This is a genomic window from Streptomyces sp. NBC_00353 (assembly GCF_036108815.1).
Classification (GTDB): domain Bacteria; phylum Actinomycetota; class Actinomycetes; order Streptomycetales; family Streptomycetaceae; genus Streptomyces.
Window position 1 is genome coordinate 5,953,617 of the sequence record NZ_CP107985.1, and the last position, 113,762, is coordinate 6,067,378.

A 113,762-nucleotide genomic window follows, 5' to 3' on the forward strand; every position below is an offset into this window, starting at 1 on the left:
TTCACCCACCGTCATCTCCAGCTGTTCCTGGACGGCCTCGAGGCTCCGGCCCGGTCCGAACTGCCCGGTACGGCGGCAACCTTGGAGGATCTGCGGCGCCGGCCATGAGGCCCGCGCCGGGCTGCTGAAGCAGACGCTGTCCGGCTGCGTGTCCGACGCGCCCTCACCACCCCCACCTCACGACCGACCTCACTCCCACTTCTGCCGGCTCTCTCCCTTCGCACATTTCACCCTCACCGTTCACAGGCCGGGACGTTCTGCGTTCACGGTCACGGTTCACGACCCTTCGCGTCCACGCGCGTCCTTAGGTGGCTACTTCCATGTCAAAAACTGCTGATCCACGACTCCCTGACCCCAGCCGCTGGAAAGCGCTGGCCTTCATCGCGCTCGCGCAGCTGATGGTCGTGCTCGATGCCACGATCGTGAATATCGCGCTGCCGCACGCACAGACGGCCCTGGGCATCACCGATGCCAACAAGCAGTGGGTCATCACGGCCTACGCCCTCGCCTTCGGCGGACTGCTGCTCTTCGGCGGCCGGATCGCCGACCTGTGGGGCCGTAAGCGCACCTTCGTCGTCGGTCTGATCGGCTTCGCGCTGGCCTCCGCACTCGGTGGCGCGGCGCAGAACCAGGGCATGCTGTTCGGCTCACGCGCGCTCCAGGGTGTCTTCGGTGCCCTGCTCGCTCCGGCCGCGCTCTCGCTGCTCGCCGTGATGTTCACCGATGCCAAGGAGCGCGCCAAGGCGTTCGGTATCTACGGTGCGATCGCCGGTGGCGGTGGCGCCGTCGGCCTGATCCTCGGCGGCTTCCTCACCCAGACGCTGAACTGGCGCTGGACGTTCTTCGTCAACATCCCGTTCGCCATCGTCGCGGCCGCGGGTGCGTACTTCGTGATCCGCGAGCCGGTCGGCAGCCGTAACCGCTCGTCGCTCGACATCCCGGGCGTGGTGCTCTCCGCGCTGGGTCTGGTCTCGCTGGTGTACGGATTCACCCGTGCCGAGTCCAGCGGCTGGTCGGACCCGCTGACCATCGGCATGTTCGTCGCGTCCGGTGTGCTGCTCATGTCGTTCGTCCTGACCGAGGCCAGGGTCAAGTCGCCGCTGCTGCCGCTGCGCGTGGTGATGGACCGCAACCGTGGCGGTGTCTACCTCTCGCTGGGGCTGGCCATCATCGCGATGTTCGGGCTGTTCCTCTTCCTGACGTACTACCTGCAGGTCGTGAAGGGGTACTCGCCGATCAAGACGGGGTTCGCCTTCCTCCCGATGATCGCGGGCATGATCACCGGTTCGACGCAGATCGGCGCCCGGCTGATGACGCGGGTCGCGGCCCGCAAGCTGATGGGTCCGGGCTTCCTGACCGCCGCCGTCGGCATGCTGCTGCTGACGCAGCTGGAGATCGGTTCCTCCTACCCGGCGCTCATCCTGCCGGCGCAGCTCCTGCTGGGTCTGGGCATGGGTACGGCGTTCATGCCGGCCATGTCGCTGGCCACGCACGGGGTCGAGCCGCGGGACTCGGGCGTGGCGTCCGCGATGGTCAACACCTCGCAGCAGGTGGGCGGCGCGATCGGTACGGCGCTGCTGAACACGATCGCCGCCTCGGCCGCCACGGCGTACGCCACCTCGCACGCCGCTCTGGCCGCGACGGACCCGAAGCTGCTGAAGCTCCAGGCGATGGTGCACGGCTTCACGGGGGCCATCTGGTGGGCGGTCGGCATCCTGGTGGTGGCGTCCGCGATCGCGGTGACGTTCATCAACGCCGGACGTCCTTCGGCGACTGCGGTGAACTCGGGCTCCGGCTCGGGGGATGCCGACGGGGTCGAGGACGAGTTCAAGGTCCCGGTCGTCGCGCACTGACGAGGGACGCGCGGCGTGGAGTCACATGAAGTGACGTGAACATGGGTCTGCCCCGGTTCCGCTCGGCGGAGCCGGGGCAGACCCGCGTCGGTACGCGGTGCGTCGGCAGGACTTGCCTAGCGCAGCCAGGGCAGGTCCGCGTCCGTGCCGTCCGGCTCCAGTCCGGTGGCGATTATCTGCATGATCTCGCCGAACGAGCGCACCTGCTCGGGGGTGAGCCGGTCGAACATCGCCTGGCGTACGGCACGGACATGACCCGGCGCGGACCGGCGGAGCATCTCGTAACCCTCGTCGGTGAGGACCGCGTTCTGCCCGCGCTTGTCGGACGGACAGTCCTCCCGTCGCACCCAGCCGTTGCGTTCCAGCCGGGCGACGGCGTGCGAGAGACGGGAGCGGGTGATCTTGACGTCCTTGGCCAGCTGGGTCATCCGCATCTGACGCCGGGGCGCCTGGGCGAGCTGGACGAGCAGTCCGTAGTAGATGTGCGGCATGCCGGCGTCGCGCTGCAGCTGGCGGTCGAGATGGTCCTCCAGGAGCGTGGTGGCCTGGAGGTACGAGCGCCAGATGCTCTGCTCCTCGTCGGAGAGCCAGCGGGTCTCGCCGGTGGGTGCCGTGGTCATGTGCTCCACTCTACGACCTTTTCTTGAAAGTTGAACTAGATAGAGCTAAGGTCTCCGTAGCTGGGAACTTGAAGCTTCAAGAAAGTGCTTCGGAGCATCGGAACTTCGAGGGTCCCGTAGAAGATTTATCTTCAGTAGCAGTGGATGGGGAGTGTCATGACTGTCACCGCGGAGCGGATGCCCGCCCTCTATCTTTCCCACGGTGCGCCGCCGCTGGCCGACGACCCGGTCTGGCCCGGCCAGCTGGCCGCATGGTCCGCCGACCTGCCCCGTCCCACCGCGATTCTCATGGTCTCCGCCCACTGGGAGGAGGCCCCGCTCGCCCTGGGCGCGACCGAGACCGTCCCGCTCGTCTACGACTTCTGGGGCTTCCCCCAGCACTACTACCAGGTGCAGTACGCGGCCCCGGGCGCCCCGCAGCTGGCGGAGAACGTACGCAAGCTGCTGCGCGGCGCCGGCACACCGGTCCAGGACATCCCGGACCGCGGGCTCGACCACGGGGCGTACGTCCCGCTGGTGGAGATGTTCCCGGGCGCCGACATCCCCGTACTCCAGATCTCCATGCCGACGCTGGATCCGCAGAAGCTGATGGACATCGGACGCAAGCTCGCGCCGCTGCGCGACGAGGGCGTACTGATCGTCGGCAGCGGCTTCTTCACCCACAACCTCGCCGCACTGCGGCACGCGGGCGGCGGCAACCCCGGCTGGTCGGTGGAGTTCGACGACTGGGGACACCGGGCGCTGCAGGCGCAGGACATCGACGCGCTGCTCGACTTCGAGCACAAGTCCCCGGCCGGCCGGCTGGCCCATCCGCGCACCGAGCACTTCGCGCCGCTCTTCGTGACGCTGGGCGCCTCGGAGGGCGAGCTCGACCAGGGGCGCAGCGTCATCGACGGGTTCTGGATGGGGCTCGCGAAGCGGTCGGTGCAGTTCGGCTGAGTGGTCAGAGGGCCGGCGGGTTCAGTTCGATCGAGCGGAGCGCGGCGGCCAGGGCGGGCGTGTCGCCGACGTCCAGTGCGGTGTCGGTGAACTTGATCGTGTGGTCGTCGCCGTGCGCCGCCGCCCGCGCGAAGATCTCGTCCGCGGAGGACGCCGACGGCGGTGCGGTGTACGGGGCGGGGTCGGCCGGGCTGTACGCGGCGGTGACCGCGGCGCTCGCGGCCCAGGCGGCGGCCAGGCTCCGGTGCCACAGGTCACGGGGGAGAGCGGGCAGCGTACGCAGCACGGCGTTGGGTGCGGTCGCGGCGTGCACCAGCATGATCGGTTCACCATGGCCGTGGGTGGTGTAGCGGTGCGTCGCGGCCCTGACCAGCTCCGCCAGCCGGGTGCGCGCCACGTCCGGGTCGTCCGCGAACTGCTGCGGCCACAGCGGGAACGCGGTGAGCTGTGCCAGCCGGTCGCGGATGCCGCCGCTCGGGTCGGCCACCGGCGGTACGGCGTCCAGCGCGGCCGCGGCACTCGGTGCGGGCACGAGCGAGGCAGGTGGGTTCAGCGCGGGCAGTGGCTGGTGGCGGGCGGCCCAGTAGCCGAGGCCGTGCGCGAGCTCGGTGATCCGGGGCGCGTTCGCTTCACCGCCGAGCAGGGTGCGTACGGCGTGGCCGACCCTGATCACGGGGTGGGTGGCGCCTGCGGCGATGCCCGGCAGCAGCCGCGGCCACCACTCGGTGAGGACGTCCTGCCAGGGGCGCCCGGCCGTCTCCTGCTCGAAGTACATCGTCCAGTCGGCGATCCTGCGCGGGTCGCCCAGGGCCTCGTGCCAGTTCTCCGCGGTGACCCGGGCCGCGGGGGCCGGCATGTCCTCCAGCTTGTGGCTGTAGTGGTCGAGCCAGCGGTGGACGGTCGGTGCCTGGCCGTGCCGTACGAGCGCCTCGACGGCCATCGGGCCGTGGTTGCTCAGCCAGCCGTTCCGCTCGGGACCCGCGCTGTGGAGCCGCTCCAGCGCCTCGTCGAGCGTGCCGGTGGGGTCGACCGGTGCCGTGCCCGGTGTGCCTATGAGGTCTGTCCTGCCTGTCGTGTCGGTCATGCCGGAACACGCTAGGCGCGGGGCCCGCCGCCCGTAACGGGCTGCGGACCTATGCTGCAGCCCCCGGGTCCTAGGTCTCCTGGCCCAGGGGCTTCTCGTACCAGGCCACGTCCCAGTACCTGCCGAACTTCCGGCCCACCTCGGCGTACGTACCGACATGGCGGAAGCCGAAACGTTCGTGCAGCCGGACCGAGGCGTCGTTGGGCAGGGCGATGCCCGCGTACGCGCGATGCAGATCCTCGTCCGCGAGGGCCTCGAAGAGCGACTCGTACAGGAGCGTGCCGATGCCCTGGCCGGCGGCCTGTGGCGTGCAGTACACGCTCACCTCCACCGACGTGGTGTACGCCGCTTTGGGGCGGAACGCGCTGCTGGTCGCGTAGCCCAGGACCGATGAAGGGCCGACAATGCGGACATCCCGAGCAACCAGAAGACGGTGCGGGCCGTCTTCAGGGTGAGAGAGCAGCCACGGCATCCGCTGTTCGGGTGTGAAGGGGACGGTGTCGAACGTGAGCGCAGTCTCACGGACGTAGTGGTTGTAGATGTCGGTGAGGGCTGCCACATCGTTCGCGACGCCCGGCCTGACCTGCACCTCTGTGCGGAGTTCCGGCATTTCCGGCATGAAGGCTCCCCTCTCGGCGCGACAGGGTACTGCATGATCGCGAAAATGAATGCGAGGCGTGGGAATTCTGTCCGGATTCCAGTCGTTGTTTCCAACGGATGCAGGGCACCCGAGAGGGTGTCGCGACCTACTTAGCAAGGGAGCACGCATGGCAACCCGTGCCGTCGCCCGTCGTTCGTCCACCAGTGGTGGGAGCAGCCGGGCAAGCAGTGTTCGCGCCGTGGGCGGGGAAATCGCCGATCGCGACCTGGTCGGCATGTACCTGGACGAGATCGCGCGTACACCGCTGCTCGACGCCGCGAAGGAGGTCGAGCTGTCGCAAGCCGTCGAGGCGGGCGTATTCGCCCGGCAGGTCCTCGACGGCGTGGTGGAGAGCGAAGCCGGTGGAGCGACGCGTGAGGAGCTGGAGGCGCTGGTCGCCGAGGGCGAGCGCGCCAAGGACATATTCATCCGTTCCAACCTTCGACTCGTGGTTGCTGTCGCCCGCCGATATCCGCGGGCCGGGCTGCCCCTGCTCGACCTGATCCAGGAGGGGAACGCGGGCCTGGTGCGCGCGGTCGAGAAGTTCGACTACGCCAAGGGCTTCAAGTTCTCCACCTATGCGACGTGGTGGATCCGTCAGGCCATCACCCGCTCCATAGCCGACCAGTCCCGTACGATCCGGCTCCCCGTCCACCTGGTGGAGGAGCTCGGCCGGATCCGCCGTGTCCAGCGCGAGTTCAACCGTGAGCACGGGCGCGAGCCCGAGCACGCGGAGATAGCCGCCGAGCTGGACTCCACGGCCACGCGCGTCGGCGACGTGCTGGACTGGGCCCGTGACCCGGTCAGCCTCAACATGTCCGTGGACGACGAGGGCGAGACCCAGTTCGGCGATCTGCTGGAGGACACCTCCGCGGTGTCGCCCGAGCAGTCCGTGATGACGCTGCTGCGCAGCGAGGAGCTGGAGGAGCTGATCGGCAAGCTCGACAACCGCACCGCGTCGATCATCCGTATGCGGTACGGCATCGAGGACGGCCGTGAGCGGACTCTCACCGAGGTCGGCAAGCAGCACGGTCTGACGCGCGAGCGGATCCGGCAGATCGAGAAGCACGCACTGCTCGAACTGAAGCGAATGGCCCACGACACGGGTTTTGACGCTGCGGCGTGAGCCCGAGTCCAGTAGCCTCCGATATGAGCCGCTTCGTGCGGACCCCATGAGCTGAGTCCCGGCGCCCACCCCCCCTGGCGCCGGGGCTCATTTCTTTGCCGTCACGGTGAGGAGAGTGCTGCCGCACGCGTCAGCCGGGCGCCCAGATCGCTCAGGAACTCCACCAGCTGCGCTGGCTGGTGTGCGGTGAACTCGCAGTCGACCAGTGCCAGTCGGAGTGCCACCCACTCCAGCGAGTCCGCCATGACCGCACGGAGCCGGCAGCTGTACTCGCCGGTCGGCTCCAGCGGACCGAACGCCGGGGGCAGCCGCGCGGACACGAATTCCGCCGGGGCCGCGAAGCTCACCTCGACCGCAAGCTCCGGCTGCCGGCGCCGGATGGAGTCGGTGAGGAAGGCCGCGGCGTCCCCCGTGGGCAGCTCGCGCGGTGTGAAGCGGGCTCCTGTGGCGAACGGCTCGCTCACCCGGTCGACGCGGAACGTACGCCATGCCTCGCGCCCCAGGTCGTACGCGACGAGATACCACCGCCACCCGGTGCTCACCAGCCGGTAGGGCTCCGCCTCCCGTCTGGTCTCGGCGCCGTCCCCCGCCCGGTACGCGAACCGCAGCCGCTCCCGGCCGGTGACCGCCGACGCCATCACCGTCAGTGTGTGCGGATCGATGGTCGAACCGTCACCGCGGGTCAGCGGCATGGTGGCGTTCTGCAGGGTCGACACCCGGTGCCGCAGCCGGGACGGCAGCACCTGCTCCAGCTTGGCCAGGGCTCGTACGGATGCCTCGTCGACCCCCTCGATGGCATGCCCCGCCCCTGCCCGCAGTCCCACCGCGATCGCCACCGCCTCCTCGTCGTCCAGGAGCAGCGGCGGCATGGCAGCGCCCGCGACCAGCCGGTAGCCGCCGACCGAGCCTCGCGACGCCTCGACCGGGTAGCCGAGGTCGCGGAGCCGGTCGATGTCGCGGCGGATGGTGCGCGGGCTGACGTCGAGCCGCTCGGCGAGCTCGCTGCCCGGCCACTCGCGCGGCGTCTGGAGGAGCGACAGCAGATTCAGCAGTCGTGCCGGGGTATCGGTCATGGATCCAGAGTGCCGGTCCATTGGGTCATGACCTGACCTAATGGACGTTTAACTTCTTCATATGACTTCTTCCGCATCGCTGCCGTCCACGGCGGCCGATCCCACGGTGTCCTCGGACCCGTCGGACCGGCGCCGGTGGTTCGCGCTCGCCATCGTGATGACCGCGGCCTTCATGGACCTGGTCGACGTCACGATCGTCAACATCGCCATACCGAGCATCAAGCGCGACACAGGTGCCTCGTTCAGCTCGATCCAGTGGATCACCGCCGGATACGCCCTGGCCTTCGCGGCCGGTCTGATCACGGGCGGCCGGCTCGGCGACATCTACGGCCGCAAGCGGCTCTTCCTCATCGGCATCGGCGGCTTCACGCTGGCCTCCGCGCTCTGCGGCTTCGCCGCGAACCCGGAGATGCTGGTCGCCTCCCGCATCCTGCAGGGCGGCACCGCCGCGCTGATGGTCCCGCAGGTGCTGTCGATCGTGCACGCCACGTTCCCGGCGCACGAGCGCGGCAAGGTCTTCGGCCTCTTCGGTGCGATCGTCGGCCTCGGCGCGGTCTCGGGACCGCTGCTGGGCGCGCTGCTCACCGAGTGGAACATCGCCGGCCTGGAGTGGCGGCCGATCTTCCTGATCAACCTGCCGGTCGGCATCGCGGGACTGCTCCTGGGCCGGAAGTTCATCACGGAGTCCAAGGCCCCGAAGGCGCTCCGCCTCGACCTGGTCGGTGTCGCGCTGGTGACGCTGGGACTGCTGATGCTGCTCTACCCGCTGACCCGCGGGCGCGAGCTGGGCTGGCCGCTGTGGGGGTACATGTCGATGATCGGCAGTGTCCTGGTGTTCGCGGCCCTGGTGCTGTTCGAGCGGGCGAAGGCGCGCAAGGACGGTTCGCCGCTCGTCGAGCTCTCGCTGTTCCGGGTCAAGAGCTTCGCGGCGGGCATCGCCGTCCAGCTGACCTTCGGGATCGGCCTCGGCATCTTCTTCCTGGTCTGGACGCTGTACATGCAGATGGGACTCGGCTGGAGCGAGCTGCGGGCGGGCACGACCGGTATCCCGTTCTCGATCGCCGTCTCCTTCGCGGCCGGGATCTCCGTGCAGAAGCTGGTACCGCGGTTCGGCCGCAAGGTCCTGCAGGCGGGCGCGCTGCTGATGGTCGCCGGACTGCTGCTCTACATCTGGGAGTCCGACCGGTACGGCATGGGCATCGCCCCCTGGCAGATGGCTCTGCCGCTGGTCGTCATGGGGCTCGGTATGGGGCTGATCGTGGCCCCGCTGACGGACGCGGTGCTGTCCGAGGTGCCGAAGGAGCACTCCGGGTCGGCGTCCGGGCTGATCAACACCGTGCAGCAGATGGGCAACGCACTGGGGCTCGGACTCGTCTCGGTCGTCTTCTTCGGGTCGATCAGCGACCGGCTGGCGCCGCAGGCGATGGGCCCGGCGTTCGTCGAGGCGTTCCAGCACTCGCTGTGGTGGGTGGCCGGAGTGCTCGCGCTGATCTTCCTGGTGATGTTCGCGCTGCCGGCGCGACCGCGGCAGCAGGTGGAGGGCGGCGAGGACGAGGTCGTCCAGGACGCCGATGCCACGCCGGGCGAGGTGGCCAAGGAGGCCGCACTGACGCGCTGAGTGCGTCTGTCGGCCGGCCGCGTGCTCGGCTGCCTGCTCGGTGCCCGCACCTCTCGGGGGGGTGCGGGCACCCTTGCGTGAGGCGCGGGCCCCTTGTGCGTGCTTTGGCGGGTGAGCGCCGTCGCCCGTCAGCAGATGTGCGTGCGGTTCTCCATCGCCTCGCGCGCCGCCTGCTCGTTCCCGTACACCTCGCACATGTGGCGGCCGTCCGGAGTCGCCGTGTGCTCGACCTCCCACAGGCTCGTCTCGCTGCCGTCGAGAAGCAGGAAGGCGTGCTCGTACAGGGTGAAACCGGCATCCCGCCCGTCGACCCGGCACTGCCGGCCGAAGATCTGGGTGATGTGGTGGGCGAAGGCGGCCCGCAGCAGACGCGCGGTCTCCTCGCCCGGCACGTCGCCGTTCTCCGCGCGGCGCAGCACGCGGCGGGCGTGGTCCGCGGAGTTGTCCGGCGCGTACATCCGGGGCAGCGGCGCCGGCGGCGCGGCCATCAGGACCGTGTGAATCTCCAGGTCCGCCTGCGGGGCGTCGTCGCCGAACGCCGGCATGTCGGAGAAGCTGCCGGCCAGCCGCGCGGCGGCCACATGGGCGTCGGCCTCGTCGTCGTACAGCTCGTGGTGCTGGGGGCCGGGCCGCGTCCGCGACCGGGCGCCCGTCGTGTCCTTGGCGCCCCCGTGGACCAGCTCCCACAGGGTCAGGGCCGAGCCGTCGGCCAGCAGATAGGTATGCCGGTAGGTCTCGCGGTGCAGTACGGAACTGTGATGCGAGGAGTGCAGGGAGCTGCTGTGTGCCAGCGCCGTGCCGAGTCTCTCGACCGTGCAGTCGGGCAGGTCGAAAGAGTTGAGTGCGCGTCGCAGGAGTCGCTCGAGGTGCTGCTCGGTTGTCTCGTACGGATCGCTCAAGGTGCTGTCTCCAGGCCGTCGCCGCGTGTTACCCGATGCGTGCTTAACGTAGTCCCTGGGTCTGACATCGAGACCGGGGTTCCGGAAAACGTACGGCACACGCGGATAGTTCCTGGCGTTTCGTCCGAACTTCCTTGCGCGGATGGCGAGTCGGCGGTCAGCCGGTGCCGTAGAGATCACTGTACGAGGGGTACGCGCCCGCGCCGGGGCGGCGGGATTCGACGCCCTCGGCCGCCCGTACAGCCTTCACGACGGCACGCGTCAGCACGTCCGCGCCCGCCGTCAGGAGTTCGTTCAGCGCGATCGGGTCGGCCGGGGGCAGGGGCCGCTCACCGGTGGCGAGCGCGAAGACCGTGTCCCCGTCGTTCAGCAGGTGTGCGGGACGCACGGCGCGCGCCAGTCCGTCGTGCGCCGTGCCCGCGAGCTTCTGCGCCTGCGCCCGGGTGAGATCCGCGTCCGTGGCGACGACGGCGAGCGTGGTGTTGAGCGGGGGGCGGGCTTCGGCGTCCCGCGCTTCGGCCAGCCGGCGCCCGGCGGTCCTGTGGACCTCCGCCGGGGGGTACACGGGCGGTTCGGCGGCTCCGTACTCCCCGTAGAGCACCCCGGTCACCGGATCGACCACCGCACCTGCCGCGTTCACCACGACCAGCACGCCGACCGTGATCCCCGACGGCAGTCGCACGCTCGCCGTGCCCACACCGCCCTTGAGCCGGCCGGCGACCGCTCCCGTGCCGGCGCCGACCCCGCCCTCCGCGACCGGGGCACCCGACTCCGTGCCGGCCGCGGCCTCCACCGCGGCGCGGCCGGTCGAGGCGTCCGGGCGGGCCCGCCAGTCGCCGCCCCGCCCCAGGTCGAAGATGCACGCGGCCGGGACCACCGGCACCACCTGCGACGGATCGGGACCGACCCGCACGCCCCGCCCCTGCTCCTCCAGCCAGGCCATCACGCCGGACGCCGCGTCCAGTCCGTACGCGCTGCCGCCCGTCAGGACGACGGCGTCGATGCGCTGCACCAGGTTGCGGGGGTCGAGAGCGTCCGTCTCCCGGGTGCCCGGGCCGCCGCCCCGTACGTCGACGGCGGCGACGGCGCCGCCCTCGGGGGCGAGGACGACGGTGGTGCCGCTCAGCGCGCCGTCGCCGGACACCCGCGCATGACCGACCCGCAGCCCGGCGACATCCGTCAGCGCGTCCCTCCCGCCCGCGGGGAGGCCGGTCGGCGGCTGCGCGCCCTGTGCCCGGCCCTGCCCGGTGTGCTGTCCGGCCATCGTGTGCTCCTCACGCGTGGGTCGGCGGGACGGTGGTGGAAGTTGGCCCGCCCGGTGCCGGGCGCCGCGACAGCGCCACGCCGGCCGTCACGGTCGCGGCCGCCACCAGACCGGCCGCCAAGACCGCATACGTCCCGGCGAACGTACAGGCCAGGATCGCCACCGTGGCCAGGGGGAGGGGCAGTTGCTCCGCGAGGTCGCGCTTGAAGTGGCGGGCGTGCAGCAGCCACACCGTCAGCAGAAAGACTGCCGCGGGGACGGTCACGGCGGCCGAGGCGGCCGCCGTCGACACATGGGCCTTTCCGGTGGCCTCCTCCACCGCGACCTCGATGCCCGAGCCGATCGCGGCAGCGGAACCGAAGATCGCGTAGTGGCCGTATCCCCAGATGAACGACTGCCTGCTGCCACGGAGATAGTGGTGGATCGGCACGGCGAAGTAGATCCACCAGGCGGCGAAGACGATCAGCAGTCCGCCCGCGGCGACCGGCAGCAGTTCGCCGAGCGCGTCGTGGTTGTCGACCGACTCCTGGACGGCGACCGTTGCCGCGGCGATCGTCTCGCCGAGCACGATGATGGTGAACAGTCCGTACCGTTCGCCGATGTGATGCGGATGCCAGCTCGTCCCGCGCTCGCGCTCGGCGACGGCCGGAACCGACAGCTCGCACAGGGCGAGCACCACGTAGACCGCGGTACGGGCGCCGTTCATGTCGGCGGGCACGAACAGCATGCCGATCCAGCCCAGTTGGCACAGGACGATCCCGATGGCGTACCGGTGGGCGACCCTGCGTTCCGCGCCCTCGGAACAGTGGGCCACCCGCAGCCACTGGCTGGTGAGCGCGAGCCGCATCACCACATAGCCGATGACGCCGAGCGTCCAGTCCCCGTCGTCGAAGGCGCGCGGCACCCCGGCGGCGAAGATGAGCACACCGGTGATCTGGACGAACGTGACCAGGCGGTACAGCGTGTCGTCGGTGTCGTACGCGGAGGCGAACCAGGAGAAGTTCACCCAGGCCCACCAGATGCCGAAGAACACGGCCAGATAGCCGGCGATCCCGGTGCCGGGATGTCCCTCGGCGACGGCGTGCACGAGACGGCCGCCCGCCTGGGCGACGGCAACGACGAAGCACAGGTCGAAGAAGAGTTCCAGCGGGGTCGAGGTGCGGTGCTTCTCGGTGCGGCTGCGGGCGGTCATCCGGGACATGGGGCCCAGCACAGCAGACCACTCCGGTGGCGGGTGGCGGGACGCGCAGATCGTACGGGGAAAGCGTCCCGGGTCAAGTCCTGCGCAGCGGAGAGTCGCGCGACCGGCCTTCGTGCCGCTGGGTGACGCGCTCACTCAGCCGGACGTCAAATCAGGACCAACCGTCCCATCCAGTCCTACGGTGGGCCGGTGACCGAGCCCCCAGAAGCCGCAGACGAAGGCGCAACCGCAGCCGCCACCGCGCCGAACCCGGCCGTGGACACGCCCGCACCGCCCGCTCCCGGCAGCGCCCGCACCTCGGTCCTCCGGTCCGTCACCTCCCGCGCGACCGCGGTCGGCGTCATCGTCTCCGTCCTGCTGATCCTCGCAATCGTGTTCGGCAGCCGGCTTCTGGAGAACTTCGACTCCGCCCTCCTCCCGTACGCGGTCGCCACGGTCTTCCTCGCCTTCGGTGTCGCCTACCGCTACACGGTCTGGGTCTCCGCGCCCGGGGCCCGGCGCCTGTTCAAGCAGGGCTGGCGGAGCTTCTTCTCCATGGCCAACTTCCGCAAGGGCCCTACCGCCCTGCCGAGGATGACCGCCACCTATCTGGGCTTCCAGAAGTTCCTCGGCGCCCGCTCGCACGCCCGTTGGGCCGCCCACCAGCTGATCTTCTGGGGCTGCATCCTCGCCTCCCTGATCACGTTCCCGCTGACCTGGGGCTGGTTCACCTTCACCTCCGGCACCGGCTCGGGCCCCGGCTACGAGATGCGCATCTGGGGCTTCAAGATCATCGGCTTCGACTCGCTGAACTTCCTCGGCTGGCTGATGTTCCACGGCCTGGACATCGCCGCCGTGCTCGTCATCCCCGGTGCCTCCTACTTCCTCTGGCGCCGTATGAAGGACCGCGGCGCCATCACCGGCCAGCGCTTCGGCTACGACCTCGTGCCGCTGATCGCCCTGATCGTCATCTCCGTGACCGGTCTGCTGCTCACCTTCTCGTCGATCTTCCTGCACGGCGGCGGATACGAATTCCTGGGGATCCTCCACATGGTGTCGGTGGTCTTCACCCTCATCTACATCCCGTTCGGGAAGTTCTTCCACATCGTCCAGCGCCCGGCCGCGGTCGGTATGCAGCTGTTCAAGTACACCGGCCGGCAGGACCAGGAGATCTTCAGCTGCCGTCGCTGCGAGGAACCCATCGACACCGGGCCGTACGTCGAGAACCTCCGCGGCACCATGCGCGATCTCAGCCTCGACTTCGACGAGTGGGCCGAATACTGCCCGCGCTGCAAAAGGGTGCTGCGCGGCAGCGCCTATCTCTCCCATGTGAAGAAGGGCTTCAAGTGACCGCCGACCCCCGTCCGGTCGTCCCGCTCGACCCCTCTCTCGCACCGCCGGGCACCCGGGCCTTCCGGGACGCCGGCGGCATCCCGGCCGACCGGTGGCGCGCCGACCAGGACGGCGAGACGCTCGTCCCCACCCACTGCTGCTTCTGCGGCGTCCAGTGCGGGATGTATCTGCGCGTCGACCGCGGCGGCAAGGTCTTCGGCGTCGAACCCCGCAACCACGACATCAACCGGATGCGGCTCTGCCCCAAGGGCATCAATGCGTATCAGCAGGTCAACCACCCCGACCGGCTCACCGCCCCGCTGATGCGCCGCTCCCGCGACGAGGTGTTCCGCGAGGTCTCCTGGGACGAGGCGCTCGACTTCACGGTCTCCGAGATCAAACGCATCCAGCAGGCCCACGGCAACGACGCCTTCGGACTCCTCGGCGGTGCCAGCCTGTTCTCCGAGAAGACGTATCTCGTCGGCAAATTCGCCCGGGTGGCCCTCAAGTCCCGGCATGTCGACTACAACGGCCGGCTCTGCATGGTCAGTGCCGCGGGTGCCAACAAGCTCGCCTTCGGCATCGACCGGGCGGGCAACCCCTTCTCCGACTGCCTGCTCACCGACTGCCTGCTGATCGCGGGCTCCAACGTCGGCGAATGCTTCCCCGTGATGACCCAGTACGTGTGGGGAGCGCGGGACCGAGGTGCCAGCCTGATCGTCGTCGACCCGCGCGAGACCGCGATCGCCCGCACCGCCGACATCCATGTCGCCCTCAAGCCGGGCACCGACTCGGCCTTCTTCACCTCCGTCCTGAACGTGGTCGTCGAGGAGGGCCTCACCGACGAGGCGTACCTCGCCGCCCACGCCACCGGCTGGGAAGAGGTCAGGGCCAAGGCCGCCGAATATCCACCGTCCCGCGCCGCCGAGATCTGCGGCGTCCCCGCCGAACAGATCGTCCAGGTCGCGCGCACCTTCGCCCGCGCCCCCAAGGCCATGGCCTGGCACGCCCGCGGTATCGAACACCACTCGCAGGGCGTCGAGAACTGCCTCGCCGTGATCAACCTCTGCGCTGCCACCGGCCACATCGGCAAGCCCGGTGCCGGCTACGGCACCATCACCGGTCAGGGCAACGGGCAGGGCGGCCGCGAGCACGGCCAGAAGGCCGACCTCCTCCCCGGCGGCCGCTCGATCATGAACGAGGAGCACCGCCGGCAGATCTGCGAGATCTGGGGCATCGAGGAGTCCGAACTGCCGCCCGCCGGTACCTCGATGATGGAAATGGTCTGGCAGATGCAGCGCCGCGAGATCCGCGGCCTGATCGGCATCTGCAACAACCCCTTCGTCTCCCTGCCCAATTACCGGGTGGTCAAGGAGGGGTACGACGCCACCGAATTCCATGCCCAATTCGACTTCTTCCTTTCCGAGACCGCTGCCAACGCACATGTCGTCCTTCCCGTCACCACCTGGGCCGAGGACGAAGGGGTGATGGCCAACGCCGAGGCCCGCGTGGTCAAGCACAACAAGGCCCAGGACGCACCCCCCGGGGTACGGACCGACACCTGGGTGATGTGTGAACTCGCCCGGCGGCTCGGCGCGGGCGACAAATTCGCGTTCGCCGACTCACGCGCGGTCTTCGACGAGCTGCGGATCGCCTCCGCCGGAACCGTCAACGACTACTACGGCATCACCTACGAACGGCTGGAGGAGACCGGCGGCATCGCCTGGCCCTGCCCCTCCACCGATCACCCAGGCACCCCCCGGCTCTTCGAGGACGGCAGGACCTACCACCCCGACGGCAAGATCCATCTGCAGGTCGTCGAGTGGCACCCGCCGATGGACCCGTACGACGACGAGCACCCCATGTCGCTCACCACCGGCCGCACCGTCGCCCACTTCCTCTCCGGCAACCAGACCCGTCGGCTGGGCGCCCTCGTCGAACAGACCCCGCGCCCCTGGGCCGAGGTCCACCCCTCCCACGGCTTCCGCAACGGCGAACCGGTCCGCGTCATCACCCGGCGCGGCAGCGAGGTCTTTCCCGCCCTCGTCACCGAGGCGATCCGCCCCGACACCGTCTTCATCCCGTACCACTGGCCGGTCCCCACCGCCGCCAACGCCCTCACCATCGACGCCCTCGACCCCCGCTCCAAGATCCCCGAGTACAAGGTGTGCGCCTGCCGCATCGAGCACGCCGAAAAGATCGACGAGGTCCCCGCACCTCCCGTCGCACCCGGCCAGGTCGCCTACCCGGAGGCCCAGGTCTCCCGTACCGACCCGTTGCCGCCCACCGCCCCGCAGGGCCGTGGTACCTCGGAGAGGAGCTGAGGCCCGCATGATGGGCAGAACGATCTTCATCGACCCGGGGCGCTGCATCGGCTGCCAGGCCTGTGTCTCCGCCTGCCGGGAATGCGACTCGCACCGCGGCAAGTCGATGATCCACCTCGATTACACCGACGAGGGTCACTCCGTCGCCTCCCTCCCCACGGTCTGTATGCACTGCGAGGACCCGGTCGCCCCGTGCGCCGAGGTCTGCCCCGCCGACGCGATCCTGGTCACCGCCGACGGTGTGGTGCAGCAGGCCGACACCACCCGCTGCATCGGCTGCGCCAACTGCGTCAACGCCTGCCCCTTCGGCGTCCCGAAGATCGACCTCCAGGCGAAGCTGCAGATGAAGTGCAACCTCTGCTACGACCGCACCGCCTACGGCCTCGCCCCCATGTGCGCCACCGTCTGCCCGACCGGGGCGCTGTTCTACGGAACGGCCGAGGAGCTCCAGGCAGAGCGGCCCGGCGTCCAGATCGCCGACACCTTCACCTTCGGCGAGACCGAGGTCCGCACCGGTGTGGCCATGGTCGTCCCCGCCGACAAGGTCCGGTGGCCGGTGCCCGGCGGTCTTCCCGTCGTCGAGATCAACGGGAAGGACGTCCGCCGATGAGCGTCACCGAGCAGCCGCCGACCGGGGACCGGAGCCCCCGCGGAGACGCGCGCAAGGCCCTGCACGACCGGATCGCCGCCGACTCCCTCACCACCCGGCGTGACTACCTCCGGATCGTCGCCACCGTCTCCGGCGGACTCGCCGTCGGCGGCCTCGGCGTGGCCGGCGGCATGCTCCCGCGCCACGGGGACACCGATGACGCCAAGGCACCCGAACCGAGGAAGATCACCGCTCAGCTCCTGCCCGGCGAGTCCATCGCCTTCAGCTACCCCGAGGAGGATGACAAGGCGGTCGCCGTCCGGATGGACGACGGTACCCTCGTCGGCTACTCGGCGATCTGCACCCATCTCGCCTGCGCGGTGCTCTGGCGCAAGGACCGCGGTCCGGAAGGGGAGCTCTACTGTCCCTGTCACGAGGGCATCTTCGATGTGCGCACCGGAGAAGTCACCGCCGGACCGCCGCCCCGCCCCCTGCCCAAGGTGGCACTCACCGAGCAGGCCGACGGCAGCGTCTGGGCCATCGGCACCACCCGTTCCGGCGAGAGCATCGAGCACGGTGTGTGCCGCCAGATCAGCGAGGAACGGCCGGACCTCGCCTCGCGGATCGGCTGCCCCTCGGTCCGGGACGGAGGTGCGGAGGCACCTCCGGCGCATGCTCCCGGCGCGAAGGCTCCCCGCACCGCGGCAACCGAAACCGAGACCCCCGGCAGGCGGACATGACCGACGCCCGGCAGCCCGCCGACCCGCAGCGCCCGGCCTATCCCGAGTACCACCCGGGCAGCGCCCGGCCGGAGCTGAACCGACCCGTCCGCGAGCGCTATCCGCAGATCCGCTCCACCAGTGGCTACGGCGACCCCCGGGTCCGCCGCACCGGTCCGGGCCCGGGAGCGGGCACCGACCAGGAACCCGAGCGCTCCTCGAAACTGACGGCGCGGCTGACCCTCGCCATGACCGTCGTCATCGGCCAGCTCTGGGGACTGACCGTCGTCGTCGACGAATGGATGGAGGGCAACACCGGAACGGCCTGGTGGGGTGCGGGCTTCCTCTGTCTGTCGTTCCTCGTGGTCCTGGGGCTCTGGATGCTCGACCCGAAGGATCGCTGACCGTCGCCGTACCCTGGTGGTATGAGCACCGCCCCCACCCCCGGACCGCGCGATTCGAAACCGACGCAGCCGACAACCCCGACACAGCCGGAGCAGAGGAAGCCCAAGCCGGCTCTGATCTTCGACGATCCGCTGGACCAGCAGTCCGCGGACGATACGGACCGAGCGTGGGGCGAGCGGGCTCCGGCCGGCGGCAGCGCCGCCGACCTCGCGCGCTTCCTCGACGAGAAGCCACCCCACCACGTCTGAGTTACTCGTCGTGGCCGCGGCCCGGTTCCTGGCCGCGGCCCTCGCCCGCCGGACCGCTGCGCTGCGAGACGAGAACGTCGCGGATCTCCTTCAGCACCTCCAGCTCGCTCACCTCCAGCGTCTCCTGCACGCCGTCCTTGGCAGCCTGCATCGCCGCTCGCCTGGCCAGGTACTTGGCCATCGGCAGCACCATCAGGAAGTAGACGACGGCTGCCGTGATCACGAAGCTGAGCGTGGCGCTGAGCACCGAGCCCCACAGGATCCGGATGCCCTCGGTCGCCTCGCCCGTCTTCGGGTCCGTGACACAGGGGCCCTTGAGGCAGGAGCTGTAGCTCTCCAGATCCTTGGTGCCGAACGCACCGACGAGCGGATTGATGACGCCCTTGACGAACGCGTTCACGATGTTGGTGAACGCGGCGCCGATGACGACCGCGATCGCCAGGTCGATCACATTGCCGCGCAACAGGAAGACCTTGAAGCCTTCCAACAGACCGACCTTCTTCTTCACGCCCACGAGTGAGTCTTTCTCCGCATGCGCCGTAGGGGGAACGAACTGTTCCGCAACCTACGGCAGCACGAGGCAAATCCATCCAATCCACGCCTTCCGGCCGGTGACTTGACGGCTCATCAGTGCGAATGGGCCGGTGTGCCCGGTTCAGCACAGTGTCACCGCCAGCCGGGCCGAGATCCCTGCGCCGGCCAGTGCCGTCGCCGTGCTCCGGGGCACGGACAGCACGATCAGCGCGCCACCCTCCGCGGGGTCTTCGGCAGCACCATCGGGCGCCGTCCGCGGCACCGCCGCCACCCTGGCCCCCTTCGCCACCACCCTGGCATCTGCCCCGGAGCCCTCGCCCGCGATCACATCGACGCGGTCTCCCGGGCGTAACAGCCGTACCGTCGCCGCATCCGCAATCCGGACCGGCGCGGACACCAGCTGAACCGGTCGCCGCTCCCCCTCCGGCGCCGAGGTTCCCGCGCGCTCCGCCGCCCCGCCGCCACCGTCACCACCGGTCAGTCCTGTCGCGGCCAGCGCCGCAGCCGTCAGCGCCAGTCCGGCCGCCATGGCGCGGCGCTGTCGCCACACCGCCCGCCGTAACCGACGCCCACCACCCCCGCGCACCCGCAGCGGCGCGAACGCGGGCACCCCGCAGGGCGGCGGCGCCGACACCGGCGGACCGGGGGCCGTCGGACGCACATCGGACGAGGACGTGGTCGGAGAAACGGGCGGGAACATGGCCGACACCACCTGCCGTGGGGAGTGAGGAGCGCGAAGTCCGGCGTTCGGGACGAGCACCGACGCCCCTCACGATCCACCGTCCGCGAGATTCCCGCCGAGCCCTGTGGACAGCGCACACACTGTGGACAAGTCGGTCACCCACCCGCGCCCCACCCGTCTCGCAGAGCCAAGATCGGAGCCAGGACCGAGCCGCGGCCGCACCCCCTACGGCAGCTCGATCCCCGTCTCGATCCCGTCCAGCGCACGCGCACAGGAACAGCTGCGCTCCCCTTCCGCAGGCAGCGCCGTCACCGCGTCGAACAACACCGCCCGCAGCCGGTCCACATTGGCCGCGAACACCTTCAGCACGTCCTCGTGGGAGACGCCCTCGCCCGCCTCGGCGCCCGCGTCCAGGTCCGTCACCAGCGTCATCGTCGTGTAGCAGAGCCCCAGTTCACGGGCGAGCACGGCCTCCGGATGCCCGGTCATGCCGACCACCGACCAGCCCATCGCCGCATGCCAGCGCGATTCGGCCCGGGTCGAGAAGCGCGGCCCCTCGACGACCACCAGCGTCCCGCCGTCCACCGGCTCCCAGCCCTTGGCGCGGGCCGAGGCCAGTGCGACCTTGCGCCCCTCGGGGCAGTACGGGTCGGCGAAGCCCAGGTGCACCACGTTCGACGCCACGCCGTCCGCACGGGTCTCCCCGTCGTAATACGTCTGCGTGCGGGCCTTGGTGCGGTCCACCATCTGGTCCGGTACGAGCAGCGTCCCCGGTCCGTACTCCGGACGCAGCCCGCCGACCGCACACGGGCCGAGCACCTGACGTACGCCCACGGACCGCAGCGCCCACAGGTTGGCGCGGTAGTTGATGCGGTGCGGCGGCACATGGTGGCCGCGTCCGTGGCGAGGGAGGAAGGCGACCCGGCGTCCGCCGATCTCACCGAGGAAGACGGAATCGCTCGGCTGTCCGTACGGGGTGTCCACGCGAACCTCGGTGACGTCCTCCAGGAAGGAGTACAAGCCCGAGCCGCCGATGACACCGATCTCTGCGTTCACCATGCGATCACACTAGCGGGGCTGTAAATGCCGAGGGCCCCGCCGATCGGATCGGCGGGGCCCTCGGGTGAAGTGTGAAGCTGCGTACCTCGGCTCAGGCGGCCGACGTACCGCTCGACGACGACGCGGAGGACGACGACGAGGAAGAGGAAGCAGCGGCGGACGAGGACGCGGACGACTTCGAGTCCGACCCCGTCGAGGAAGTCGACGAAGCGGAACCGGTTGCCTTCGCGGGCGACGACGCCGGCGCGCTGCTCGACGAGGAGCCGCGGCTGTCGTTCCGGTAGAAACCGGAACCCTTGAAGACAATGCCGACCGCCGAGAACACCTTCTTCAGGCGTCCCTCGCAGTTCGGGCACACGGTCAGAGCGTCATCGGTGAACTTCTGCACCGCCTCGAGGCCCTCGCCACATTCGGTGCACTGGTACTGATAGGTCGGCACTTGCTCCTCCTGGCACTCTGACTCTGTGAGTGCTAACGACGCTCCATACTGACGTATTCCGCTGGATCAGTCCACCGTGACCGGCTCTCGGTGACCGACACCACGTGCCACGGTCCGTCCCGGAGCCCTCGGTGTCAGCCGCGAACGCAGCGTCACCAGGGTCACGAGCGCCAGCACGGTCCCCACCAGCGGCACCACGAAGCCGGTGCTCGCCCCGTGGGCGTCCGCCAGCCGTCCGGCGACCGTCACCGCCGCGGCCTGGCCGAGCGCGACCGCGCCCGTCAGCCAGGTGAACGCCTCGGTCCTGGCGGACGCCGGAACCAGCGCCTCGACGAGCGTGTATCCGCTGATCAGCGCGGGTGCGATGGAGAGTCCGACGAGCAGCCCGAGCCCGGCCAGCAGCGGCACGGAGTGCACGGCCCACAGCCCGGACGCGGTCAGGGTCAGCGCCGCGTACCCGGCGATCAGCCTGCGCCGCGGCCCGCTCTTCCAGGCGACGGCACCGCAGGCGATCCCGGCCAGCATGTTGCCGGCCGCGAAGATCCCGTAGAGCAGGCCGTTCGCACCGGGCCGGCCGATCTCCTCGGCGAACGCGGTCAGCGAGACCTGCATGCCGCCGAAGACGGCGCCGATCCCGAGGAACGCCACCGCGAGCACGCGTACGCCCGGTACGGACAGGGCGGAGGTGTGCCGTTCGGAGGCGCCGGAGGTGGTGGAGCGGACCGCGGGCTGGGTATGGCGCTGCGCCGCGAAGAGCAGGCCGCCCATCAGCGTCAGTGCGGCCTCCGCGATCAGTCCGGCCGCCGGATGCACCCCGGTGCACAGGGCGGTGGCGAGGACGGGTCCGATGACGAAGGTGAACTCGTCGGTCACCGACTCGAAGGCGGCGGCGGTCGCCATCAGGGGCGAGGCCTTCCGGCCGGGTGCCGCGCCCAGCAGGGCCGCCCAGCGGGCCCGCACCATCGGGCCGATCTGCGGGACGGAGGCACCCGTCGGCACTGCGGCCAGGAACAGCAGCCAGAGCGGTGCGTCCGCCAGTGCGAGTGCCGTCAGCGCCGATACGGACGCCGCATGCACGAGGACTCCCGGCAGCAGTACGGCGCGCTGGCCGATGCGGTCGGCCAGCTTGCCGCTCTGCGGGGCGAACAGCGCCATGGAGACACCGGTGACAGCGGCGACGGCGCCCGCGCTGCCGTACGAGCCGGTGGTGTGCTGCACCAGCAGGACGATGCCGATGGTCAGCATCGCGAAGGGCTGCCGTGCGGCGAAGCCCGGAAGGAGGAAGGTCCACGCACCGGGGATGCGCAGAAGTTGCCCGTAACCGGGGCGGTCGGAGACCGTGGACGCCACGGTCCATGCCTTTCTGCCGCCTGGTAGCCATGCTTCCGTCGCCGGTCCGCACCTGTGGGTGCCGGCCTGGGACGGAAGCTGCCGAGAGCTGTCCTCTTCGCGCGGAACTGCGGTAGATGCCGGGCGCTCGCAGCAGAGGCGGAGGACGCCACGACCGCCATACGGTCGCGCCAGCTCTGCGTCAGGCAGAGTTGGTCGATCCGGTGTTGACCGGATCTATCGATCTTTGTCGATCACGTTTCCTTCATGCTACAGGGCAGGATCCGGTGCATGCCTGCGATTGCGGGCAATCACACCTTTGTAGCCTCGGATCAGTGGTGCGTCCTGGTCCTGCCGGTTCCACCGGTGTCGCCGTCGGTCCCCAGCCACCCGGCCAGCTTGCCGCCCTCGCCGACCGCCCGCAGTCGGGCCTCGGCCGTGTCGCGCACCGGATCGGTCGCGACGACCAGCAGTTCGTCGCCCCGCCGCAGCATGGTCGACGGTCCGGGCACGAAGCTCTTCCCCTCCCGTACGACGAGGGTGACGGCTGCTCCGGCGGGCAGCCGCAGTTCGGCGATCTCCACGCCGTGCATCTTCGACTTCCCGGGGATCGCCACCGACAGCAGATGCCCGCGCAGCCGCTCCAGCGGCGCCGACTCGATGCCCAGGTCGGTGGCCTCGGAGGGGTCCTCGGCGATCTTCAGGGCCTTGGCCAGCCAGGGCAGGGTCGGCCCCTGAATCAGCGTGTAGACGACAACGAGTACGAAGACGATGTTGAAGACATGGGTGGAGCCCTCGATCCCGTGCACCATGGGAATGGTCGCCAGGATGATGGGGACGGCGCCACGCAGCCCCGCCCATGACATGAAGGCCTTCTCGCGCCACGGCATCCGGAACGGGATCAGGGAGATGAAGACCTCCATGGGGCGCGCCACCACGGTCAGTACCAGACCCACGATGATCGCGGGCCAGAAGTCGTCGAGCAGGTCGTGCGGGGTGACCAGTAGCCCGAGCAGGACGAACATGCCGATCTGGGCCAGCCAGCCGAGCCCGTCGGCGAAGCCGCGGGTGGCGGGCCAGTGCGGCAGCTTGGCGTTGCCGAGGAGCATCGCGGCCAGATAGACGGCGAGGAAGCCACTGCCGTGGACCAGGGCGCCGGCCGCGTACGCGGACACGGCGATCGCCATCACCGCGATCGGGTAGAGACCGGACGCGGGCAGTGCCACATGACGCAGTCCGAACGAGCCGAGCCAGCCGACGGCGATGCCGACGGCCGCGCCGATCACCAGTTCCAGGGCGATCTCGCCGACCAGCAGGTACCAGCTGTCCACCGGCCCCTTGGTCGAGAAGGCCACCACGAGGATCACCACGGGGGCGTCGTTGAATCCGGACTCGGCCTCCAGCACCCCGGTGATCCGGGCCGGCAGCGGCACCTTGCGCAGCACGGAGAAGACCGCGGCGGCGTCCGTCGACGAGACGACCGCGCCGATGATCAGCGACTGCCGCCAGTCCAGGCCGACCAGATAGTGCGCTCCGGCCGCGGTGACGCTCACGCTCACCGCGACGCCGACGACCGACAGCGTCGCGGCGGCGGGCAGTGCCGGTTTGATCTCTTTCCACTTCGTGCCGAGGCCGCCCTCGGCCAGGATCACGACAAGGGCGGCGTAGCCGAACACCTGGGTCAGTTCGGCGTTGTCGAACTTGATGTGGAGGATCCCGTCCTGCCCGATGGCGATCCCGATGCCGAGATACAGGAGCAGGCTGGGGAGCCCGCTGCGGGACGAGATGCGCACCGCCGCGACGGCGACGAGCAGGACGAGCGAGCAGACGAGCAGGAGTTCGTTGAGCGCGTGGACAGTCAGTGGCCGTTCCTTCCCTGCGTACGCCTGCCGAGTGACTCTCCGGCGGCCGGTACTTCATTACCTTACCTAATCTTTAACGCTTTCTTGACGCGTTCGAGTGCTCGTGCGATCGACTCTCGATTCGATGGATCCCGATACCGCGTCGGAGCCGCCTCGGTGCTGCGCCTATGGTTGCTCCTGCACTCCCAGGACCACCCTGCCCCTCGAAGGACAGCGATGCCCGCCAACACAACCGCCTCTTCCGGCTCTTCCGGTTCTGCCGGTGCGAAGACCGGCAAGAAGAAGGGGCGACGCGCCCGCCTGATCGTGATCGTCCTGGTGCTGGCGCTTGTCGCGGGTATCGGTTACGGCGCGTACTGGTCCGTAGCGACCGTGCGTGCCTCGTACCCGCAGACGAACGGGTCGGTCAAGATCGACGGTCTCTCCGCCAACGTCGACGTCAAGCGCGACAGCTATGGAATCCCGCAGGTCTACGCGGACTCCGACACCGACCTGTTCCGCGCCCAGGGCTTCGTACAGGCTCAGGACCGCTTCTGGGAGATGGACGTCCGCCGTCATATGACGGCCGGCCGGCTCTCCGAGATGTTCGGCTCGGGGCAGGTCGACACGGACGCCTTCCTGCGGACGCTGGGCTGGCGCAAGATCGCGCAGGAGGAGTACGACACCGTCCTGTCCGCGGACACCAAGAAGAACCTCCAGGCGTACGCGGACGGGGTGAACGCCTACCTCAAGGGGCGCGACGGCAAGGACATCTCCGTCGAGTACGCCGCGCTCGGCCTCACCAACGACTACCGGCCGACCAAGTGGACCCCGGTCGACTCGGTCGCCTGGCTGAAGGCGATGGCCTGGGACCTGCGCGGCAACATGCAGGACGAGATCGACCGCTCGCTGATGACCAGCAGGCTCAGCAAGGAACAGATCGAGGACCTGTACCCCGCGTACCCGTACGACAAGCACCGGCCGATTGTCGACCAGGGTGCGATCTCATCGGTCACCGGCGCGTTCGACCCGGCCGCGACGTCGTCCACCGGCGTCGGCGCGAACACCGTGCAGGGCGCCACCGAAGGCCTGAACACGCAGCTCTCCTCGCTCTCCGACACCCTCGACGAGATCCCCGCGCTGCTCGGCCCGAACGGCAACGGCATCGGATCCAACTCCTGGGTCGTCTCCGGCAAGTACACGACCACCGGCAAGCCGCTGCTCGCCAACGACCCGCACCTCGCGCCGCAGCTGCCGTCGCTCTGGTACCAGATGGGGCTGCACTGCCGGCAGCTCTCGGCGACCTGCCGGTACGACACCGCCGGGTACACCTTCTCCGGCATGCCTGGCGTGATAATCGGTCACAACCAGGACATCGCCTGGGGCTTCACCAACCTCGGCGCGGACGTCACCGACCTCTTCCTGGAGAAGGTCTCCGGCGAGGGCTACCAGTACGACGGCAAGGTGAAGCCCTTCGTCACCCGCAAGGAGACCATCAAGGTCGCGGGCGGCGAGAGCCGGCACATCACCGTGCGCGAGACGAACAACGGTCCGCTGGTCTCCGACCGCAGTGGCGAGCTGGAGAAGGTCGGCGAGAAGGCCCCCGTCACCAACGCCGCGCCGGACCGCGGCGACGGTTACGCCGTCGCCCTGAAGTGGACCGCGCTGGAACCGGGTCACTCCATGGACGCCGTCTTCGAGCTCAACCGCGCCAAGGACTTCAAGACCTTCCGGGCCGCCGCCGAGCACTTCGAGGTCCCCTCGCAGAACCTCATCTACGCCGACACCAAGGGCAACATCGGCTACCAGGCCCCGGGGAAGATCCCGGTCCGCAAGGCGGGCAACGGCACGATGCCGAGCCCCGGCTGGGCGTCGTCGTACGGCTGGAAGAAGGACCCGATCCCGTTCGATGAGCTGCCGTACGAGTACAACCCGAAGCGCGGCTACATCGTCACCGCCAACCAGGCGGTCATCGACGAGAAGAAGTACCCCCACCTGCTCACCAAGGACTGGGGCTACGGCACCCGCAGCCAGCGGATCAACGACCTCATCGAGTCGAAGATCAAGGGCGGCGGGAAGATCTCGACCGACGACATGCAGAAGATGCAGATGGACAACACCAGCGAGATCGCCGCGCTGCTGGTGCCCGAGCTGATGAAGATCAACGTCTCCGACAAGAGCGTCCGTGAGGCACAGAAGCTCCTGGAGGGCTGGGACTACACCCAGGAGCCCGACTCGGCGGCCGCCGCCTACTTCAACGCGGTCTGGCGCAACATCCTCAGGCTGACCTTCGGCGACAAGCTGCCCAAGGAGCTGCGCGTCAAGGGCGAGTGCCTCACCGTCCTCCCGGCCGACAGCACGGGTCCGGTCGACGAGCAGGACAAGCCGGTACGCGAATGCGGCCAGCGCGACACGGACACGGCGCAGCCGGACGGCGGCGACCGCTGGTACCAGGTGGTCGCCAACCTCATGGACGACGAGAACAACGACTGGTGGCAGTCGCCGAAGAACCGCAAGGACAAGGCGACCGAGACCCGTGACGAGCTCTTCGGCCGCGCCATGAAGGACGCCCGCTGGGAGCTGACCGCCAAGCTCGGCAAGGACATCTCCACCTGGAGCTGGGGCCGGCTGCACCAGCTGACCCTGAAGAACCAGACCCTCGGTACCGAAGGCCCCGATGTGCTCCAGCGGGCCCTCAACCGCGGCCCGTGGAACCTCGGCGGCGGCGAGGCCGCGGTCAACGCCTCCGGCTGGAACGCGGCGGGCGGCTACGAGGTCATCTGGGTCCCGTCCATGCGGATGATCGTCAACGTGGGGGACTGGGACAAGTCCCGCTGGATCAACCTCACCGGCGCCTCCGGGCACGCGTTCAGCGCGCACTACACCGATCAGACCGACAAGTGGGTCAACGGCGACCTGCTCGACTGGTCCTTCGGGACGAATGCGGTGGCGAAGGCGACGAAGGACACGTTGACGCTCAAGCCGTCCTGACGTTCAAGCCGTCCTGGGAGGACGGCGGGCCCGGGGGCGGTTCCGGCCCGGGTCAGACGGTGAAGCGCCGCGCTCCGGCCGGTGTCACCACGGCGTCCACGGGGTGGTCGTGCGGTTCCGCAGGAACCTGCGCGACCACCTCGTTGTCGTAGAGCAGGACGACCAGCGCCGGGTGCGCCCCGGCCGCCGCGAGCCGGGCCAGCACCCGGTCGTACGAACCTCCGCCGCGGCCGAGCCGCATCCCGCGGCCGTCCACCGCGAGGCCCGGCAGCAGGACCACGTCCGCGTCCAGAACGGCGTCCGGCCCGAGCCTCGGACCGTCCGGCTCCAGCAGCCCGCGGGCCGCCGGGACGAGGCTGTCGCCCCCCTCGTACGCGGCCCAGTCCAGATCGTTGTCCGGGAGGAGCACCGGCAGCAGCACCCGTACCCCCCGCGCGCGCAGCGCATCCAGCAGTGCACGGGTGCCCGGCTCGCGCCCCACCGAGACGTAGGCGGCGACGGCGCGGGCCTCGGCCAACTCCGGAAGGTCTACCGCACCGCGGGACAGAACCGTCGCGGCGTCGTCGACGTCTTCCCTGCTCAGGAGGGAACGCGCGGCGAGCAGGTCACGCCGCAGAGAGGCCTTTTCGGGCATGTCGGTGTTCAACGGGCACCTGTGAATCTCTCGTATGTTCATATATGAGTACAAAGTTAACCGGACGCTCATCTTCCGCCCATGGGTACCGGTTATGGTTGCGCGCATGACTCAGTCGCACCCCAGGATCAGCAAGGCTGTCATTCCGGCCGCAGGGCTAGGCACCCGCTTTCTGCCGGCCACCAAAGCCACTCCCAAAGAGATGCTGCCTGTCGTCGACAAGCCCGCGATCCAGTACGTCGTCGAAGAAGCGGTCGCGGCCGGCCTCTCCGACGTACTCATGATCACAGGCCGCAACAAGCGGCCCCTCGAGGACCACTTCGACCGCAATTACGAACTGGAGTCCGCGCTCACCCGCAAGGGAGACGCCGACCGGCTCCAGAAGGTCCAGGAGTCGAGTGACCTCGCCACCATGCACTACGTCCGCCAGGGCGACCCGCGCGGCCTCGGCCACGCCGTGCTGTGCGCCGCACCGCACGTCGGCGACCAGCCGTTCGCGGTCCTCCTCGGTGACGACCTGATCGACCCGCGCGACCCGCTGCTCGCCCGCATGGTCGAGGTCCAGGAGCGCGAGGGCGGCAGCGTCGTCGCGCTGATGGAGGTCGAGCCGGAGCAGATCCATCTGTACGGCTGCGCGGCCGTCGACGCCACCACGGACGGCGATGTCGTCAGGGTCACCGGGCTGGTCGAGAAGCCCGATCCGGCGGACGCGCCCAGCAACCTCGCCATCATCGGCCGCTACGTCCTCGACCCCGCCGTCTTCGACATACTGCGCAGGACCGAGCCGGGCCGCGGCGGCGAGATCCAGCTCACCGACGCCCTGCAACTGCTCGCCGAGGACGAGAAGATCGGCGGCCCCGTGCACGGCGTTGTCTTCAAGGGCCGCCGCTATGACACCGGTGACCGGGGCGACTACCTCCGCGCCATTGTCAGACTCGCGTGCGAACGTGAGGACCTGGGCCCGGACTTCCGGACCTGGCTCCGCAGTTTCGTCACCGAGGAGATGTAACACGTTGAGCAGCCCGATCTGGTCGGTGGACGAGCACCTGGAGGACATCCTCGCCGCGGTACGGCCGCTCGAACCCATCGAGCTCCAACTGCCCGAGGCCCAGGGCTGCGTCCTCGTCGAGGACGTCGTGGTGGAGATCGCCCTGCCGCCCTTCGACAACAGCTCGATGGACGGTTACGCGGTCCGCGTCGCCGATCTCGAGGGCGCCAGCGAGGAGTTCCCCGCGGTGCTCACGGTCATCGGTGACGTCGCGGCGGGCAGCGACGGACTCTCCGGTGACCAGACCGTCGGCCCCGGCGAGGCCGCCCGCATCATGACCGGCGCCCCGCTGCCGGCCGGTGCGGAAGCCGTCGTGCCGGTCGAGTGGACCGACGGCGGTACGGGCGGCGGCCCGGCGGACACCATGCGCGCCCACAGCCACGCCCCGCAGGACTCGGGCGGCGAGGTCCGCGTCCATCGCCCCGTCGCGGCCCGCGCCCATGTCCGGGCCCGCGGCAGCGATGTGCAGCCCGGCGATCTGGCCCTGCGGGCCGGTTCGGTCATCGGGCCGCCGCAGATCGGGCTGCTCGCCGCGATCGGCCGCTCCACCGTGAAGGTGCGGCCCCGGCCGCGTGTCGTCGTCATCTCCACCGGCAGTGAACTGGTGCAACCGGGTGAGAAACTGACGGGTGGTCAGATCTACGACTCGAACAGCTTCGCGCTGACGGCTGCCGCGCGCGACGCGGGAGCCATCTCCTACCGGGTCGGCGCCGTCACCGACGACGCCGACATGCTCCGCGCCACGATCGAGGACCAGCTGATCCGCGCCGACATCGTCGTCACCACGGGCGGCGTCAGCGTCGGCGCGTACGACGTGGTCAAGGAGGCCCTGTCCTCCGTCGGCGACGCGGACGAGCCGGGCAGCGGCATCGAGTTCCGCAAGCTCGCCATGCAGCCGGGCAAACCGCAGGGCTTCGGCTCGATCGGCCCGGAGCACACACCGCTGCTGGCACTGCCGGGCAACCCCGTCTCGTCGTACGTCTCGTTCGAGCTGTTCGTGCGGCCCGCGATCCGCACGCTGATGGGCCTGAAAGACGTGACCCGCCCGACGGTCCGCGCCACGCTGAAGACCGACCGGACACTCAGCTCGCCGTCCGGCAAGCGTCAGTTCCTGCGCGGCACGTACGACGCCGAGAAGGGCACCGTCACCCCCGTCGGCGGCTCCGGATCGCATCTGATCGCCGCCCTCGCCCAGGCGGACGCGCTGATCGTGCTGCCCGAGGACGTCACCTCCGCGGAGTCCGGCACGGTCACCGAGGTGATCCTGCTCCGCTGAACGCGACCCGGTGGCGGTACGGTGTCTGCCGCTGTGCCTTACCGGGGGACACCCCCCGGACCCCCGGCCGCACTCCGGTGCAGGCCGAGCGGGCAACCGGCGCCCTACCGCTAGGCGGAGTTCAGTGAGTACGCAGAACAGGCTGACGCATCTCGACGAGGCGGGTGCGGCCCGGATGGTCGACGTGTCCGAGAAGGACGTCACCGCGCGCGTCGCCCGCGCCAGCGGCCGGGTCCTCGTCTCGCCGCGCGTCGTCGAACTGCTCCGTGGCGAGGGAGTTCCCAAGGGCGACGCCCTCGCCACCGCCCGTATCGCCGGGATCATGGGCGCCAAGCGCACTCCCGAGCTGATCCCGCTCTGTCACCCGCTCGCCGTCTCCGGCGTGAAGGTCGACCTGAGCGTCGCCGACGACGCGGTGGAGATCCTCGCCACGGTGAAGACGACGGACCGCACCGGCGTCGAGATGGAGGCCCTGACGGCCGTCTCGGTCGCCGCGCTCACTGTGATCGACATGATCAAGGCGGTCGACAAGAGCGCGGTCATCACGGATGTCCGGGTCGAGTCGAAGTCCGGTGGCAAGTCGGGCGACTACCGGCGCTCCGTGCCGAAGGGCGAGAACGCATGACGGCGCCCGAGGCCGACCCGTCCGGCGGGCCGGACGGGACGGCGGCGTCCGGCGGCGAGCGTGCGGCGTCGCCGCCGGAGCCGCGCGTACAGGGCGCGCCCCTCGACGGTGCGCCGCCCGCCCCCCGTACCGCGCTCGTCGTGACCGCGTCGAACCGCGCCTCGGCCGGTGTCTACGCCGACCGGGGCGGCCCCCTGATCGTCGAGGCGCTCGCCGCGCTCGGCTTCGCCGTCGACGGGCCGCAGGTCGTCCCCGACGGTGACCCCGTCGAGCGGGCCCTGCGGGCCGGGGTGGCCGCCGCGTACGACGTCATCGTCACCACCGGCGGTACGGGCATCTCACCGACCGACCGCACCCCCGAGGCCACCCGCCGCGTCCTCGACCACGAGATCCCCGGCATCCCCGAGGCGATCCGTGCCGAGGGCCGCGACAAGGTCCCCACGGCCGCGCTCTCCCGCGGCCTCGCCGGAGTCGCCGTCCGCACCCTCATCGTGAACCTGCCGGGCTCCACCGGCGGGGTGCGCGACGGCCTCGCCGTCCTCGAACGCCTTCTGGTGCACGCCGTCGATCAGCTCCGCGGCGGCGACCACCCCCGACCCGGGAGCCCGAGCTGAACGTCCCGACCTGGCCGGTGATCCTGACGGACGGCGCGATCGCCCTCCGGCCGATAAAGCTGCGCGACCAGCGCGAGTGGCGGGAGGTCAACCGGCGCAACCGCGACTGGCTGCGCCCCTGGGAGGCGACCGTCCCCCCGCCCGGCCCGGGCGGTCCGGTGGCCCGGCGCCCCACTTACCGTCAGATGGTCCGCCATCTGCGCTCCGAGGCGAACGCCGGCCGGATGCTGCCCTTCGCCATCGAGTACGAGGGGCGCCTGGTCGGGCAGTTGACGGTCGCCGGGATCACCTGGGGATCGATGTGCTCGGGGCATGTCGGCTACTGGGTGGACCAGGACGTGGCAGGTCGCGGTGTCATGCCGACCGCGGTCGCTCTCGCCGTCGATCACTGCTTCCGGTCCGTCGGACTGCACCGCATCGAGGTGTGCATTCGGCCCGAGAACGGGCCCAGCCGAAGAGTCGTGGAGAAACTCGGATTCCGCGAGGAAGGGCTGCGTCCACGTTATCTCCACATCGACGGTGCCTGGCGGGACCATCTGATCTTCGCGCTCACCGCGGAGGAGGTGCCCGACGGGCTGCTCCGGCGCTGGCACCAGGCACGACGACCCGGAACGCCGCGTTAAATAAAATGAATGTTCGAAATTGATCGCCGCGTGACCGCTAACCAACGCGCAAACGCCGACTGTTGATCCGAACAATCACAAAAAAAGTCCTTGATATCAGCCAGATCGTGCGACACACCGGGCCAATTGGCGGATGCCTCCGTGCAAACCCCTCTACGGTGTGAGACGTGAGCAGCAGCGGCCTCATCTATGCAGTCATCGTCGGGGCCTGGGCCGCCTACTTGGTGCCGATGTGGCTCCGCAGGCAGGACGAGCTCAATGAAGCCCGCCCGACCGAACGCTTCAGCACCGCCATCCGGCTGCTGTCCGGACGGGCGGCGATGGAGCGCCGGTACGCCAAGGAACTGCGGGAGCGCACCACCGAGGAGGCGGGGCCCGACGTCGACCCGGACGTGGGCACGGAGCGAGTGGATTCCGTGGACGTCCGGGCCTTCGCCGCGCCTCCGGCGCATACCGAAGCCCGTGTGCACGACCCGGTACGCGCACCGGAGCGTGCGGCTTCCACGGCGCAGGCGTCCCAGGGTTCCCAGGAGCGGCAGGCCCAGGAGGGACCGGCGCACGCGTCTGTGCCCGTACCCGCGCGGCGCGCCCGTCCCGGTGGGATCGATGCGGAGCGCGCCCGGCGTGCCCAGCGCTCGCAGGTGCTGGCGCGCCGTCGGCGCACCACCTCGGTCCTTTTCCTCGCCTTCACCCTCGGCGCGGTCGTCGCGGCGGTCGGCGGCCTCCACTTCCTGTGGGCGCCCGCGGTGCCTGCCGTGCTGCTGAGCACGTACATCGTGCATCTGCGCGCCCAGGAACGGCGCAGGTTCGCCTTCACCATGGACCGGCGCAGGGCGGAGGTGGCGGCGCAGCACCTGCGCGAGAACCGCCACCGCAGGCACCAGCCCGCGGCCACGGCCCCCGCCGAGCCCGACGAGGAGCCCGAAGCGCGCCACCCCGAGCCCGAGCCCGCCCCCACGGTCTCCCCGCAGGAAGCGGGCCGCCGCGCGCTGGTCGAGCAGACGGACCACGCGGAATGGGTCGACCAGCAGCGCGAACGCGGCCGGGCCCAGGGCGACAGCTGGGAGCCGGTCCCGGTCCCGCTGCCGACCTACGTCACCGCGCCCGTGGCCCCGCGCGCCACGGGCGGCGTCGAGGTCGGCAACCCGGAGACCTGGAGCGCGGCCCGCTCCAGCACCGCCGAACCGGCACAGCCGGGCACCACGGCTCCCGCCGCACCCCCCGTGGACCCGGCCCCGCGCCAGCGCACCAACCAGTCCCGTCGCACCCGCGACCGCGGCCGGACCCCGCTCTTCGACCAGTACGAGGACGGCGACCGGCCCCGCGCCGCCAACGAGTGAGACCCGCTGCGACGCCGCCCCGGCTGACCAGCGGGGGAGCGGATTTCCGAGCACCGCTCCGAGGATGCTAGAGTTTCACTCGTTGCAAGGGCCTGTGGCGCAGTCTGGTAGCGCACCTCGTTCGCATCGAGGGGGTCTGGGGTTCAAATCCCCACAGGTCCACCGCAGCTCAGAGCCCCTACCGGGGAAACCCGGTAGGGGCTCTTTGGCGTCGTGCGGCAGCGAGGTGCAGCGACTGTGTCTGATCTTGTGCACCCAGGCGGACCGTCGCAGCAGCCGACCGCGCGGCGAAGGCTCGGGGACAGAAGGAGCCCCTGGCCGGCGGTGACACCGGCCAGGGGCTCCTTGAGGCGATCCGGCTACGTCAGCCGTCGGACTCCGACGACGGGATGTAGGCGCCCGGCACGTCCTTCGGCGCGAAGATCTTGTTCTCGCCGGGGTACGGCTTCTTCCACTCGTGCGTCTCGTACCACGTGAAGTGGTTCATCTGCGCGGGATTCGCGAAGTCGGGCTTGGCGTCGGGTCCGGTCAGCCGCTGCTTCGACTTCCAGTCCGCCCACTTCGCCGCGAGAGCCTGCTTGTCCGCCGGCACCTTCGCCGACGGCGCAGGCGCTGCACCGGGGTTCTGCGGCGCCGGGGTGTCCAGGCCGCAGGCAGGCGGGGTCGCCAGACCCGCGGTCAGCGAGGTCCGGTTGGGCAGCGCCGTGAACGGCGTGAAGTCCGCCTTCTTGGTGAACGCCCCACGCATCGGGCTGGCCGCGCTGTCCTTCTGGTTCATCGGGTGGATCCCGAGGATCTGCTCGATGGTCCGGATCATCGTGATCTGCGAGTAGTAGTGGCTGTCGACGGTGTCGTGCTGGGCCCAGGGGCTGATGATCTGGATCGGGGCTCGGTGGCCGTCGACGTGGTCGAGGCCGGCCTGGGAGTCGTCCTCGACCACGAAGATCGCGGAGTCCTTCCAGTACGGGCTGTGCGAGATCGTGTCGACCATCTTGCCCACCGCGAGGTCGTTGTCCGCGACCTGAGCGGCCGCGTTCGCCGGACCACCGGTGTGGTCGCTGGAGAGCCAGAACATGTTCAGGTTCGCCGGCCCGTTCTTCTCGAAGTCACGCTTCCAGATCTCGGACCGGTAGACGTCCGGGACGCTGGTGTCGAACTTCGGGAAGCCGGACACCGACACGTCGTTGAGCGACGGGATCGGCGAGGACGAGTTCAGCTTGTAGGCGGTGTCCTGACCGGTCGCGGCCATGTTCTTGGAGTCGCAGTACAGGTTCTGCCAGCTCGCGCCCGACGGCTTGGTCAGGAACTGCTGGAACTCACCGAAGTCCCGCACGGACTTGCCGGCCGCCTGCGCACCGGTCCAGATGAAACCGGTCCGCTGGTGGCCGAGAGCGTCGTCCTCGGTGTCGTAGCTGCGCGCGTACTCACCGGCCGAGGACTCGGTGTACTCCGGGTTGTCGGCCTGCATCAGCCAGTTGTGCCCCTCGGCGGAGTTCGTGCCGATGTCGTACGTGTTGTCGTACAGCCCGAACTGCTTGGTCAGCGCGTGCTGGTTCGGCGTCACGTTCTCGCCGAACTGCGCCAGCGACGGGTCACCGTTGCCCTGCGGGATGTCACCGAAGACCTGGTCGTAGGTCCGGTTCTCCTTGACGATCAGGAAGACGTGCTTGATCGTCGAGGGGTCGCCGAGCCGCTGCGGGACCGGCACCGGCTTCGGGTGGCCCTTGCCCTTGCCCTTGCCCTTGGTCAGCGTGACCGCGCCGCCGTTCCAGCCGTTCTGCTTGAAGACCTTGGCCGTCTCGGACTTGATGACGCGGTCGTTCGGCAGCGTGAACCGCTGCACGCTCGACGTCGTGTCGTGGGTGCCGTGCCCGGCGCTGTTGGTGGGGCGACGGGCGTCGATACCACGGGTGTTGGAGACCAGCACCTCGTTGCCGACAGTGGCGATCTCTGCGGGGAAGTAGTCCGTCGGGAGCAGACCGACGTAGCTGACCGGCTCCTGCGGGGTCGTGTACCGGTAGACGGCGACCGCGTTGGCGCGGCCGAGCGTCACCAGCAGGTGACCGTCGTCGGTGAGCGTCACCGCGTCGGGCTCGTAGCCCACCGACGCCTCGGGCCACGGCTGGGTGGCGACGGTCTGCACGACCTTGTTTCTGGCGGTGTCGATGACCGACACGTCGTTGGTGGCGGTGTTGGTGACGAAGAGCGCCCCGTGCCTGGCGTACAGGGCGGTCGGGTGCAGACCGACGTCGATGCTCGCGACGGCAGCGGCCGGGTTCGCCAGGTCGATGACGCTGACCGTGCCGGTGGTGGTGGCAGCGGTCACCGGGCTGGCCGGCACCTGGGTGTTGTAGGAGTTGATCGTGGTGTCGCCGGGCTTCGCCGGACGCCCGCCCTCGTTGCTGACGTAGAGCTTGGTGCCGACCTTCACCATGTCACGCGGGGCGTTGCCCACCGCCCAGCTCTGCTGGACGGCCCCGGTCGCCGCGTCGATGGCGACCACCCGGTTCTGGCCGTTGACGGCGGAGTACACGGTGGAGCCGTCGGGCGAGAACACCGCCTCACCCACCAGCGCGTGCCTGGGCCCGTCCACCGGGATCTTGACGGACGTCGGGTTGGCGACACTGCCGTCCGGGTTCACGGTGAACTTGGTGTAGCCGTCGGTCTGGCCCAGCCACAGCTGCGAACCGTCGGGCGAGTACGTGGGGCCTTCCTGGCCCACGTCGTTGCCGCTGATGCGTGGGTTCGCCGACGCGGAGTTGCCGACGAGTTGCTGCACCTTCCAGCTCTTCAGGTCCACGATGGACAGTGCCATCCCACCGTCGGTGACCGAGGCCGCGAGGTGGGTGCCGTCCGGGCTGACCGAGGACGACATGATCTTGCCGTTGTTCACGACGAGACGGTCGCCGAACGGGGCGATGTACTGGTCGCTGGAGATGACCTGGCCCTGATCGGTGATCTGGCCGACCTGGTCGGTGCCGAACTGGTGCGTCTGGGCAAAAGCGGTGCCGGCGGCGACGACGGCGAGAGCGGTGATGCCTGCCGTTGTCAGAGGTATCCGGCGGCCGATGCGTCCAGCGAGAAAGCCGGAATGCTCCTTCTCGACACGCCTGCGGCGTGTTACCTGCATGGAGTTATCCCTTCGGGGTGGTGGAGAGCAGCTCGACGTTGCCGTCGAACTGCCAGAGCGGGTTCGGTGCGTCTCCGATCGGGGTCCGGACCAGGAAGTAGCCGTTCACTTCCTTCGGTCCGTCGCCATCGGCCATGAACCGCCCGTCTGCGGTGACGTCGAGCTGGTAGATGGCTGTCCCCGCGGCCTCGACGCCGGGGAGATGCCAGGAGACGACGCAGCGCCAGTCGTTGCCCGGCCCCTGGCCGGCGACCTGGCCGCCGCCCTTGGTGCACGCCGCCGTGGTCCTCAGCTGGGCTTCGGTGACGTCGGGGCGGTTGAGCTGCTCGGTCTGCATGCGGTAGAGGTGGGCGAATGCCGTGGCGACCGACCGCTGCACCTTGTCCTGCTCGATTCCGGAACCCAGGGACGGGGTCGCCCCGGCGACGACCGCGACCGTGGCGGCGACCAGTCCGACCAGCGGCAGGAGTCCGGTGGTGATCGCGCGGCGCCCGGAGCCGTCGTAGCTCGGGTTGGTGAAATCGCGCCGCAGGAAGAGCCGGTAGGCCAGCGCGGTCGCGGTCACGGCCCACACCAGGCTGACCACGATGCCGGTCAGGAGCGGGCCGAGCTGTGCCGGGCCGGTGAACAGACCGTTCCAGGCGATGAAGGCGTAGCTGGGCAGGGCGAGGCGTACGGCAACGGGCAGCGGCAGCATCTGGGCGAGCTGCATCGCGAGCGCGACGAGCGCGGGCAGCAGCAGTCCCATCGGTGACCGCCCCAGCGTGACGGACCCGAGTAGTCCGATCGCGGCGAGGGCAAGGGTCGGGGCGAGTACGCAGACCCAGGCGAGCAGGACATTGCCGGCGGCGTCCGCCGGGGTCAGCAGGTGGCCGTCGAGGCCGACCAGCGGCTGGTTGCCGACCGCCACGACCCCGCCGGCCGCGCTGGAACAGGCCAGCCCGGCCACGAGCAGCAGGATGACGGTGAGGCTGGCCAGTGCCTTCGCTGCGAAGATCCGTCGAGGCGACCGGACCGCCACGAGCAGGTGGCGCCAGGTGCCGAGCCGGTCCTCGGAGGCGAACACGTCGCCGGCGACCACCGAGGTCAGCAGCGGGAGCGCCCAGGTGCCCGCGAAACCGAGTATCACCAGCGGTCCGGCCCACCCCGTGGCGTGCATCCAGCGACCGAAGAGGGTGTCGACGGGGAGCGTGCCCTGCTGGCTGACGGCGGCGACGAAGAGCGCCGGCACGATCCAGCAGGCGAGGACCAGCAAGCGGATCCGCCATTGCGAGACCAGCTTGACCAGCTCGAAGCGGTAGCCGCGCGGAATCGAGACGCGGCGGGCACTGGCAACGTTGTCGTGGGCGAGGGTCGCGGTCATCGGCCGGCCTCCTGCTGCTCGGTGAGGGCGAGGAACGCTGCTTCGAGCGGCGACACCACGGGTGCGAGCTCGCGCAACGCGAGGCCCGCGCGGACGAGCTGCACCACGAGTTCGTCGAGGGCCGGCATCAGGGCGCGCACGACGAGTACCTCGGCGTCGTTCCGTGCCCCGGTGTCGTCGACGACCCGGATCCCGGCCGTGTCGGCAGCCAGCCGTCGGGCGGCCTGCGGATCGGAGGTCAGCAGCCGGTAGTCGAGTTCACGGTTCTCCGCGGCCAGCTTGCTCAACGGGCCGGAGAAGACGACCCGTCCGGTGGCGAGGATGGTGACCTCGGAGCAGAGCGCCTCGAGGTCGTCCATGCGGTGGCTCGAGAGCACGACGCCGGTCCCGTCCGTCGCGAGCCGGCTGAGGACCCCGTGGACCTGTTTCTTTCCTGCCGGGTCGAGGCCGTTGGAAGGTTCGTCGAGCACGAGCAGCCGGGGCTTGGTGAGCAGGGCGGCGGCGAGGCCGAGTCGCTGACGCATGCCGAGGGAGAAGCCGCGGGTACGGTCGTCGGCGACATCGGTGAGCCCGACCTGGTCGAGCACGTCGTCGATCCCCGTTGTCCGCGCGTCGTGGCCGCGCAGAGCGGCCAGCGCGGCAAGGTTCTGCCGAGCGGTGAGTGAGGGATAGAGACCGGGCCCGTCCACGAAGCCGGCGACACCGTCGGGAGCGGCGAGCGCCCGCCCGACCGGCGTACCCAGGATCTCGAGGCGGCCGCTGTCGGCGACGGCCAGGCCCAGCAGAAGGCCGAGCAATGTCGTCTTGCCGGCGCCGTTCGGTCCGACCAGGCCGTGGATCTGCCCCTGCGCCACATCCAGATCGATGCCGTCGAGTGCGACGACGTCGCCGAAACACTTGGTGATCCCACGAGCCCGGGCCGCGAGGAGTGTGTCCATGAGTTCCTTCTTTCGAAAGCCTCAAGAAACTTAGGGGCGGCACACAACGCAGGCAGGGACAGCTGGTTGAACGTTGACGGAACGGGAGGTGGTCGGGGTCCGCGGCGCCGATTGCCGGTGGTCCGTAACTCACGGCTCGTCACAGCCACCGCCGTCCAGGCCTCCGGCCCCGGCTGATCGCGCGGAGAACAGTGGTCCGTACAACGGTCGAACTCCGCTTCGCCTAGGCTGTTTTCGATCGCCCCGCCCACCAGGTGCTCCCCTCGTGGTGACCTCGCGGCAGGACGAGCCGCAGTTTCCCGCCCGCGATTCCCGTACGGAGGAGCGTCCTGTGACGGCCGGCCCGCTCAACCCCCAGATCGACACCAGCAAACCCCACCCGGCGCGCGTCTACGACTGGTTGCTCGGCGGCAAGGACAATTACCCGGTCGATCAGACGGTGGGGGAGAAACTGCCCCCGGAGGCGCGGGCCAATGCGGCGCGGAACCGGGCATTCATGCACCGGGCCTCCGCCTGGCTGGCGCACCGGGGCGTCGATCAGTTCCTCGACGTCGGGACCGGTATTCCCACCTCGCCGAACCTGCACCAGATCGTCCAGGCGATCATGCCCACGGCCCGGATCGTCTACGCGGACAACGACCCCATCGTTCTGCGTCATGCGGAGGCGCTGCTCGTCAGCAGCCCCGAAGGGGCCACCGACTACATCCACGCGGATGTGCGGAAGCCGGAGCTGATCCTCGAACGAGCCCGTGAACTGCTGGACTTCGACAGGCCCATCGCCCTGTCCCTGATCGCGCTCATGCATTTCCTGCCCGACGACCAGGACCCGTACGGCATCACCCGCACCCTGGTGGACGCCCTGCCGTCGGGCAGCTATCTGGTCCTGTCGCACGGTACGGCCGACCAGCATCCGGAGCTACGCGCCGAGACCGAGGCCGCGTACAAGAAGGGCGCCATCGCGCTGCGGATGCGCACGCGCAGTGAGGTCGAGCCGTTCTTCGACGGTCTGGACCTCATCGCGCCGGGGCTGGTGCCGGCTGCGGAGTGGTACCAGGAGGAGCCGGCTCCGGAGAACGAACGGAGCGGATTCTACGTGGGTGTTGCGCGCGTGAAGTGAGCGGAGCAGGTGGTGTCGATGCCCTTCGGCGGACGCGCCCGGACCTCTTTCTCCGCGTGGCTGCACAGCAGTTCGCCATGGTGGTCGAACGGGGTGGCCGCCCGGATGCCGTTGAGGCGGACGCCGGCCACGCGATGGCCGGAGCCGGGTACCGTCCGGGATGATCGCAGGGGCGTAAGGAACGGCGAACCCAGGGGGATCGGCATGGAGTTCAGCACGAAGAGCGGCACCACCATCGCGTACGACGACCGGGGACCCTCCGACGGTCCGGCCGTCGTTCTCGTCCACGGTCATCCGTTCAACCGGACGATGTGGAACCCGCAGGCCGAAGCGGTGGAGCGGGCCGGTCACCGGGTGATCGTGCCGGATCTGCGCGGATACGGGGAGAGCACCGTGGTGCCGGGCCGGGCCCTGCTCGCGGACTTCGCCGACGACATCGCCGCGCTCCTCGACCATCTCGGTGTCGAACGGGCCGCGGTCGCCGGCCTGTCCATGGGCGGACAGATCGCCATGGAGTTCCATCGCCTGCACCGCGCCCGGGTCTCCGCGCTGGTCCTCGCCGACACCTCCCCGGTCGCCGAGACCGAGGACGGCAAGGCCTTCCGCAACCGGATGGCCGACCGGCTGCTCGCCGAGGGTCTGGACGGGTACGCGGACGAGGTGATCGACAAGATGATCGCCCCGTACAACGTCACCGGGCTGCCGGACGTCGCCGCGCACGTCCTCGCCATGATGCGCACGACCGCTCCCGAAGGGGCTGCGGCGGCTCTGCGGGGCCGGGCCGAGCGGCCCGACTACCGGGAGTCGCTCGCCGGGGCCGAGGTGCCGGTGCTGATCGTGGTGGGTGCGGACGACACGTACACGCCGGTCGCGGACGCCGAGGCCATGCACCGGCTGATTCCGCAATCCGCGCTCGTCGTCGTCGACCGCGCCGGGCACCTGCCGAACCTGGAGCGGCCGGAGCGGTTCAACGCCGCGCTGCTCGGGTTCCTCGGAAGGCTCTAGACCAGGGCAGAAGCCTGGATCACGACTCCTGGAGCGGTTTGGCGAAGCAGAGGCTGCTCTCGTAGGTGCGGTAGTAGCCGAACTTCTCGCAGGGGGTGTAACCGCTGGAGGTGTACAGCGCGATGGCCTCCGGTTGCTGGTTGCCGGTCTCCAGCACCATCCGGGTGCGGCCCGCCGCCCGTGCGTCCGCTTCGAGGGCGGCGAGGATACGGCGGGCCAGACCCTGTCCGCGGCCATCCCGGGTCACGAACATCCGCTTGAGCTCGGCGTCGCCGTCGGAGTAGCCCTCGTCGTTCCGGTCCTGCGTGCGCCAGCCGCCGGTGGCGACCGGTGTGCCCGACTCGTCGTAGGCGAGCAGATACAGACCGTTCGGCGGCCGGAACATCGACGGGTCGAGCGGTGTGACATCGCCCTCGTCCCCGTAGCGCTCGGCGTACTCGAGCTGCACCTCGTCGTTGAGTTTGACGGCGTCGGGGTGGTCGAAGGACCGGGACTGGATATACATGCGGAACATGGTACATGTATGCGGCACCTGGTAATCGGTATTGTGCCGGGATGCTCACCGTGACCAGCGTAAATGTGAACGGACTCCGCGCCGCCGCGAAGAAGGGCTTCATCGAGTGGCTGGCGCAGACCGACGCCGATGTGATCTGCCTGCAGGAGGTGCGGGCCGAGCCGCAGCAGCTTGCCGCGGAGGTGCGTGAGCCCGACGGCTGGCACACCGTGCACGCACCCGCCGCCGCCAAGGGGCGGGCCGGGGTCTCGCTCTACACACGCCGGGCGCCGGAGCGGGTGCAGATCGGGTTCGGCGGGTTCGGGGACGCCGGGAGCGAGGAGTTCGACGACAGCGGCCGGTACGTCGAGGTCGACCTGCCCGGTGTGACGGTGGCGAGCCTGTATCTGCCCTCCGGTGAGGTCGGCACGGAGCGGCAGGACGAGAAGGAGCGCTTCATGGGCGCGTTCCTGTCGTACCTCAAGGGGCTCAGGGTGCGGGCCGCGGCCGACGGCCGCGAGGTGCTGGTGTGCGGTGACTGGAACATCGCCCACCAGGAGGTCGACCTGAAGAACTGGAAGGGCAACAAGAAGAACTCCGGCTTCCTGCCGGAGGAGCGGGAGTGGCTGACCCGGGTCTTCGACGAGGCCGCATACGTCGATGTGGTGCGGGCGCTCCACCCGGACGAGGAAGGGCCGTACTCCTGGTGGTCCTACCGGGGGCGGGCCTTCGACAACGACACGGGCTGGCGCATCGACTACCAGGTGGCCACGCCCGGTCTCGCCGGGCGTGCGGTGAAGGCGTGGGTCGAGCGGGCCGCCACGCATGGCGAGCGGTGGAGCGACCACGCGCCGGTGACGGCCGTCTTCAACCTGTGAGGGTGCGGCGGTAGCTGCTGCCGTCCTTGGGGCGGGTCAGCAGGCCCGCCACCACCAGATAGCGGCGCAGCGCCGAGTAGTCGTCGTGCACCGTCAGCAGTGCCTCGTTGACCTCGCGCTCGCTGTACGTGCGGTCCGGCTCGAACAGCGTCCGGGTGAGGTGCACGAGCAGCTGTTCGCGGCGGGCCGGCTTGCGGGGGATCGCGGTCAGCCGACCGCGGGAGAACAGGGCGGCGACCCCGTGTGAACTGCTCGGATCGTTGTCAGGCATGGGCGGAAGCCTGACGCACGGGGCGGGTGCGGGCAATGCAATTTCGGGTGACGGCTCCGAGGGTGACGGCTGCGAGGGCTACGTCTCCGGCATCTTCGGCTCCGAGGGCTTCGGCCGGGTGCCGTCGTCGCGGCGCAGCCTGCGGTCGAAGGCCATCGAGAGTTCCGCGTCCACCACCGCGCGGGCGAGCGGGCGGAGTTGGGCCGGTTCGGCCTCGGTGGAGTGGGCCCGCATCACCCCGACGAAGAGTTCGGCGAGCGCGTCCGCGTGTTCGCGGACCCGGCGGCCCGCCGAGAGCACCGTGGAGAGCGGCACCCCTTCCCGTACCAACTCCGCCGACACCTCCAGGAGGCGGCGGCTGATGTGCACGATCTCGTCGCCGTCGGTGGCGAGATATCCGAGGTCCAGGGCGGCGGCGAGGTTCTCCGGGGTGACCTCGCCCTCGAAGTAGTCCGCGAGCTGTTCGGGCGTGAGGCGGACCGGGGTCTCCTCGGTCGGTTCGCCCAGCCCCAGCACCTCGGCGACATCGCGGCCGCTCTCGAACGTCCGGGCCAGATCGGCGATTCCGGTGAGGGTGTGGCCGCGCTCCAGCAGGCCGGCGATCGTCCGCAGTCGCGCAAGGTGATGGTCGTCGTACCAGGCGATGCGTCCCTCCCGGCGCGGTGGCGCGATCAGTCCGCGCTCCCGGTAGAAGCGCACGGTCCGTACGGGGATGCCGGCCTCCCTGGCCAGCTCCTCCATGCGGTATTCGCGGTGCTCGCGTCCTTCAGCCACAACGGCACCCTATGTTGTACCGTCGGTAACTTTCCCTTGCCCGACCCCTACCCATCGGTACGGAGCTGCTCTACTCTCCCCACAATGCCAGTGATTGCTGGCAGAGTCGTGTGACGTACCGCGGGAGGCGGCAGCATGGCCCAGCACGAGCATGTACGAGTGGCGGTGATCGGATCCGGATTCGGGGGCCTGGGGGCCGCGGTCCGGCTGCGCCGCGAAGGCATCACCGACTTCGTCGTCCTGGAACGCGCCGACTCCGTCGGCGGCACCTGGCGCGACAACAGCTATCCGGGCTGTGCCTGCGACGTACCGTCCCACCTCTACTCGTTCTCGTTCGCCCCCAACCCGGAGTGGCCGCGCACCTTTTCCGGGCAGGAGCACATCCGCGCCTACCTGGAGCGCGTCGCCGACACCTTCGGGCTGCGTCCGCACATCAGGCTGGGTCACGAAGTGACGATGATGCGGTGGGACGACGACGAGCTGAACTGGACGATCGAGTCCGCGAACGGGACCACGATCGTCGCCGATGTCGTCGTCTCCGCGACCGGCCCGCTCTCCGACCCGAAGATGCCGGACATCCCCGGTCTCGCCGACTTCCCCGGCAAGGTCTTCCACTCGGCCCGCTGGGACCACGACTACGACCTGACCGGCAAGCGCGTCGCCATGATCGGCACCGGCGCCTCCGCCATCCAGATCGTGCCGTCGATCCAGCCGAAGGCCGGGAAACTGACCCTGTTCCAGCGCACCCCGCCGTGGGTCATGCCACGCATGGACCGCAGCATCAGCGGTGCCGAGCGGTGGCTGCACCGCACGCTGCCGTTCACCGGCGCCGCGCGCCGCGGACTGCTGTGGGGCATAAGGGAGTTGCAGGTCAGCGCCTTCACCAAGCACCCGAACGAGCTCGGTCTCGTCGAGAGGATAGCCAGGTCCAACATCGCCCGGGCCATCAAGGATCCGGCGCTGCGGGCCAAGCTGACCCCCTCGTACCGCATCGGCTGCAAGCGGATCCTGCTCTCCAGCGCCTACTACCCGGCTCTCGCCCAGCCCAATGTGGATGTGGTCGCCTCCGGGCTGACGGAGGTGCGCGGCTCCACCGTCGTCGCCGCCGACGGTACGGAGACCGAGGTCGACGTGATCATCTTCGGCACCGGCTTCCATGTGACGGACATGCCGATCGCCGACCGGGTCGTCGGCGCGGAGGGCATCACGCTCGCCGAGTCCTGGAAGGACGGCATGCAGTCGCTGCGGGGCGCCACCGCTGCGGGCTTCCCCAACTGGATGACGATCATCGGCCCCAACACCGGGCTGGGGAACTCCTCCATGATCCTGATGATCGAGTCCCAGCTGAACTACATGGCGGACTATCTGCGCCAGCTGGACATCCTCGGCGGACGGGCCGCGCTCGGTGCGCGGAGGTCGGCGGTCGGGGCATGGAACCGGCGGGTCCAGGAGCGGATGAAGCGGACCGTCTGGAACACCGGCGGCTGCACCAGCTGGTACCTGGACGCCAACGGGCGCAACACCACGGTCTGGCCGGGGACGACAGGTGAGTTCCGCCGGGCGACACGGACGGTGGACCTCGGGGAGTACGAGGTCATCCGGCCCCGGAAGGCTGATGCCGCCGAGGCCGTCGTCGCCCGGAAGTCCGCCGCCGGGAAGGCCGTTGCCGAGGAGGTCGCGCGATGAGCCGGCTGCTGCGACGCGAGGACGTCCCGCCGGTGCCCGCGCGCGAACTGACCGCCGTCTCCGCCGACGGCTCCCGCATCCACGTCGAGGTGTACGGGCCGGACGGCGCCCCCGCGGTGGTGCTGGCGCACGGCTGGACCTGCAACACCCACTTCTGGGCCGCGCAGATCCGGGACCTGGCGGTGGACCACCGGGTCGTCGCCTACGACCAGCGCGGACACGGACGTACGCCCGCGGTCGGTCCCGAGGGATACAGCACCGACGCGCTCGCCGACGACCTCGAAGCGGTGCTGGCCGCCGCTCTCGCCCCCGGCGAGCAGGCGGTGCTCGCCGGGCACTCCATGGGCGGCATGACGCTGATGGCCGCCTCGCGGCGGGCCGGGCTGCGTGAGCACGCGGCAGCCGTACTGCTGTGCAGCACCGGCAGTTCGCGGCTGATCGCCGAGTCGCTCGTCGTGCCGATGCGGGCCGGCGCCGTCCGGACCCGGATGACCCGCGCGATCCTCGGGGCGCGGGCCCCGCTCGGGCCGGTCACACCCGTCTCGAAGCGGATTCTCAAGTACGCGACGATGGGCGCCGGTTCGGCGCCGGAGCGGGTCGAGTCCTGTGCCAGGATCGTGCACGCCTGTCCGCGGGCGTCGCGGGTCGCCTGGGGGCATGTGCTCGCGGAACTCGATCTCGACGCGGGGGTACGGGAGTTGCGGGTGCCCACGGCGGTGATCGCCGGCACGGAGGACCGGCTGACACCGCCCGTCCACGCCCGTGCCCTCGTGGCCGCGCTGCCCGACTGTCTGGGGCTGACCGAGCTGGCGGGCATGGGCCACATGACACCGGTGGAGGCGCCGGAGGTGGTCACCGCGAAAATCCGGGAACTGGTCGCCGGGTATGTCACCCCTGTCACCGGCACGGTCGGTGGCAGTGTTGAGGAGGAGGTCGTATGAGCGGCAGGCGCAGTCTCGAAGGGCAGGTCGTGGTCGTCACCGGCGCGGCGCGCGGCGTGGGCGAACTGCTGGCCCGCAAGCTCTCGGCGCGCGGTGCGAAGCTGGCGCTGGTCGGCCTGGAGCCGGACGAGCTGAAGAAGGTCTCCGAGCGGCTGCACTCGGAGAGCGACCACTGGTACGCGGACGTCACCGACCATGTGGCGATGGCGCAGGTCGCGCAGGAGGTGAAGGAGCGGTTCGGCAAGGTCGATGTCGTCGTCGCCAATGCGGGGGTCGCCTCGGGCGGGCCGTTCGTCGACTCCGACCCGGATTCGTGGCGGCGGGTCATCGAGGTCAATCTGATCGGTGGCGCGGTGACGGGGCGGGCGTTCCTGCCCGTACTGATGGAGAGCCGCGGGTACTTCCTGCAGATAGCGTCGCTCGCCGCGATCACTCCGGCGCCGATGATGACCGCGTACTGCGCGTCGAAGTCGGGCGTGGAGGCGTTCGCCCACAGCCTGCGGGCGGAGGTCGGCCACCGGGGAGTGAAGGTCGGCGTCGGCTATCTGTCCTGGACGGACACCGACATGGTGCGGGGCGCCGACGAGGACGACGTCATGCGGGAGTTGCGGCAGCGGCTGCCGTGGCCGGCGAACCGTACGTATCCGCTGGGCCCGGCGATCGACCGGATCGTGGCCGGCATCGAACGGCGTTCCGCGCATGTGTACGCGCAGTGGTGGCTGCGGGGCATGCAGTCGGTACGGGGCTACCTGCCGGCGGTCATCGGGGTGGTCGGGCAGCGGGAGATGAAGCGGTTCGGACCGCGGCTGGAGGGCGTGAGCAAGGGGCTCGTGGGGGCCGGGGGTGCGGCGGACGAGAGTGCGCGGGGCGTGGGAGGAGCGGGGGGTGCGCGGGATGCGGGCACTCAGCGTGACTGATCGAAATGCGTGGGATGTCCTGCCGTGTAAGTCTGGTCGAGGCCCCTACGGGGCCACCCCCAAGCACCCCACTAGGAGTGAACAGCATGGGTATCGCAGACCAGTTCAAGGACAAGGCGCAGGAGCTCGCCGACCAGGCGAAGAAGAATGTCGGCGACAAGAAGGGCGACGCGCGGCAGCGGTCGTCGTCCGAGGCGTCGGAGCGCGGGCGTGACAGGGCCCAGAACACGTCGCGGAACGCGGCGCGGGGCACGCACGACCGGGTCGACGACGAGTCTTGACTTGATCGTTGGTGACCTGCGCGGAGGCGTGGTTTGAGGCTTCGCGCGGATGAGGGGCGCGCCCGGGAGACCGGGCGCGCCTTTCGCGTGTGCGGGGTTTCCTTCCCCACCCCGCCCCTTCCCGAATCCGGGGGCGAGCCCCTGGCCCCCCTCGTCCTCAATCGCCGGACGGGCTCACATTGCCGACGCCGGACGGTTTCACAAGCCGGCGTCGGCGGGCGGGATCACACATTGCCGTCGAGGGACGGGGGTCACGAGCCTTCGTCGGCGGGCGGTTTCGCAAGCTGCGGTCGTCGGTGGGTTCACAAATCGCCATCGGCGGACAGGCGTCACGAGCTGTCGTCGACGGGCGGTTTCGCAAGCTGCGGTCGTCGGTGGGTTCACACATTGCCGTCGAGGGACGGGGGTCACGAGCCTTCGTCGGCGGGTGGTTTCGCAAGCTGCGGTCGCCGGGTGGGCTCACAAATCGCCGTCGGGGGACGGGGGTCACGAGCTGTCGTCGGCGGGCGGTCTCGCAAACTGCGGTCGCCAGGTGGGTTCACACATTGCATTGCCGTCGCTGGACGACGGTCACGAGCTTGCCGTCATCGGACGGAGTTTGCGAACTGCCGTCGTCGTGGGCTCACATCGCCCGCCGACCGCCCTCGAAGCCGGCGCGGGCAATCAGCCCGTCCGGCGGTTGAGGGCAAATCGTGGAGTCGGGTTCCCGCGCCGCGTCACCTCGGTGGCAGGGGCGGGCGTACCCGGTCCGGCACGGTTTCGTACGTGGGCGGGGTGGCGGCCGGCTGGGTCTTCAGGAGGTCCAGCGCCACGTGCACCGCGTCGTCCAGCACCGCGTGGCGGCCCTCCGCCCAGTCCAGCGGGGTGCGCAGGGCCTCCAGGTCCGGTTCCACGCCCCGGTTCTCCACCGACCAGCCGTACTCGTCGAACCAGGCCGCATTCATCGGCACCGTGATCACCGTGCCGTCGATCAGCCGGTGCCGGCCGGTCATGCCGACCACGCCGCCCCACGTCCGCTGACCCACGACCGGGCCCAGCTCCAGCAGCCGGAACGCGGCGGTGATCATGTCGCCGTCGGAGGATGTCGCCTCGTCGGCGAGGGCCACCACCGGGCCCCGGGGGGCGTTGGAGGCGTACGAGACCGGCTGGGCGTTGCGGGTCAGGTCCCAGCCGAGGATCGTGCGGGTCAGTTTCTCGACCACCAGCTCGCTGATGTGACCGCCCGCGTTGCCGCGTACGTCGACGATCAGGGCGGGGCGGGAGACCTCCAGACGCAGGTCCCGGTTGAACTGGGCCCAGCCCGAGCCGCCCATGTCGGGGATGTGCAGGTAGCCGCACTTGCCGCCGCTCAGTTCGCGTACGACTTCGCGGCGTTTGGCCACCCAGTCCTGGTAGCGCAGCGGCCGCTCGTCGATCAGGGGAACGATCGCGACGCGTCGCGCCGGGCCCTCGCCCTCGCCGGGCTGGAAGGTGAGTTCGACCGTGGTGCCGCCCGCCGCGGAGAGGAGGGGGTAGGGGCCTGCGACGGGGTCCACCGGGCGGCCGTCGACATGGGTGAGGATCGCGCCCTCGCGGATGCCGGTGCCGGCGAGCGGTGAACGGGCCTTGGAGTCCGAGGAGTCGCCGGGCAGGATCCGCCGGACCACCCAGGCTCCGTCCCGGCACACCAGGTTCGCGCCGAGCAGTCCGATCGGCCGCTGGTAGTGCGGCGGGCCCTCGTTGCGGCGGGCGGGTGCCACGTACGCGTGCGAGGTGCCCAGTTCGCCGAGCACCTCGCGCAGCAGGTCGGCGAACTCGTCGGGCGTCGCCACCCGTTCGACCAGCGGCCGGTACTGGTCGAGCACGCCCTCCCAGTCGATGCCGCACATGTCCGGCTCCCAGAAGTAGGCGCGGATGATGCGGCCCGCCTCCCCGTACGCCTGCCGCCATTCCGCCGGCGGGTCGACGTCGTGCAGGATCCGTCGCAGGTCGAGGTAGACCGTCGAGTCGCTGTCGCCGGCCTCGGTGGCCGGTACGGCCCGCAGTTCGCCGTCGTCCATGACGACGAGCCGTGTCGCGTCGCCGCTGACGGCGAACCAGTCGAGATGGCCGACGAGTTCGGTCTTCCTGGCCTTGGTGATGTTGAAGTGTTCGAGGGTGGGACGACCCGAGGTGTCGGCCGGGTTGACGAACGTCTCGCCGAGCGCGCCGGAGATCGGCCAGCGCAGCCAGACGAGCCCGCCGCCGCTGACCGGATGGAGCGCCGAGTACTTCGACGCGGTGACCGGGAACGGTGTCACCCGGTTCTCCAGCCCCTCGAACTCGACCGTGACCGTGGCCCCTTCGACCGGAGTCGCTTCCGGAGCGTCGACCGGGTCGAGGCCGCCCGCCGCCGGGCGCCCTTCCGGTGAGAGAGCGAACGGGGACGGGGTGGCCGAGGAGAGCGGCACCAGGTACGGGCGGCAGCCGAGCGGGAAGGAGAGGTCGCCGGTGTGGACGTCGTACACCGGGTCGAAGCCGCGCCAGGAGAGGAACGCGAGGTACCGGCCGTCTTCCGTGAACACCGGGTTCTCGTCCTCGAAGCGGCCGTTGGTGACATCGACGATCACCGGCGCACCGGGCCCCATGATCCGGGCCAGTTTGATCTGCCGCAGCGAGCGGCCGATCCCGGGGTGGGACCAGGTCAGCCAGGCGCCGTCCGGCGAGAACGCCAGATCACGGACGGGGCCGTTGATGGAGCGGATCAGTTCGGTCGGTTCGCCGGTGGACTCCTCGACGGTCTCCAGGAGCAGCAGGCGGCCGTCGTTCGTCGCGATCGCGAGCCGTTCCCCGTCCGGGTCGGAGGTCAACTCCTGGACCCGGCCGATCTGCCCGGAGGCCAGCCGGCGCGGCTCCCGGGGACCAGTGGCGCGCGGCAGGTAGGCGATCTCGATCGCGTCCACACCGTCCGCGTCCGTGACGTACGCGACCTGGCCCATGCTGCCGAGCATCTCGGGCAGCCGGACCCGGACCCCCGGTGTGTCGGTGATCGTGCGGGCCGGCCCGTCGCGGTGGGTGAGCCAGTACAGACTGCCGCGTACCGCGACGGCGCTCGCCCGGCCCGTCTCGTCCACGGACAGCGAGTCGACATGGCTGGCGGCCGGCACCTGGTACGTACGCCGTCCGGCCCGCGGCCCGCCGAGCCGGACCTCCAGCTTCCGCGGCACCGCGTCCGGCGACAGGTCGTCGACCAGCCACACTTCGCCCGCGCACTGGTAGACGACCCGGCGCCCGTCGCTGGACGCGTGCCGGGCGTAGAACGCGTCGTGGTCGGTGTGGCGGCGGAGATCGCTGCCGTCGTGCAGACAGGAGTAGAGGTTGCCGACGCCCTCGTGGTCGGAGAGGAACGCGATTCGCCCGCCGACGAACATCGGTGCGTCCAGATGGCCGCCGAGATCGGGCAGCAGTCGCACGCCGTGCAGCCACAGCCGCCCCATCGCCCCGCCCCGGTACCGCTTCCAGGCGGCCGGTTCGTGCGGCGGCGTGCCGGTGAGCAGCAGCGTGCGCCGCTCGCCGTCGATGTCCGCGACCGCGATGTCGGCGACCGGGCCCCAGGGGAGCTTCCCGCCGGGGGAGCCGTCCGTGGGGACGCTGTAGGCCCAGGAGAAGTACGAGAACGGCTGGGCGTGCGAGGACACGGCGAGGATGTGGGACTGCTCGCCCGGCTCGGGCGTCCAGCCGCGGACCCGGGCGTCGGTGGCCCCCCAGTAGGTGAGCCGGCGGGCCGGCCCGCCCTCGACCGGGGCGAGATGGATCTCGGGGTCGAGGCTGCGCCAGGTCGTGTAGGCGATACGGGTCCCGTCGGGGGAGAAGCGCGGGTGGCTGACCCGGGTCCGGTCGACGGTCACCCGCCACGCCCGTCCGGGCCGGTTGCCCTCCGGGACGAGGGGAGCGACCCAGAGGTCGTCCTCGGCCGCGAAGCAGAGCAGGTCCTCGTGGAGGTGCGGGAAACGGAGATACGCGACGTCGTCACTCACCCCCCAATGCTTTCCGCGCGAGAGGGCCCCGGCAACTCGTGGCGCGGCAAGTTGTGGTGCAGCACACAAGCGAAACGATTTAGTTTCGCTGAGTCGACGAGGTACCGTCGATGTGTACGAAACAGTTTCGTTCGGTTGACTGATGCGCGAGCGACTGACGTACGACCGGGAGAACAGGAGGTCGCACCATGGCACGCACCAGGCTCACGCCCGAGCGCGAGAACGAGATGTACGCCGCGGTGCTCGACCTGTTGGGCGAGGTCGGCTACGACGCCCTGACCATGGATGCCGTCGCCGCCCGCACCCGTTCCAGCAAGGCCACCCTCTACCGCCAGTGGGGGAGCAAGGCGGAGCTGGCCGTCAAGGCGCTGCGGCACAACAAGCCGGGCGGCCTTGCCGAGATCGACACCGGCTCGCTCCGGGGCGACTTCCACGCCGCGCTCGGCCGTGCCGACGACTGTCAGATGGAGAAGGACTCCGCGCTGATGCGGGGCCTGATGCATGCCGTCCACGAGAATCCCGATCTCCACCAAGCCCTGCGCGAGCTGCTCATCGAGCCGGAGATGACCGGCCTCGACACGCTGCTCCGCCGAGCGGTGGACCGGGGTGAGCTGCGTCCGGACAACCCGGCGCTGAAATATGTACCGCACATGCTGATCGGCGCTTTCGCCGCTCGGCAGCTGGTCGAGGACCGCGCCGTCGACCGGGCGTTTCTCATCGACTATGTCGACTCCGTGATCCTCCCCGCTCTCGGCGTCTGACCCCGTCCCCTCCGTACGGCCCTCTCCCCAAGCCCCACCTGACACGCCGCTCTCGTCGTCGGGCTGGTTCCTCACGCCCTTTTCCACTCACACGACCTGACCGGGAGTACGCCCCCGTGGCCACATTCCTCTACAAACTCGGACGGTTCGCCTTCCGGCGCCGCCGCTATGTCGCCCTCGTCTGGGTGGCGTTGCTGGCGCTCGCCGGATTCGGCGCGGCCTCCGCGTCCACCGCCACCTCCAGCTCCTTCTCCATTCCGGGTACGGAGGCACAGAAGGCCTTCGACCTGCTGGAACAGCGCTTCCCCGCCACCAGCGCCGACGGTGCGACCGCACGGGTCGTCTTCAAGGCGCCCGACGGCGAGAAGATGACGGACCCGGCCAACAAGGCCGAGGTGCACAAGGTCGCGGACGAGCTGAAGTCCGGCTCGGACCAGATCGCCTCGGTGACCGACCCGTACACGGGCAAGGCCGTCAGCAAGGACGGTTCCACCGCGTACGTCTCCGTCTCCTACAAGGTCAGCTCGATGGAGCTGACCGACGCGACACGGGACGACCTCCAGGACGTGGGCAAGGCGGCGCAGCAGAGCGGGCTCACCGTGGAGATCGGCGGTGACGCGCTCCAGGTGATGCCGGAGACCGGCGCCACCGAGATCATCGGTGTGGCGATCGCGGCGGTCGTGCTGGTCATCACCTTCGGGTCGCTGATCGCGGCCGGGCTGCCGCTGCTGACCGCGCTCATCGGCGTCGGCATCGGCGTCTCGACGATCACGGCGCTGGCGAACGTGCTCGACCTGGGCTCCACCACCTCCACCCTCGCGATGATGATCGGCCTCGCGGTCGGCATCGACTACGCGCTCTTCATCGTCTCCCGCTACCGTGCCGAGCTGGCCGAGGGCCGCGAGCGCGAGGAAGCTGCGGGGCGGGCGGTCGGCACGGCCGGTTCCGCGGTCGTCTTCGCCGGTCTCACCGTTGTCATCGCCCTGGTCGGCCTGGCTGTCGTCAACATCCCGATGCTGTCGAAGATGGGCTTCGCCGCGGCCGGCACGGTCGCCATCGCCGTCCTGATCGCGCTGACCCTCGTCCCGGCGATGATGGGCTTCGCGGGCAAGCGGGTGATGGGACGCAAGGCACGCAAGGCCGCCGAGGCGGAGATCAAGACGGAGCCGAAGCCGAACATGGGCACCCGGTGGGCGCGGTTCGTGCTGCGCAAGCCGGTGTGGGTGCTGCTGGTCGGAGTCATCGGCCTCGGGACCATCGCCGTGCCGGCCGCCTCGCTGGAGATGGGCCTGCCCGACGACGGCTCCCAGCCCACCAGCACCACCCAGCGCCGCGCCTACGACCTGCTCTCCGACGGCTTCGGCCCCGGCTTCAACGGTCCGCTGATGGTCGTCGTGGACACGGCGAACAGCTCGGACGGCAAGACCGCGGTCAACCGGGTCACCGACGACATCTCCGGTATCCCGCACGTCGTCGCCGTCTCCCCGGCCACCTTCAACAAGGCCGGCGACACCGCGATGATCACCGTCGTCCCCCAGGACCGGCCGAGCTCGGCCGAAACGGAGAACGTGGTCCACGCGATCCGTGACGCAGGCACGGACATCAAGTCCGACACCGGCGCCGAGGTCCTGGTCACCGGCTCCACGGCGATGAACATCGACTTCTCGCAGAAGATGAACGATGCGCTGCTGCCGTATCTGGCGCTCGTCGTCGGCCTGGCGTTCCTGCTGCTGATGGTGGTCTTCCGGTCGGTGCTGGTGCCGCTGAAGGCGGCGCTCGGCTTCCTGCTCTCGGTCGTCGCGGCCCTGGGCGCGGTCGTCGCGGTCTTCCAGTGGGGCTGGCTCGGCTCGCTCTTCGGTGTCGAACAGACCGGCCCGATCATGTCCATGATGCCGATCTTCATGGTGGGTGTGGTCTTCGGCCTCGCCATGGACTACGAGGTCTTCCTCGTCACCCGGATGCGGGAGGCGTACGTCCACGGGGAGAAGCCCCCGCAGGCGATCGTCACCGGTTTCCGGCACGGCGCCCGCGTGGTCACCGCCGCAGCCGTGATCATGATGGCGGTCTTCGCCGGGTTCATCGGCTCCAGCGAGTCGATGATCAAGATGATCGGCTTCTCGCTCGCCATCGCGGTCTTCTTCGACGCGTTCGTGGTCCGGATGGCGATCGTGCCCGCGGTCCTCGCCCTGCTCGGCAAGCGCGCCTGGTGGCTGCCGCGCTGGCTGGACCGGCTGCTGCCCAACGTCGACGTGGAGGGTGAGGGGCTGCGCAAGCAGCTCGGCGAGACGCCGTCCGACGGCGCGGGCCACGGTGACGCCCAGGGCGAGCGCGAGCTGACCCGGGTCTGATTGCCGGGGGCAACCCCCCCTGAGAGCCCCGGGGCCCGCGTCTGAGCGGAGCGCGGCCCCGGACTGCGCCGGTTACCTGTGGGGACGGGGGACCGGGGCGACGATGAGCCCCCGTGCGAGCGGCACGGGGGCTCATCCATGCCGTCACGCCCGGGACGTCACCGCCTGCGCGGCCTCGGGGCTGGTCTCCTCGCTGATGCGGTGCAGGAAGCGGATCATCGACGCGTTGTCGAACTGGACCACCTCGACGCCGTCCGCCGAGTGCTTCTCCACGACCAGCTGCGCCCGGCCCAACGGCCAGATCCGGATGGCGCCGCTCCTGGCCGGGGAGCGCATCCCGCCCTCCAGCAGATCGCGGCCGAAGGCCCAGTCGGTGCCGCCGGGGAAGGCGACATGGACGGTTCGCGGGTCGGAGCCGGCGTCGTACCGCAGGTCGACGGGGACTGTGAAGGTGTCGGTGGCCTCGGTGATGAGCCGGGCCTCGGTGTGCTCTTCGATCACGGGGGACATGGCCGGCTCCTCCTATTTGTTCATTCCTGCCATCCAATGTCCCATATTTTGACCGGTTGGCGCGGCGAGGGGGCGGCCGGGGCGCACAGCTGTGAGGTATGCGCTCTTGCGAATGGTTCGCAACAAGGCTCTATCATCGAGAGGTTCATGACCCCGCGCAGCAACGCAGGAAGCGGAGCCTCCTTCATGCATGTACCCGACGGATTCATCAACGCACCCGTCTCCGCCGCCGCCGGTGTCGTCGCCGCGGGTGCCGTTGCGGTCAGTCTGCGGGGTGCCCGCCGCGAGCTCGATGAGCGCACCGCGCCGCTCGCGGGTCTTGTCGCCGCCTTCATCTTTGCCGTGCAGATGCTGAACTTCCCGGTCGCCGCAGGTACCAGCGGCCATCTCCTCGGCGGAGCGCTGGCCGCGATCCTGGTCGGTCCCTATACCGGGGTGCTCTGCATATCCGTCGTTCTGCTCATGCAGGGCATTCTCTTCGCGGACGGCGGGCTCACCGCGCTGGGCGTCAACGTCCTCGACATGGGCATCACGACCACCGTCGTCGCGTACGCCCTCTTCCGCGGCCTGGTCGGCGTGCTGCCGCGGACCCGCCGCTCCATGACGGCCGCGTCGTTCGTCGCCGCGCTGGTGTCCGTACCGGCCGCGGCGGTCGTCTTCACGCTGATCTACTGGATCGGCGGCACCACCGACATCGCGATCGGCAAGGTCTTCACCGCCATGGTCGGCGTACACGTCCTGATCGGGATCGGTGAGGCCCTGATCACCGCGCTGACCGTCGGCGCCGTCATCGCCGTCCGACCCGACCTGGTGCACGGCGCCCGCGGACTGACCGCACCGCTCAAGCTCCGGGTCGGCGGCGAACTCGTCGACGCGCCGGCGCGCGAGACCGCCCCCGTCGCCGTCCGGTCGACGCGCAAGGTCTGGGCCACCGGCCTGGTCGCCGCCCTCGTCCTCGCCGGCTTCGTCTCGTTCTACGCCTCCGCCAGCCCGGACGGCCTGGAGAAGGTAGCCGCCGACCAGGGCATCGACGAGAAGGCCGAGCCGCATGCGTCCAAGGACTCCCCGCTCGCCGACTACGGCGTCCGGGACATCTCCGACGCCCGTATCTCCGGCGGCCTCGCCGGAGTGATCGGGGTCGGCGCCACGGTCGTGGCCGGCAGCGGGGTCTTCTGGGCCGTGCGTCGCCGCCGTACGCCGGACGCACTCGGCGCGCGCACCGAGGAAACCGTCTGATGGGCGCCGGGCACGCCCACAAGCTCTACCGGCACGGGCACTCGCCGGTCCATGATCTGCCACCGCACTGCAAGCTGGCCGCCGTCTTCTGCTTCGTGGTGGTCGTCGTCTCGACGCCGCGCGAGGCGGTCTGGGCGTTCGCGCTGTACGCGGCGCTGATCGCCGCGGTCGCCGTGCTCGCCCGGATCCCGGCCGGGTTCCTCCTCAAGCGGCTGCTCATCGAGGTGCCGTTCGTCGCGTTCGCGCTGCTGATGCCGTTCGTGGTGCCGGGCGAGCAGACCGAACTCCTCGGTGTCCCGGTCAGCGTCCCCGGTCTCTGGGGCGCCTGGAACGTGCTGGCCAAGGGCACCCTGGGCGTCGCCGCCTCGGTGCTGCTGGCCTCCACCACCGAGCTGCGCTCCCTGCTGCTCGGCCTCCAGCGGCTCAAGCTGCCGCCGCTCCTCGTGCAGATCGCCTCGTTCATGATCCGGTACGGGGATGTGGTCACCGACGAGATGCGGCGGATGTCGATCGCCCGCCGCTCCCGGGGCTTCGAGGCGCGCGGTATGCGGCAGTGGGGGGTTCTCGCCGCATCGGCGGGCGCCCTCTTCATCCGCTCTTACGAACGCGGCGAACGGGTCCATCTCGCCATGGTCAGTCGCGGCTACACCGGCTCGATGCCGGTCATCGACGAAGTGACGGCGTCCCGTGCCCAGTGGGCGTACGCCTCGGCACTCCCCGTCCTCGCCCTTGTCGTCTGTCTGCTGGGATGGACCCTATGAGCATGTCACCGACGCCCCCCGCCTCCCTCGAGGTCAGCGGCCTCGCCTACGCCTACCCCGACGGTCACCAGGCGCTCTTCGGTGTCGACCTGACCGTCGCCCGCGGCGAGCGCGTCGCCCTGCTCGGCCCGAACGGCGCCGGCAAGACCACCCTCGTCCTCCACCTCAACGGCATCCTCGACGCGGGCGCCGGCACCGTCCGGGTCGCCGGTCTCCCGGTGGAGAAGCGCAACCTCGCCGAGATCCGCCGCCGTGTCGGCATCGTCTTCCAGGATCCCGACGACCAGCTCTTCATGCCGACCGTCCGGGAGGACGTCGCCTTCGGACCCGCCGCCTCCGGGCTGCGCGGCGCCGAGCTGGAGGAGCGGGTCGTCGAGGCTCTGAAGCAGGTCGGCATGGAGGGGTACGCGGACCGGCCCCCGCATCACCTCTCCTTCGGTCAGCGCCGGCGCGTCGCCGTGGCCACCGTGCTCGCGATGCGGCCGGAGATCCTCGTCCTGGACGAGCCGTCGTCCAACCTGGACCCCGCTTCGAGGCGTGAGCTCGCCGACATTCTGCGGTCGTTGGACGTCACCGTGCTGATGGTCACGCATGACCTGCCGTACGCCCTGGAGCTCTGCCCGCGCGCCGTCATCCTCAGCGACGGTGTCATCGCCGCCGACGACCGTACGCATGACCTGCTCTGCGACGAGGAGTTGATGCGCGCCCACCGTCTGGAGCTGCCCTTCGGGTTCGACCCGCGCTCCGTGGCAATGGGGGCGTGACCGACGGCGACACCGGCCTTCCCGCAGCCTCGCTGCCGCTCGACGAACAGCTCTGCTTCGCGGTGTACACGGCGCAGCGGGCCGCGACCTCCGCTGCCGACGGGGGGCGGGGCTCGGGGAGGGCGGGATGGCGCGGCTGCGGGCGGAGCTGCACGCCCTCGCCGCGCGCGTCGGCACACCGGCGGACCGCACCCGCCGACCCCACCCCGGCCGACCTTGCTACCCGCTGGTAGCGTGCGGTCCGCTCGGATGTGTTGTGGGCAACGTTCTTGCGCACACGTCTTTATCGCGGGGGTGCTGCATGACCGAGGACGCCAGGCCGACGAAGATCATGTACGTGGCGGAGGCAACCGCCCACGGTGGTCGTGACGGCTATGTCACCAGCCAGGACGGCCAGGTCGATGTGCGGCTGGCGATGCCGCCCGCGCTCGGTGGCGACGGCAACGGGACCAACCCCGAGCAGCTGTTCGCCGCCGGTTACAGCGCCTGCTTCCACAACGCGCTGGTGCTGGTGGGCCGACGGGCCGGATACGACCTCAGCGGTTCGACGGTCGCCGCCAAGGTCGGTATCGGCCCCAACCGGGCGCACGGGTACGGACTCGCGGTCGCGCTCAATGTGTCGCTGCCCCTCGTCGACCAGGAGCTGGCCGCCCGGCTGGTGGACAGCGCGCACCAGGTCTGCCCTTACTCCAACGCCACCCGGGGAAACATCGACGTCTCGATCGTGCTGAGCTGAACGTCACCCGCGGTACAGCTCACCTGCGGCGCCATGCACCATGGGGGGATGAGCGGGAGTGCAGGAGCAGGCGTGGACGTACGGGGCACGGTGGCGGCCGGATTCGAACCGGTCAGGGACGCCTTCATCCGTAACTTCGAGCACCGTGGCGAGCGGGGGGCCGCGGTCGCCGTCTACCGGGACGGGCGCAAGGTCGTCGATCTCTGGGCCGGAACGAGGGACGTCGACGGCGCGGAGCCATGGGCCGTCGACACCGTGCAGATCGTCCGCTCGGCGGGCAAGGGCATAGCCGCCGCCGTACCGCTGCTGCTGCACCAGCGCGGCCAGGTGGACCTGGACGCGCCGGTCGGCACGTACTGGCCCGAGTTCAAGACGGCCGGCAAGGAACGCGTCCTCGTACGCCATCTCCTCGCCCACCGGGCCGGGGTCCCCGCCCTCGACCGGCCGTTGACGCCGCAGGAGGCCGCCGACGGGATCTCCGGGCCGCGGGCCGTCGCCGCGCAGTGCCCGCAGTGGGAACCGGGCACCGCGCACGGCTACCACGCGCAGACGTACAGCTGGCTCGTCGGCGAGCTGGTGCGCAGGGTCACCGGGCGCACCGTGGGCCGCTGGGTCGCCGAGGAGATCGCCCGCCCGCTCGGCCTGGACTTCTGGTTCGGGCTGCCGGCGGAAGAGGCGCACCGGGTGGGCCGGATCGGACCGGTCGAGGCACCCGCCCTCCAGGGCAACGGCGGCGCCCTGCGGCTGCGCCCCAAGCGGTCGGTCACGGAGGCCTACCGCGACCCGGAGTCGCTGACCCGTCGCGCGTTCGGCGCGATCGACCCGCTGCCCGACGAGAACGACCCCGCCTACCGGGCGGCCGAACTCCCCGCCTCCAACGGCATCGCGACCGCCCGCGCCCTGGCCCGCTGCTACGCCGCGATGATCGGCGCGGTCGACGGCCACCGGCTGTTCGCCCCGGCCACACTCACCCTGGCCCGCACCGAGGAGTCCGCTGGCCCGGACCGGGTGCTCGTCGTGAACACCCGCTTCGGCCTCGGCTACATGCTGCACGGCCCGGCCGCCCCGCTCCTCGCCCCCGGCTCCTTCGGCCACCCGGGCCGCGGCGGCTCGCTCGGCTTCGCCGACCCCGAATCAGGCATCGCGCTCGGCTATGTGACGAACGGTCTGCAGAAGGGAGTCACCGCCGATCCCCGTGCCCAGGCCCTGGTCAGAGCAGTACGGTCGGCGCTATGACTCCTACCGGTGATTCCAGGTTCGACGGATACGGCGTACTCATCACGGGCGCGGGACAGGGCATCGGCGCGGCCACGGCCCGCCGGCTGGCCGGCGAGGGCGCGCGCGTCCTGGTGACCGATCTGGACGGTGACCGCGCCGAGCACACGGCGGCGGCGATACGGAAGACGGGCGCCACCGCCGAGGCGCTGCCCTGCGACGTGGGCGACCGGGCGGCGGTCGAGGCCGCGGTGGCCCGTGCGGTCGAGGCGTTCGGCACGCTCGACGTGCTGGTCAACAACGCGTACCGCTGCACCCCCGACACCCCGCTCTTCGAGGACGAGCCCGACGACGTCTGGCAGGCCGACCTGGATGCCACGCTCACCGGCCCGTACCGCTGCTCGCGCGCCGCTCTGCCGCATCTGGTGGCGTCGGGGAGGGGCGCGATCGTCAACATCGGCTCGGTCAACGGCGAGCAGGACTTCGGCAACCACGCCTACAGCGCCGCCAAGGCCGGACTGGGCAGTCTGACCCGTACGCTCGCCGGTCACGCCGGTCCGCGCGGGGTCCGGGTCAACCTGGTGGCGCCCGGCACGATCCGGACGGACGCCTGGGCGGGACGCGACCTCGAGCTGGACCGGGTGAGCGCGGTCTACCCGCTGGGCCGGGTCGGCGAACCGGACGACATCGCGGCCGCGGTCGCCTTCCTCGCCTCCCGCGACGCGTCCTGGATCACGGGGACCACGCTGCGGGTGGACGGCGGCCTGCTCGCTGTGAACACAGGCTTCCGCAGGGCGATCGCGGAGGAATAAGCCGGGTGGCCGCCGCCGGGCGGCATGCCTCTCGCGTACGGACGTGACAGGTGATCCTCGGGTGTCACGTCCGTTCAGGGCACGTGTGCTGCCGCCCGGGACCGGCGCCGGCGCGCTCAACTCGTGTGCAGCATCAGCCCGATCCCGATGACCATCAGCCCGGCCGCCGCGATGCGCGGTGCGCCGAACCGCTCCTTGAAGAACACCGTCCCTATCGCCGCGCCCACGATGATCGACGACTCGCGCAGGGCGGCGATCGGGGCCAGCGGGGCCTTCGTCTGCGCCCACAGGACCAGCCCGTACGCGGCCACCGACAGGGCCGCGCCCAGCAGCCCCCGTGCCGCGAACGGCCTCAGCTGGGCGGCCAGTTGCCCGCGGCGGCGGCAGAGCGTGTACGCCGGGACGGCGAGCCCCTCCAGGATCATCAGCCAGGCGATGTAGCCGAGCGGGGTGCCGGAGGCCCGGACCCCCACCCCGTCGACGGTCGTGTAACCGGCGATCGCCAGCCCCGTCGCCAGCGCCGCTGTGATCGCCGGCCAGTGCGGACGGGTCTGCGAGCCCCGGATGCCCCAGAGCGCGACGCCGACGAGCCCGGCGCAGGCGACCGCCACCCCCGCCGTCGCCCAGCCGTCCGGCCGCTCGCCGACGAAGACCGCCGCGAGCACCGTCACCACCAGGGGCGCGGTGCCACGTGCGATCGGGTACATCTGGCCGAAGTCTCCGAGCGTGAACGACCGCATCAGCAGCGCCATGTAGGCGACGTGCAGGATCGCCGAGGCGATCAGATACGGCCACGCCTCCGCGGCCGGCAGCGGTGCGAAGCAGGCGATGACCGCGCCGAGCAGCGCCCCGCCCCCGGAGATCAGGGTGAAGGAGAGCAGCTGGTCCTTGATGGCGTGTGCGATCGCATTCCAGCTGGCGTGCGTGATCGCCGCGGCCAGGACCGCGACCACGACCAGCGGCGTCACTTCGTCTGCTCGCGCACGTCCACCACGGTGCCGCCGGCATGCCCGATGACCGTCTTGGGGTCGAGCGGGAAGACGGTGTGCGGGGTGCCCGCCGCGGCCCACACCACGTCGTGGTCGAGCAGCCCGCGGTCGGCCAGCACCCGTGTCTTCGTACGGTGGCCGAAGGGCGGCACCCCGCCGATCGCGTACCCCGTGGTCTCCCGGACCAGGTCGGCCCCGGCGCGCTTGACCTTCCCGGCGCCCAGTTCCCGTCGCACGAGCTCCACGTCGACCCGCGAGGAGCCGTCCATCAGGACCAGCACGGGCGCCCCGTCGGCCTCGAAGATCAGCGACTTGACGATGGCGCTGAGGTCGCAGCCGATCGCGGCGGCGGCCTCGGCGGCCGTACGGGTCGCCTCCGGGAAACGGCGGACCTCGACATCGAGGCCCAGCTCGCGCAGGGCCTCGGCGAATCGGGGGTGGGCTTCGGCAGCTGCGGCCTCAGGAGCTGCGGTGACGGGAGCCGTCGCGTCGGGAGTACTCATGCCCCGCACGCTAGCGGCCGCCCAGCGGGGCACGCGATTCTGTTTCGGCCACCGGACCCCGGGTGGAGCACATCACGGCCCCGCGCGCAGCACCTGGGCCACCACCGGGCCCGCCGCGTCGCCACCGTGGCCACCGGACTGGACGACAGCCGCGGCCGCGAGGTCGTTGCTGAAGCCGGTGAACCAGCTGTTGGACGTGGCCTGTCCGTCGACCTCCGCCGAACCGGTCTTGGCGCCCTTGTCGCCGCCGACCGAGGCCATCGCCGCCTTGCCGGTGCCCCAGCTCGCGGTCTGCCGCATCATGTTCGTCACCTGCTGGGAGACGGACGCGGGCAGCGAACGGGATGCGGTGGCCAGCTGACGGCCGTCCAGCTCCTGCGGCACGAGGACCGGCTGCCGGAAGGTGCCGTTGCGTGCGGTGGCGGTGATGGACGCCATGTTGAGTGCGTTCATCTGGATGGTGCCCTGGCCGATGTACTGCGCGGCGGCCTCACCGCCGTTGGCCTCGGGCACGCTGCCGTCGAAGGACGCGGAGCCGGTCTTCCAGTCGAGGCCGATCCCGAAGACGTCCCGGGCCTCCTTGGCGAGCGCGGAGTCGTCGTCCACGTCGTCGATCAGCTTGATGAAGGCCGTGTTGCAGGAGCGGGCGAAGCTGGTGGTGAGCGTGTCGGTGTCCGGGAGCGAGAAGTTCTCCAGGTTGTGGAAGGTACGACCCTGGTACATCACGTCCTTCGGGCATTCGACGGGGCGGTTCGCCGAGGCGAAGCCCTTCTCGATCAGCATCGACGCGGTCACGATCTTCATCGTGGATCCGGGTGCCTGCTTGCCGAGCATGGCCGCGTTGAAGCCGGTCGCAGGGTTGTTGGCGACCGCGCGGATCGAGCCGGTGGACGGCCGGACCGCGACCACCGAGGCCTGGCTGTACTGCTTGACCGCCTTCTCGGCCGCCGCCTGGATGTTCGCGTCCAGCGTGGTCTGCAGCTTGCCGGGCTTCCCCTTGGACAGCGTCAGCAGCGTCTGGTCCGGGGTGTCCTCGCCCGTGGACTCGATCCAGGTCTCTATGCCTGCCTTCCCGCCGACCTTCTCGCCGTACTTCTCGCGCAGCGCGTCCAGGATCGGCCCCAGCGACGGGTACTTCTCCTTCGTCAGCACCCTGCCGTTGTGGTCGAGCGCCTGGATCGACGGGGCGGAGGCCTCGCCGGTCTTCAGCGACTCGCCGTCCGCCAGATCAGGGTGGATCACCGAGGGCTTCCAGTCGACCAGCGCCCGGCCGGTGGTCAGGCCGCGCACGACGGTCAGTTCGGAGGAGTACGACCAGGGCTTGGACTTCCCCTCGTAGCTCACGGTCGCCTTCACCGTGAACGGCACCGTCGTGCCGGTCGCCGGGCCCGGAGTGATCACCGCCTTGGTGACGTGGGCGTCGGCGCCGTATCCGCGCAGAGCCGGTTCGGCCTCGGTCGCGTTGTTGGTGAGCTGGGACGCGTCCACCGCCTCGCCGGCCGCCCAGGCCTCGAGGAACTTCTTCGACGTCTCGCTGATCTCCGCCTTGCTCGGCGGCCCCGTCTTCACCGCGGCGGAGGCGGGGCGGCCGTCCGCTCCGTCGCCCCCGCCGCCCCCGAGCCCGTCGAGCACGTTGTACGCCCCGTACCCCACGCCGCCGACCACCAGCACGAACACTCCGCCGATCACGGCGACCTTCGCTCCGCTGCGCATCTGTGCAGTCCCCCTCCCCAGGAGGCTCTCTTGAACATGTTCAAGAGAGCGCTTGTGGGCACTTTACGGGACGGTAGTGACTCCAGGGGCAGTTGTTATCGGACCGCGACCGGAAGCAGCAGGAAGAGGCCGGTCAAATCCAGGTATCCAGCCACATGCGGTTGCGCCAGGAATTCTCCGGAATGGACATGCCCGTATACAGCGGCCAGAAATAGATGAAATTCCAGATGATCAGCAGGACGAGTACGCCGACCGCGACCGCCCCCAATGTCCGTCGCCGTTCACCGGACGGATCGGCCTTCGCCAGGCCCAGTTCCCGCCTGGCCCCGGTGCCCGCCGCGGGCCCGATCATCGCGCCGATCATCATCGCCACCGCGAGACAGAGGAACGGCACGAACACGACCGCGTAGAAGAGGAAGATCGTCCGTTCCTGGTAGAGGAACCACGGCAGCCAGCCCGCCGCCACACCGCAGGCGATCGCGCCCGCCCGCCAGTCGCGCCGGAAGAGCCACCGCCACAGGACGTACACCAGGGCGAAGCACCCGGCCCACCACAGCAGCGGTGTGCCGATGGCCAGCACCTCACGGGCGCACTTGCCGGTCTCCGAGGCCGTGCAGCCGTTCTGCTCCTCGTAGAAGTACGAGACGGGGCGGCCCAGGACGATCCAGCTCCAGGGGTTCGACTGGTACGTGTGGCCGGACGTCAGGTTCACATGGAACTCGTAGACCTGGTACTCGTAGTGCCACAGGCTGCGCAGCCAGTCCGGCAGCCAGGTCCAGCTGCCGCCCCTGCCGTCGGTGGTGGCCCAGTCCCGGTAGTAGCCGTGGTGGTCGGGATCGTTCCTGATGATCCAGCCGGTCCACGAAGCGATGTACGTCAGGATCGCGACCGGCACGGTCGAGACGAACGCGGGCACCAGATCCCGCCGGATCACCGCCCGGTACGGCTGCACCGCACCCGCCGTCCGGCGCGCACCGACGTCCCACAGCACCGTCATCAGACCGAACGCGACCAGGATGTACAGGCCGTTCCACTTCGTGCCGAACGCCAGCCCCAGCGAGAGCCCCGCCGCGATCCGCCAGGGCCGCCACCCCAGCCGCAGCGTCTCGGCGATCCGCGCGTCCGGGCGCAGCACCCCTTCCGCGTCGACCGGCAGCGCCGCGGCGAGCCTGCGCCGCGCCCAGTCCCGGTCGATCAGCAGACAGCCGAACGCCGCCACCACGAAGAACATCAGCACCAGGTCGAGCAGCGCGGTGCGGCTCATCACGAAATGCAGCCCGTCGACGGCGAGCAGCGCGCCCGCCAGACACCCCAGGAACGTCGAGCGGAACAGCCGCCGCCCGATCCGGCACAGCATCAGCACCGACAGCGTGCCGAGCACCGCCACCATGAAGCGCCAGCCGAACGGCGTGAACCCGAAGAGCTGCTCACCGAACCCGATGATCCACTTGCCGACCGGCGGATGCACCACATAGCCGGGCGCCGTCGGCACCGTCACCAGCGAAGGATCGGCCAGGATCGACTTGTCGACGTCCTTCGGCCAGGACCCCTCGTACCCCTGCTTGATCAGCGCCCAGGAGTCCTTGGCGTAATACGTCTCGTCGAATATCACCGCCTTCGGGCTGCCCAGATGCCAGAACCGCAGCACCCCCGCGACCAGCGTCACCAGCAGCGGCCCGCCCCAGGCCGACCACCGCACCAGCCGCTCGGCGGTCGGCGGCGACACCCCCAGCACCGCCCACAGCTGCGGTCCCGGCCGGTTGTACGGCGGGATCAGCCGTTCCCGCAGCCCGATACCGGGCCGCGGCGAATGGCCGAAGCGGCGCAGCCGCTGCTGCCAGGAAGGCGGCTCTTCGCCGTGCCGTTCCCCGGCGTCTTGACCCTGCTGGGCTTCGGGCGCAGTACTCGTCACCGCGCCATCGTAGGGAACGCATCTGTGCGACTGCTGTCGCCCGTGCTGGGAGGATGGCTGATGTGACTGGAACGACTGGAACGCTGGTACTCGCAGGGACCCCCATCGGCGACGTGGCGGACGCCCCGCCACGCCTCGCCGCAGAACTGGAGACGGCGGACGTCGTCGCCGCCGAGGACACCCGCCGGCTGCGCCGGCTGACGCAGGCACTCGGCATCCACACCACGGGGCGTGTCGTCTCCTACTTCGAGGGCAACGAGTCGGCGCGTACGCCCGAACTCGTCGAGGCGCTGACCGGTGGCGCCCGGGTCCTGCTCGTCACGGACGCCGGGATGCCGTCCGTCTCCGACCCCGGCTACCGGCTCGTCGCCGCAGCCGTGGAGAAGGGCATCAAGGTCACCGCGGTCCCCGGCCCGTCCGCCGTGCTCACCGCGCTCGCCCTGTCCGGGCTGCCCGTCGACCGGTTCTGCTTCGAGGGCTTCCTGCCGCGCAAGGCGGGCGAACGGCTCGGCCGGCTCCGCGACGTCGCCGACGAGCGCCGCACCATGGTCTTCTTCGAGGCCCCGCACCGGCTCGACGACACCCTCGCCGCGATGGCCGAGGTGTTCGGCGGCGATCGCAGGGCCGCCGTGTGCCGGGAGCTGACCAAGACGTACGAGGAAGTGAAGCGCGGCCCGCTGGCCGAACTGGCGGTCTGGGCGGCCGAAGGAGTACGCGGCGAGATCACCGTCGTCGTCGAGGGCGCGGCGGACGTGGCCGAGGAGCTGGACGCCGCCGAGCTGGTACGCAGGGTGCAGGTGCGCGAGGAGGCGGGGGAGCGGCGCAAGGAGGCGATCGCCGCTGTCGCCGCGGCCGCGGGGCTGCCCAAACGCGAGGTCTTCGATGCGGTCGTCGCAGCAAAGAACGCATCGCGGACCGGCTCTGCTGACGGCAAAGGACTATCGTAAAAAGCAAAGCGCGAGCCGCGCATCTGGCCCCTTTTGCCACGAGAAGGCCAAGACCGCTCCAATACTCGACAGGGCATGGTGCGCTCCCGCCGGTAAAGGCGTCCACTGAATCAGGGACGCATTCTCCGGAGTGCTTGTCCGGCGGACAAGAGGAGCAGGCATGAGCGAGACCGCAGCAACCACCGTGCATGAGGCGTATTCCTTCGCCTGCATGAGGTGCGGATACGGCTGGGAACAGGCCTACGAGATAGAGCACCACGTCGACGGTTCCAATAACGACTTCGTCATCTACAAGGCGAACGGGGAACGGGTCCCGTCCCCCCTGTCCAGGCCCACCTGCACGAACTGCGAAGGCCATGTGGTCCGGATCATGCGGTCCGGCAGGGTCTCGACCGTCCAGCAGCTGCTCGAGTCGCAGTACGAGACCGCGGGGCACACCGAGGACAGCGACGCCCGCGCACGCGAGGCGGTCACCGCATCCGCGGCCGCTCCGACGGCCGCGGGGCACCACTGGCACCTCTCCGACCTGCTGCACCCCTTCCACCGCAAGTGAGAGTGGTGCCACGGTCCTCGTACGATCGTGGCATGAGCCGTACGGAAGCCCCGCCACTGCCCGAACCCCTGCGGGTACCGGTCGCCGATTCGCACACCCATCTGGACATGCAGGACGCCACCGTCGAGGAGGGCCTGGCCAGGGCCGCGGCGGTCAACGTCACCACCGTGATCCAGGTGGGCTGTGACGTGCGGGGCTCGCGCTGGGCCGCCGAGACCGCGGCCGCGCACGCAGGTGTGTACGCGGCCGTGGCCCTGCACCCCAACGAGGCGCCGCGCATCGTCCACGGCGACCCGGAGGGCTGGTCCCGCCAGGAGGCGCGGGAGCCGGGCGGTAAGGCGGCCCTCGACGAAGCCCTTGCCGAGATCGACAAGCTGGCCGCCCTGGACCGGGTGCGCGGCGTCGGCGAGACCGGCCTCGACCATTTCCGTACCGGCCCCGAGGGCATGGCCGCCCAGGAGGAGTCCTTCCGGGCCCATATCGAGATCGCCAAACGGCACGGCAAGGCGCTCGTCATCCACGACCGCGAGGCGCACGCCGATGTGCTGCGCGTGCTCGCCGACGCGGGCGCCCCCGAACGGACCGTGTTCCACTGCTACTCCGGGGACGCCGAGATGGCCCGGATCTGCGCGGACGCCGGGTACTTCATGTCCTTCGCGGGCAACGTGACGTTCAAGAACGCCCAGCCGCTGCGGGACGCGCTGGCCGTCGCGCCGATCGAACTGGTCCTGGTCGAGACGGACGCGCCGTTCCTCACCCCCGCCCCGTATCGCGGCCGGCCCAACGCGCCGTATCTCATTCCCGTCACGCTCCGTGCCATGGCGGAGGTGAAGGGGGTCGACGAGGACACCCTGGCGTCGGCGATCAACGACAACACGGCTCGCGCGTTCGATTACTGACAGATCACGCCGTGACGGTGCGCGGTCGCGCCGTTTTGGAGAGTGACCGAAGCTCCACTATCGTCCCGGACGCCCATCGGGCGACCGGGACGAACGGACCTTCTGGAGCGTCGTGATCAATGCGCAGGGCAGGCACCGTGCGGCACCGGGCAGGGGACACGCGGGAGATGCGGCGGTGGCGACACCGCCGACCGTCCCCGCGCCCCTGTCGTTCCACGAGGAGCAGACGCTCGTCGCCCCCCGGCCGGTCCACGATCCGACCGTCGTCGACACGCCTGCGGCGCCGCCCGGCCCGGCCGCCGCCCCGAAGGACGGCGGCCCCCGCACCGGCGGCCGGGCCGGTGCCCGGCGGGCCGCGCACCGCCGCAAGGCCCCCGCCCGTCCGGAGAACCTGCGCCGCCTCGTCCCGCAGGCTCTGGTCGTCGCCTTCCTGGCCGGCGGCACCACCGCGTTCGTCGCCCACGACAAGGCGGTGAAGCTCACCGTCGACGGGGAGCCGCGCACCCTGCACACCTTCGCGGACGACATCGGCGAACTCCTCGACGACGAGGGCATCGCCGTCGGCGCGCACGACGTCGTCACCCCGGCCCCCGACGGCGACCTCGACAACGGCGACGAGATCACCGTCCGCCACGGGCGCCCGGTGACCCTCACCCTCGACGGAGTGCAGCACCGGGTGTGGACCACCGCAGGCTCCGTCGACGGCGCCCTGCGCCAGCTCGGGGTGCGCGCCGACGGGGCGTACCTCTCCGCCGCCCGCTCCTCCTCGATCGGCCGCACCGGGCTCGCCCTGGACGTCCGCACCGAACGCACCGTGACCTTCATGGCCGACGGCCGGGAGCGCACCGTCCGCACCAACGCCGCGACCGTCCGCGAGGCCGTCGCCGAGGCGGGCATCACCCTGCACGGCGAGGACACCACCTCCGTGGACCCGCACAGCTTCCCGCGCGACGGCCAGACGGTCTCCGTGATGCGGATCACCGACTCCCGCGAGGTGCGCGAGGAGCCCATCCCGTACGCCGAACAACGGTCCGCGGACGATTCGCTCCTCGCGGGTACGGAGGTCGTCGAGCGCGAGGGCAGGCCTGGCGTCCGCCGGATCACGTACGGGGTGCGGACCGTCAACGGCGTCCGGCAGCGGCCGCGGGTGCTGGACGCCGAAGTCGTCCGCACACCGGTCGACCGGATCGTGAGGGTCGGTACCGGAGCCCGCCCCCGGTCCGTGGTGGGCGCGGACGGGCTGAACTGGTCCGGGCTCGCGTCCTGCGAGTCCGGCAGCCGGCCCCGCGCGGTCGACGCCAGTGGCACGTACGGCGGGCTGTACCAGTTCGACACACAGACCTGGCACTCCCTCGGCGGCAGCGGCCGCCCGCAGGACGCCCCGGCGTCCGAGCAGACGTTCCGGGCGAAGAAGCTGTACCTGCAACGGGGGGCGAGCCCGTGGCCGCATTGCGGCCGTAGGCTTACCGGGTGAGCACCACAGAGCCCGACGCCCTCCTGGGCCCCGCAGACATCCGCGAGCTGGCCGCGAAGCTGGGGGTACGCCCCACGAAGCAGCGCGGTCAGAACTTCGTCATCGACGCCAATACGGTCCGCAGGATCGTACGGACCGCGGAGGTCCGTCCGGACGACGTGGTGGTCGAGGTCGGACCCGGTCTGGGCTCGTTGACCCTGGCGCTGCTGGAGGCGGCGGACCGGGTCGTCGCCGTCGAGATCGACGATGTGCTGGCGGCGGCGCTGCCGGCCACGGTCCAGGCCCGGATGCCGGGCCGCGCGGACCGGTTCTCGCTGGTCCACTCCGACGCGATGCTGGTCACGGAGCTGCCGGGCCCGCCGCCCACCGCCCTGGTCGCCAACCTGCCGTACAACGTGGCCGTGCCGGTCCTGCTGACGATGCTGGAGCGGTTCCCGACCATCGAGCGGACCCTGGTCATGGTGCAGGCCGAGGTCGCCGACCGGCTGGCCGCCCGGCCGGGCAACAAGGTCTACGGCGTGCCGTCGGTGAAGGCCAACTGGTACGCGGACGTCAAGCGGGCCGGGTCCATCGGCCGCACGGTGTTCTGGCCGGCCCCGAACGTCGACTCCGGTCTGGTGTCGCTGGTCCGGCGCGCCGAGCCGATCACGACGACCGCGAGCCGGGCCGAGGTCTTCGCGGTCGTCGACGCGGCGTTCGCTCAGCGCCGCAAGACGCTGCGGGCCGCCCTGGCCGGCTGGGCCGGCTCCGCGCCGGCCGCCGAGGCGGCCCTGGTCGCGGCCGGGATCCCGCCGAAGACGCGGGGTGAAGCACTGACCGTCGAGGAGTTCGCGGCCATCGCCGAGAACAAGCCGGCGGCGGACTCGTCGAGCGGGAGCAAGCCCGGCGCGGACGAGCCCGCCGGGAAGAAGTCCAGCGGGAACGAGTCCACCGGGAGTGGCGAGTGAGCGTCACCGTTCGCGTCCCCGCCAAGGTCAATGTGCAGCTCGCGGTCGGCGCCCCGCGCCCCGACGGCTTCCACGACCTGGCGAACGTCTTCCTCGCCGTCGGCCTCTACGACGAGGTCACCGTGACACCCGCCGACGAGCTGAGCGTCACCTGCTCGGGCCCGGACGCCGCGCAGGTCCCGCTGGACGCCGGCAATCTCGCCGCCCGCGCCGCGATCGCGCTCGCCGGCCGCCACGGCATCTCCCCCGACGTGCACATTCACATCTCCAAGGACATCCCCGTCGCGGGCGGCATGGCGGGCGGCAGCGCCGACGCCGCGGCCGCCCTGGTGGCCTGCGACGCCCTCTGGGCCACCGGCGCCACCCGGGACGAGCTGCTCGCCATCTGTGCGGAGCTCGGCAGCGACGTGCCGTTCTCCCTGGTCGGCGGCGCCGCCCTCGGAATCGGCCGGGGCGAGCAGCTGACCCCGATCGACGTCGGCGGCACATTCCACTGGGTGTTCGCGGTCGCCGACGGCGGGCTCTCCACCCCGGCCGTCTACGGGGAGTTCGACCGGCTCACCGCGTGCACCGACGTCCCCGCACCGGAAGCCTCGCCGGCACTCCTCGACGCCCTGCGCACCGGCAGCACCGATGTGCTCGCGAAGGCTCTCTCCAACGACCTGCAGCCCGCCGCGCTCTCCCTGCGGCCCTCGCTCGCCGACACCCTCGCCGCAGGCACCGGGGCGGGTGCGCTGGCCGCACTGGTCTCGGGCTCCGGGCCGACCACCGCGTTCCTGGCGGCGGACGCGGAGGCGGCGCGCAGGATCGCGGACACGCTGCGGACGTCGGGGACCTGCCGGACCGCGCGGGTCGCGGTGTCCCCGGCGCCGGGTGCCACGATCGTCTGACCGCGGGTACTCAGACGGGAATTGAGTACGGTCGCGCTGCCGCCCCCGGGGCGTCGGGCGCGACCGTACCCGTATGGGATCAAGTGTTCGTGAACTGGCCGGGGCCACGCCCGCCACCCGGGACCGGTACATCGACCTGCTGCGCGTCGCCTCGCTCGGGACGGTCGTCCTCGGGCACTGGCTGATGGCCGCCGTCACCGCCGACGGCGTCGGCAACCTGCTCGCCGTCGTCCCCGGCCTCCAGCTGCTGACCTGGGTGCTCCAGATCATGCCGGTGTTCTTCTTCGTCGGCGGCTTCTCGCACGCCCTGTCGTACCGCTCCCTCTGCCGCAAGCAGCCCGCCGGCTCGACGGACTCCGTGTACTCGGCCTTTCTCCGGGCCAGACTGCAGCGGCTGCTGCGCCCCACCATGGTCTTCATCCTGGTCTGGGGGACGGCCGCGCTGATCGTCCAGCTGCTCGGCGGGGGCGGCGGGCTGACCGGGGTCACGCTGCGGCTGGTGGCCCAGCCGCTCTGGTTCATCGGGATCTATCTCGCGATGGTGGCGTTCACGCCGCCGCTGCTGAAGCTGCACGACCGGTACGGCTGGGGCGCCTTCGCCGGGCTTGCCGCGGCGGCGGTAGCGGTCGACGTGCTGCGGTTCGCCGCCGGTGTCCCGTACATCGCGTTCCTCAACTTCGCGTTCGTCTGGCTCGCCGTGCACCAGCTGGGCTTCCTGCGCGCCGACGACCGCATCCGCCGCCCCGCGCTGCTGGCCGGCCCGGGCCTGGCCGCCGCGGCCGCACTGGTCGCGTTCGGCCCGTATCCGCTCTCCATGGTCGGGATGCCCGGCGAGAAGATCAGCAACATGGCACCGCCGACGCTCGCCCTGCTCTGCCACGGCCTGTGGCTGGTCGGCGCGGTCGAGCTGCTGCGTGGCCCCGGCGCCCGGCTGGTCGCCCGCCCGCGGGTGTGGCGCGGGGTCGTCGCGGCCAACGGGGTGGCGATGACAGCGTTCCTCTGGCACCTCACCGCGATGCTCGGGGTGTACGGGGCGATGATCGCCCTGGACGTCCCGCTGCCCGAGCCGGCGACCGGTGCCTGGTGGGCGCAGGTGCCGGTGCGGATCGCGGTGGCGGCAGCCGTCACGGCGGGGCTGGTCGCCGTCTTCCGCACGTTCGAGCGGCCGGTCTCCGCGGTGCCGGGGAAGGGCTCCGGGCCGGTGTCCGCGCTCGGTGTGACGCTCTGCCTGTTCGGGGTGCTCGGGGTGTCGACGGTCGGGTTCGGCGGGCTGCTGGAAGGGCATACGGCGGTGCTGATCGCCGTACGGGTCAGCGCCCCGGCGGCCGTCGCGACGGCGCTGGGCGGCTGGCTGCTGGTGGAACGGGCGGGGCGCCGCCGGTCGGGCTGACCACGGGCGCCGGACGGGGCGTACGTACGGCTCAGCCGAGCCGTACGGTCCGCTTCGCCAGCTCGTACGCCGGGAGCATCTCCTCGTACTCCTCCGAGTCCAGCCCGCCCAGGTGCACCACGACCGGCCCGCGTGGGGTGGAGACGGCGAACGCCCGCTTCTTCCGGGGCCCGTCGAGCAGCTCGCTGCTGACGGTGTACCCGACCTCGGTCGCGGGAAGGGTGCCGGCCTCGGTGTCGGTGTACGTGATCTTTCCGACGTTCGGTTCGTCGGCCAGGAACGCCTCCAGGACCTGGCGCGGGGTGCGGTCGGAACGGTCGCCGGTCCACACACGCAGGAACCCGATGCTCCCGGCGGGTTTCGCGTCGATCTCGCAGACGAGCGTGACCGGGCCCTGTCGGGCCAGCTCCTTGAGAGCCTCGTCCTCGCCGAGCTGCACGGCCTCCGGCTTCCAGGAGGCCGCGAGGTCGAAGGTGACGGGCAGGGCGCAGGCAGAGCCGGAGCCTCCGACGCTGCCGCCCTTCATCGCGCTCTCTGCCGCGGCCCGCGGCTTCGGCGCCGCCTTCCCGCCGTCGTCCTGGGCGGACGACGTGCAGCCGGTCACCGCCACCGACACCGCCGCCAGCACCGCCGTGACCGTGCCCCGTACCGAATTGCGCACCACCGAAGTCCCCTGTCCCCGCCCTTGATCAATCGCCGCACGCTAACCCACCCGCGTGGCGACTACCCTGGGATGTCGATCGATCCCCCAGTCAGGAGTGAAATGGCCGTCAATCTGGTCAATGTCGAGCAGGTCAGCAAGGTGTACGGCACCCGTGCCCTGCTCGACGGTGTGTCCCTCGGTGTGTCCGAGGGGGACCGGATCGGTGTCGTCGGCCGTAACGGCGACGGCAAGACGACCCTCATCCGGATGCTCGCCAAGCTGGAGGAGGCGGACACCGGCCGCGTCACCCACAACGGTGGCCTGCGTCTCGGTGTCCTCACGCAGCACGATTCGCTCGACCCGAAGGCGACGGTCCGCCACGAGGTCATCGGCGATCTCGCCGACCACGAGTGGGCGGGCAACGCCAAGATCCGTGACGTGCTGACCGGGCTCTTCGGCGGGCTCGACCTGCCCGGCTTCGAGCACGGCCTGGACACCGTCATCGCCCCGCTCTCCGGCGGCGAGCGGCGCCGGATCGCGCTCGCCAAACTCCTCATCGCCGAACAGGACCTGATCGTCCTCGACGAGCCGACCAACCACCTCGATGTCGAGGGCATCTCCTGGCTGGCCCGGCACCTGCAGAACCGGCGTTCGGCGCTGGTCTGCGTCACCCACGACCGGTGGTTCCTCGACCAGGTCTGTACGCGCATGTGGGATGTCCAGCGCGGCACGGTGCACGAGTACGAGGGCGGCTACAGCGACTACGTGTTCGCCCGGGCCGAGCGGGAGCGGATCGCCGCGACCGAGGAATCCAAGCGGCAGAACCTGATGCGCAAGGAGCTGGCCTGGCTGCGGCGCGGCGCCCCCGCCCGTACGTCGAAGCCGCGCTACCGCATCGAGGCGGCCAACGAGCTGATCGCCGATGTGCCGCCGCCGCGCGACACCAGCGAGCTGATGAAGTTCGCCAACGCCCGGCTGGGCAAGACCGTCTTCGACCTGGAGAACGTGACCGTCCAGGCCGGACCCAAGACGCTGCTCACCCACCTCACCTGGCACCTCGGCCCCGGCGACCGGATCGGTCTGGTCGGGATCAACGGCGCGGGCAAGACCTCGCTGCTGCGGGCGCTCGCCGAGGCGGCCCGCACCCAGGGCGAGGCGCAGCCCGCGGCCGGGAAGATCGTCGTCGGTAAGACCGTCAAGCTCGCCTACCTCTCCCAGGAGGTCAGCGAGCTCAACCCGAACCTGCGGGTGCTGGAGGCCGTGCAGCAGGTACGGGACCGGGTCGACCTCGGCAAGGGCCGGGAGATGACCGCGGGCCAGCTCTGCGAGCAGTTCGGCTTCTCGAAGGAGAAGCAGTGGACCCCGGTCGGCGACCTGTCGGGCGGCGAGCGGCGCCGGCTGCAGATCCTGCGGCTGCTGATGGACGAGCCGAACGTCCTCTTCCTCGACGAGCCCACCAACGACCTCGACATCGAGACCCTGACCCAGCTGGAGGACCTCCTCGACGGCTGGCCGGGGTCGATGATCGTGATCTCCCACGACCGGTTCTTCATCGAGCGGACCACGGACCGGGTGATGGCGCTGCTCGGTGATGCCTCGCTGCGGATGCTGCCGCGCGGTATCGACGAGTACATCGAGCGCAGGCGACGGATGGAGGACGCGGTCGTGCCCCCCTCGGCGCCCACCGCGGCGAAGGAGACCCCGGCCGCCGCCGCGGTCTCGCCGCAGGCCGCCCGCGCCGCCAAGAAGGAACTGCAGAAGATCGAGCGGCAGCTCGACAAGATGTCGAGCAGGGAGACGACCCTGCACGCGCAGATCGCCGACAACGCGACGGACTTCGAGAAGGTGGCGAAGCTCGACACGGAACTGCGGGAACTGGTGGCGGAGCGCGACGAGTTGGAGATGCGCTGGCTGGAGCTGGCCGAGGACGCCTGATCGCTGACGGACCGTCGGCGTGACCGGTGGGGCCTGTGGGGCGGGTGGTAGAAAGAAGGCTCGCCCGGCGCAGGTGCAGACGCCGGACCGATCCGCACGAAGGGGGACGTGCTGATGGCCCAGCCGCCCGGCGGGCAACCGCTGCAGGGAAGCTTCGGGGCTCCGTACGATCCGCCGCCGGAGCCGGTCCAGCCGTCGCAGCCGCCCGGATACGGCTCCGCGCCGCCGCCCGGTCAGGCCGCGGGACCGTACGGTGCGCCGGTACAGCCGGGCCCGTACGGCACACCCGCGCAGCCGGGTCCGTACAACGCGCCCACGCAGCCAGGGCCGTACAACGCGCCCACGCAGCCAGGGCCGTACAACGCGCCCACGCAGCCCGGGCCGTACGGCTATCCGTCGCCGGCGCAGCCGGGATACGGCTACCAGCAGCAGCAGCAGCACCAGCAGCCGCAGCAGCCCCCGCGGTCCGGTGGCGGAGGGTTCTTCAGGGGCAGCCGCGGTGCGGTCATCGTTGCCGTGCTCGCGGTGGTGCTGCTGGCCGGCGGGGGCATCTGGTTCGCCACGAGCGGGGGCGACGACGAGTCGAAGCCCACGGCGAAGGCGAGCACCGGCCCCGGGCCGGGCGCCACCGGCGACGGCAAGGCCGAGGACCCGGGCACGCACGACCTCCGTGCCGAGGCCGACGCACTCAATGCCCAGCGCAAGCCGGGCGAGGCGAAGGTCCTCTGGCTCCAGGAGGGCGGCGTCGACCTGCCCCGCAACGGCTCGGACGTGTACGGCCCCTGGATCGTCGGCGACACCGTCGTCAAGGCCATGTTCCACACGGTCTCCGGCTACTCCGTGACCGACGGCAGCCGGAAGTGGAGTCTTCGTATGCCGTCGAATCTGTGCGCGGCGCCTTCGCAGCCCACCGCCGACGGCAAGATCGTCTTCGGGATCAAGACCGGCACCGCGGACGACGCGCTCTGCAACTCCCTCCAGATGGTCGACCTCACGACCGGCAGGGCCGGCTGGCGCAAGACATACCGGCGCCAGGGCGCCTGGGATCTGCTGTCCGACGTCTCGATGGCGATCAACGGTGACACCGTGACCGTGGGGCGCACCAGCAGGACGGACGCCTTCCGGGTCAGCGACGGCACGGTGCTCTTCGGGGAACTGCCGGGCAACTGCCAGCCGTTCGGCTTCGCCGGCGGCCCCGTGGCGATCGCCGCGACCAGTTGCCAGACCGCGGCCGACGACCACAAGGAGCAGCAGGTGCAGCGGATCGATCCGGTCACCGGAAAGGTCCAGTGGACGTACAAGGTCAAGAAGGGCTGGGAGGTTGCACAGTTCTACTCGGTCAGCCCGCTGGTCGTCTCGCTGAAGCAGGAGGACAAGTGGGCGATCATCGTGCTCAACGAGAACGGCACCTACCGGTCCCAACTGGTCGGCGGCACCGACGACTACGCGACGAAGTGCGGCGGTGACCTCCTCACCGAGGGTAAGAACCTCGACAACTGCCTCGGGGTGGCGGCCGACGACCGGACGGTCTATCTGGCGACCGAGCCCTCCGAGTCCGACCTCACCCCCACCAACAAGGTCGTCGCCTTCGATCTGAACACCGGTCAGGCGAAGTGGAAGGCCGTGGCCCCGGCCGGACAGACCCTCATGCCGATGCGGGTGGAGGGCGGCAGACTGCTGATGTATCTCGCCGCCGGGAAGAACAAGGGTGGCGGCATCGCGTCCCTCCCGCCGGCCGGCGGCACGCCGCAGATGGTGCTGCGGCACCCGGCAGCGGCCGCCACGGTCGAGCGCGGCTTCTTCGATTCCAGGGTCGTCTATCAGGACGGGCGTTGCTTCCTCATGCACGCGAGGATCAGCGGGATCGACGACGAGGACGAGAAGTCGATGAAGTCGATGGCGGGCTTCGGCAACTGACGGACCGAGGCGTAACGAGGGCATCACGGCGCGGTTCTCCCTTGGGAACAGGGGGCGGACCGACTCGGTGTCCGATGCGTTGCGGGTGGTACAAAGAAGCCCCGCTCGACTGTCGTGACGCCGCGGAATCCATGCCCGATTCGCTCCTTTCCGAGGGGAATTCAGCCCAGCGGAATCGCGGGGGAGACCGGAACGGGCACCGGACCGCACGAAGGGGGACGTGCTGATGACCCAGCCGCCCAGCCAGCAACCGCCGCAGGGAGGCTTCGGCGCTCCGCAGGAGCCGCCGCAGGGGAGTCCTCAGCCGGCGGCGCCCGGGCAGCCGCCGCAGAGTCAGCCGCCGCAGGGTCAACCGCCTGCCCAGCCACCGCAGATGCCGGCCGCGCTGCCGACGCCGCCGCCCGCTCAGCCGGGTTACGGCTATCCGCAGCAGCCGGGTCAGGCCCCCGGTTACGGCTACCCGCAGCAGCCGGGCCCGTACGCCCAACAGCCGGGTCCCTACGGTCAGCAGCCGGGCCCGTACGCCCAACAGCCCGGCCCCTACGGCCAGCAGCCGCAGCCCGGTTACGGCTACCCGCAGCAGCAGTACCCCGGCGCCCCGATACCCGGCGGCCCCGGCGGCACGGGCGGTGGCAGCCCCTTCAAGGGGAAGCCCGCAGTGATCATCGGTGCCGCGGTCGCCGCCGCGATCGTCATCGCCGGTGGCGTGTTCCTCGCGACCAGCGGTGGTGACGACGACAAGAAGCCCGTCGCGCAAGCGAGCACGGACGGCAAGGCGCCGAGCGGTTCGCCCTCCGTCGACGAGGGCGACGGCAACGGCGACGGACGGCAGGCGGACGACGACCTCAACGCCGGGCGCAAGCCGGGCGAGGCCAAGGTCCTCTGGCTGCAGAAGAACGACGTCGACCTGCCGCGCAACGGCGCGGACGTGTACGGCCCCTGGGTCGTCGGCGACACCGTCGTCAAGGGCATGTACCGCGCGGTCTCCGGCTACTCGGCCGCCGACGGCAAGCAGAAGTGGACGCTGAAGCTGCCCGCCGACATGTGCGCCGCGCCTTCGCAGACCACCACCGACGGCAAGATCGTCATCGGGGTCAAGAACGGCACCACCGACAAGGCCGACTGCTCGGACCTCCAGATGATCGACCTCAACACCGGCAAGGCCGGCTGGAAGAAGTCGATCAAGAAGAACGGCATCTGGGACATGATGTCGGACATCTCCCTCGCCATCAGCGGAGACACCGTCACGGTCGGCCGGACCAGCAACTCCAACGCCTACCGGGTCAGCGACGGCAAGGAGCTGTTCGGCAAGCCGGCGGGCAACTGCCAGCCGTTCGCCTTCGCCGGCGGCCCCAAACTGATCGCAGCCGCCAGCTGCCGCACCGATGACATCGACAACCCCCAGCACCAGATCCAGGAGATCGACCCGGCCACCGGCAAGGCCAAGTGGACGTACCGGCCGGCCCGTGGGTGGGAGATCGACCGGGTCTACTCGGTGAGCCCGCTCGTCGTCTCGCTGACCCAGAGCGAGAAGAAGAAGTGGAGCATCCTCGCGATCAAGGAGAACGGCACGCTCCGTTCCCAGCTGGTCGGTGACAAGGGCGACAAGTTCGCACCGGACTGCGGCAGTGCGTTCGCCATCTTCGGCAAGTCACTGGACGGCTGTGTCGGTGTCGCCGCCGACGCCAACACCTTCTACATGTCGACCGAAGCCGACTCCAGCGGCACCGCCCGTACGAACAAGGTCGTCGCGTTCAACCTGAACACCGGCAAGCCGAAGTGGAAGGCCGCGGCCCCGGCCGAGCAGATCGTGAAGCCGCTGCGGATGGAGGGCGGCAATGTGCTGCTCTACGTGGAGGCCGGATACAACAAGGGCGGCGGGATCGCCACCCTCGCCCCGACCGGTGGCGCGCCGCAGATGCTGCTCCGGCACCCGGAGTCGACGTCCCAGATCGAGAGTTCGTTCTACAACGCGAAGATCGTCTACGCGGACGGGCGTTCCTTCATCGCGAGCGGGCGGGTCAGTGCGAGCAACGACAAGGAAGAGCTGGAGACGAAGACCATGATGGCCTTCGGCAAGTGACGGCTCACGCAGGCACCCGACGGACTCCGACCGACCGCGACAGGTCCCGACCGACCGACTCCCCTTCCCTCGAGGTACGTACGTCATGACTCAGCCGCCCCAGCCGCCCAACGAACCGCCCCAGGGCGGGTTCGGCGCCCCGCAGGACCCGCCGCCCGGTGGGTTCGGGGCACCGGTCCCGCCACCCGCCGACCCGTTCGGCAAGCAGCCGCCCACCCCGCCCGCGGGGGGATTCGGCGCCCCGCAGGCGCAACCCCCCGCCGGTGGTTTCGGCGCTCCGCAGACCCCGCCCGCCGGTCCGCCGCAGCAGCCGGGTTACGGCTATCCGCAGCAGCCCGGTTACGGCTACCCGCCGGGCCCTCCGGCCGGACAGGGCCTGCCGCCCGGTCAGCCGCCGCAGCAGGGCTACGGATACGGCTACCCGACGGCCCCGATGCAGCCGCAGTACGCGCCGCCGCAGAAGGGCGGGAACGGCGGCAAGAAGTTCACCACGCAGATGCAGATCATCGTTGCCGCGGTGGTCGCCGTGGCAGTGATCATCGGTGGGGGCATCTTCCTCGCCTCCGGTGGCGACGACAAGAAGAACGAGGTGTCCTCCGCCGGTCCCACCGGTGAGGGCAAGGGCGGCGAGGACAGCGGCGTCGGTGGTGGCGGCAAGGAGAAGGTGCCGGCGAACACCAAGTCCACCGTCGCCTTCCAGCTGCCGGAGCCGAAGGTCGGCGACGTCACGACGGTCGACGGCTCCTGGCTGACCGACAAGGCGTATGTGAAGACCGGCGTCGACGAGATCGTCGGCTACGACAAGGTCAAGGGCACCAAGCTCTGGTCCATCCCGCTGGAGGGCCAGCTCTGCGCCGCCTCCCGGCACATGTCGAAGGACTACAAGACGGCCATCCTCTTCGAGGAGGGAAAGCCGACCAAGGCGAAGAAGTACCAGCCGTGCAACCAGGTCGGTGGGATCGACCTGAACACCGGAAAGCTGATGTGGAGCAAGCCGGTGACCGCCGCTACCAGCGGTGACGAGCCGGTCAGGTTCGACGAGGTCACGCTCAGCGGCACCACGGTCGCCGCGGGCGGCACCGAGGGCGGCGCCGCCTTCGACCTGAACACCGGCGCCGAGCGCTGGAAGCCGAAGGTCGGCACCGATGGCTGCTACGACAAGGGGTACGGCGGCGGCGACGCGCTCGCGGTGGTCCGCAAGTGCGGTACGTACGACAGCCCGCAGCTCGTCATCCAGGCGCTGAACCCGACGACCGGCGCCCCGCTCTCGTCGTTCAAGATGCCGCCCGGCGTCGATTACGCGAGCATCGTCTCCACCAAGCCGCTGGTCGTCGCGGCCGATGTCGGCGACACCGCCGGTGACGGCAGTGGGATCTCGGACTTCTTCTCGATCGACGCGTCGACCGGCAAGCTCCTCACCAAGATCGCCGCGGACGGCGAGAAGTACGCCGCCCGCTGCGGCTCCACCGAGGTCGAGACCTGCCAGCAGCTGGCCGTCGGGAACAACCGGCTCTATCTGCCGACCGAGGAGCACGAGGGCACCGGCGAGTACGGCGACACCAACGAGATCGTCTCGTTCGACCTCACCACCGGCAAGCCGACCAGCGACAAGGCCGACGCCGGCGACCGGTACACGATGTTCCCGATCCGCATGGACGGTTCCAACATCATCGCGTACAAGGTCCCCCCGTACGACAAGGGCGGCCAGATCGTCTCCATCGACGGTTCCACCTTCAAGCAGACGGTGCTGATGGAGAACCCGGGGGACGAGTCCGTCCGGGACGCGGAGACCAGCTTCTCCATGGACTACGCGGAGATCCTCTACTCGGGCGGCCGGATGTACATCTCCGAGGTGATGGTGAGCAAGCCGCGCGAGAGCTCCCTCGAAGACAAGCAGTACCTCGCGGTCTCGTTCGGCACCGGCTGACCCCGGCGCGGGTACGCGCACGCACCACGGCCCTGCCGGTCGATCACTCGACCGGCAGGGCCGGTCGTTTTCTGCCCGCCCATCGATCCACTTCCGCCGGCTTACTGTCGGTCAACCGGACCCGAACAGCACATAATTCGGCATTCCGGGGTTCTTCTGCCTGGTAAGGGGCGCGCCACGTCGAACAAGCGTGTAGCTTGCCGGGTCAAAGGGGCCGGGGGCCGGGGCCTGTCGTCGAACCGGCGCCTGCCGCGCGACGCCTGGGTGTGGCTCCATTGCTGTGGGGGGTAACTCGATGGGCGTGCGGCTCATGGTGGTCGATGACCACAGACTGCTCGCCGAGGCGTTGGCCTCGGCGCTGAAATTGCGGGGTCACCGGGTGCTCGCGGCGGCCGCGCCGACCGCCGGTGCGGCGGAACTCGTGGTGAGCAGAGCCCCGGAGGTCTGTCTGTTCGGCACGGCGACACCCGCCGAACCCGGGGCGTTCGACCCGATCACCCGGATCAAGAGGGAGCGCCCGCAGGTGGCGGTGGTGGTGCTCGGGCCGGTGCCCAGTCCGCGCGGGATCGCGGCGGCCTTCGCGGCCGGCGCCGCCGGATATGTCAGGCACGACGAGCGGATAGAGGGTGTCGAGCGGGCGATGGTCAAGGCGCGGGCCGGAGAGGCGGCGGTCGCGCCGCAACTGCTCCAGGGTGCCTTCGCCGAGCTGCTCAACCCGGCCGTCCAGCCGGACGACGAGGGGCAGCGGCTGCTGCGCATGCTCACCCCGCGTGAGATCGAGGTCCTGGTGCGGGTCGCGGAGGGCGAGGACACCCGGCTGATCGCGGCCGGGATGCGGATCGCGTCGAGCACCGCGCGTACGCATGTGCAGCGGGTGCTGATGAAGCTGGGGGTCGGCTCACGGCTGGAGGCCGCGGCACTGGCGGCCCGCACCGGGCTGCTGGACCGCGCGGTAGTGGGCGGAATGACGAAGGGGCCGGACGCCGGGTGACGTCCGGCCCCTTCGGGGCGGTGCGGAGACTGCTCAGGTGTCCGGGCCGACGTCGGCGGAGCCGTCCGGCGCCGGTGCCGGACGCAGCTTCAGCCACAGCAGGAGGAACAGCCCCGGGGTCAGCATGGCCGGCCCGGTCCAGAGGTTGATGTGGACGCCCTCGGCCTTCTTCAGGTCCGCGTCGGACGGGTTGATCCCGGGGCTTCGGAGCTGTGGGGAGGGTGACGACGGCCATGACCTCCGCACCGGCGACGAAGCCGACGATCGCGGAGACGAAGTTGGCGCCCTGGTCGGTCGGGATGTCGATGACACCCTGCTGGTGGACCCAGAATTGACGCTCCTGTGAGCGCAGGCTGCTGCCGCGCTGCTCAAACACGTATGTGCGCTGCTCGAGCGCAATGTTCCACAGGGTGCGTGCCGCATGCCCCCACCGGGTCGGAACCTGTTCCTGCGCGCGGTTGGGATACAGCCGTTATCGGCGCCCCACGCCTGCCTTCACGCCAGGGAACGTAAGGCCGGCTGCTCGGCGATTACCAGTGGATCGGATCCAGTTCACCCCTAAATGTTCGGGTCTGGAAAACGTGTGCGTCGACGAGCGCGGCCGTGCGGCCACTCATTGACGTGCGTGTTGGCTTGTGGTTTGTTGTGTGCGGTTATGTTTGGAGGAACCTGGTGAAGAAGACGGTTACGACGCTCGCCGACGGCCGGGAGCTGCTCTACTACGACAGCCGCGACGACGTGGTCCGGGACGCCGTCGACCGGCGGCCGCTCGACGCCGTATCGACCTCCTCCGAAATCCGCCGCGACCCTCTCCTCGGGGACAGCGTCGCCATCGCCTCGCACCGCCAGGGCCGCACGTACCACCCGCCGGCCGACGAGTGCCCGCTCTGCCCGTCCCGGGGCGGGCGGCTCAGCGAGATCCCCGACGACCGGTACGACGTGGTCGTCTTCGAGAACCGCTTCCCCTCGCTCGCCGGTGACTCCGGCCGCTGCGAGGTCGTCTGCTTCACCTCCGACCACGACTCGTCGTTCGCCGACCTCACCGAGGAGCAGGCGACCCTGGTCCTCGACGCCTGGACCGACCGCACCGCCGAACTCGCCGAGTTCGAGCAGGTCAAGCAGGTGTTCTGCTTCGAGAACCGGGGCGCCGAGATAGGCGTGACGCTCGGCCATCCGCACGGGCAGATCTACGCGTACCCCTTCGTCACCCCGCGCACCGAGCTGATGCTCCGCTCGATGCAGGCGCACCGCGAGCGGACCGGTGGCAACCTCTTCGACGACATCGTGGCCCGCGAGCTGACCGACGGCGATCGCGTGGTGCTGACCGGCGAGCACTGGGTGGCCTTCGTCCCGTACGCCGCGCACTGGCCGTACGAGGTGCATCTGCACCCGCGCCGGCGCGTCCCCGACCTGCGGGAACTCGACGAAGGGGCGCGCACAGAGTTCGCACAGATCTATCTGGAACTCTTGAGGCGATTCGACCGGATCTTCGGCCCCGGTGAGCCGCCGACCCCGTACATCGCGGCCTGGCACCAGGCGCCGTTCGGAGTCCCCGGGCGGGAGGAGTTCGGGCTTCACCTCGAGCTTTTCACCATCCGACGTACCTCCGGCAAGCTGAAGTTCCTCGCGGGTTCCGAGTCCGGCATGAGTGTGTTCATCAACGACGTGCCGCCGGAGGCCGCGGCCCAGCGACTGCGAGAGGTAGCGAGCGAGTGAGCAAGCCCCAGAGCGATCCCCGGCTCAGCCCCCGGAAGAAGTACCTGGTCACAGGCGGCGCCGGATATGTCGGCAGTGTGGTCGCCGCGCATCTTCTCGAAGCCGGTCATGAGGTGACCGTCCTCGACGACCTGTCGACCGGGTTCCGCGAGGGCGTCCCCGCCGGGGCCGAGTTCATCGAGGGCCGCATCCAGGACGCCGCGCGCTGGCTGGACTCCTCCTACGACGGGGTGCTGCACTTCGCCGCGTACTCCCAGGTCGGCGAGTCCGTCACCGACCCGGAGAAGTACTGGGTCAACAACGTCGGCGGATCCACCGCCCTGCTCGCCGCGATGCGTGACGCGGGTGTCCGCACCCTGGTCTTCTCCTCCACGGCCGCGACCTACGGCGAACCGGTCTCCAGCCCGATCACGGAGTCCGACCCGACCGCCCCCACCAACCCGTACGGCGCGACGAAGCTGGCCGTCGACCACATGATCACCGGCGAGGCGGCCGCGCACGGACTGGCCGCGGTCTCGCTGCGCTACTTCAACGTGGCCGGGGCGTACGGCAGCCACGGGGAGCGGCACAGCCCCGAGTCGCATCTGATTCCGCTGGTCCTCCAGGTCGCGCTCGGCCGCCGCGAGTCGATCTCCGTCTACGGCGACGACTACCCGACCCCCGACGGCAGCTGCGTACGCGACTACATCCACGTCGCGGACCTGGCCGAGGCCCACCTGCTGGCCCTGGACGCGGCCACCGCGGGCGAACACCTGATCTGCAACCTCGGCAACGGCAACGGCTTCTCGGTGCGCGAGGTCATCGAGACCGTCCGCAAGGTCACCGGCCACCCGGTCCCCGAGATCGCGGCCCCCCGCCGCGCCGGTGACCCGGCCGTGCTGGTCGCCTCCGCCACCACTGCCAGGGAGCGGCTCGGCTGGCAGCCGAGCCGTGCCGACCTGGCCGGAATCGTCTCCGACGCCTGGACGTTCGCCCGCCGAGAGGAACCCACCGCGCCATGACCGACAACGCTGAGCTGGTCACCGCTTTCACCGAGCTGTACGGCACCGCCCCCGAAGGAGTCTGGGCGGCGCCCGGCCGGGTCAACCTGATCGGCGAGTACACCGACTTCAACGACGGCTTCGTGATGCCGCTCGCGCTGCCGCACACCGCGCGCGCGGCCGTCGCCCGCCGCACCGACGGCGAGCTGCGGCTGCACTCGACCGACGTGCCGGGCGGTGTCGTCCAGCTCCGCGTCGACGAGCTGGCCCCGCACTCCGGGCACGGCTGGGCGGCCTACCCGGCCGGCGTCGTCTGGGCGCTGCGCGAGGCGGGCCACCAGGTCACCGGCGCGGACATCCAGCTGACCTCGACCGTCCCCACCGGCGCCGGGCTCTCCTCGTCCGCCGCCCTCGAAGTGGTCACCGCGCTCGCGCTGAACGACCTCTTCGAGCTCGGCCTGTCCGCGTCCGAGCTGGCGGTGCTTGCGCAGCGCGCCGAGAACGCGTTCGTCGGCGTGCCGTGCGGCGTCATGGACCAGATGGCGTCGGCCTGCTGCACCGACGGCCACGCCCTGCACCTCGACACCCGCGACCTCACCCAGCGCCAGGTCCCGTTCGACCTGTCCGCGCACGGTCTGCGGCTGCTGGTCGTCGACACCCGGGTCAAGCACGCGCTGGGCGACGGTGCGTACGCGGAGCGGCGGGCCGGCTGCGAGGCGGGCGCGCGGGCGCTCGGCATCGGGACGCTGCGCGATCTTCCGTACGACGGTCTCGGCGCCGCGCTCGACACCCTCGCCGAGTCCGGTGCCGACGAGTCGGTCGTGCGGTACGTACGCCATGTGGTCAGCGACAACGCGCGGGTGGAGCAGGTCATCGCGCTGCTCGACGCGGGCGAGGTGCGCGCCGCCGGCCCTGTCCTCACGGCGGGCCATGTCTCGCTCCGTGACGACCTGCGGGTCTCCTGCCCCGAACTGGATCTGGTGGTCTCCGCGGCGAACGCGGCCGGGGCGCTGGGCGCCCGGATGACCGGCGGCGGCTTCGGCGGGTCGGCGATCGTGCTGGTGGAGGAGGCGGACGCGGACGCGGTCACCAAGTCGGTGCTGGAGGCGTTCACTTCGGCGGGATACGCGACGCCCGGGGTCTTTCCGGCGGTCCCGTCGGCAGGCGCCCGCCGCACCGGCTGAACCCGTCGGTCAGCCGAAGGTCTTCGTCAGGATGAACTCGGTGACACCGGGCGGGTAGTTGTCGACCCGCCCGATCACCTCGTACCCCCGCTTGCGGTAGAAGTCGGGGGCCTGGAACCCCCAGGTCTCCAGCCGGGAGCGGGTGCAGGCGCGGTCCGTCTCGGCCACCCGTTCGGCCTCGGCGAGCAGTTGCGAACCGATGCCGGAGCCGCGATGCCGGTCATCGACCCAGAGCAGATCCACATGGAGCCAGTACGCCCAGGTGCGTCCGGTCAGCCCGCCGGCCAGCCCGCCTCGGCCGTCCATCGCCCAAACCTCCAGCGGGAGTTCGTGCTCGGCGGGCGTGGCGAGCAGGGCGCGGAGCTCCGGGGAGCGTTCCCTGTTGCTGTGGTGCAGCCGTTCACCCAGCAGAAGACGACGATCTTTGTCTACTTCTGTCTCAAGACGAAACATGAACCACACCCTAAACACCGAGGTCCATCAGTTCTGTGAATTTCCTTCCGCTCCGGGCCCTCAGTCGTACGCTGATGCACAGCACCGGTGGGGGCCGGTGCTGATTCAGGGGTACGAGACAGTCGGGTACGGCGCCCGGGGCGGGGTGGCAATCTGCACACGGCGGCGGCCGTAGGGCTGAGGTTCACCCATCGCTCCGGGCGTCGTGCCCGCACCGGTCCGTCCCCGTCGGGGGGCCAGGGGGTGGCCCCGCACCAGACGCAGCATGGGGGTGCCTGTGGTTCGTATCCGGGTTCTCGTGGTGGACGACCACCGCATTTTCGCCGAGTCGCTCGCGGCGGCCCTCGCGGCCGAGCCGGACGTCGACGTGGCGGCGGCGGGCAGTGGCCCCGCCGCGCTCCGATGTCTGGAGCGGGCGGCCGCCGAAGGCCGTAGGTACGACGTGATACTCGTCGACGCCGAACTCGGCACCCTGTCGTCGGGCGGTGGACGCATGGCCTCGGGCCCGGTCCCGGTACCCGCGCCGAACAGCGGCGAGAGCCCGCCGGTCGACGGGCTCTCGCTGGTCGCCGGCGTCCGTTCGGGCCAGCCGTCCGCCCGTACGGTGGTGCTCGCCGAGAAGGACGACCCACGCCGGGCTGCGCTCGCGCTGCAGGCCGGGGCATCGGGCTGGGTCGCCAAGGACTGCTCGCTGCAACGGCTGCTCACGGTCATCCGGGGCGTGCTCCGCGACGAGACGCATCTTCCTCCTGCGCTGCTCACCGGTGTGCTGCGGGAGCTGACGGCGGCCCGCAAGCACCGCACCGAGAGCGAGCGGCTGGTCGAGTCGCTGACCCCGCGCGAGCGCGAGGTGCTCCGCTGCATGGTGGCGGGGCTGGGCCGCAAGGCGGTGGCGGAGCGCCTCTTCCTCTCCCCGCACACGGTGCGTACGCATATGCAGAACGTGCTGGGGAAGCTGGGCGTGCACTCGACGCTGGCCGCCGTCGCGCTGGCCCGACGGGCGGGCGTCGGACCGGCCGAGCTAGCCGGGGATGTTGTCGAACGGGGCGGTCAACTGGCGTAGCAACGAGGCCAGCTCACCACGCTGGTGACGGGAGAGTTCGCCCAGGATGGCACGCTCCTGGGCGAGCAGGCCGGCCAGCGACTGGTCGGCCTTGTCGCGCCCCTCGGGGGTGAGCCGGACCAGCACGCCCCGCCGGTCGCTGGGGTCGGGGAGCCGCTCGACCAGGTTCTTCTTGGTCAGCCGGTCGATGCGGTTGGTCATCGTGCCCGAAGTGACCAGCGTCTGGGTCAGCAGCTGGCCGGGGGAGAGCTGATACGGGGCACCGGCGCGGCGCAGCGACGTCAGTACGTCGAACTCCCACGGCTCAAGATTGTGTTCGGAGAACGCGATCCGGCGGGCCCGGTCGAGGTGACGGGCGAGGCGCGAGACGCGGCTGAGCACCTCGAGCGGTTCCACGTCGAGGTCGGGGCGCTCGCGGCGCCATGCAGCGACCAGACGGTCGACCTCGTCCTCCATGTGGATCAGTGTAAAGGGTCTGTCGACATGAAGTCTCTTGAATTCAAGTGTCTTGACATCAAGATACCTGGATGGTGATCCTGACTGCATGACGACACCCACCTGGGACCCTCAGCAGTACCTGCGCCACGCCGACCACCGCACCCGCCCGTTCCACGACCTCCTGGCCCGCATCCCCCAGCTCCCGGCCGCACCCGCACCCCGCATCGCGGACCTCGGCTGCGGAGCGGGCAACGTGACGGCCCTCCTCGCCGACCGCTGGCCCGAGGCCCGCATCACCGGCTACGACAATTCCCCCCAGATGCTGGAACAGGCCCGCGCCCACGCCACCCCCTTCCTGGACTTCGCCGAGGCGGACGCCACGACCTGGACGCCGGCCGAACCGTACGACCTGATCGTCTCCAACGCCCTGCTCCAGTGGGTCCCCGGCCACGCCGACCGCTTCCCGGCCTGGCTGGACGCCATCACCCCCGGCGGTACGTTCGCCTTCCAGGTACCCGGCAACTTCGACCAGCCCACGCACGTCCTGATGCGCGAACTGGCCGAGTCCCCCCGCTGGCGCTCCCGCCTGACCGGCATCCTGCGCCACGCCGACGCCGTCCTGACACCCACCGCCTACCTGGACGCGCTCACAGCCCCCGGCATCACGGCGGACGTCTGGGAGACCACCTACCTCCACCTCCTCCAGGGCGAGGACGCCGCCCTCGACTGGGTCAAGGGCACCGGCCTGCGCCCGATCCTGACGGCGCTCGCGGACGACCCGCAGGCCCAGGACGCCTTCCTCACCGAATACCGCGACGCGCTGCGCACCGCCTACCCGAAGGGCCCGCACGGCACGGTCTTCCCGTTCCGCCGCATCTTCGCCGTGGCCCACAAGGAGAAGTGATGATCGCTGCAATGGACCACGTCCAACTGGCCGCCCCGGCAGGCTCGGAGGACGCGCTTCGCGCCTTCTACGTGGACGCCCTCGGCATGACGGAGATCCCGAAGCCCCCGGTCCTCGCAACCCGCGGCGGCTGCTGGTTCCGGACGGGCCCCGTCCAGCTGCACCTGGGCGTCGAAGCGGAGTTCCACCCGGCGAAGAAGGCCCACCCGGGGCTGCGGGTCACGGACATCGAGGCGTTCGCGGCGCGCCTGGCGGCGCACGGCGCACAGGTGCAGTGGGACGGCGACCTGCCGGGCCACCGCCGGTTCTTCAGCCACGACCCGGTCGGCAACCGGCTGGAGTTCCTGGAACCGGTGGACGGCTGAGCGCCGGAGCCGGTTCGGGACGGGACACAGGCCAACGGCCGGCGGGCCCACCCCTCACGACAGGGCGGGCCCGCTCACGCACCGCGTCGGCGCGCCGGTACTTCCGGTGGCCGGTCAGTTCTTCCGGTGGCCGATCAGCCGCGGCTTCGACTCCAGATTCTCCAGGCCGTGCCAGGCCAGGTTCACCAGATGCGCCGCCACCTCCGCCTTCTTCGGCTTGCGTACGTTCAGCCACCACTGGCCCGTCAGCGCCACCATGCCGACCAGCGCCTGCGCGTACAGCGGGGCCAGCTTCGGGTCGAAGCCGCGGGCCTTGAACTCCAGGCCCAGGATGTCCTCCACCTGGGTGGCGATGTCACTGATCAGCGACGCGAAGGTGCCCGTCGACTGGGCGACAGGGGAGTCGCGGACCAGGATGCGGAAGCCGTCCGTATACGTCTCGATGTAGTCGAGCAGTGCGAACGCGGCCTGTTCCAGGAGCTCGCGCGGGTGGCCCGCAGTCAGGGCGCTGGTCACCATGTCGAGGAGCTGGCGCATCTCGCGGTCCACCACGACGGCGTACAGGCCCTCCTTGCCGCCGAAGTGTTCGTAGACGACCGGCTTGGAGACGCCGGCGCGGGCCGCGATCTCCTCGACCGAGGTGCCTTCGAAACCCTTGTCGGCGAAGAGGATGCGGCCGATGTCCAGCAGCTGTTCGCGGCGTTCCTTGCCCGTCATCCTCACGCGGCGGGTCCGCCGGGTGGAGGAGGGACGGTTCTTCTCGCTGCTCGTGCTGCCGTCGGTCGCCACGTCGTCAATCATGCCGCGTCGGAGCGCGCGGTCTCGCGCCGGGCGTCGATACGCCGGGAGTCGATCCGGGACGCGTCCGGCCAGCGCACGTCGTACGCCCAGCCGAGCTTCTCGAACCAGCGGATCAGCCGGGCGCTGGAGTCGACCTGGCCCTTCATGACCCCGTGCCGGGCGCTCGTCGGGTCCGCATGGTGCAGGTTGTGCCAGGACTCGCCGCAGGACAGGACCGCCAGCCACCACACATTGCCGGACCGGTCCCGGGACTTGAAGGGGCGCTTGCCGACCGCGTGGCAGATGGAGTTGATCGACCACGTGACGTGGTGCAGGAGAGCCACCCGTACGAGAGAGCCCCAGAAGAACGCCGTCGCCGCACCCCACCACGACATCGTCACCAGACCGCCGACCAGCGGCGGGATCGCCAGCGAGACGATCGTGAACGTGAGGAAGTGGCGGGAGATCCCGCGCAGCGCCGGGTCCTTGACCAGGTCCGGGGCGTACTTGTGCTGCGGCGTCTGCTCCTCGTCGAACATCCAGCCGATGTGCGCCCACCACAGGCCCTTCATCAGGGCCGGGAGCGTCTCGCCGAACCGCCACGGCGAATGCGGGTCGCCCTCGGCGTCGGAGAAGCGGTGGTGCTTGCGGTGGTCGGCCACCCAGCGCACCAGCGGGCCCTCCACGGCGAGCGACCCGGCGACGGCCAGGGCGATACGGAGCGGGCGTTTCGCCTTGAAGGAACCGTGGGTGAAGTAGCGGTGGAAACCGATCGTGATGCCGTGGACGCCGGTGAAGTACATGGCGACCAGCAGACCCAGATCGAGCCAGCTCACACCGCGGCCCCAGGCCAGCGGCACCGCCGCGACCAGCGCCACGAACGGCACCACGATGAAAAGCAGCAGCGCGATCTGCTCGATCGAACGCTTGTTGTCGCCGCCGAGCGTGGCGGAGGGGAGAACCGGACCGTCGGCCGCCGGTGTCCGGGCGTCGTCGATCACGTCGGGGGTGCTGTTCATGGGGAGCCCCTGGAGGGTGAGAAGTACGACGGATAGCTCTGGCTACGCATCCGTAACCTACGGCTTCGTAAGTATGACAGCGCCGAGGCCCGCAGCACGAGAGCCGCGGGCCTCGGCCATGAAGGGGAACGGAGGTCGGGCCGAGAGCAGCGCCGACGGCGCGGACACCTATCCTGGAAGCGTCGGACAGCGCGGTCCGCACTCTGCTTTCCCGGGGCCTGCTGCCAGCCACCGGCCCCGGATCCGGTGCTCAACCACTGCAAGGAGCCGCACACTGTGAGCAGTGCCGACCAGACCCCCGCCGCCAACGCCGAGCTGCGCGCCGACATCCGCCGCCTCGGCGACCTGCTGGGCGAGACCCTCGTACGCCAGGAGGGCCAGGAACTCCTCGACCTCGTCGAGCGTGTCCGCGCCCTGACCCGTACCGACGGCGAGGCCGCCGCCGAACTCCTCGGCGACACGGACCTGGAGACCGCCGCACAGCTCGTGCGCGCCTTCTCCACCTACTTCCACCTGGCCAACGTGACCGAGCAGGTCCACCGCGCCCACGAGATGCGCGACCGGCGCGCCGCGGAGGGCGGGCTGCTGGCCCGTACCGCCGACCGGCTGAAGGACGCGGACCCCGAGCACCTGCGCGAGACCGTCAAGAACCTCAACGTACGGCCCGTCTTCACCGCACACCCCACCGAGGCAGCGCGGCGCTCCGTACTGAACAAGCTCCGCCGCATCGCCGAGCTGCTCGACAACCCCGTCATCGAGGCCGACCGGCGCCGCCACGACCTGCGGCTCGCCGAGAACATCGACCTCATCTGGCAGACCGACGAACTGCGCGTGGTCCGCCCCGAGCCGGCCGACGAGGCCCGCAACGCCATCTACTACCTCGACGAACTGCACGCCAACGCCGTCGGGGACGTACTCGAGGACCTCGCGGCCGAGCTGGAGCGGGTCGGCGTCGAGCTGCCCGCCGGAACCCGCCCGCTGACCTTCGGCACCTGGATCGGCGGCGACCGCGACGGCAACCCCAACGTGACACCCGCCGTCACCTGGGATGTGCTGATCCTCCAGCACGAACACGGCATCACCGACGCGCTGGAACTCGTCGACCACCTGCGCGGTCAACTCTCCAACTCCATCCGCTACACCGGCGCCACCGACGAGCTGCTGACCTCCCTGCAGGCCGACCTGGAACGCCTCCCCGAGATCAGCCCGCGCTACAAGCGGCTGAACGCCGAGGAGCCGTACCGCCTCAAGGCCACCTGCATCCGGCAGAAGCTCGTCAACACCCGCGAGCGCCTCGCCGGCGGCACCCCGCACCGCCCCGGCTGCGACTACCTCGGCACCACCGAACTCCTCGCCGACCTGGAACTCATCCAGACCTCCCTGCGCGAACACCGCTGCGGCCTCTTCGCCGACGGGCGGATGAACCGCACCATCCGCACCCTCTCCGCATTCGGCCTGCAGCTCGCCACCATGGACGTACGCGAACACGCCGACGCCCACCACCACGCCCTCGGCCAGCTCTTCGACCGGCTCGGCGAGGAATCCTGGCGCTACGCCGACATGCCGCGCGACTACCGGCAGAAGCTCCTCGCCAAGGAGCTCCGCTCACGCCGCCCGCTCGCCCCGACCCCGGCCCCGCTGGACGCCGCGGGCGAGAAGACCCTCGGCGTCTTCCACACCATCAAGGAAGCCTTCGAACGATTCGGCCCCGAGGTCATCGAGTCGTACATCATCTCGATGTGCCAGGGCGCCGACGACGTCTTCGCCGCCGCCGTACTCGCCCGCGAGGCCGGACTGCTCGACCTGCACGGCGGCTGGGCCAAGATCGGCATCGTGCCGCTCCTGGAGACCACCGACGAGCTGCGCGCCGCCGACGTGATCCTCGACGAAATGCTCGCCGACCCGTCCTACCGGCGGCTCGTCTCCCTCCGCGGCGACGTCCAGGAGGTCATGCTCGGATACTCCGACTCCTCCAAGTTCGGCGGCATCACCACCTCCCAGTGGGAGATCCACCGCGCACAGCGCCGGCTCCGCGACGTCGCCCACCGCTACGGCGTACGGCTGCGGCTCTTCCACGGCCGCGGCGGCACCGTCGGCCGCGGCGGCGGCCCCTCGCACGACGCGATCCTCGCGCAGCCCTGGGGCACGCTGGAGGGCGAGATCAAGGTGACCGAACAGGGCGAGGTCATCTCGGACAAGTACCTCATCCCCGCGCTCGCCCGGGAGAACCTGGAGCTGACCGTCGCGGCCACCCTCCAGGCGTCCGCGCTGCACACCGCGCCCCGCCAGTCCGACGAGGCCCTCGCACGCTGGGACGCGGCGATGGACACCGTCTCCGACGCCGCGCACGACGCGTACCGCAAGCTGGTCGAGGACCCCGACCTGCCCGCGTACTTCTTCGCATCCACCCCCGTCGACCAGCTCGCCGAACTCCACCTCGGCTCGCGCCCCTCGCGCCGCCCGGACTCCGGCGCCGGACTCGACGGCCTGCGGGCCATCCCGTGGGTCTTCGGCTGGACCCAGTCCCGGCAGATCGTGCCCGGCTGGTACGGCGTCGGCTCCGGGCTCAGGGCACTGCGCGAAGCCGGCCTGGACACCGTTCTGGAAGAGATGCACGAACAGTGGCACTTCTTCCGTAACTTCATCTCGAACGTGGAGATGACACTCGCCAAGACCGACCTGCGGATCGCCCGCCACTACGTCGACACACTCGTCCCCGACGAGCTGAAGCACGTCTTCGCCGACATCGAGGCGGAGCACGCGCTCACGGTCGAGGAAGTCCTCAAGGTCACCGGCGGGACCGAACTGCTCGGCACCAGCCCGGTGCTCCAGCAGACCTTCTCCATCCGCGACGCCTACCTGGACCCGATCTCCTACCTCCAGGTCTCACTCCTGGCCCGCCAGCGCGCGGCCGCGGAGCGCGGCGAGGAAGCCGACCCGCTGCTCGCCCGGGCCCTGCTGCTCACCGTGAACGGTGTCGCCGCAGGCCTGCGCAACACCGGCTGACCCGCCGGGCAGTGCGCGGGCGCGGTTCTGTCACAGGGCGATGAACGTCGCCACCAGCAGAGCCGCGCCCGCGATCCCGGTGGACCAGGCGACCCGGGTCAGCCGCAGACCACCGCCGATGACCAGGGCGGCCAGCAGCAGCGCACCGCCCAGTGGCGTCCAGGCATGCAGAAAACCCGGAAGCCCCGTGCGTACGACGACGTCCGTGCCGGGCTTCACGACGACAGGGAACCTGCCGCCCTTCCGCACCGCGACGGACTTCTCCGTCGTCACACGCGGGCGGGCGGTGGCGCCGTCGGCCGGAGCGAACGGACCCGTACAGACGTCGGCACCGCAGCCGGTGACGGTCATCGTGCCGTGCTCACGGCCCTTGGCGAGGACGATGTGCTGCGCCGAGTCCCATGACGACACGACGCCCGCGACGAGCAGCAGCAGCGCGATACAGCCCATGACTGCGCCACGGCCGTACAGGAGGGCGGGGTGGGAGGGGCTCCGCTTCATGGGGAGCGATCCTTGGCCAAGCGAACGCTTTCGGTCAACTCAGAGTCAGCCCATGGCCAGAAAAGACCCCGAATTGCGCGGCTAACTCACGAGTTGTACGCGCTCTGCGCGCGCTCCAGACCCTCCGCGAGCAGGCACTCCACCGAGTCCGCCGCCCGGTCCACCAGATAACCGAGCTCCTTGCGCTCGGTGGACGAGAAGTCCTTCAGTACAAAGTCCGCAACCTGCATCCGGCCCGGCGGCCGGCCGATCCCGAACCGGACCCGGTGATAGTCGGGGCCCATCGACTTCGTCATCGACTTCAGCCCGTTGTGCCCGTTGTCGCCGCCGCCCAGCTTCAGCCGCAGCATCCCGTAGTCGATGTCCAGCTCGTCATGGATCGCCACGATGTGGTCGGTCGGCACCTTGTAGAAGTCGCGCAGCGCCGTGACAGGGCCACCGGAAAGATTCATGTACGACATCGGTTTGGCCAGGATCACGCGGCGGTTCGCCGGTCCGGGCGGGCCGATGCGGCCCTCGACGACCTGCGCCTGGGCCTTCTGCGCCCGCTTGAACTTCCCGCCGATCCGCTCCGCGAGAAGGTCGGCGACCATGAAGCCGACATTGTGCCGGTTCGTCGCGTACTCGGGACCGGGATTACCGAGGCCCACGATGAGCCAGGGGTCGGTGGCTTCGGACATCTGCGCTCGGTCTCCTTCGCGTACGGATGGTTCCGGATGGCCCGGATACAGGCGGACGGGGCGGCGGGTCCCCGAAGAAGGAACCGCCGCCCCGTCAGTGAAGCAGGTGAAGCGTGGAGGGCGAGGCTCAGGCCTCGGCGCCCTCGGCCTCGGCGCCCTCGGCAGCCGGCTCCTCGGCCTGCGCGGAGACGACCTGCAGGACGACAGCGTCCTCGTCGCCGGCCAGCACGGAACCGGAGGGCAGCGGGATGTCCTTGGCGAGGATGGAGTCACCGGCGTCGAGGCCCGCGACGGAGACCGTGACGGACTCGGGGATGTGGGTGGCCTCGGCCTCGACGAGCAGGGTGTTCTGCACGTACTCGAGGAGGTTGCCGCCCGGGGCCAGCTCGCCCTCGACGTGCACGGCGATCTCGACGTTGACCTTCTCGCCGCGCTTGACGGTCAGCAGGTCGACGTGCTCGATGTCGCCCTTGAGCGGGTTGCGCTGCACGGCCTTCGGGATGACCAGCGTGTCCTTGCCGTCGATCTCCAGACCGATCAGGACGTTTGCGGTGCGAAGCGCAAGGAGCAGGTCGTGGGCCGGCAGCGTGACGTGGACCGGCTCGGCGCCGTGGCCGTAGACGACCGCGGGGACCTGGTTGTCACGACGGGCGCGACGGGCGGCACCCTTGCCGAACTCGGTACGGGCCTGGGTGGCGAGCTTGATCTCGGCCATGACTGCACTCCTCGTGGGGTGACGAAAACTGGATGGTCACCCGGCCCACGACAGGCCTGCTACGAAGAGCGCGTCGATAACGGACCGCCGTACCCATGAGTACGGCCTCCCTCGCCGAGCAACTCGCTGAGTCTACCCGGCGGGGAGGCCGCACCCAAAGTGGATCTTTTGCGCAGTGCTGCTTACTGCTCCTCGAAGAGGCTCGTCACCGAACCGTCCTCGAATACCTCACGCACCGCACGCGCGATCGTCGGCGCGATCGAGAGCACCGTGATCTTGTCGAGCTCCAGCTCGCCCGGGGTCGGCAGGGTGTCCGTGAAGACGAACTCGCTGACCTTGGAGTTCTTCAGCCGGTCCGCGGCCGGGCCGGAGAGCACACCGTGCGTCGCCGTCACTATGACGTCCTCGGCGCCGTGCGCGAACAGGGCGTCGGCGGCGGCACAGATGGTGCCACCGGTGTCGATCATGTCGTCGACCAGGACACAGACCCGGCCCTTGACGTTACCGACGACCTCGTGGACCGTCACCTGATTGGCGACGTCCTTGTCGCGGCGCTTGTGGACAATCGCCAGCGGGGCGTCCAGGCGGTCGCACCAGCGGTCGGCGACCCGCACACGGCCGGCGTCCGGGGAGACGATCGTCAGCTTCGACCGGTCGACCTTGGCACCGACGTAGTCGGCGAGGATCGGCAGCGCGAAGAGGTGGTCGACCGGGCCGTCGAAGAAGCCCTGGATCTGGTCGGTGTGCAGGTCGACGGTGAGGATGCGGTCGGCACCCGCCGTCTTCATCAGGTCGGCGACCAGACGGGCCGAGATCGGCTCGCGGCCACGGTGCTTCTTGTCCTGACGGGCGTAACCGTAGAACGGCACGATCACCGTGATCGAACGGGCCGACGCGCGCTTCAGCGCGTCCAGCATGATCAGCTGCTCCATGATCCACTTGTTGATCGGAGCCGTGTGGCTCTGGATCAGGAAGCAGTCGGCGCCGCGGGCGGACTCCTGGAAGCGGACATAGATCTCACCGTTGGCGAAATCGAAGGCCTTCGTCGGCACGAGGCCGACACCCAGTTGGTGCGCAACCTCCTCGGCCAGCTCGGGGTGGGCGCGGCCGGAGAAGAGCATCAGTTTCTTCTCGCCGGTCGTCTTGATCCCGGTCACAGCACAGTCTCCTCAGACGTGTTCCTGGCGCTGCACGCATGTGTCCCGATGTGCAACGAGCCAGCCGAAATGGGGTGAGCATCTATCACGGTACGCCGTGCGCGGCGCACCCGTTTCCGGTCAGCTTTCGCTGTCGGCCTCCTGTGCAGCGGCCTGAGCCGCCTGTGCGGCAGCGCTGCCCGGACGCTTACGGGCCACCCAACCCGCGATATTCCTTTGCTGGCCGCGGGCGACGGCCAGCGAACCGGGCGGCACATCCTTGGTGATCACCGAGCCGGCGGCGGTGTACACACCGTCCCCGATCGTGACGGGCGCCACAAACATATTGTCCGAACCGGTCCGGCAGTGTGAGCCGATCGTCGTGTGGTGCTTCGCCACACCGTCGTAGTTCACGAAGACACTCGCGGCACCGATGTTGGTGTGATCGCCGATCGTCGCGTCGCCGACATAGCTCAGGTGCGGCACCTTCGTGCCCTCGCCGACCGTGGCGTTCTTCATCTCCACGTACGTACCGGCCTTGGCCCTCGCGCCGAGCCTGGTGCCGGGGCGCAGATACGCGTAGGGGCCCACCGTCGAACCCGGGCCGATCTCCGCCCGGTCCGCGACCGAGTTGTCGACGCGCGCGCCCGCGTGGACGGCGGTGTCCGTCAGCCGGGTGTTCGGGCCGACCTCGGCGTCCTCGGCGAGGTGCGTGGTACCGAGCAGCTGAGTACCGGGGTGCACGATCGCGTCCGGCTCGTACGTCACCGTGGCGTCGATCACCGTCGTCGCCGGGTCCACGACGGTCACGCCGGCCAGCATCGCCCGCTCCAGCAGCCGCTGGTTCAGCAGGGCGCGGGCCTGGGCGAGCTGCACCCGGTTGTTGATCCCGAGGATCTCGCGGTGGTCGGCCGCGACCGAGGCGCCGACGCGGTGCCCGGCCTCGCGCAGGATGGACAGCACATCGGTGAGGTACTCCTCGCCCTGGCTGTTGTCGGTACGGACCTTGCCGAGGGCGTCCGCGAGCAGTCGCCCGTCGAACGCGAAGACGCCGGAGTTGATCTCACGGATCGCGCGCTGGGCGTCGGTGGCGTCCTTGTGCTCGACGATCTCGGTGACCGCGCCGCTGGCGGCATCCCGGACGATCCGGCCGTAGCCCGTGGAGTCCGGGACCTCGGCGGTCAGCACGGTGACGGCGTTGCCATCGGCCGTGTGGGTGACGGCGAGCGCGGTGAGCGTCTCGCCGGAGAGCAGCGGGGTGTCGCCGCAGACGACGATCACGGTGCCCTCGACGGTGCCGCCCAGCTCTTCGAGACCGACGCGCACGGCGTGGCCGGTGCCGCCCTGGACGGCCTGGTAGGCGGTCCGCACCTGGCTGTCGACGGTGGCGAGATGCGCGGTGACCTGCTCGCTCGCATGACCCACGACCACGACGAGGTGCTCGGGGGCCAGCTCGCGGGCGGCGGTGACGACATGTCCGACGAGCGAACGCCCGGAGATCTCGTGCAGAACCTTGGGAGTCTTCGACTTCATGCGGGTGCCCTCACCCGCTGCGAGGACGACGACGGCTGCCGGGCTGTTGACGCTCACAGAAATGCCCCTCGGCTTCGGGTGGTGGACATCCGAAGGATACCGGGGGCGTACGGGGCGGACATGGGTGCGGGCCCTGACCGTGATGGTCAGGGCCCGCACATCAAGGCTCCCCCGCCAGGACTCGAACCCGGACAAATAGCACCAAAAGCTACTGTGCTGCCAATTACACCACGGGGGAATAAAGCCAACTAATCAGACATTTCCGTCTGACTGCTGGAACGGCACCCCAACACTATGCCGTACCAAGCCCCTTCCACGCGACGGTAGAGGTCGGCGCTCTTGGATACGTAGATGATCAAGCAGCCTCGGTAGCTCTCTGCGGTGTTCTTCCGGGTCGTCCTCGGGTTGTGCTTCTTCAGGGTCGTCTTCTTGAGTGCGGAAGTGGGGATCCCTGCCAGCTCTGCCCAGAACCGCTCTGCTCCGGGGATGTCTGCCGACTCGTGGATGCTCACCCGCATGCGCATGCGGTCCTGTGTGACTCCCAGCAGGTCGAGCCAGCTCAGGTACAGCCTGATCACGTTCGGATCGCTGTTGATGAACTGGAGGCACTCTCGTCGGCTGTACGTCTTGTCCTTGGCGCCCTCGGCCCAGTAGAGAGTCACGCCGGCAAGGAAGAGTTCCCGGTCCGACAGTTCACCCACGGCGTCGCGTGCGAGGCGTTTGGTTTCCGCTCGCTCCTTGTCCCGTGAGGCGCGCAGGTCGACCAGGCCGGCGTTCATGAGAGCAAGGTGTTCCGTGGGTGTGTAGTGAGGCTCCGGCTTGGGCAGATCCCGCACCCACAGCGAGATCGAGCTCTTCGAGCAGCCCAGTTCCACCTGTATCCGGTCATAGGTCATGCCCTGGTGCCTCAGCTCCCGGGCCCTTTCCCGCAGGTCGTCCTTGGCGTTCGGGCGCTTCGTCCACTCCGGGGCGGGCTCACCCTTCACGAGGCGGTGCAGGATCTCGTTGTTGTGGACGTGGAGGCGGTCACGGATCTGCCGGAGGCTCAAGCCCTCGCGGCGGAGGGCGACCGCCCGCTTGCGGAGGTCCTCGAAGTCGGCGTACTTACTGGTGATCTCCGTCATGTGACAAGCGTTGTCCGGAATGCGAACGTCCTGGTCAAAAGGTTGGCTGATTCGCTATTTCAGGCGGTTGTCGACCGTTTCGGCTCCGTCCGAACCCGGCGCGTGCTGTCCAGGTCGCCCGAAAATGAGATGCGTCCGCCCGTACGCTGGATGCCATGACCGCAACGGGGGAACACCGGGAAGGCGCGGGATCGACCACTCGCGGCTATTGGTGGTGGGAACGACGGCGCAGTGTCGCCCTGGACGTGGGGCTGGCGCTCCTGTCCGCGCTGGAATGCGCGTTGGAAGGGGTGAATTTCGCGGGGGACGCCGGGCTGCCGGTGCCGCTCGGGGTCGTCTTCGGGCTGCTCGCGGGTTCCGTGCTGGTGGTGCGGCGGCGCTGGCCGATCGCCGTGGTGCTGGTCTCGATCGCGACGACGCCCGCCGAGATGGGCTTCCTCATGGGCCTGGTCGGCCTCTACACGCTGGCCGCGTCCGACATACCGCGCAGGATCACCGCGGTGCTGATGGGGATGTCCCTGGTCGGGACGTTCATCGTCACCTACGTACGGCTGCGGCAGAGCGTCTCTGTGCACGCCGGGAACTTCGGTCCCGGCGACTGGTACGTGCCGGTGCTGTCCCTCTTCATGTCGCTGGGGCTGACGGCCCCGCCCGTGCTGTTCGGCCTCTACATAGGAGCGCGGCGCCGGCTGATGGAGAGCTTGCGGGAGCGGGCGGACTCGCTGGAGCGGGAGCTGTCGCTGCTTGCCGACCGGGCGGAGGAGCGGGCCGAGTGGGCGCGTACGGAGGAGCGGACCCGGATCGCGCGGGAGATGCATGACGTGGTCGCGCACCGGGTCAGCCTGATGGTGGTGCATGCCGCGGCCCTGCAGGCCGTCGCTCCGAAGGACCCGGCGAAGGCGGTACGGAACGCGGCGCTGGTCGGTGACATGGGCCGGCAGGCCCTGACCGAGCTGCGGGAGATGCTGGGCGTGCTGCGCACGGGTGATCCGATGACGGCCCGGGGCGCGAGGGTGCCGCTGGCCGCGGTGGGCCAGGCGGCGGCCGCGGCTGCTGCGGCGGCCGCGGAGGACGGGCCTCGGCTGCATGAGGTGGAGGCGCTGGTCGGGCAGTCCCGGGCGGCGGGGATGACGGTGGAGCTGTCGGTGGACGGTGAGGCGCGTCCGTATGCCCCCGAGGTGGAACAGACGGCGTACCGGGTGGTGCAGGAAGCCCTGACGAATGTCCACAAGCATGCGGCGGGTGCGAAGACGTGGGTGCGGCTGGCGCACCGCGGTTCGGAAGTCGCGATGCAGGTGGAGAACGGTCCGACGGACGGCGCGACGGCGGACGCGGGGTTGCCGAGCGGTGGCAACGGTCTGGTGGGGATGCGGGAGCGGGTGCTCGGGCTGGGGGGAGTGTTCGTGTCGGGCCCGACGGATGCGGGGGGCTTCCGGGTTTCGGCGGTGCTGCCGGACCAGCGCACCGTGTGACCGGGCCGGCTCGGCTCTTCGGCCTTGCTTGTCCTCGACAGTCGGACGGGCCTGATTGCCCGGAACCCTCCTCAGCCCGAAGTCAGCCGTTCCGGCTGGATCCCTCCGACCAGCATTGCCAGCGCCTCGTCGATGCTCGCGCCCAGGTACCAGTCCCCGGTGTGGTCGATGCTGTACACCCGTCCTTCGGTGTCTATCGCGAGGACGGCCCGTCCGTCGTCTTCCTCGCCGAGTGGGCTGACCTCGGTCTCCAGTGCCCGCCCCAGGTCGCCGAGCGTGCGGGCCAGGTGGAGTCCGCTGAGCGGGTCGATGCGCACCGAGGCCGGTGCGATCTGCCGGCCCGGTGCGGACGCGGTGATGTGCAGTCCGCCGAATTCCGCCCACGCCTCCACGGCCGCCGGGAAGACTGCGTGCTGATGTCCGGCGGGTGAGGTGTGGGCGCGCAGTGCGTCGGCCCATTCCTCCGCCTGCCGGATGTCCCAGCGGCCCGGCTGCCAGCCCGCGGAGCGCAGGGCGGCATCGACGGCGACGGGGAAGCGGGTGCCGGCGGCGCGGTCCGTGTGGGCCGTACGGTCGGCCTGTCCGGGAAGGCCGGGAACGGGGTGGTCGTCGGTTCGGTCGTGCATCGGCGCGCGATCAGCCCTTCTCGGCGGTGGTCGCCGCGCTGGTGGTGGTGAGGTCGACGGGACGTACGCCGAAATGGGCGAGCATCGCCGTACAGGAGCGGCAGGGCGGTGCGTAACTGCCGTGCATCGGGTCGCCGTCCTCGCGGATACGCCGTGCGGTGAGCCGTGAGTGCTTCAGTGCGCGCCGGGCCTCGCTGCTGGTCAGCGGCTTGCGCTGGGCTCGTTTGGATCGGTCGGCCTCGGCGGCGGTGAGTTGACGGGAGAGCAGTATCGCTTCGGGGCAGCGGCCGGTGAAGCGTTCGCGCTGGCTGCTGGTGAGGGTGTCGAGGAAGTCCTGTACCAGCGGGTGCAGTACGGGTGGCTGGTCGCCTTTGCCGGCCGTGCAGGTCAGTGTCTCGCCGCGGACGGACAGCGCTGCGGCCACGGCCGGCAGGATGCCGTCGCGGCGGTGGAGCAGGCGAGGTGTGCGGCTGGTCTCGGTGCTGCTCCAGCTGAGGCGCGGATCCCCGGATGTGACTGTTTGTGCTGTGTGCATGGTGCGGATGTCCCTCCCGTGCAATCCCCCGAGTTGCGGTGACAGCCTGCCAAATGTGCCAGGTGGTGGGGAAGCTGGGTCGGTGAAACGTGTCTGCGTGTCGCCGAAGGTGGCCTGACCGACGCTTGTCCGTCACTCAGTTGTGACGGTTGGTGATCGAATCGGAGGGGCGCGCGGGGGTGAAGTGGAGTGGCGAGACCGCCTGTTGCGCCACCGCATAGGCTGTGCTTGGACCGTCCCCATGGGCAGGTCGGTCCTCATCAGACAGACGCAGCAGGGGGCAACCGCCATGACGACAGGTCGGCTCGGGCAGCAAGCCGCGCCACCGAACGCGGCCTACGCCGGGCAGGTCGTGCACTTCCCGGATCCGGTCCGGGCGTCCCGCCACCCCAGGGGTGTGCGCGTGGACGAGAACGGCTGCCCGGTTTTCACGCCGTACGCACGGGCCGCCGCCGAGATCGCGGAGCCTCCGCAGGGCTTCGGCGTCGATGAGCTGCGGCTCACCGACTATGTCTCGGCGAACGCGGCGTTGGCGGCGACCGGCCATGAGCTGTGGGACACGATTCCGCCGGTTGCCACTCCGCACGGCTGGACCTGGCACCACGTGCCGGGTGGCCGTCGGATGGAGCTCGTCCCGGTCGAGGTCAAGGCGCTGCTGCGGCACCACGGTGGTCTCGCCACCACTCCGGTCGACCAGAACAAGCGGGGCACGCGTCCGCTGCAGGAGACCCGGCCCGCGCATTTCCGGCTCCCGAAGGGGGCGGTGGCGGTCAGTGAGCAGCAGATCCTGGGTGTCGAGGAGGACCTCGGTTACCGGCTGCCGGGCGCGTACCGCTCGTTCCTGAAGGCGGCGGGCGGTTCGGCCCCGGTGGGTGCGGCGCTCGACGCGGAGCTGGGTCTCCTGGTCGACCAGCCGTTCTTCACGGTGCGCGAGGAGGCCGCCGTGAACGACCTGGTGTACGTCAACAAGTGCCTGCGGGATCATCTCACCAAGGACTACCTGGGGGTTGGCTTCGTCCAGGGCGGCATCCTCGCGGTGAAGGTCCGGGGCGACGGTGTCGGCTCGGTCTGGTTCTGCGCGTACGACGATGCCAGGGACCGGGACGGCTGGAGTGTGCAGGAGCGCGTGGACCGGTTGCTGTTGCCCTGCGGTGCGGACTTCGACGCCTTCCTGCAGCGGCTGGCGGGCAATCCGCCGGAGCTGGAGACCGTGGCAAACCTGATGGTGGACGGCGGCTTCGCGTACGTCGTCCCGGTGGAGGGGTGAGCGCGATGGTGACCTTCGCGCAGGCGCAGGAGCGCGCGGAAGAGTGGGTCAACGGTGATGTGCCCGCGTACCAGCATCGCGAGGTGCGGGTACGCGAGTTCGAGCTGGGTTTCGTGGTGTGGGCCGAGGACCGTGCGGAGGGGCCGGTCTCGGACGGCGGCCGTCAGCGGCTGGTGATCGCTCGGGACAGCGGTGAGGCCACGCTGTGGCCCGCGCTGCCGGTGGGTGAGGTGATCCGGCGGTACGAGGAGGAGTACGGCGCACTCGATGCGGCCCCGGCTGCTCCGGAGCCGCCGCAGCGTATCGATCTGAACCAGACGTCGTTCCTGCTGAGCCCCCCGGAGTGGCTCCAGGAGGCGGCGGACAAGCTCGGGATTCCGGATCAGCGGGCGGAGCGGTCCGAGGACGCGCGCCCCGCTTCTCCCCCCTCTCCCTCTTCTTCTCCTGCTGCTGCTCCCGAGGCCGTGGGTGGACCCGGGCTGCCGTCCGGCGGGACGCCGTGGTCCGGCGCCGGTGCGCAGGCCGCGTACGAGCCCACCGCTCAGGACGGCGTTCCGGCCGCCGCGCCGAATGTGCCGACGGGGGCCGCCCCGTGGGCGGGGACGGACACCAACGCGGACTCCGACGACGGGGCGGTCGCACTGCCGGCCACCGTGTTCGCGCCGCCGCTCTCGGGTGCCGATGACGACGGCACCCCGCCGCCGGCGGTGTCGGCGGAGGCGCCGACCGCGCTGATGTCCGGCGGCAGCCGGCTGCCGCGGACGGCGGTCGTTCCGGGGCTGCCCCCGCAGGGGCCGGGCGCGCCCGGCCCTGGAGCTCCGGTTCCGGGTACTCCTGGTGTTCCGGGGAGCGGTGACATCGCGGATGCGGCCACCAGTAAGGCCGTGATGCCTCCGCGCGGTGCGCGCGGGGGCGGTTCGACGACTCCGCCGCCGCCCGGCGCCCCCGGTACGCCGGGGGTCAGGCCGGGTGCGCCGGTGCCGCCGCCCTCGGGCCCGGGTACGCCCGGCGTTCCGGCGGGCGGTTACCTGCCGACGCAGCTCGTCTCGCAGGTCGGCCCGCCCGGTGCGCCCCAGCCGCCCGGTCCGCCCGGCCCGCCCGCGCCTCCCGGTCCTCCTGGTGCGACGCCGCCGCCCGGTGGTGGCTTCGACCACGCCGCGACCATGCTTGCCGACCCGAGCGGTATGGGTGGCCCGAGCGCGCCTCGGCCGTCGGGGCCGCCCGGGGCGCCCGGTGTGCCGCAGCCTCCCGGTCCGCCCGCGCCTCCCGGTCCGCCTGGTTCGACACCGCCGCCCGGTGGCGGGGTGCATCAGGCCGAGACGATGTTCGCCGACCCGAGCGGTATGGGTGGCCCGAGCGCGCCTCGGCCGCCGGGGCCGCCCGGGGCGCCCGGTGTGCCTCAGCCTCCCGGTCCGCCCGCGCCTCCCGGTCCGCCTGGTTCGACACCGCCGCCCGGTGGCGGTGCGCACCATGCCGCCACGATGCTCGCGGGCCCCGGCCAGGCCGGGCCGTCCGCGCCGCAGCCGTCCGGTCCGCCCGGAGCCCCCGGTATGCCGCCGGGCGGCGCCCCCGGTCCGGTACCGCCGAATCCGCACACTCCGCCGCCCCCGGCGTACGGCTATCCGCAGGCGCCGGCAGGTCAGCCGACCGTCGGCCCCGGCTACCAGGCGGTCCTGCGCTTCCGTGCGCCCGATGGCAGCGAGCAGCAGCTGATCCGTCGCTCGGCGCCCGGCACCCCGCATCCCGAGTGGCAGATGCTGCACGAGCTGCGGGCCATGAACGTGCCGCCGCAGCAGGTCATCGAGCTGCACACCGAGCTGGAGTCGTGCGAGCTGCCCGGTGGCTACTGTGCGCGCATGATCCGGGAGACCTGGCCGCAGGTACGGATCACCAGCGTCGCCCCGTACGGCACCGATCACGCCAGCCGTCAGCAGGGCATGCAGCATCTGCTCACGCATCAGGGCGAGTTGCACCAGGTCGCGGACGGTCCGGCGCGTCCGGCTCCGGTAAGGGCTCCGCTGCCGCAGATGCCGCCCGCGATGCCGATCCCGCCGGAGGCCATCGCGGAGGAGCTGCTGCAGTCCTTCGGGCCGCAGGGTGTGCTCCGTTTCGACCAGCGCGCGGTGTCCCGGCAGGGGGTGCCCGAGGTCGTGGCGCGGACGCTGGTGTGGGCGGGGCTGCCCGCCGATTTCGGGCCGTTCTTCTGGGCGCAGCCGGGTCAGCCGGTGGTGCCGACGCTGGCCGAGCTGGCCGCGCAGCGGCAGGTGCAGCCGGCTGCTGACGCGGGGGCGTACCTCGTCATGGGGTCCGACTTCGGCCGGGCGATCTGTGTCCAGTACGGCACGGCGAACATCGTGGCCGTGCCGGTCGAGGCCGGTCCGGGCGGGCAGCCGGTGCCGCCGCAGTTCGTGAACACCGGGCTGCCGGAGTTCACCCGTTCGATGGCACTCCTGGGCCGGATGTGGCGGCTCCGCTTCGGCCTCAACCCGGAGCAGGCCGGCCGCTGGACAGTCGATTTCCAGGCGCAGCTGGTGGCACTGGACGCGGCGGCGCTGGCGTCGCCGGAGAGCTGGTGGTCGGTGCTGCTCGAGCAGATGTGGGACGGGCTGATCTGACCTGATCCGACCGGCCGCGTACGAGGCGCCCGGACCCCTGTCGGGGTCCGGGCGCCTCTGTGTCTGTGAACGACCGTCTTGTGACACCCGTCGCTTCCGTCCGAAAAGTACCGAAACGATTCCGACTTCTCTGCCAATTGCCGCATCCTTGACGTATTGCTTGGGGGTCGGAGAGCTCGGAGAAAGGCTTCAGGATGAGTGCTGCACCGGTGTCCGCGCACGGCTTTGTCGTGGTGCGTGGGCGTGGCTACCGCCCGGAGCAGGTGGACGGGACGGTGACCGGCCTGTCGGCGGAGCGGGACGAGGCCTGGGAGCTGCTGGCCCGGCTGACCGCGCTGGCCGAGGAGCTGGAGGCCGAGTCCGCCCGGCTTGCCGAGGTCGTTGCCACGCTCGCCCCGCAGACGTACGTCTCGCTCGGCGAGCGGGCGCAGGAGATGCTGGCGCTCGCCGAGGCGGAGGCGGAGGCCGTGCGCGGTGCCGCGCTGGAGGAGGCTCAGGCGCTGCGGGACGCGGCGGACGCGGCGGCACGCGCGTTCCGCGGCACGGCCCGCGCGGACTCCGAAGCCATGCGGGCGGCCGCCGGGGCGCACGCCGACGAGACGGTGTCGTCGGCGCAGCGGAGGGCCGACGACATGGTTGCCGCGGCTCTCGAGGACGCCGGAGAGGTACGCGACGAGGCGCAGGCCGCGGTGGCCGAGACGCGCCGCCGCACGGCGGCCGTGCTGGCGAACCAGGAGCAGGAGCACACCGAGCGGTGGAAGGCGGCCGAGCGGGAGCTGGCCGATGCCGAAGCGGCGCAGGCCGCGCACCACGATGCGCTGACCGAGCAGGCGGAGAATCGCCTGGCCGAGGCGCGGCGGGCGCTGGCCGAGGAGCAGGAGGCCGCGCGGCACGGCCAGGAGGACGCGGAGGCGCAGGCCGCGGAGCTGATCACGGCGGCGCGGGTGCGCGAGGAGCGGGTGGTCCGGGAGACCGAACGGATCCTGCGGGAGCACGAAGAGGGCCGCGAGGAGGTCCAGGCGCACATGGCGCACGTACGGAACTCACTCGCGGCTCTCACCGGGCGTGGGGCTACGGCGGAGAGCTGAGCGTCGCGGGACCGGGCGCGGCAGGACAGGACCGGGCGCATGCGCGGTCCGTGGCCCTGAGCGGCTGCGGCCCGGTCCTACCCCGCCCGGCGCGCCGTTGCCGGGGGTGCGCCCGCCAGGATCCACGGCTCCTCGGCCTCGTACAGCCTGCGTTCCTCGGCCGCCGTGTGCCCGCCGAGCACCGTTCCCAGCCAGCCCGCCAGGAATCCGACCGGGATCGACACGAGCCCGGTCGTGGTGAACGGGAACCAGTTGAAGTCGCGTCCGGGGAAGACCGACCCGGGCGAGCCCGAGACCAGATTGGTGCCGGTGATCAGCACCAGCACGGCAACGGTGCCGCCGATGAGGGTGGACAGCAGCCCCGTGCGGGTGAAGCGCCGCCAGAACATGCTGTAGACGAGCGCCGGGGCCAGCGCCGACGCCCCGATGCAGAAGGAGAGCGTCACCAGCGCCTGGACGTTCCAGTGCCGGGCCAGTACGGCGAGCGTGATGGCGACCAGGCCGACACCGACCGCGGCCGCCTGCGCCGTGCCCATCTCGATGCGGTCCGCGACCGGCTCCTTGTCCCGGTCGCGGATCCCGTGCAGCCCGTGGGCGAACAGGTCGTGGGCGAGAGAGTTCGCGCAGGCCAGGATCATTCCGGCGACCGAGGCGAGCAGCGTCAGGAAGATGGCTGTCGTCATCATGGTGACAACCAGCGCACCGAGCTCGCCGGTGCCCGCGACCGCGCCGCTGACCTGCAGGATCGAACCGTTTCCCTGCGCTCCGGCGGCCACGATGAGGCTGTGGCCGACCAGTGCCGCCGCACCGAAGCCGATCACGGTGAGCAGCAGGCAGAGACCCACGACCACCGAGACCGCCCAGGAGAGTGAGCGGCGGACGGCCTGTGCGCTGCGGGCGCTCGACATGCGCATGGTGATGTGCGGCAGACAGGCGGCGCCGAGGACCACGGTCAGCTGGGAGCTGACCATGTCGAGCCCGCTGCCGCCGAACTGCAGGCCGGAGCGGAGATACGCCGCTCCGGCGCCGCTGCCCTGCTGGGCGGCTGCGAGCAGGGCACCGGTGGACCAGTCGAAGCGGTTCATGACCAGTGCGGAGATGGTGAGGCAGGCGGCCACGAGGACGACCGTCTTGACGATCTGGATCAGGGCGGTGCCCTTCATCCCGCCGATCGCCGCATAGCTGATCATCACGATGCCGAGGACGATGATCGAGCCGGTACGGAATCCTGAGCTGTCGAAGCCGAGGATGAACGCGAGCAGATCGCCACTGCCTGCCAGCTGCACGACCATCAGCGGAACGAGTGCGGTCAGGGTGACCCCGCAGGCGGCGATGCGGACCGCGCGGCCGGGGGCGCGGCGGGTGAGCATGTCGCCCATGGTGAACCGCCCTGCGTTGCGCAGCGGTTCGGCCAGCAGGAACATCAGCAGGACCAGGGAGAGGGCGGTGCTCAGGGCGAGGACGAGCCCGTCGTAGCCGGTGAGGGCGATGACTCCGGTGGTGCCGAAAAGGGTTGCGGCGGAGAGGTAGTCGCCGGCGATGGCGAGGCCGTTGCGTACCGGGGAGAGCGAGCGGTAGCCGGTGTAGAACTCGTCGAGGTCGTCGCGGTCCGGGCCGGTCATCACGCAGAGCAGCAGGGTGACGGTGGCCACGGCGATGAACGCCACCAGGGACATCGTCTGGGCGGACTCGTCGAATCCGTTCATCGGGTCCCTCCTGTTCTGCGGAGTTCGGCGGCGAGCGGGTCGACCGTGCGCCGGGCGGTCCGCTCGTAGAGGGCGATCGCGAGCAGGGTCACCGGGAGTTGGCACAGACCGAGTGCGAGGCCGATGGTGAGGCCGCCGCCGACGGGGTGGGTCATCAGCCCCGGGGCGAAGCCGGACAGCAGGAGGAAGAGGGTGAAGAAGCCGAGTGCGGTCAGCGTCGCGCCGCGCCGCAGGATGCGGTAGGCGCCGCGCAGCCGGCGCAGATCGCTGTGGTGGCCGGGTGCGGGGACGGGCGTGGTGGGCGGGCTCGGCCAGCGGGGCGGGGGAGCGGGTGTGGAGCTCTGCCAGGGGAGGAGGAACGCGGGGTCGTGCGGAGGCTCGTACCGGGGCCGGTGGGTCGGCTGCGGCCGTTGGTGACGGGGTTGGTACGGGGGACGGTGCGGCGGTTGGGGAGGCTGGCGCTCAGGGGAGGGTGCAGGTTCGTACGACATCTGGATGCTGCTCCTTGCACGGCTTCGGGCCCGGGGACGGGCTGCAAGGGAGAAGCGCGGGTGCGCTGCTGGATGCGCGTACGTTACTCGCGAGTACAGCGACTGGGGAGGGGTTGGTCCGAACTACCTGCGGTAACTCTTCAGTTGTCCAGTCCTGTGTCAATTCCTGAGGCCTTCAGGACCCGGTTTCCGGCATCGCCGCCGGCCTCCTCGGCGCCCTCGGTGAGGATCGGGAAACGGCGTGGCGCCACGAAGACCAGCACCAGAAGAGCCACCGCCGCGGCCGCTGCGGCCCCGAGGTAGACCTGGTCGACGGCCGCGTCGACGGCCCGCCGCAGATAATCCGCCCCGGCGGCGGAGAGCGCTCCCGGGTCGTCCAGTGCGTGCGAGATCGCATCCAGGTCCCCGGGCAGCCCGGGGACGGGCGCGTCGGCGAGCCGGGACGCGAGGACGCCGTTGGCGACGGCCCCGAAGAGTGCGGCGCCCAGACTCTGGCCGACCTGGCGGCAGAAGAGTACGGAGGCGGTCGTCGTACCGCGTTCGGACCAGCCGACCGTGGACTGGACCCCCACGATCAACGGGAGTTGGAACAGCCCCAGCGCCGCACCCAGCAGCAGCATGATCAGGGCCGGCTGCCAAGGCTCGCCGGGATAAGGCAGCAGCGGGAAGGACAGCAGGATCAACAGGGTGCCGCTCATACCGATGATCGCGGTGCGGCGGAACCCGATGCGGTTGTAGACCCGGTTGGACAGGGCCGCCGACACCGGCCAGCTCAGCGTCATCACGGAGAGCACGAAACCGGCGGCGATCGGCCCGAGGCCGAGGACCGACTGGGCGTACGTCGGCAGGAAGACGGTCGGGGCGACCATCAGCAGCCCCATCGCCCCCAGGGCCAGATTGACCGAGGCGATGGTCCGCCGCCGCCACACCCAGCCAGGGATGATCGGGTCGGCGGCGCGTCGCTCGATGACGACGGTCAGTGCGGCGAGCGCGGCGCTCGCGCCCAGCAGGCCGAGCGACGGCGCCGACAGCCAGGGCCAGCCGACACCGCCCTGCACGAGCGCGGTCAGCAGCAGGACGCCGGTCGCGAAGACGGCGAGGGCGCCCGCCCAGTCGATACGGAGCCGGGGTGCGCCTGCGGTGCGACGGGCTCGGGACGGTTCATGGAGGTGGCGTACGACCAGCCAGAGCGCGACCGCCCCGATCGGCAGATTGATCAGGAAGATCCAGCGCCAGTCGGCGTACGTCGCGAGCAGCCCGCCGACCACCGGTCCTGCCACGGCGGACGTGGCCCAGACGGTGGACAGTCTGGCCTGGATCCTCGGGCGTTCCTTGAGCGGGTAGAGGTCGGCGGCGATGGTCTGCACCGTGCCCTGCAGCGCCCCGCCGCCGAGCCCCTGGACGACACGGAAGGCGATCAGGGCGGCCATGTTCCAGGCGGCGGCGCAGAGGACCGATCCGGCGAGGAAGAGGATGATGCCGGCGATCAGGACCGGCTTGCGGCCGAAGGTGTCGGAGAGCTTGCCGTAGACCGGCAGGGTGACCGTCACGGCCAGCAGGTAGCCGGAGAAGAGCCAGGAGAAGACGGCGAACCCGCCGAGATCGCCGACGATCTGAGGGACCGCGGTGGAGACGATGGTGCCGTCGATCGCGGTCAGGGCCATGCCGAGCATCAGCGCGGCCACGACGCGGCCGCGGCCGCGTCGTGCGGTGGGGGAGGGTGCGGGGGCCGGTCCGGACCCCGACATCGCTTCGGTATCGCCGCCCGCGCCGCCCACAAAGATTCCTTCCCTATGCACGTACTTTCCCGGGGACACTGTCTCACCCGTTGCCGTGCCAGGACACCGGAACAGCCACGGCTGCCTGCGACCGCCCATGGGCGGAGACCCCTGAGATCCGGCTCCACCCATGGGCGGAGACCCCTAGGGGTAGCTCCTTACTTCCGGCCAGGGGCGGTTCCTCCCGGCGGAGGACGTGGCGGAGGGGTCCCGTTCCTTAGCGTGTTCCTACACCGCGATTGCGGCTGACCGCAGGGGGCGGGGTGGGGAAAACCCCACCTGAAGACTGCGCTGGGCACCAGCGCGCCGATCGCCGTCAGGCCCCAGACTCAGTACGTACACAACGACGCACTCAGTACGTACACCACGACGTCCAGGCATCGACCGACATAGGAGAATTACCGTGACAACGGCTGTAACCATTCCCAGGCACGGGGGCACTGGAGGGCGTACGGCCGTCGCTGCGCGAGCGCGCCAGGTCGTCAAGGCGTACGGAGCGGGGGAGACCCGGGTCGTCGCGCTCGACCATGTCGATGTGGACATCGCCCGCGGGCAGTTCACGGCGATCATGGGCCCGTCCGGCTCCGGCAAGTCGACGCTGATGCACTGCCTGGCCGGTCTGGACACGGTGACCTCGGGCGAGATCCACCTGGACGAAACCGAGATCACGAAGCTCAAGGACAAGAAGCTCACCCAGCTCCGCCGGGACCGGATCGGCTTCATCTTCCAGGCGTTCAACCTGCTCCCGACGCTCAACGCGCTGGAGAACATCACGCTGCCGATGGACATCGCGGGCCGCAAGCCCGACGCCGACTGGCTGCGGCAGGTCGTGGATACGGTCGGTCTCGCCGAGCGGCTCAAGCACCGCCCCACCGAGCTCTCCGGCGGCCAGCAGCAGCGCGTCGCGGTGGCCCGGGCGCTCGCCGCCCGCCCGGAGATCATCTTCGGTGACGAGCCCACCGGGAACCTGGACTCGCGGGCCGGCGCCGAGGTGCTGACCTTCCTGCGCAAGTCGGTCGACGAGCTGAACCAGACCATCGTCATGGTCACCCACGACCCGGTGGCCGCCTCCTACGCGGACCGGGTGCTGTACCTCGCGGACGGTCGCATCGTCGACGAGATGCACAACCCGACGGCCGACCAGGTCCTCGACCGCATGAAGGACTTCGACGCGCGCGGGCGGACGTCATGACCGTCTGGAAGACCTCGGCGCGCAACTTCTTTGCGCACAAGGGACGGATGGCGCTCTCCGCCGTGGCGGTCCTCCTGTCGGTGGCGTTCGTGTGCGGCACGCTCGTCTTCACCGACACGATGAACACCACGTTCGACAAGCTGTTCGCGGCGACCTCGGCCGATGTCACCGTCAGCCCCAGGACCGCGCAGGGCGCCGACGAGATGCCGCAGAACGGCAGGCCCGTCTCGCTGCCCGCCGCAGCAGTCGAACGGGCCAGGAAGGCGGACGGGGTGAAGACCGCCGAGGGCGCGGTCACCAGCATGTCCGTCACCGTCGTCGACAGCCACGACAAGAACATGGGCTCCTCGACCGGCGCCCCGACGATCGCGGGCAACTGGACGCAGAACGACCTGCGTTCGATGGAGATCACCTCCGGTCACGCACCGCGCGGACCGACCGAGGTCATGGTCGACGCCGACACCGCGGACAAGCACCACCTGAAGATCGGTGACGAGTTGCGCACCATCGCCGTCACCGGCGACATCAGGGCGAAGATCAGCGGTATCGCCTCCTTCAAGGTCACCAACCCGGGTGCGGCCGTCGTCTACCTCGACACCGCCACCGCGCAGGCCAAGCTGCTCGGCAAGCCCGGTGTCTTCACCCACATCTCCGTCACCGCCGAACCCGGTGTCAGTGACACGCAGTTGAAGAAGAACGTCGCCACCGCCCTCGGTGACAGCGCCGCGTACAAGCTCCAGACCCAGCAGGAGGCCGCGGACGCCAACAAGGACTCGATGGGCTCCTTCCTCGACGTGATGAAGTACGCGATGCTCGGCTTCGCCGGGATCGCCTTCCTCGTCGGCATCTTCCTCATCGTCAACACCTTCTCGATGCTGGTGGCCCAGCGCACCCGTGAGATCGGCCTGATGCGGGCCATCGGCTCCAGCCGCCGGCAGGTCAACCGATCCGTGCTGGTCGAGGCGCTGTTCCTCGGCTCGGTCGGCTCCGTCCTCGGCGTCGGTGCCGGAATCGGTGTCGCCGTCGGCCTGATGAAGCTCATGAACTCCATGGGCATGAACCTGTCCACCGAGGACCTCACGATCGCCTGGACTACACCGGTGCTCGGCCTGGCGCTCGGCGTCATCGTCACCGTCGTCGCCGCGTACGTCCCGGCCCGCCGGGCCGGGAAGATCTCCCCGATGGCCGCCCTGCGCGATGCCGGCACCCCGGCGGACGGCCGCGCCGGCCGGGTAAGGGCCGTGATCGGTCTGGCCCTCACGGCCGCCGGTGCCGCCGCCCTGTACACCGCGACGCAGGCCGACAAGGCGAGCGACGGATCGCTCTTCCTCGGTGTCGGTGTGGTCTTCACCCTGATCGGCTTCATCGTGATCGGCCCGCTGCTGGCCGGTTTCGTGGTCCGGGCGCTCAGCACGGTGGTGCTGCGGATGTTCGGCCCGGTCGGACGGATGGCGGAGCGCAACGCGCTGCGCAACCCGCGGCGTACCGGAGCGACCGGAGCGGCCCTGATGATCGGCCTCGCGCTGGTCGCCTGCCTCTCCGTCGTCGGCTCGTCGATGGTCGCCTCGGCGACCGAGGAGCTCGACAGGTCGGTCGGCGTGGACTTCATCGTCCAGCCGAGCGGCAACCCGCCCCAGCCGATCGTGCCGCAGGCCGCGAAGGCCCTGGAAGCCGTCCCGGGTATTGAGCACATCACCCACTACAAGTCGGTCAGCGCCGAGCTCACCGCCCCCGACGGCGCGGTCGAGGACGAAGGTGTCGTCGCCGCGGACCCGACGTACAGGGACGACTTGCGCCGCGAG

The 113,762-nt window shown here is 70.4% G+C and carries 103 protein-coding genes, 2 tRNA genes and 1 pseudogene (2 of these 106 cut by a window edge); 61 read left to right on the forward strand and 45 right to left on the reverse strand.

Features of this window, described 5'->3' with window-relative positions; translation table 11 throughout:
- Window positions 1-108 carry the end of a TetR/AcrR family transcriptional regulator gene (locus OHA88_RS26970; RefSeq protein ID WP_326629564.1) on the forward strand. The gene continues 567 nt to the left of window position 1, outside the view, so the window shows 108 of its 675 coding nt (coding positions 568-675); the start codon falls outside the window, past its left edge; the stop codon is at window positions 106-108.
- A gap of 212 nt (window positions 109-320) precedes the next feature.
- Complete coding sequence (locus OHA88_RS26975; RefSeq protein WP_328627391.1) at window positions 321-1,853, forward strand: MFS transporter; 1,533 nt, start codon at window positions 321-323, stop codon at window positions 1,851-1,853.
- Between the two features lie 116 nt (window positions 1,854-1,969).
- Here OHA88_RS26975 and OHA88_RS26980 read toward each other — a convergent pair whose 3' ends face one another.
- Window positions 1,970-2,482 (reverse strand): MarR family winged helix-turn-helix transcriptional regulator, encoded by a 513-nt coding sequence (locus tag OHA88_RS26980; protein ID WP_328627392.1) that lies wholly within the window; start codon window positions 2,480-2,482, stop codon window positions 1,970-1,972.
- Window positions 2,483-2,629: 147 nt separating this feature from the next.
- On the opposite strand from OHA88_RS26980, the gene OHA88_RS26985 reads away from it, so the two are divergent.
- Window positions 2,630-3,412 carry a dioxygenase family protein gene (locus OHA88_RS26985; protein WP_328627393.1) on the forward strand — a complete coding sequence of 261 codons (783 nt, stop codon included), beginning with the start codon at window positions 2,630-2,632 and terminating at the stop codon, window positions 3,410-3,412.
- Between the two features lie 4 nt (window positions 3,413-3,416).
- Here OHA88_RS26985 and OHA88_RS26990 read toward each other — a convergent pair whose 3' ends face one another.
- Both OHA88_RS26990 and OHA88_RS26995 read right to left on the reverse strand, forming a co-directional pair.
- Window positions 3,417-4,496 (reverse strand): questin oxidase family protein, encoded by a 1,080-nt coding sequence (locus OHA88_RS26990; RefSeq protein WP_328627394.1) that lies wholly within the window; start codon window positions 4,494-4,496, stop codon window positions 3,417-3,419.
- A gap of 70 nt (window positions 4,497-4,566) precedes the next feature.
- Window positions 4,567-5,106: a GNAT family N-acetyltransferase gene (locus OHA88_RS26995; RefSeq protein ID WP_328629801.1), complete on the reverse strand. Its 540-nt coding sequence runs from the start codon at window positions 5,104-5,106 to the stop codon at window positions 4,567-4,569.
- 157 nt (window positions 5,107-5,263) lie between these two features.
- Here OHA88_RS26995 and OHA88_RS27000 point away from each other — a divergent pair, with 157 nt between their 5' ends.
- Window positions 5,264-6,262, forward strand: a complete 999-nt coding sequence (locus OHA88_RS27000; protein ID WP_328627395.1) for a sigma-70 family RNA polymerase sigma factor — start codon at window positions 5,264-5,266, stop codon at window positions 6,260-6,262.
- Between the two features lie 101 nt (window positions 6,263-6,363).
- Here the strand turns inward: OHA88_RS27000 and OHA88_RS27005 are convergent, their stop codons facing one another.
- On the reverse strand, window positions 6,364-7,335 hold the full coding sequence (locus OHA88_RS27005) for a helix-turn-helix transcriptional regulator (RefSeq protein ID WP_328627396.1): 972 nt from the start codon (window positions 7,333-7,335) through the stop codon (window positions 6,364-6,366).
- Window positions 7,336-7,396: 61 nt separating this feature from the next.
- Between OHA88_RS27005 and OHA88_RS27010 the strand changes: the two genes are divergently transcribed.
- A complete protein-coding gene (locus tag OHA88_RS27010; protein WP_328627397.1) occupies window positions 7,397-8,953 on the forward strand; it encodes an MFS transporter in 1,557 nt (518 codons plus the stop codon).
- A 128-nt stretch (window positions 8,954-9,081) separates the two neighbouring features.
- Here the strand turns inward: OHA88_RS27010 and OHA88_RS27015 are convergent, their stop codons facing one another.
- The 3 genes from OHA88_RS27015 to OHA88_RS27025 form a co-directional block, all read right to left on the reverse strand.
- Window positions 9,082-9,852, reverse strand: coding sequence for a DUF6227 family protein (locus OHA88_RS27015; RefSeq protein ID WP_328627398.1), 771 nt, complete (start codon window positions 9,850-9,852; stop codon window positions 9,082-9,084).
- Between the two features lie 157 nt (window positions 9,853-10,009).
- Window positions 10,010-11,116 carry a P1 family peptidase gene (locus OHA88_RS27020; protein WP_328627399.1) on the reverse strand — a complete coding sequence of 369 codons (1,107 nt, stop codon included), beginning with the start codon at window positions 11,114-11,116 and terminating at the stop codon, window positions 10,010-10,012.
- A 10-nt stretch (window positions 11,117-11,126) separates the two neighbouring features.
- Window positions 11,127-12,317 carry a low temperature requirement protein A gene (locus OHA88_RS27025; RefSeq protein WP_328627400.1) on the reverse strand — a complete coding sequence of 397 codons (1,191 nt, stop codon included), beginning with the start codon at window positions 12,315-12,317 and terminating at the stop codon, window positions 11,127-11,129.
- Window positions 12,318-12,506: 189 nt separating this feature from the next.
- Here OHA88_RS27025 and OHA88_RS27030 point away from each other — a divergent pair, with 189 nt between their 5' ends.
- Genes OHA88_RS27030 through OHA88_RS27055 form a run of 6 tightly spaced genes read left to right on the forward strand, consistent with a single transcriptional unit; the run spans window position 12,507 to window position 17,913 of the window.
- Window positions 12,507-13,646 carry an MFS transporter gene (locus OHA88_RS27030; RefSeq protein ID WP_389728546.1) on the forward strand — a complete coding sequence of 380 codons (1,140 nt, stop codon included), beginning with the start codon at window positions 12,507-12,509 and terminating at the stop codon, window positions 13,644-13,646.
- Window positions 13,643-15,952, forward strand: a complete 2,310-nt coding sequence (locus tag OHA88_RS27035; RefSeq protein ID WP_328627401.1) for a molybdopterin oxidoreductase family protein — start codon at window positions 13,643-13,645, stop codon at window positions 15,950-15,952. Before OHA88_RS27030 ends, OHA88_RS27035 begins: the two co-directional genes overlap by 4 nt.
- A gap of 7 nt (window positions 15,953-15,959) precedes the next feature.
- On the forward strand, window positions 15,960-16,562 hold the full coding sequence (locus OHA88_RS27040) for a 4Fe-4S dicluster domain-containing protein (protein ID WP_326604183.1): 603 nt from the start codon (window positions 15,960-15,962) through the stop codon (window positions 16,560-16,562).
- Window positions 16,559-17,281, forward strand: coding sequence for a Rieske (2Fe-2S) protein (locus tag OHA88_RS27045; protein ID WP_328627402.1), 723 nt, complete (start codon window positions 16,559-16,561; stop codon window positions 17,279-17,281). The genes OHA88_RS27040 and OHA88_RS27045 overlap by 4 nt, the downstream gene beginning before the upstream one ends.
- Window positions 17,278-17,664, forward strand: a complete 387-nt coding sequence (locus OHA88_RS27050; RefSeq protein WP_328627403.1) for a DUF6755 family protein — start codon at window positions 17,278-17,280, stop codon at window positions 17,662-17,664. The genes OHA88_RS27045 and OHA88_RS27050 overlap by 4 nt, the downstream gene beginning before the upstream one ends.
- A gap of 21 nt (window positions 17,665-17,685) precedes the next feature.
- Window positions 17,686-17,913, forward strand: coding sequence for a hypothetical protein (locus OHA88_RS27055; protein WP_267004689.1), 228 nt, complete (start codon window positions 17,686-17,688; stop codon window positions 17,911-17,913).
- A 1-nt stretch (window position 17,914) separates the two neighbouring features.
- Here OHA88_RS27055 and OHA88_RS27060 read toward each other — a convergent pair whose 3' ends face one another.
- Both OHA88_RS27060 and OHA88_RS27065 read right to left on the reverse strand, forming a co-directional pair.
- Complete coding sequence (locus OHA88_RS27060; protein WP_328627404.1) at window positions 17,915-18,421, reverse strand: MscL family protein; 507 nt, start codon at window positions 18,419-18,421, stop codon at window positions 17,915-17,917.
- A 147-nt stretch (window positions 18,422-18,568) separates the two neighbouring features.
- Window positions 18,569-18,976, reverse strand: a complete 408-nt coding sequence (locus OHA88_RS27065; protein ID WP_443044296.1) for an RcpC/CpaB family pilus assembly protein — start codon at window positions 18,974-18,976, stop codon at window positions 18,569-18,571.
- On the opposite strand from OHA88_RS27065, the gene OHA88_RS27070 reads away from it, so the two are divergent.
- Window positions 18,975-19,175: a hypothetical protein gene (locus OHA88_RS27070; RefSeq protein WP_328629966.1), complete on the forward strand. Its 201-nt coding sequence runs from the start codon at window positions 18,975-18,977 to the stop codon at window positions 19,173-19,175. The genes OHA88_RS27065 and OHA88_RS27070 overlap by 2 nt on opposite strands.
- A gap of 179 nt (window positions 19,176-19,354) precedes the next feature.
- On the opposite strand, the gene OHA88_RS27075 is transcribed toward OHA88_RS27070, so the two are convergent.
- The 4 genes from OHA88_RS27075 to OHA88_RS27090 form a co-directional block, all read right to left on the reverse strand.
- Window positions 19,355-20,188 carry an S-methyl-5'-thioadenosine phosphorylase gene (locus OHA88_RS27075; RefSeq protein WP_328627405.1) on the reverse strand — a complete coding sequence of 278 codons (834 nt, stop codon included), beginning with the start codon at window positions 20,186-20,188 and terminating at the stop codon, window positions 19,355-19,357.
- Window positions 20,189-20,279: 91 nt separating this feature from the next.
- Window positions 20,280-20,627 carry an FmdB family zinc ribbon protein gene (locus OHA88_RS27080; protein ID WP_328627406.1) on the reverse strand — a complete coding sequence of 116 codons (348 nt, stop codon included), beginning with the start codon at window positions 20,625-20,627 and terminating at the stop codon, window positions 20,280-20,282.
- 66 nt (window positions 20,628-20,693) lie between these two features.
- Window positions 20,694-21,977: an MFS transporter gene (locus tag OHA88_RS27085; protein ID WP_328627407.1), complete on the reverse strand. Its 1,284-nt coding sequence runs from the start codon at window positions 21,975-21,977 to the stop codon at window positions 20,694-20,696.
- Between the two features lie 311 nt (window positions 21,978-22,288).
- A complete protein-coding gene (locus OHA88_RS27090) occupies window positions 22,289-23,791 on the reverse strand; it encodes a potassium/proton antiporter (RefSeq protein ID WP_328629804.1) in 1,503 nt (500 codons plus the stop codon).
- Between the two features lie 243 nt (window positions 23,792-24,034).
- Here OHA88_RS27090 and OHA88_RS27095 point away from each other — a divergent pair, with 243 nt between their 5' ends.
- The gene (locus OHA88_RS27095; RefSeq protein ID WP_328627408.1) at window positions 24,035-26,788 is read left to right on the forward strand and encodes a penicillin acylase family protein; all 2,754 of its coding nucleotides are present in this window, start codon (window positions 24,035-24,037) and stop codon (window positions 26,786-26,788) included.
- A gap of 52 nt (window positions 26,789-26,840) precedes the next feature.
- On the opposite strand, the gene OHA88_RS27100 is transcribed toward OHA88_RS27095, so the two are convergent.
- Window positions 26,841-27,422, reverse strand: coding sequence for a 5-formyltetrahydrofolate cyclo-ligase (locus OHA88_RS27100; RefSeq protein WP_328629805.1), 582 nt, complete (start codon window positions 27,420-27,422; stop codon window positions 26,841-26,843).
- 106 nt (window positions 27,423-27,528) lie between these two features.
- Here OHA88_RS27100 and galU point away from each other — a divergent pair, with 106 nt between their 5' ends.
- From galU to OHA88_RS27135, 7 genes are all read left to right on the forward strand, one after another.
- Window positions 27,529-28,431: a UTP--glucose-1-phosphate uridylyltransferase GalU gene (galU, locus tag OHA88_RS27105; protein ID WP_328627409.1), complete on the forward strand. Its 903-nt coding sequence runs from the start codon at window positions 27,529-27,531 to the stop codon at window positions 28,429-28,431.
- 4 nt (window positions 28,432-28,435) lie between these two features.
- The gene (gene glp, locus OHA88_RS27110; RefSeq protein ID WP_328627410.1) at window positions 28,436-29,746 is read left to right on the forward strand and encodes a molybdotransferase-like divisome protein Glp; all 1,311 of its coding nucleotides are present in this window, start codon (window positions 28,436-28,438) and stop codon (window positions 29,744-29,746) included.
- A 124-nt stretch (window positions 29,747-29,870) separates the two neighbouring features.
- Window positions 29,871-30,371, forward strand: a complete 501-nt coding sequence (gene moaC, locus OHA88_RS27115; protein ID WP_328627411.1) for a cyclic pyranopterin monophosphate synthase MoaC — start codon at window positions 29,871-29,873, stop codon at window positions 30,369-30,371.
- A complete protein-coding gene (locus tag OHA88_RS27120; RefSeq protein WP_328627412.1) occupies window positions 30,368-30,985 on the forward strand; it encodes a MogA/MoaB family molybdenum cofactor biosynthesis protein in 618 nt (205 codons plus the stop codon). Before moaC ends, OHA88_RS27120 begins: the two co-directional genes overlap by 4 nt.
- 17 nt (window positions 30,986-31,002) lie before the next feature.
- The gene (locus OHA88_RS27125) at window positions 31,003-31,608 is read left to right on the forward strand and encodes a GNAT family N-acetyltransferase (RefSeq protein ID WP_326604171.1); all 606 of its coding nucleotides are present in this window, start codon (window positions 31,003-31,005) and stop codon (window positions 31,606-31,608) included.
- 167 nt (window positions 31,609-31,775) lie between these two features.
- Window positions 31,776-32,948 (forward strand): divisome protein SepX/GlpR, encoded by a 1,173-nt coding sequence (gene sepX / locus OHA88_RS27130; RefSeq protein ID WP_328627413.1) that lies wholly within the window; start codon window positions 31,776-31,778, stop codon window positions 32,946-32,948.
- Between the two features lie 88 nt (window positions 32,949-33,036).
- A tRNA-Ala gene (locus OHA88_RS27135) sits at window positions 33,037-33,110 on the forward strand.
- A gap of 202 nt (window positions 33,111-33,312) precedes the next feature.
- Here the strand turns inward: OHA88_RS27135 and OHA88_RS27140 are convergent.
- The 3 genes from OHA88_RS27140 to OHA88_RS27150 are packed head-to-tail and all read right to left on the reverse strand — an operon-like array spanning window position 33,313 to window position 38,379.
- Window positions 33,313-36,078: a bifunctional YncE family protein/alkaline phosphatase family protein gene (locus OHA88_RS27140; RefSeq protein ID WP_328627414.1), complete on the reverse strand. Its 2,766-nt coding sequence runs from the start codon at window positions 36,076-36,078 to the stop codon at window positions 33,313-33,315.
- A 4-nt stretch (window positions 36,079-36,082) separates the two neighbouring features.
- Window positions 36,083-37,441, reverse strand: coding sequence for an ABC transporter permease (locus OHA88_RS27145; RefSeq protein ID WP_328627415.1), 1,359 nt, complete (start codon window positions 37,439-37,441; stop codon window positions 36,083-36,085).
- Window positions 37,438-38,379, reverse strand: coding sequence for an ABC transporter ATP-binding protein (locus tag OHA88_RS27150; RefSeq protein ID WP_328627416.1), 942 nt, complete (start codon window positions 38,377-38,379; stop codon window positions 37,438-37,440). Before OHA88_RS27150 ends, OHA88_RS27145 begins: the two co-directional genes overlap by 4 nt.
- A gap of 331 nt (window positions 38,380-38,710) precedes the next feature.
- Here OHA88_RS27150 and OHA88_RS27155 point away from each other — a divergent pair, with 331 nt between their 5' ends.
- On the forward strand, window positions 38,711-39,496 hold the full coding sequence (locus tag OHA88_RS27155; protein ID WP_328629806.1) for an SAM-dependent methyltransferase: 786 nt from the start codon (window positions 38,711-38,713) through the stop codon (window positions 39,494-39,496).
- Window positions 39,497-39,700: 204 nt separating this feature from the next.
- Window positions 39,701-40,501, forward strand: coding sequence for an alpha/beta fold hydrolase (locus OHA88_RS27160; protein ID WP_328627417.1), 801 nt, complete (start codon window positions 39,701-39,703; stop codon window positions 40,499-40,501).
- 19 nt (window positions 40,502-40,520) lie between these two features.
- Here OHA88_RS27160 and OHA88_RS27165 read toward each other — a convergent pair whose 3' ends face one another.
- Complete coding sequence (locus OHA88_RS27165) at window positions 40,521-41,006, reverse strand: GNAT family N-acetyltransferase (RefSeq protein WP_328627418.1); 486 nt, start codon at window positions 41,004-41,006, stop codon at window positions 40,521-40,523.
- A 50-nt stretch (window positions 41,007-41,056) separates the two neighbouring features.
- Here OHA88_RS27165 and OHA88_RS27170 point away from each other — a divergent pair, with 50 nt between their 5' ends.
- The gene (locus OHA88_RS27170) at window positions 41,057-41,872 is read left to right on the forward strand and encodes an exodeoxyribonuclease III (protein WP_326604164.1); all 816 of its coding nucleotides are present in this window, start codon (window positions 41,057-41,059) and stop codon (window positions 41,870-41,872) included.
- Here the strand turns inward: OHA88_RS27170 and OHA88_RS27175 are convergent.
- Window positions 41,862-42,143 (reverse strand): DUF2087 domain-containing protein, encoded by a 282-nt coding sequence (locus OHA88_RS27175; RefSeq protein WP_267004714.1) that lies wholly within the window; start codon window positions 42,141-42,143, stop codon window positions 41,862-41,864. The genes OHA88_RS27170 and OHA88_RS27175 overlap by 11 nt on opposite strands.
- A gap of 78 nt (window positions 42,144-42,221) precedes the next feature.
- Complete coding sequence (locus OHA88_RS27180) at window positions 42,222-42,884, reverse strand: MerR family transcriptional regulator (RefSeq protein ID WP_328629807.1); 663 nt, start codon at window positions 42,882-42,884, stop codon at window positions 42,222-42,224.
- Between the two features lie 168 nt (window positions 42,885-43,052).
- On the opposite strand from OHA88_RS27180, the gene OHA88_RS27185 reads away from it, so the two are divergent.
- The 4 genes from OHA88_RS27185 to OHA88_RS27200 all read left to right on the forward strand — a co-directional run bounded on the left by OHA88_RS27185 (window position 43,053) and on the right by OHA88_RS27200 (window position 46,742).
- Window positions 43,053-44,603: a flavin-containing monooxygenase gene (locus OHA88_RS27185; protein WP_328627419.1), complete on the forward strand. Its 1,551-nt coding sequence runs from the start codon at window positions 43,053-43,055 to the stop codon at window positions 44,601-44,603.
- On the forward strand, window positions 44,600-45,544 hold the full coding sequence (locus OHA88_RS27190) for an alpha/beta fold hydrolase (protein WP_328627420.1): 945 nt from the start codon (window positions 44,600-44,602) through the stop codon (window positions 45,542-45,544). Before OHA88_RS27185 ends, OHA88_RS27190 begins: the two co-directional genes overlap by 4 nt.
- Window positions 45,541-46,461, forward strand: a complete 921-nt coding sequence (locus OHA88_RS27195) for an SDR family oxidoreductase (RefSeq protein ID WP_328627421.1) — start codon at window positions 45,541-45,543, stop codon at window positions 46,459-46,461. The genes OHA88_RS27190 and OHA88_RS27195 overlap by 4 nt, the downstream gene beginning before the upstream one ends.
- Before the next feature lie 86 nt (window positions 46,462-46,547).
- Window positions 46,548-46,742, forward strand: coding sequence for a hypothetical protein (locus tag OHA88_RS27200; protein ID WP_326604159.1), 195 nt, complete (start codon window positions 46,548-46,550; stop codon window positions 46,740-46,742).
- A 716-nt stretch (window positions 46,743-47,458) separates the two neighbouring features.
- On the opposite strand, the gene OHA88_RS27205 is transcribed toward OHA88_RS27200, so the two are convergent.
- Window positions 47,459-50,737: a S41 family peptidase gene (locus tag OHA88_RS27205; RefSeq protein ID WP_328627422.1), complete on the reverse strand. Its 3,279-nt coding sequence runs from the start codon at window positions 50,735-50,737 to the stop codon at window positions 47,459-47,461.
- A gap of 188 nt (window positions 50,738-50,925) precedes the next feature.
- Between OHA88_RS27205 and OHA88_RS27210 the strand changes: the two genes are divergently transcribed.
- Window positions 50,926-51,498, forward strand: a complete 573-nt coding sequence (locus tag OHA88_RS27210) for a TetR/AcrR family transcriptional regulator (RefSeq protein WP_328627423.1) — start codon at window positions 50,926-50,928, stop codon at window positions 51,496-51,498.
- Between the two features lie 116 nt (window positions 51,499-51,614).
- Window positions 51,615-53,846 carry an MMPL family transporter gene (locus OHA88_RS27215; protein ID WP_328627424.1) on the forward strand — a complete coding sequence of 744 codons (2,232 nt, stop codon included), beginning with the start codon at window positions 51,615-51,617 and terminating at the stop codon, window positions 53,844-53,846.
- A gap of 144 nt (window positions 53,847-53,990) precedes the next feature.
- Here the strand turns inward: OHA88_RS27215 and OHA88_RS27220 are convergent, their stop codons facing one another.
- Window positions 53,991-54,356, reverse strand: coding sequence for an SsgA family sporulation/cell division regulator (locus OHA88_RS27220; RefSeq protein ID WP_328627425.1), 366 nt, complete (start codon window positions 54,354-54,356; stop codon window positions 53,991-53,993).
- 186 nt (window positions 54,357-54,542) lie between these two features.
- Between OHA88_RS27220 and OHA88_RS27225 the strand changes: the two genes are divergently transcribed.
- The 7 genes from OHA88_RS27225 to OHA88_RS27255 all read left to right on the forward strand — a co-directional run bounded on the left by OHA88_RS27225 (window position 54,543) and on the right by OHA88_RS27255 (window position 59,880).
- Window positions 54,543-55,592, forward strand: a complete 1,050-nt coding sequence (locus OHA88_RS27225) for an energy-coupling factor ABC transporter permease (protein WP_328627426.1) — start codon at window positions 54,543-54,545, stop codon at window positions 55,590-55,592.
- Complete coding sequence (gene cbiQ, locus OHA88_RS27230; RefSeq protein WP_313937723.1) at window positions 55,592-56,353, forward strand: cobalt ECF transporter T component CbiQ; 762 nt, start codon at window positions 55,592-55,594, stop codon at window positions 56,351-56,353. Before OHA88_RS27225 ends, cbiQ begins: the two co-directional genes overlap by 1 nt.
- Window positions 56,350-57,117, forward strand: a complete 768-nt coding sequence (locus tag OHA88_RS27235) for an energy-coupling factor ABC transporter ATP-binding protein (RefSeq protein ID WP_267004723.1) — start codon at window positions 56,350-56,352, stop codon at window positions 57,115-57,117. The genes cbiQ and OHA88_RS27235 overlap by 4 nt, the downstream gene beginning before the upstream one ends.
- Window positions 57,114-57,350 (forward strand): hypothetical protein, encoded by a 237-nt coding sequence (locus OHA88_RS27240; protein ID WP_328627427.1) that lies wholly within the window; start codon window positions 57,114-57,116, stop codon window positions 57,348-57,350. The genes OHA88_RS27235 and OHA88_RS27240 overlap by 4 nt, the downstream gene beginning before the upstream one ends.
- 68 nt (window positions 57,351-57,418) lie before the next feature.
- On the forward strand, window positions 57,419-57,853 hold the full coding sequence (locus OHA88_RS27245) for an organic hydroperoxide resistance protein (protein WP_267004724.1): 435 nt from the start codon (window positions 57,419-57,421) through the stop codon (window positions 57,851-57,853).
- 72 nt (window positions 57,854-57,925) lie between these two features.
- The gene (locus OHA88_RS27250) at window positions 57,926-59,089 is read left to right on the forward strand and encodes a serine hydrolase domain-containing protein (RefSeq protein WP_328629808.1); all 1,164 of its coding nucleotides are present in this window, start codon (window positions 57,926-57,928) and stop codon (window positions 59,087-59,089) included.
- Entirely contained in the window at window positions 59,086-59,880 is a 795-nt protein-coding gene (locus OHA88_RS27255) for an SDR family NAD(P)-dependent oxidoreductase (RefSeq protein WP_328627428.1), read from the forward strand. The genes OHA88_RS27250 and OHA88_RS27255 overlap by 4 nt, the downstream gene beginning before the upstream one ends.
- Before the next feature lie 116 nt (window positions 59,881-59,996).
- Here the strand turns inward: OHA88_RS27255 and OHA88_RS27260 are convergent, their stop codons facing one another.
- The 4 genes from OHA88_RS27260 to OHA88_RS27275 all read right to left on the reverse strand — a co-directional run bounded on the left by OHA88_RS27260 (window position 59,997) and on the right by OHA88_RS27275 (window position 64,997).
- A complete protein-coding gene (locus tag OHA88_RS27260; RefSeq protein WP_328627429.1) occupies window positions 59,997-60,848 on the reverse strand; it encodes a DMT family transporter in 852 nt (283 codons plus the stop codon).
- A complete protein-coding gene (locus OHA88_RS27265; RefSeq protein WP_328627430.1) occupies window positions 60,845-61,372 on the reverse strand; it encodes a YbaK/EbsC family protein in 528 nt (175 codons plus the stop codon). Before OHA88_RS27265 ends, OHA88_RS27260 begins: the two co-directional genes overlap by 4 nt.
- A 72-nt stretch (window positions 61,373-61,444) precedes the next feature.
- Window positions 61,445-63,085 (reverse strand): penicillin-binding transpeptidase domain-containing protein, encoded by a 1,641-nt coding sequence (locus OHA88_RS27270; RefSeq protein WP_328627431.1) that lies wholly within the window; start codon window positions 63,083-63,085, stop codon window positions 61,445-61,447.
- Between the two features lie 133 nt (window positions 63,086-63,218).
- Window positions 63,219-64,997 (reverse strand): dolichyl-phosphate-mannose--protein mannosyltransferase, encoded by a 1,779-nt coding sequence (locus OHA88_RS27275; protein WP_328627432.1) that lies wholly within the window; start codon window positions 64,995-64,997, stop codon window positions 63,219-63,221.
- A gap of 53 nt (window positions 64,998-65,050) precedes the next feature.
- On the opposite strand from OHA88_RS27275, the gene rsmI reads away from it, so the two are divergent.
- The 7 genes from rsmI (at window position 65,051) to OHA88_RS27310 (ending at window position 72,097) form a co-directional block, all read left to right on the forward strand.
- Window positions 65,051-65,944, forward strand: a complete 894-nt coding sequence (gene rsmI / locus OHA88_RS27280) for a 16S rRNA (cytidine(1402)-2'-O)-methyltransferase (RefSeq protein ID WP_267004730.1) — start codon at window positions 65,051-65,053, stop codon at window positions 65,942-65,944.
- 160 nt (window positions 65,945-66,104) lie between these two features.
- On the forward strand, window positions 66,105-66,497 hold the full coding sequence (locus tag OHA88_RS27285) for a hypothetical protein (protein WP_328627433.1): 393 nt from the start codon (window positions 66,105-66,107) through the stop codon (window positions 66,495-66,497).
- A gap of 32 nt (window positions 66,498-66,529) precedes the next feature.
- Entirely contained in the window at window positions 66,530-67,396 is an 867-nt protein-coding gene (locus OHA88_RS27290) for a TatD family hydrolase (protein WP_267004732.1), read from the forward strand.
- A gap of 175 nt (window positions 67,397-67,571) precedes the next feature.
- The gene (locus OHA88_RS27295; protein WP_328627434.1) at window positions 67,572-68,870 is read left to right on the forward strand and encodes a ubiquitin-like domain-containing protein; all 1,299 of its coding nucleotides are present in this window, start codon (window positions 67,572-67,574) and stop codon (window positions 68,868-68,870) included.
- Window positions 68,867-69,817 carry a 16S rRNA (adenine(1518)-N(6)/adenine(1519)-N(6))-dimethyltransferase RsmA gene (rsmA, locus tag OHA88_RS27300; protein ID WP_328627435.1) on the forward strand — a complete coding sequence of 317 codons (951 nt, stop codon included), beginning with the start codon at window positions 68,867-68,869 and terminating at the stop codon, window positions 69,815-69,817. Before OHA88_RS27295 ends, rsmA begins: the two co-directional genes overlap by 4 nt.
- Window positions 69,814-70,707, forward strand: a complete 894-nt coding sequence (locus tag OHA88_RS27305; protein ID WP_328627436.1) for a 4-(cytidine 5'-diphospho)-2-C-methyl-D-erythritol kinase — start codon at window positions 69,814-69,816, stop codon at window positions 70,705-70,707. Before rsmA ends, OHA88_RS27305 begins: the two co-directional genes overlap by 4 nt.
- A gap of 73 nt (window positions 70,708-70,780) precedes the next feature.
- Window positions 70,781-72,097: an acyltransferase family protein gene (locus OHA88_RS27310; protein ID WP_328627437.1), complete on the forward strand. Its 1,317-nt coding sequence runs from the start codon at window positions 70,781-70,783 to the stop codon at window positions 72,095-72,097.
- Window positions 72,098-72,128: 31 nt separating this feature from the next.
- Here the strand turns inward: OHA88_RS27310 and OHA88_RS27315 are convergent, their stop codons facing one another.
- Complete coding sequence (locus tag OHA88_RS27315; RefSeq protein ID WP_328627438.1) at window positions 72,129-72,761, reverse strand: lipoprotein; 633 nt, start codon at window positions 72,759-72,761, stop codon at window positions 72,129-72,131.
- A gap of 99 nt (window positions 72,762-72,860) precedes the next feature.
- On the opposite strand from OHA88_RS27315, the gene OHA88_RS27320 reads away from it, so the two are divergent.
- From OHA88_RS27320 to OHA88_RS27340, 5 genes are all read left to right on the forward strand, one after another.
- Window positions 72,861-74,675 carry an ABC-F family ATP-binding cassette domain-containing protein gene (locus OHA88_RS27320; protein ID WP_328627439.1) on the forward strand — a complete coding sequence of 605 codons (1,815 nt, stop codon included), beginning with the start codon at window positions 72,861-72,863 and terminating at the stop codon, window positions 74,673-74,675.
- Between the two features lie 114 nt (window positions 74,676-74,789).
- Entirely contained in the window at window positions 74,790-76,592 is a 1,803-nt protein-coding gene (locus OHA88_RS27325; protein ID WP_328627440.1) for an outer membrane protein assembly factor BamB family protein, read from the forward strand.
- A 226-nt stretch (window positions 76,593-76,818) separates the two neighbouring features.
- Window positions 76,819-78,675 (forward strand): outer membrane protein assembly factor BamB family protein, encoded by a 1,857-nt coding sequence (locus OHA88_RS27330; protein WP_328627441.1) that lies wholly within the window; start codon window positions 76,819-76,821, stop codon window positions 78,673-78,675.
- Between the two features lie 85 nt (window positions 78,676-78,760).
- Window positions 78,761-80,602, forward strand: a complete 1,842-nt coding sequence (locus OHA88_RS27335) for an outer membrane protein assembly factor BamB family protein (protein ID WP_328627442.1) — start codon at window positions 78,761-78,763, stop codon at window positions 80,600-80,602.
- 295 nt (window positions 80,603-80,897) lie between these two features.
- On the forward strand, window positions 80,898-81,593 hold the full coding sequence (locus tag OHA88_RS27340; RefSeq protein WP_328627443.1) for a helix-turn-helix transcriptional regulator: 696 nt from the start codon (window positions 80,898-80,900) through the stop codon (window positions 81,591-81,593).
- 33 nt (window positions 81,594-81,626) lie between these two features.
- Here OHA88_RS27340 and OHA88_RS27345 read toward each other — a convergent pair whose 3' ends face one another.
- Window positions 81,627-81,839, reverse strand: coding sequence for a hypothetical protein (locus OHA88_RS27345; protein WP_328629967.1), 213 nt, complete (start codon window positions 81,837-81,839; stop codon window positions 81,627-81,629).
- Window positions 81,840-81,963: 124 nt separating this feature from the next.
- Window positions 81,964-82,062 (reverse strand): annotated as a pseudogene (locus OHA88_RS44680) (helix-turn-helix domain-containing protein); the annotation flags it as partial.
- Between the two features lie 203 nt (window positions 82,063-82,265).
- On the opposite strand from OHA88_RS44680, the gene galT reads away from it, so the two are divergent.
- Genes galT through galK form a run of 3 tightly spaced genes read left to right on the forward strand, consistent with a single transcriptional unit; the run spans window position 82,266 to window position 85,473 of the window.
- Entirely contained in the window at window positions 82,266-83,309 is a 1,044-nt protein-coding gene (gene galT / locus OHA88_RS27350; RefSeq protein ID WP_328627444.1) for a galactose-1-phosphate uridylyltransferase, read from the forward strand.
- Window positions 83,306-84,310 carry a UDP-glucose 4-epimerase GalE gene (gene galE, locus OHA88_RS27355; RefSeq protein ID WP_267004744.1) on the forward strand — a complete coding sequence of 335 codons (1,005 nt, stop codon included), beginning with the start codon at window positions 83,306-83,308 and terminating at the stop codon, window positions 84,308-84,310. The genes galT and galE overlap by 4 nt, the downstream gene beginning before the upstream one ends.
- Window positions 84,307-85,473: a galactokinase gene (gene galK, locus OHA88_RS27360; protein WP_328627445.1), complete on the forward strand. Its 1,167-nt coding sequence runs from the start codon at window positions 84,307-84,309 to the stop codon at window positions 85,471-85,473. The genes galE and galK overlap by 4 nt, the downstream gene beginning before the upstream one ends.
- A 9-nt stretch (window positions 85,474-85,482) precedes the next feature.
- On the opposite strand, the gene OHA88_RS27365 is transcribed toward galK, so the two are convergent.
- A complete protein-coding gene (locus tag OHA88_RS27365; protein WP_267004746.1) occupies window positions 85,483-85,926 on the reverse strand; it encodes a GNAT family N-acetyltransferase in 444 nt (147 codons plus the stop codon).
- 277 nt (window positions 85,927-86,203) lie between these two features.
- Here OHA88_RS27365 and OHA88_RS27370 point away from each other — a divergent pair, with 277 nt between their 5' ends.
- On the forward strand, window positions 86,204-86,989 hold the full coding sequence (locus OHA88_RS27370; RefSeq protein WP_267008075.1) for a LuxR C-terminal-related transcriptional regulator: 786 nt from the start codon (window positions 86,204-86,206) through the stop codon (window positions 86,987-86,989).
- On the opposite strand, the gene OHA88_RS27375 is transcribed toward OHA88_RS27370, so the two are convergent.
- Entirely contained in the window at window positions 86,948-87,445 is a 498-nt protein-coding gene (locus OHA88_RS27375; protein WP_030976849.1) for a MarR family winged helix-turn-helix transcriptional regulator, read from the reverse strand. The genes OHA88_RS27370 and OHA88_RS27375 overlap by 42 nt on opposite strands.
- 88 nt (window positions 87,446-87,533) lie before the next feature.
- On the opposite strand from OHA88_RS27375, the gene OHA88_RS27380 reads away from it, so the two are divergent.
- On the forward strand, window positions 87,534-88,331 hold the full coding sequence (locus OHA88_RS27380) for a trans-aconitate 2-methyltransferase (protein WP_328627446.1): 798 nt from the start codon (window positions 87,534-87,536) through the stop codon (window positions 88,329-88,331).
- A complete protein-coding gene (locus OHA88_RS27385) occupies window positions 88,331-88,696 on the forward strand; it encodes a VOC family protein (protein WP_328627447.1) in 366 nt (121 codons plus the stop codon). Before OHA88_RS27380 ends, OHA88_RS27385 begins: the two co-directional genes overlap by 1 nt.
- 114 nt (window positions 88,697-88,810) lie before the next feature.
- Here OHA88_RS27385 and OHA88_RS27390 read toward each other — a convergent pair whose 3' ends face one another.
- Together OHA88_RS27390 and OHA88_RS27395 are read right to left on the reverse strand one after the other, a co-directional pair.
- Window positions 88,811-89,497, reverse strand: coding sequence for a TetR/AcrR family transcriptional regulator (locus tag OHA88_RS27390; protein WP_267004749.1), 687 nt, complete (start codon window positions 89,495-89,497; stop codon window positions 88,811-88,813).
- Window positions 89,494-90,495 (reverse strand): acyl-CoA desaturase, encoded by a 1,002-nt coding sequence (locus OHA88_RS27395; protein ID WP_328627448.1) that lies wholly within the window; start codon window positions 90,493-90,495, stop codon window positions 89,494-89,496. The genes OHA88_RS27390 and OHA88_RS27395 overlap by 4 nt, the downstream gene beginning before the upstream one ends.
- Window positions 90,496-90,771: 276 nt before the next feature.
- On the opposite strand from OHA88_RS27395, the gene ppc reads away from it, so the two are divergent.
- On the forward strand, window positions 90,772-93,501 hold the full coding sequence (ppc, locus tag OHA88_RS27400; protein ID WP_328627449.1) for a phosphoenolpyruvate carboxylase: 2,730 nt from the start codon (window positions 90,772-90,774) through the stop codon (window positions 93,499-93,501).
- A gap of 30 nt (window positions 93,502-93,531) precedes the next feature.
- Here the strand turns inward: ppc and OHA88_RS27405 are convergent, their stop codons facing one another.
- The 7 genes from OHA88_RS27405 to OHA88_RS27435 form a co-directional block, all read right to left on the reverse strand.
- Window positions 93,532-94,002 (reverse strand): hypothetical protein, encoded by a 471-nt coding sequence (locus tag OHA88_RS27405; RefSeq protein WP_328627450.1) that lies wholly within the window; start codon window positions 94,000-94,002, stop codon window positions 93,532-93,534.
- An 86-nt stretch (window positions 94,003-94,088) separates the two neighbouring features.
- The gene (gene pth / locus OHA88_RS27410; protein WP_328627451.1) at window positions 94,089-94,682 is read right to left on the reverse strand and encodes an aminoacyl-tRNA hydrolase; all 594 of its coding nucleotides are present in this window, start codon (window positions 94,680-94,682) and stop codon (window positions 94,089-94,091) included.
- 127 nt (window positions 94,683-94,809) lie between these two features.
- Window positions 94,810-95,397 carry a 50S ribosomal protein L25/general stress protein Ctc gene (locus OHA88_RS27415; RefSeq protein ID WP_328627452.1) on the reverse strand — a complete coding sequence of 196 codons (588 nt, stop codon included), beginning with the start codon at window positions 95,395-95,397 and terminating at the stop codon, window positions 94,810-94,812.
- Window positions 95,398-95,579: 182 nt separating this feature from the next.
- The gene (locus tag OHA88_RS27420) at window positions 95,580-96,554 is read right to left on the reverse strand and encodes a ribose-phosphate diphosphokinase (RefSeq protein ID WP_030976866.1); all 975 of its coding nucleotides are present in this window, start codon (window positions 96,552-96,554) and stop codon (window positions 95,580-95,582) included.
- Between the two features lie 120 nt (window positions 96,555-96,674).
- Window positions 96,675-98,123, reverse strand: coding sequence for a bifunctional UDP-N-acetylglucosamine diphosphorylase/glucosamine-1-phosphate N-acetyltransferase GlmU (gene glmU / locus OHA88_RS27425; RefSeq protein ID WP_328627453.1), 1,449 nt, complete (start codon window positions 98,121-98,123; stop codon window positions 96,675-96,677).
- Window positions 98,124-98,232: 109 nt separating this feature from the next.
- Window positions 98,233-98,304: transfer RNA gene (locus OHA88_RS27430), tRNA-Gln, on the reverse strand.
- Between the two features lie 10 nt (window positions 98,305-98,314).
- A complete protein-coding gene (locus tag OHA88_RS27435; protein WP_328627454.1) occupies window positions 98,315-99,190 on the reverse strand; it encodes a hypothetical protein in 876 nt (291 codons plus the stop codon).
- 155 nt (window positions 99,191-99,345) lie between these two features.
- Here OHA88_RS27435 and OHA88_RS27440 point away from each other — a divergent pair, with 155 nt between their 5' ends.
- Window positions 99,346-100,662 carry a sensor histidine kinase gene (locus tag OHA88_RS27440; RefSeq protein WP_328627455.1) on the forward strand — a complete coding sequence of 439 codons (1,317 nt, stop codon included), beginning with the start codon at window positions 99,346-99,348 and terminating at the stop codon, window positions 100,660-100,662.
- Between the two features lie 71 nt (window positions 100,663-100,733).
- Here OHA88_RS27440 and OHA88_RS27445 read toward each other — a convergent pair whose 3' ends face one another.
- Both OHA88_RS27445 and OHA88_RS27450 read right to left on the reverse strand, forming a co-directional pair.
- Window positions 100,734-101,288, reverse strand: a complete 555-nt coding sequence (locus OHA88_RS27445) for an SUKH-3 domain-containing protein (RefSeq protein WP_328627456.1) — start codon at window positions 101,286-101,288, stop codon at window positions 100,734-100,736.
- 10 nt (window positions 101,289-101,298) lie between these two features.
- A complete protein-coding gene (locus tag OHA88_RS27450; protein WP_326629686.1) occupies window positions 101,299-101,823 on the reverse strand; it encodes a YwqJ-related putative deaminase in 525 nt (174 codons plus the stop codon).
- A gap of 289 nt (window positions 101,824-102,112) precedes the next feature.
- Between OHA88_RS27450 and OHA88_RS27455 the strand changes: the two genes are divergently transcribed.
- The 3 genes from OHA88_RS27455 (at window position 102,113) to OHA88_RS27465 (ending at window position 106,793) form a co-directional block, all read left to right on the forward strand.
- Window positions 102,113-103,090: an SMI1/KNR4 family protein gene (locus OHA88_RS27455; RefSeq protein WP_267004761.1), complete on the forward strand. Its 978-nt coding sequence runs from the start codon at window positions 102,113-102,115 to the stop codon at window positions 103,088-103,090.
- Window positions 103,091-103,095: 5 nt separating this feature from the next.
- Complete coding sequence (locus OHA88_RS27460) at window positions 103,096-105,705, forward strand: SUKH-4 family immunity protein (protein ID WP_328629809.1); 2,610 nt, start codon at window positions 103,096-103,098, stop codon at window positions 105,703-105,705.
- 194 nt (window positions 105,706-105,899) lie between these two features.
- Window positions 105,900-106,793 carry a cellulose-binding protein gene (locus OHA88_RS27465; RefSeq protein WP_328627457.1) on the forward strand — a complete coding sequence of 298 codons (894 nt, stop codon included), beginning with the start codon at window positions 105,900-105,902 and terminating at the stop codon, window positions 106,791-106,793.
- A 77-nt stretch (window positions 106,794-106,870) separates the two neighbouring features.
- Here the strand turns inward: OHA88_RS27465 and OHA88_RS27470 are convergent, their stop codons facing one another.
- The 3 genes from OHA88_RS27470 to OHA88_RS27480 all read right to left on the reverse strand — a co-directional run bounded on the left by OHA88_RS27470 (window position 106,871) and on the right by OHA88_RS27480 (window position 110,738).
- Window positions 106,871-108,499: a sodium/solute symporter gene (locus OHA88_RS27470; protein ID WP_328627458.1), complete on the reverse strand. Its 1,629-nt coding sequence runs from the start codon at window positions 108,497-108,499 to the stop codon at window positions 106,871-106,873.
- The gene (locus OHA88_RS27475) at window positions 108,496-108,990 is read right to left on the reverse strand and encodes a DUF485 domain-containing protein (protein WP_328627459.1); all 495 of its coding nucleotides are present in this window, start codon (window positions 108,988-108,990) and stop codon (window positions 108,496-108,498) included. Before OHA88_RS27475 ends, OHA88_RS27470 begins: the two co-directional genes overlap by 4 nt.
- Window positions 108,991-109,130: 140 nt before the next feature.
- Entirely contained in the window at window positions 109,131-110,738 is a 1,608-nt protein-coding gene (locus OHA88_RS27480) for an MFS transporter (protein ID WP_328627460.1), read from the reverse strand.
- Window positions 110,739-111,171: 433 nt separating this feature from the next.
- On the opposite strand from OHA88_RS27480, the gene OHA88_RS27485 reads away from it, so the two are divergent.
- Both OHA88_RS27485 and OHA88_RS27490 read left to right on the forward strand, forming a co-directional pair.
- Window positions 111,172-111,960: an ABC transporter ATP-binding protein gene (locus OHA88_RS27485; protein ID WP_313937674.1), complete on the forward strand. Its 789-nt coding sequence runs from the start codon at window positions 111,172-111,174 to the stop codon at window positions 111,958-111,960.
- Window positions 111,957-113,762, forward strand: partial view of an ABC transporter permease gene (locus OHA88_RS27490; RefSeq protein WP_328627461.1) — the 5' portion only. Its footprint extends 780 nt past the window's final position; 1,806 of the gene's 2,586 nt are visible here — the first part of the coding sequence; its start codon is at window positions 111,957-111,959; the stop codon falls past the right edge of the window. The genes OHA88_RS27485 and OHA88_RS27490 overlap by 4 nt, the downstream gene beginning before the upstream one ends.

Coding starts and splice junctions, on each gene's coding strand:
- OHA88_RS27225 (WP_328627426.1), top strand. CDS start 54,543: ATGCATGTACCCGACGGATTCATCAACGCACCCGTCTCCGCCGCCGCC.
- OHA88_RS27120 (WP_328627412.1), top strand. CDS start 30,368: ATGACGGCGCCCGAGGCCGACCCGTCCGGCGGGCCGGACGGGACGGCG.
- OHA88_RS27025 (WP_328627400.1), bottom strand. CDS start 12,317: ATGTCCCGGATGACCGCCCGCAGCCGCACCGAGAAGCACCGCACCTCG.
- OHA88_RS27055 (WP_267004689.1), top strand. CDS start 17,686: ATGAGCACCGCCCCCACCCCCGGACCGCGCGATTCGAAACCGACGCAG.
- OHA88_RS27265 (WP_328627430.1), bottom strand. CDS start 61,372: ATGAGTACTCCCGACGCGACGGCTCCCGTCACCGCAGCTCCTGAGGCC.
- rsmI (WP_267004730.1), top strand. CDS start 65,051: ATGGCTGATGTGACTGGAACGACTGGAACGCTGGTACTCGCAGGGACC.
- OHA88_RS27480 (WP_328627460.1), bottom strand. CDS start 110,738: ATGTCGGGGTCCGGACCGGCCCCCGCACCCTCCCCCACCGCACGACGC.
- OHA88_RS27395 (WP_328627448.1), bottom strand. CDS start 90,495: ATGAACAGCACCCCCGACGTGATCGACGACGCCCGGACACCGGCGGCC.
- OHA88_RS27185 (WP_328627419.1), top strand. CDS start 43,053: ATGGCCCAGCACGAGCATGTACGAGTGGCGGTGATCGGATCCGGATTC.
- pth (WP_328627451.1), bottom strand. CDS start 94,682: ATGTCCGAAGCCACCGACCCCTGGCTCATCGTGGGCCTCGGTAATCCC.
- OHA88_RS27045 (WP_328627402.1), top strand. CDS start 16,559: ATGAGCGTCACCGAGCAGCCGCCGACCGGGGACCGGAGCCCCCGCGGA.
- OHA88_RS27340 (WP_328627443.1), top strand. CDS start 80,898: ATGGGCGTGCGGCTCATGGTGGTCGATGACCACAGACTGCTCGCCGAG.
- OHA88_RS26995 (WP_328629801.1), bottom strand. CDS start 5,106: ATGCCGGAACTCCGCACAGAGGTGCAGGTCAGGCCGGGCGTCGCGAAC.
- OHA88_RS27095 (WP_328627408.1), top strand. CDS start 24,035: ATGCCCGCCAACACAACCGCCTCTTCCGGCTCTTCCGGTTCTGCCGGT.
- OHA88_RS27170 (WP_326604164.1), top strand. CDS start 41,057: ATGCTCACCGTGACCAGCGTAAATGTGAACGGACTCCGCGCCGCCGCG.
- OHA88_RS27470 (WP_328627458.1), bottom strand. CDS start 108,499: ATGAACGGATTCGACGAGTCCGCCCAGACGATGTCCCTGGTGGCGTTC.
- OHA88_RS27330 (WP_328627441.1), top strand. CDS start 76,819: ATGACCCAGCCGCCCAGCCAGCAACCGCCGCAGGGAGGCTTCGGCGCT.
- OHA88_RS26985 (WP_328627393.1), top strand. CDS start 2,630: ATGACTGTCACCGCGGAGCGGATGCCCGCCCTCTATCTTTCCCACGGT.
- OHA88_RS27325 (WP_328627440.1), top strand. CDS start 74,790: ATGGCCCAGCCGCCCGGCGGGCAACCGCTGCAGGGAAGCTTCGGGGCT.
- OHA88_RS27440 (WP_328627455.1), top strand. CDS start 99,346: ATGACCGCAACGGGGGAACACCGGGAAGGCGCGGGATCGACCACTCGC.
- OHA88_RS27310 (WP_328627437.1), top strand. CDS start 70,781: ATGGGATCAAGTGTTCGTGAACTGGCCGGGGCCACGCCCGCCACCCGG.
- OHA88_RS27140 (WP_328627414.1), bottom strand. CDS start 36,078: ATGCAGGTAACACGCCGCAGGCGTGTCGAGAAGGAGCATTCCGGCTTT.
- OHA88_RS27450 (WP_326629686.1), bottom strand. CDS start 101,823: ATGCACACAGCACAAACAGTCACATCCGGGGATCCGCGCCTCAGCTGG.
- OHA88_RS27050 (WP_328627403.1), top strand. CDS start 17,278: ATGACCGACGCCCGGCAGCCCGCCGACCCGCAGCGCCCGGCCTATCCC.
- OHA88_RS27320 (WP_328627439.1), top strand. CDS start 72,861: ATGGCCGTCAATCTGGTCAATGTCGAGCAGGTCAGCAAGGTGTACGGC.
- OHA88_RS27375 (WP_030976849.1), bottom strand. CDS start 87,445: ATGGAGGACGAGGTCGACCGTCTGGTCGCTGCATGGCGCCGCGAGCGC.
- galU (WP_328627409.1), top strand. CDS start 27,529: ATGACTCAGTCGCACCCCAGGATCAGCAAGGCTGTCATTCCGGCCGCA.
- OHA88_RS27180 (WP_328629807.1), bottom strand. CDS start 42,884: ATGGAGGAGCTGGCCAGGGAGGCCGGCATCCCCGTACGGACCGTGCGC.
- OHA88_RS27460 (WP_328629809.1), top strand. CDS start 103,096: ATGGTGACCTTCGCGCAGGCGCAGGAGCGCGCGGAAGAGTGGGTCAAC.
- OHA88_RS27210 (WP_328627423.1), top strand. CDS start 50,926: ATGGCACGCACCAGGCTCACGCCCGAGCGCGAGAACGAGATGTACGCC.
- OHA88_RS27255 (WP_328627428.1), top strand. CDS start 59,086: ATGACTCCTACCGGTGATTCCAGGTTCGACGGATACGGCGTACTCATC.
- OHA88_RS27165 (WP_328627418.1), bottom strand. CDS start 41,006: ATGTATATCCAGTCCCGGTCCTTCGACCACCCCGACGCCGTCAAACTC.
- OHA88_RS27270 (WP_328627431.1), bottom strand. CDS start 63,085: ATGCGCAGCGGAGCGAAGGTCGCCGTGATCGGCGGAGTGTTCGTGCTG.
- OHA88_RS27235 (WP_267004723.1), top strand. CDS start 56,350: ATGAGCATGTCACCGACGCCCCCCGCCTCCCTCGAGGTCAGCGGCCTC.
- OHA88_RS26990 (WP_328627394.1), bottom strand. CDS start 4,496: ATGACCGACACGACAGGCAGGACAGACCTCATAGGCACACCGGGCACG.
- OHA88_RS27365 (WP_267004746.1), bottom strand. CDS start 85,926: ATGTTTCGTCTTGAGACAGAAGTAGACAAAGATCGTCGTCTTCTGCTG.
- OHA88_RS27380 (WP_328627446.1), top strand. CDS start 87,534: ATGACGACACCCACCTGGGACCCTCAGCAGTACCTGCGCCACGCCGAC.
- OHA88_RS27415 (WP_328627452.1), bottom strand. CDS start 95,397: ATGGCCGAGATCAAGCTCGCCACCCAGGCCCGTACCGAGTTCGGCAAG.
- OHA88_RS27175 (WP_267004714.1), bottom strand. CDS start 42,143: ATGCCTGACAACGATCCGAGCAGTTCACACGGGGTCGCCGCCCTGTTC.
- OHA88_RS27385 (WP_328627447.1), top strand. CDS start 88,331: ATGATCGCTGCAATGGACCACGTCCAACTGGCCGCCCCGGCAGGCTCG.
- OHA88_RS27160 (WP_328627417.1), top strand. CDS start 39,701: ATGGAGTTCAGCACGAAGAGCGGCACCACCATCGCGTACGACGACCGG.
- OHA88_RS27070 (WP_328629966.1), top strand. CDS start 18,975: ATGGCGCGGCGCTGTCGCCACACCGCCCGCCGTAACCGACGCCCACCA.
- OHA88_RS27100 (WP_328629805.1), bottom strand. CDS start 27,422: ATGCCCGAAAAGGCCTCTCTGCGGCGTGACCTGCTCGCCGCGCGTTCC.
- OHA88_RS27040 (WP_326604183.1), top strand. CDS start 15,960: ATGATGGGCAGAACGATCTTCATCGACCCGGGGCGCTGCATCGGCTGC.
- OHA88_RS26975 (WP_328627391.1), top strand. CDS start 321: ATGTCAAAAACTGCTGATCCACGACTCCCTGACCCCAGCCGCTGGAAA.
- OHA88_RS27290 (WP_267004732.1), top strand. CDS start 66,530: ATGAGCCGTACGGAAGCCCCGCCACTGCCCGAACCCCTGCGGGTACCG.
- OHA88_RS27145 (WP_328627415.1), bottom strand. CDS start 37,441: ATGACCGCGACCCTCGCCCACGACAACGTTGCCAGTGCCCGCCGCGTC.
- OHA88_RS27465 (WP_328627457.1), top strand. CDS start 105,900: ATGAGTGCTGCACCGGTGTCCGCGCACGGCTTTGTCGTGGTGCGTGGG.
- OHA88_RS27285 (WP_328627433.1), top strand. CDS start 66,105: ATGAGCGAGACCGCAGCAACCACCGTGCATGAGGCGTATTCCTTCGCC.
- OHA88_RS27455 (WP_267004761.1), top strand. CDS start 102,113: ATGACGACAGGTCGGCTCGGGCAGCAAGCCGCGCCACCGAACGCGGCC.
- OHA88_RS27200 (WP_326604159.1), top strand. CDS start 46,548: ATGGGTATCGCAGACCAGTTCAAGGACAAGGCGCAGGAGCTCGCCGAC.
- OHA88_RS27190 (WP_328627420.1), top strand. CDS start 44,600: ATGAGCCGGCTGCTGCGACGCGAGGACGTCCCGCCGGTGCCCGCGCGC.
- cbiQ (WP_313937723.1), top strand. CDS start 55,592: ATGGGCGCCGGGCACGCCCACAAGCTCTACCGGCACGGGCACTCGCCG.
- OHA88_RS27005 (WP_328627396.1), bottom strand. CDS start 7,335: ATGACCGATACCCCGGCACGACTGCTGAATCTGCTGTCGCTCCTCCAG.
- OHA88_RS27150 (WP_328627416.1), bottom strand. CDS start 38,379: ATGGACACACTCCTCGCGGCCCGGGCTCGTGGGATCACCAAGTGTTTC.
- OHA88_RS27245 (WP_267004724.1), top strand. CDS start 57,419: ATGACCGAGGACGCCAGGCCGACGAAGATCATGTACGTGGCGGAGGCA.
- OHA88_RS27335 (WP_328627442.1), top strand. CDS start 78,761: ATGACTCAGCCGCCCCAGCCGCCCAACGAACCGCCCCAGGGCGGGTTC.
- OHA88_RS27010 (WP_328627397.1), top strand. CDS start 7,397: ATGACTTCTTCCGCATCGCTGCCGTCCACGGCGGCCGATCCCACGGTG.
- OHA88_RS27445 (WP_328627456.1), bottom strand. CDS start 101,288: ATGCACGACCGAACCGACGACCACCCCGTTCCCGGCCTTCCCGGACAG.
- OHA88_RS27405 (WP_328627450.1), bottom strand. CDS start 94,002: ATGAAGCGGAGCCCCTCCCACCCCGCCCTCCTGTACGGCCGTGGCGCA.
- OHA88_RS27435 (WP_328627454.1), bottom strand. CDS start 99,190: ATGACGGAGATCACCAGTAAGTACGCCGACTTCGAGGACCTCCGCAAG.
- OHA88_RS27220 (WP_328627425.1), bottom strand. CDS start 54,356: ATGTCCCCCGTGATCGAAGAGCACACCGAGGCCCGGCTCATCACCGAG.
- OHA88_RS27020 (WP_328627399.1), bottom strand. CDS start 11,116: ATGGCCGGACAGCACACCGGGCAGGGCCGGGCACAGGGCGCGCAGCCG.
- OHA88_RS27065 (WP_443044296.1), bottom strand. CDS start 18,976: ATGGCGGCCGGACTGGCGCTGACGGCTGCGGCGCTGGCCGCGACAGGA.
- galK (WP_328627445.1), top strand. CDS start 84,307: ATGACCGACAACGCTGAGCTGGTCACCGCTTTCACCGAGCTGTACGGC.
- OHA88_RS27195 (WP_328627421.1), top strand. CDS start 45,541: ATGAGCGGCAGGCGCAGTCTCGAAGGGCAGGTCGTGGTCGTCACCGGC.
- OHA88_RS27075 (WP_328627405.1), bottom strand. CDS start 20,188: ATGGTGAACGCAGAGATCGGTGTCATCGGCGGCTCGGGCTTGTACTCC.
- OHA88_RS27475 (WP_328627459.1), bottom strand. CDS start 108,990: ATGTCGTACGAACCTGCACCCTCCCCTGAGCGCCAGCCTCCCCAACCG.
- OHA88_RS27000 (WP_328627395.1), top strand. CDS start 5,264: ATGGCAACCCGTGCCGTCGCCCGTCGTTCGTCCACCAGTGGTGGGAGC.
- OHA88_RS27390 (WP_267004749.1), bottom strand. CDS start 89,497: ATGATTGACGACGTGGCGACCGACGGCAGCACGAGCAGCGAGAAGAAC.